Below are 113752 nucleotides of genomic sequence, written 5' to 3' on the forward strand. Positions count from 1 at the left end.
GCCGCCTCCCGTCAATCCAAGCCGGCCAAAACCCAAAACATCGCCAAACCAAATGGCTTTCTTTTATGCCTGACAATTTCCCCGGACAGCCCTGCCCTTGTGGGGAGGGGTTGGGGAGGAGTGCGCGGCAGGCGGATGGGGCTCATCTCTTGGAGGGATGTCGCTGATATTGAACAAAAAAACCGAGGCTGCGGGACGCAGCCTCGGCTGAGACAAACCGGGACGATTAAAACCAACGCCCCCGCAACAATTCAGGGGCTATTCGCAGACCCGCACGGTTTCGGTATGGTAGTAGCCGTCATAGCGGTTGCGGACGTCGCGGTCCTCATACCAGCACCTCGGCGCCGGCTCGACGTAGCGAGGGCCATCGACGTAGTAGCGAGGGCCGCTGTTGGCGATCGCGCCGCCGATCAGGCCGCCCACCACACCTGCGGCAACGCCGCCGGCGATGACTCGGCCAGTATTGTTGTGGTGATGGTGGTCACGCGCGGCAGCAGGCTGGATAGCCGATCCAACAAGGGCCGTCGCGATCAACAGGCTGCTAATGATTCTCTTCATGACATTCTCCTCAGTGGCATTCGCCCCGGATAAAAGGGAAATGCGGCAGCAACGCGTTTGTTCGTTCAAACTTTGCGACAAGTGGTTAATTCAAGTCATACGCGCCATCAAGTCGCCGATTCCGCCGCCGTTGTCTCCTCCAGCACGTCCTCGGGAATATCGTCGAACGAGGCGTAGTTAAGGTTATAGAGTTTGGAATAGAGCTTGCCGTTCTTCATCAGCTGGCGGTGGTCGCCGCTTTCGATGATTTCGCCGTTTTGCAGCACGATGATGCGGTCGGCTTCGCGGATCGTCGCCAAGCGATGGGCGATGACGAGGCCGGTGCGGTTTTCGAGCAGCTTTACCAGCGCCTTCTGGATCAGCATCTCGGTATAGCTGTCGATATTGGCGGTCGCCTCGTCGAGCACCAGGATCTTCGCATCCGCCACAAGGGCGCGGGCAAAGCTCAAAAGCTGGCGCTGGCCGAGCGAGAGATTGCCGCCGCGCTCGCCGAGAATGCTGTCATAGCCATCGGGCAGGCGCATGACGAAATCATGCGCGCCGACGGCCTTCGCCGCCTCGATCACCTGCTCGCGCGTCGCCTCCAGCTTGTGATAGCGGATGTTTTCGAAGACCGTGCCGGTAAACAGGAAGGGCTCCTGCAGCACCATGGCGATCTGTGCGCCGAGCGAATCCTGCGTCAGGTCGCGCACGTCGTGGCCGCCGACCAGCACCCGGCCCTGCTGCACGTCGTAAAAGCGGTGGATCAGCGACATGCAGCTCGATTTGCCCGATCCCGTCGGACCCACAAGCGCCACCGTCTCGCCGGGATTGACCTTGAAGCTCACATGTTTCAGCACCGGATGTTTCGGATTGTAGCCGAAGACGACATCCTTGAATTCGACCGAACCGTCCATATCGCGCGACAATGTCTTGGCGTCGGGCGCGTCCTTGATGTCAACAGGCACGTCGAGCACTTCGGTCAGCCGTTGACCCGACGCCATGGCGCGCTGCATCACCGAATATTGCAGCGTTAGAGAACGGATCGGATCGAAGAAGCGCTGGATATAAAACAGGAAGGCGACGAGCACGCCGACGTCGAGCGCCTGATTGAGAACGCGGGCGCCGCCGACGACGATGACGAGCGCCATCGCGACGCCCGTCAGGCTGTCGACGATCGGCACCATCACCTGGGCATAACGCGCCGCCGTCAGATGCGTCTTAAGATTGGCATGCGCCTTGTCATCGTAGAGCGTGAAGTTGACGCCCTGCCGGTCCATGCTCTGGACGGCGCGCACGCCGTGGATCGCTTCGGCGAGCGCGCCTGCCGCAACCGAATTGGTCTCGTGCGCGGCCATGAAGGACTTGCGGGCGAGCGGCAGCCAGAACAGCCGGACGACGAAGAGCACCGGCAGCACCGAAAGCGTCAGCAGCCCCAGCTTGAAATCGAGATAGAGCATGACGAAGACGATGCCGAAGAGCAGCACGATGTCGCCGACCGACAGCACCGAGGTTTCGAGGAATTCCTGCATCGAGTTGACGTCGCCCTGCAGGCGCGACATCAGCCGACCCACTTCGGTCTTGTCCATGAAGGAGAGCGAGACCCGCTGGAGATGCGAAAACATCGCCTTGCGGATGTCGAAGAGCACCTCTTCCGCGACATTGCCGACCAGCGTCTCCTGGGCGTAGCTTGCCGCATAGTTGATGAGGATGGCGATGGCAAAGGCGGCGATCGCCCGGATCAGCGCCGCATGATTGCCGCCCGGCGACATGCCGTGGTCGATGGCGTAACGGATGATCAGCGGAATCAGCAATTGCATCGTGGTGAAGGTCAATACCGCGACAACAGCCCAGAGGACCTGGGTGCGGTAGGGGCGAACGAAAGCCCAGATGCGCTTGATGATGTTGCCGTCGAAGGCCTTGCCGAACATTTCCTCCTCGACGCGATGCGAACCGACCACCGCCCGCGGCGGGCGGCGTCCATCCTCGCGAACGTCGGGACGCTCGGTTTCCAGTTCCTCGGCCATCATCGTCTCCCAAATACCAAGGCCTTTGTTTTGCTTTGCTGGCCGCTGGCTGCGGATAGCCTCAATCCGCAACGAAGTGGTTCTGGAGGAATAACCTTTCCTCCCTCATTCCTGTGCTCGTCACAGGAATCCAGCACCGCGCGTCTGCGCGGTAATGACTCTTAAATCGCGTCTCCCGCGCCCAAGGACTTGGGCGCACTGGATCCCTGTGACATCACTCGGGCAAAGCCCTGAGTGCACAGGGATGAGGGAACAAGGGGCAATGTCGCGCGCCGAGCATCACGCGCTCAACACCTCGTCGCCCGGCCGCACCTGCAGGTCGTAGAGCGCCTTGTAGCGACCGCCGAGCGAAAGCAGCGCCTGATGGGTGCCGCGCTCGACGATCCTTCCGTCTTCGACGAACAGGATCAGGTCGGCATGCATCAGCGAACTCAGGCGGTGGGCAACGATGATGGTCACGCGGTCGGCGGCATAGCGGCGCATGGCACTGCGGATGCGCTGCTCGGTGGCCGCGTCGATTGCCGCCGTTGAATCGTCGAACACCATCACTGCCGGCTTCAGCATCAGCGCCCGGGCGATCGAAAGGCGCTGCCGCTGACCGCCGGAGAGCGACACGCCGCGCTCGCCGACGACGGTGCCGTAGCCGGTGGGAAGGCCGAGCACGTAATTGTGCAGCTGAGCGCTTTCGCTGGCGCGTTCGATGCGGCTTTCCTTGGCCCAGGGATCGCCATAAGCGATGTTGTTCTCGATCGTCGTCGTGAACAGGAAGGAGTCCTGCTGCACGACGGCAACGGAACGGCGCAGCGACTGCAGCGTCGCCTTGCGGATGTCCTGTCCGTCGATGGTAATCTTGCCGCCGGTCACATCGTAGAAGCGCGGGATCAGATGGGCGATCGTCGACTTGCCGCTGCCGGGAGGGCCGACGATGCCGATGGTCTGGCCTCGCCTGGCTTCGAAAGAGACGTCGTGGAGCACGGTGCGCTTTTCCGAGCCGGGATAGGCGAAACTGACATTCTCGAAGCGCAGCACGCCCTTCGTTACATCAAGCTCCCGGGCATCCGGCGCGTCCTTGATCGAGATGTCCAGGTCGAGCAGGTTGAAGAGGCGCGAGCCGCAGGTGGAGGCGCGGGCAAAGGCATTGACCATCAGGCCGAGCTGGCGCACCGGCATCTGCAGGATGGTCATGAAAGTCAGGAACGAGGCGAGCGTGCCGACGGTGATCTCGCCCGACATCACCTTGCCGCCGCCGACCCAGAGCACCAGACCCATCGCGACGAAGAAGGAAAAGGTCATGGCGCTGGTGTTGACGACACGAATGCCGACGCGCTGATGGGCGAGCGCCAGCGCGTTTTTCGAGGCCGCCTCGAATTTCGACATTTCGTGCTCCTGGGCGGCAAAGGCGCGCACGACGCGAATGCCGCCGAGATTCTCCTCCATGATCCGGGTCAGCACCGAAAGCCGCTCCTGCAGGTCGAGCCAGGTGGCGCGCAGCCTGAGCTGCGTCGCTGAGGAACGCCAGCCGACGAAAGGCACGAAGGAGAGCGCCAGCAGGCCAAGCACGACATCGGTCGACAGCAGCATATAGGCGCCGATGCCGATCAGGATCGACAGCAGGATCATGCGGACCAGCGCCGTCGAAAAATACATGCGCACGCCTTCGAGATCGAGCAGGCCGACGGTGATCAGATCGCCGGAATGCACCGTGTCATGGAAGCTGAAGGAGAGGCGCTGGATCTTTTCGTAGCAGGCCAGACGCAGCTCGTAGCCCATGTGGTGGCCGACGGATTCACTGAAATAGTTCTGCACCATGGTGAAGAGGCCGCGCAGCACGCTGGCGCCGAGCAAGAGCAGCGCCGTGGTCAGAAGCGCGTCCTGCGCCGCCTGGCCGGCCGCGCCGCCGCCCATCGCCATCTGCGTGTGGTCGACGGCCCGGCCGAGAAGCCGGGGAATCATCAGCTGGAAGGTGGAGGCGATCAGGGTGGCGCCGATCGCAAAGCCGGCCTGCCAGGGGTGGCGGAAGGCCATCACGGTGATGCGCACCAGTGTATAGAGGCCTCTGCCCCAGCCTGCCGCAGTTGCAAGCGCCATCGAAGCCGAAGGCTTCGTCGCGCGTGTTGACGCATCGCTGCTCACGGTATTTTTCCAATAGATGTGGTGCTCGGACGCTGGCCCGAAAAGACGGCAAATCCATGAAGGGATTGATAGCACCGTCATTTTTGCCGATTCCAACTGGGCGTTCAAGTCACGAATTCACCAACTGGTTATTTTTACGTGAGGCTCGCCCAGCGTCCCCGCGGGAACAATCCGCGCGCGGGTGGGTTGCAGCAGCGAACCCCGTCAGGCAACCGCTACGGAGAGACCGATGCCGCTGAAAGCCCTTGCTCTCAACGCGACGCTGAAGACCAGCGATGCCAAGGATCCGTCGTCGACCGAGCGAATGATCGCTCTCATCGACAAGGCGATGGCTGAATATGGCGTTACGACCGAAGTGCTGCGGCTTGCCGATTTCGACATCAAGCCGGGCGTCACCTCGGACGAAGGCGCCGGCGACGACTGGCCTGATATTCGTGCCAAGGTGCTTGCCGCCGATATTCTGTTGATGGCGACGCCGATCTGGCTCGGCCAGCCCTCCAGCGTCTGCAAGCGGGCGCTGGAACGGATGGACGCCTTCCTCGACGAGACGGACGATCAGGGCCGCATGGTGTCTTACGGCAGGGTCGCGGCCGTCGCCGTCGTCGGCAACGAGGACGGTGCCCACCACGTGTCGGCCGAACTCTATCAGGCGCTGAACGATGTCGGCTTCACCATTCCGGCAAATGCCGTCGCCTATTGGGTCGGAGAGGCAATGGGCTCCACCAATTTCGTCGATCTCGACAAGGTGCCGAAGGTCGTGACGAAAGCCGTCGACATGCTGGCGCGCAACACGGCGCATCTGGCGGGCCTGCTGAAGGCGAAGCAATATCCGGGCGAGGGGGGCTGAAGGCGACCGCTGGCGCGGCGCACAAAAAGCTTAATCCGATCAATGGCTTAGGACAGGAGATAATAAAGCCCTTGCCAGGGGTGCCGTTTAGCGCTTTCATACACGACCAGTTTGATAGACTATCGCCGAGGGGATTAGCCCCTCGTTTTCTTGGCGGGTTCCCCGGTTGGACCCGAGTTGCGGCGTAAATGGCCGCGTGACCCTCATCAACGCGTGATCCGCTGTTTATGCGTTGAAACCTCGATCGACCCCAGGCTGCGAATGAAGCGCAAAGGAGTTGCGATGACGGTTCAGGGACTTTTTTCCGGAAGAGCCAAGGCGGCAGCGCAGATCTCGGCCGTGCCGCGCATAGCGATCGTCGGGCGCGGCTTCTCCGGAATGATGACGGCCATTGCGCTGATGAAGACGGTGCGCGCACCCTTCCATCTGCAACTGTTCGATCCGAATTCGTCGGTCAGCGGCGGCCAGGCGCTGGCCTCGGCCCGCGCCTCGACGATCCTCAATACCCGCGTGCGTGATCTCTCGGTTTCGGTCGGCGACAGCGACGATTTCAACGACTGGCTCTGTAGCAATGCCGCTTTCCGCGCCGCCGTACCGGCCGCCATTCCCGGTTTCCGGCAGATCTTCGTGCCGAAGGAGATCTTCAGCGATTACGTCTACCAGCGCTTTTCGGAAGCGCTCGCCGCGCGCCGGGACATCACCGTTCAGGTCTGCAACGATCCCGTGGTGGCGATCCGCCTGAGCCATGGCAACCGCTTCCTGCTCGAAAGCGCCAATCCGGCCAATCCGCTGTTCGATACGGTGGTTCTCGCCACCGGGTACGGCCTGGGCGATCCGGATGCCGAGGAGCCGGGCGCGTCGCCGGTCAGGGCCCAGCGCCTCGTCGCGCGGCCGCATGCCGTGTTGCTCGGCAGCGGTATTCGCGTCGTCGATCAGTTGCTGCAGCTGCGCGATTCCGGCTATGCCGGCCAGGTGACGATCATTTCCCGGCGCGGTTTCCTGCCCCAGAGCCATACGCCGAATTCCGCCGACCCGGTGTTTCCGGCCGAGGCGCTGCCTGAAAACCTGCCCGAGATCGTGCGCTTTATCCGCCAGGCCTGCCGCGAGGCGGAAGAAGAGGGGCGAAGCTGGCAATCGGTGATGAACGGGCTGAGGAAACATGCCCGCTCCCTTTGGAGATCGCTGCCGGCCCGTGACAAACATCAGTTCAACCGCCATCTGCGGGCGATCTACGACAGTCACCGCAATCGTCTGCCGGAGGCCATGCACCTGCGCCTGAAACGCGAGCTTGCCGAAGGCCGCACGGTGCTGCGGCGCGGTCGTGCCGGCCGCCGGGGCCTGAGCGGCCTGTTCTTCACGCCGGCCGGCTCCTCTGTCGAAGAGGTTATCCATGCCGAGCGCATTATCGATTGCCGCTGCCAGGCGCCGGATCTGTCAGCGCCGCTGATGCAGAGCCTGTTTTCCGCCGGTCTCGCCATGCCGGACGAACTTTCGCTCGGGTTGGCGGTCAATGCGCGCGGCGAGCCTTTCCTGGAGGACGGTTCGACGGTTGCCGGGCTTTTTGCCGTCGGCCCGCTTGGGCTCGGCAGCCTGCCGGACATCGATCTCGTGCCGGAGATCGTCTCGCAGGCCTATGCCGCTGCCGAGCACATCGGTGAGCGGTTCCATCCACAGGTCAGGGCCATGTGAAAAGTGTGATATTTTCGGAACCTTCTGCCCGGTGTAGCGTTAAGAGCGCTGGTAACCGAGAGGGGCAGATGGAAGTGCTGGATCGACATGATACGTCTCTTGACGAAGAGGGGCGCTTTCGTCTTCTGGTCGATGCCATCACCGACTATGCCATCTATATGCTGAGCCCGGAAGGCATCGTCACCAGCTGGAATACCGGCGCTCAACGCTTCAAAGGCTACAAACCTTCGGAAATTCTCGGCGAGCATTTTTCCCGTTTCTACGTGGACGAGGACCGCGCCGCGGGTATCCCCGAGCGCGCGCTCGCCACGGCGGTGGAAGAGGGCCGGTACGAGGGGGAGGGCTGGCGCCGGCGCAAGGACGGCAGCCGCTTCTGGGCGCATGTGGTCATCGATCCCATCCGCCACCCCTCCGGCGAACTGGTCGGCTTTGCCAAGATCACCCGCGATCTGACCGAGCGCAGGGCCGCCGAACACGCGATCCGCCAGAGTGAGGAGCAATTTCGCCGTCTGGTCCAGGGCGTTTCGGACTATGCGATCTACATGCTCGATCCCGAGGGCAATGTCAGCAGCTGGAATTTCGGCGCCGAGCGCATCAAGGGCTATCGGCCTGATGAAATCATCGGCCGGCATTTCTCGACCTTCTATACGCCCGAGGATCGCGCGGCCGGCCTGCCGGAGAAGGCACTCCGGGTCGCGCGCGCCGAAGGCCGGTTCGAGAGGGAGGGCTGGCGTGTCCGTAAGGATGGCAGCCGTTTCTGGGCGAGCGTCGTCGTCGACGCTATCCGCGACGAAGACGGCGAAGTACTAGGTTTCGCCAAGATCACCCGCGACATCACCGAAAAGATGGAAACGCAGCGGGCGTTGGAGCAGGCGCGCGAAGAGCTTTTCCAATCGCAGAAGATGGAGGCGATCGGCCAATTGACCGGCGGTATCGCCCATGATTTCAACAATCTGCTGATGGCGGTGCTCGGCAGTCTCGAACTCCTGAAGAAGCGCATGCCGCAGGACCGCTCGCTGACGTCGCTGGTCGACAATGCCATGCAGGGCGCCCAGCGGGGTGCTGCGTTGACGCAGCGCATGCTTGCCTTTTCCCGCCGGCAGGAGCTGCACATGGAGCCGATCGACGTCTCGGGCCTGGTGCGCGGCATGATGGAAATTCTGAGCCGCTCGCTCGGCCCCCTCACCACGATCGAGACCTCCTTCCCGGTCAGGCTGCCGACCATCCTCACCGACCCCAACCAGCTGGAGATGGCGATCCTCAATCTCGTCGTCAACGCGCGAGACGCCATGCCTTCCGGCGGCCGCATCATGCTTCGCGCATCCGAGGAAACGATAACCGCAGGCAAGGGGCCGCTCTCGGCCGGCCGCTACATCCGCATCGCGGTGATCGATGAAGGCGAGGGCATGGATACGAAGACGCTGGAGCAGGCGGTCACGCCGTTCTTCACCACTAAGGGTGTCGGCAAGGGCACCGGCCTCGGTCTTTCCATGGTGCAGGGTCTCGCAAGCCAGTCCGGCGGCCGGCTCCTCCTGAAGAGCACGCTGGGCGAAGGCACGGCGGCCGAGCTATGGTTTCCGGTCGTGATTGCCGAACAGACTGCCGAAGCACCGGCCGACATGCCGCAAAAACCGGATAACCCGCAGCAGGGGCTGCGCATCGTCGCCGTCGATGACGACGGCCTGGTCCTGATGAATACGACGCTGATGCTGGAGGATCTCGGCCACACCGTTTTCGAGGCGATGGCCGGTCCGGAGGCGCTCGACATTCTGCGCAAGCAGCCGGTCGATCTGGTCATCTGCGATCACGCCATGCCGAGGATGACGGGGGCGCAGCTCGCCGAGGCGATCCGCAGCGAATGGCCAGAGATGCCGATCATTCTCGCCACGGGTTACGCCGATCTGCCCGACGGCGCCGGCGCCGCCAATCTGCCCCGCCTAGGCAAGCCCTTCTCGCAGGCGCAGTTGGCCGAAGCGATCAGCCGGATCGCTTGTTAGCTAGGCGCGAAGCTTCTCGTCGCCATTCTCCCGGATGCCCGTGCGGGCGGCTCCCTCGCCGCCCAGCAGGCGCTTTTCGGTCTCTTGCAGGTCGAGGATCGCCTGTTCGATCGTCTCAGCCGGAGTTTCCCGCGAGTCTGCGCGCCACCGATGATGCCGCCACAAGCCGACGAGCAGGCGTCGGCTCGGAACTTCTATCGTCTCGTGAATGAACCATGCTCCTGCGGCCGCAACGCCAAGCGCCACCAGAATGAGCACCGGTTCCGGCATCAGAGCCTCGAAAGCCCGGCGCACAAGGAACATGATCGGGACGTGGAAAAGATAGAGCGAAAAGCTGATCGCGCCGAAGAACCGCACGGGCGCCGCTGCCAGGACATGGGCTGCGATGGGAGGCTGTCGAGCGACGAGTGCCACGATGACGGCTGCTGCGGCCGCGCTTTGCAGGCTCCAGAATTCAGGGGAGAAACCAGGCAAGACATGCCTGTAAACGAAGAACACCGCCAGAAGGAACAGCGTGAAAGCGCCTGTGGAGGCGGATGGCCTCCACTTGTCCCAGCAGGAATGCATCGCTCCGGCAAGGGCGCCGAACAGAAAATAGGGGAGCTTGGAAAGAAGCAGTATGCCTGGCCCCGGCAGTTCAAGCAGACCATCCACCACGACCAGCACCGCCAAGCCTACGATCACACCGCTATAGCGCTGCGGGCGGCTCAAACAGAGCCAAAGGATCGGGAAGAACAGATAGAACTGAATTTCGGGTGGAATTGACCAGAAAACGCCGCTCGAGCCCAGAAGAAAGACGTGACGGAGAAATTCCGTGCCGCCGATGATCGGCTGAACGAAGTTTACACTTTGCATGCCGGACAGCATCGCCACGAGCAGGACAGCAGCCAGATAGACCGGATAGATACGGGCAAAGCGGCTCACCAGAAAATCCAGGACATTTTCTCTGGTCACCGGCCGCGAGCCGTAGAGATGGGCCATCAGAAAGCCGCTGAGGGCGAAGAACAGACCAACGGCTTCGCTGCCCATAGTGATGAACTGCAAGGCTGTATTTGGAAAAACAAGCCCGATATGCGCCTGCACGACCAGAAGCGCGGCGACACCGCGCAGACCATCGAGACTGGGGATGTAATCCGGCCGGCTCATGTGCAACTTTGAAATGTTCTGTTCAGGCAAGCAGTATCGGAGATCGCTTTACAAGAGATTAATCCGGCGCGCGCAAGCCATCGGTGTGCAACTGCTGCTTGCCGGTGCGCTCGAATGAAGCAAGCGACCGCTCTAGTCTCGGCGGCTTGTTCCGATCTCGCCGCGAACAACAAACACCAGCAATGCCAGCACCATGACCGCCAGCCCGTACCAGGTGATCGCATAGACGAGATGGTTGTTGGGGAAATGGATGACGGTGAGGCCGCCGACGGGCAGGCCGCCGGGATTGGCGGCGGCGTCGGCATCGATGAAATAGGGCGCGATCGCGCCGAGGCCGCGCTTTTGCGCGATCGCTGCGACATCGCGCGAATACCAGCGGTCGGCGGCGACGTCGTTGGATTGGAGCAGCGATCCCTTCGGCTCGGTCATCCGCAGCAGCCCGGTGATCTCGATCGGGCCCGATATCTGACCGTCGCGGCGCGAGGCGGGGTCGCGCCTGTCCGTCGGCACAAAGCCGCGATTGACGAGGATGGCGGTGCCGTCAGCGAGCATCAGCGGCGTCATCACCCAATAACCCGGGCCGAGCACGGTCGAGGCGTAGACCAGCGTTTCCTTGTCGTTTGCCAGCATTCCCTCGACGCTCACCCGGCGATACTCGTCTTTTGCGGCATTGACCTTATCCCAGTTCGCGCGTGCCGGGGCCGGCACGGCGGCTGTGTGCACGCGCTGGTCGACGCGGGCGATGAGGTCGCGCTTCCAGCCCAGGCGTTGAACCTGCCAGGTGCCGAGACCAAAGAGGATGGCGGCAAGCAGTGCCAGGCAGACGGCGAAAAGCGCGCGTTTTGCCCGGAAATGCCGTCTTTCCGATGTTTGCGTGGAGGCTTCGCTCATTGATCTCAGGGCGGCGCTGCGGCCGCCCCTTCGTTTGCCGTTACGGCATGTTCTTCATCATCTCCGGGCTCATCGGCATCATATTGGAGTTGAGATGATGCATGACCCAGAGCGAACCGGAGAGCGCGATGGCAACGATGATGAGGGTGAAGATCAGCGCCATCATCGTCCAGCCGCCTTCGCTCCTGGGGTTCATGTGCAGGAAGAAGACCATATGGACGACGATCTGGATGGCGCCGAGGCCCATGACCAGCACCGCCGTCAGCGCCGGGCTGGCGACGACGCCGGACATAACAAGCCAGAAGGGAAGGGCGGTCAGGACGACAGAGAGCGCGAAGCCCGTCATGTAGCTTTTGAACGTCCCGTGGCCGGCTTGGTGACCGTGGCTGTGGCCGTGATGCGCCTCGTGGGCATCCTCATGGGTGGGTGCTTGCGAACTCATCCGAGAACTCCGAGCAGATAGACGAAGGAAAAGACGCCGATCCAGACGACGTCGAGGAAGTGCCAGAACATCGAAAGGCACATCAGGCGGCGGCGGTTGGCCTCGACCAGGCCGTGCATCGACACCTGCACCATCAGCGTGATCAGCCAGATGATGCCGAAGGTGACGTGCAGCCCGTGGGTGCCGACGAGCGTGAAGAAGGAGGAGAGGAAGGCGCTGCGCGTCGGCCCGGCGCCCTCGTGGATCAGGTGGATGAACTCGTAAAGTTCGAGCCCGATGAAGGCCGCGCCGAACAGGCCGGTGACGGCAAGCCAGAACAGCGTTTCCGCCTTGGCGTTGCGCTCCATCTGCAGCATGGCGAAGCCATAGGTGATCGAGGAGAAGAGCAGCATCGAGGTGTTGAGGGCGACGATCGGCAGATCGAAGAGATCGGCCGGCGACGGGCCGGCGGCATAGTTGCGGCCGAGCACGCCGTGCGTGGCAAAGAGCACCGCGAAGATCAGGCAGTCGCTCATCAGATAGAGCCAGAAGCCGAGATTGGTGCTCCCCTCCGGATGATGGTCTTCGGTCAGATAGAATTCAGGCTTTTCGGCCGTGTCGATGGTTTGATCGCTCATGGTCATTACACCTGCTCGGCAAGCAGCGCCGTGCGCTTGCCTTCCGTTTCGGTCACCTTGCCGGCGGGGATGTAGAAGTCGCGTTTATAGTTGAAGGTATGGCCGATCGCCACGGCAAGCAGCGCGACGGCGGAAAGGATTACCAGCCACCACATGTACCAGATCAGGCCGAAGGCAAGCGCGATGCTGATTGCCGACAGGATGGCGCCGGTGCCGGTATTCTTCGGCATGTGGATCGGCTTGAAGCCGCCGAGCGGGCGCTCGTAGCCACGCCTTTTCATGTCGTACCAGCTGTCATGGTCGTGGACCACGGGCGTGAAGGCGAAGTTGTAGTCCGGCGGCGGCGAGGAGGTCGACCATTCCAGCGTCCGGGCATCCCAGGGATCGCCGCTGTCGTCGCGCAATTCCTCGCGTTTCATGAAGCTGACGACGATCTGGATCAGGAAGGCGGCGATGCCGAGCGCGATCAGTCCAACGCCGAAGGCGGCAATGATGAACCAGATCCGCAGCGACGGATCCTCGAACTGGCTCATGCGGCGGGTGACGCCCATCAGGCCGAGCACATAGAGCGGCATGAAGGCGAACCAGAAGCCGATCTGCCAGAACCAGAAGCTGATCTTGCCCCAGAAGGGATCGAGCTTGAAGCCGAAGGCCTTCGGGAACCAATAGTTCACGCCGGCGAACATGCCGAACAGAACGCCGCCGATGATGACATTGTGGAAGTGGGCGATGAGGAACAGCGAATTGTGCAGCACGAAATCGGCCGGCGGCACGGCGAGCATGACGCCGGTCATCCCGCCGATGACGAAGGTCACCATGAAGCCGACCGTCCACAGCATCGGCACCTCGTAGCGGATGCGGCCGCGATACATGGTGAAGAGCCAGTTGAAGATCTTCGCTCCCGTGGGGATCGAGATGATCATCGTGGTGATGCCGAAGAAGGAGTTGACGGAAGCGCCCGAACCCATCGTGAAGAAGTGGTGCAGCCAGACGATGTAGGACAGGATCATGATCACGCAGGTGGCGTATACCATCGAGGCATAGCCGAACAGGCGTTTGCCGGAGAAGGTGGCGACGACTTCCGAGAAGATGCCGAAGGCCGGCAGCACCAGGATGTAGACCTCCGGGTGACCCCAGATCCAGATGAGGTTGATGTACATCATCGGATTGCCGCCGAGGTCGTTGGTAAAGAAGTTCGTCCCGGCATAGCGGTCGAGCGACAGCAGCGCGAGCGTTGCCGTCAGGATCGGGAAGGAGGCGACGATCAGCACGTTGGTGCAGAGCGCCGTCCAGGTGAAGACCGGCATCTTCATGAAGGTCATGCCGGGCGCGCGCATCTTGACGATGGTGGCGATCAGGTTGATGCCCGACAGCGTCGTTCCGACACCGGCCACCTGCAGGCCCCAGATATAATAGTCGACGCCGACGCCCGGACTGTAGGCGGCCCCCGACAGCGGCGGATAAGCGAGCCAGCCGGTCTGGGCGAATTCGCCGATGAACAGCGACAGCATGATGATGATGGCGCCGGCAGTGGTCATCCAGAAGGAAAAGTTGTTGAGGAAGGGGAAGGAGACGTCGCGCGCCCCGATCTGCAGCGGCACCACGAAGTTCATCAGGCCGGTGACGAAGGGCATCGCCACGAAGAAGATCATGATGACGCCGTGGGCGGTGAAGATCTGGTCGTAATGGTGCGGCGGCAGGTAGCCCTCCGACCCGTTGAAGGCGATCGCCTGCTGGACGCGCATCAGGATCGCGTCGGAAAAACCGCGCAGCAGCATGATGACGGCCAGGATCACATACATGATGCCGATCTTCTTGTGATCGACGCTGCAGATCCAGTCGTGCCAGAGCGGGCCCCAGAACTTGAAATAGGTGATGGCGCCAAGCACGCCGAGACCCCCGATGACGACGCCGATGAAGGTCACGACCAGAATCGGCTCGTGGTAGGGAATGGCGTCGAGGGTCAACCGGCCGAAGATCAACTTCAGGAGGTCAGGATTGGAAAACATGGAACAACCCGTTCATTATGTCTTGCGACGCAAAGCGCCAGGTTAATTGTTATTGTTGAGCTGCGCCGGCGCCGGATCGGCGCCGTTGCCCGTGCCGGGCATGGAATGGCCGTCATGCTGCATGTCCATTCCGGGCATGCCCTGCATGCCGGGCATGTCGTGCTGCATGCCGTTGCCGTCGGTGCTCTTGGGCGGCTCGACCTGCGCCGGGACGCCCGTTGCCGGCACGGTAGCCCCAGGCTCGACGACGCCTTCGCCGGCGTGGCGGTTGTCGTATTGCAGCTTTTCGCGATTCTCGGCGCTTTCCTTGCCGCCGCCGCCCGTCATGTCGATATGCATCATCTCGTTCATGCACATCTTGCCCGGCGTGGCGCACATATTGAGGATGGCGTTGTAGAGATCGGCGTCGGCGCCGGCATAATAGCGCACCGGCTCCTTCTCGCTCGGCTTCTCGAGCTTCAGATAGGCGTCGCGGTTGAGCATTGTGCCCTGCTGCTTGACCTTGGCCACCCAGGCGTCGAAGCCTTCGCGGGTGAGGCCATGGAACCTGAAGCGCATGTGCGAGAAGCCGGCGCCGCTGTAATTGGCGGAGAAGCCTTCATATTCGCCCTCCCGGTTGATGACGGCGTGCAGCTTCGTCTCCATGCCGGGCATGGCGTAGATCTGGCCGGCAAGGGCGGGGATGTAGAAGGAGTTCATCACCGAGGATGAGGTGATCTTGAAATTGACCGGCATGTCGACGGGGGCGGCGAGCTCGTTGACGGTGGCGATGCCGAGTTCGGGATAGAAGAACAGCCATTTCCAGTCGAGCGCTACGACCTCGACGGTCAGCGGCTTGGTATCGGCCGGGATGGCGCGCTCGGCATCGAGCCGGTCGAGCGGGCGGTAGGGATCGAGCTTATGCGTGGAAATCCAGGTGACGGCGCCGAGCGCAATGATGATCGCCAGCGGTGCCGCCCAAATGACGATTTCGAGGCGGGTCGAATGATGCCATTCCGGGGCGTAAGCGGCGGCCGTGTTGGAGCGGCGGTAGCGCCAGGCGAAGAGCAGCGTCAGGAAGATCACCGGGACGATGATCAAAAGCATCAGCACCGTCGAGATGACGATGAGATCGCGCTGTTGCACGGCGATGTCGCCGGAGGGCGCCATGACCACCATGTTGCATCCTGCCAGGAAAAGCAGCGGCAAGACGGATAGAAGGCGGGAAAACTTCATGAGTTTTTGCACGTCTCTAAGCTCTTGTTGTTTCGTTTTGACCGCGACTAAAGCACTGAACCCGAGAACGACATGAGGCGGAAAGTCGCAGTGCAGCAAAGATGCCGCAGTGCGGCAGAATCGTGTTGCGCTACCGCCTTGAAATCCTGATGAAATTAAGAAGGATTTTTTGCGCGCGCATGTCCCCTCAATATATCCGCAAGAGCCGGCCAGGCCAGCTTTGGCAGGGGAAAAATCACTGCCGGGATCACGCAATTTTTCCGGCCCCGGCTCAATTTAAGCCGCGATGATGAACTATTTGCATCTTACGGACTTGATAAGCCTGCGGGTTTGATCAAGATCAGGTTGAGGCGCCGTGCCGAAAGCGCCTCAACGAGGGAGGCGTTTCATGGCCACAGCATCGCATTACGGACCGTCATCGTCGTCGCTGGAACGCGACGCGCGGCGCATTCACGACGACAAGCCGGTTTCGCCGGGCAGCATCGCCATCGGCGTGGTGATCGGCCGCATGTCGGAATTCTTCGATTTCTTCGTCTATGGCCTCGCCTCGGTCCTGGTCTTTCCGCAGCTCGTCTTTCCCTTCGCACCGGACAGGCTGACGGCGACGCTCTATTCCTTCGCCATCTTCTCGCTGGCCTTCCTCGCCCGCCCCGTCGGGTCCGTCGTCTTCATGACGATCGACCGGATGTACGGGCGCGGCACGAAGCTCACGATTGCGCTCTTCCTGCTCGGCGGCTCCACGGCCTCGATCGCCTTCCTGCCGGGTTACGCGGAGATCGGCGTCTGGTCGATCGCCCTGCTGGCGCTCTTCCGTCTCGGCCAGGGCTTTGCGCTCGGCGGCGCCTGGGACGGTCTTGCCTCGCTGCTGGCGCTCAATGCGCCGCCCAATCACCGCGGCTGGTACGCGATGATCCCGCAGCTCGGCGCGCCGATCGGCTTTGCGCTGGCAAGCACGCTCTTCGGTTATTTCGTCGCCAACCTGTCCAGCGAAGATTTCCTCTCCTGGGGCTGGCGCTATCCCTTCTTCGTCGCCTTTGCGATCAACGTCGTGGCGCTGTTTGCGCGTCTGCGCCTGGTCATGACCAAGGAATTCGGCACGCTTCTGGAGCAGCATGAGCTGGAGGCCGCACCGATTCTCCAGGTGCTGCGCGTGCACGGCCGCGACATCCTGATCGGCGCCTTCGTGCCGCTCGCCAGTTTCGCGATGTTCCACCTGGTCACCATCTTCCCGCTCGGCTGGATGAGCCTCTACGGCAATCAGCCGATCGGCGCCTTCATGGTGGTGCAGGTGGTCGGCGCCATGGTCGGCGTCGTCGCCATCGTCGCCTCAGGGCTGATCGCCGACCGCATCGGCCGCCGCGCCCAGCTCGCCATCTGCGCCGTCATCATCGCCATCTTCAGCTTTATCGGGCCGATTCTGATCGGATCGGGCAGTAACGGCCACGACGCCTTCGTCATCATCGGCTTCGGCGTGCTCGGCCTGTCCTTCGGCCAGGCGACCGGTTCGATCTCGTCGCGCTTCGGCCGCGGCTATCGCTATACCGGCGCCGCCTTCACCTCGGACCTCGCCTGGCTGATCGGCGCCGGCTTCGCGCCGCTGGTGGCCCTCAGCCTCTCCAGCCGCTTCGGCCTGACCTTCGTCGGCTACTACCTGCTCTCCGGCGCCATCTGCACGCTGGCAGCACTCGCCTTCAGCAAGGCGCTGGAACAGCGCGAATAGGCGGAATGACGGCACGTCCGCGTTCCAGACCCGGCCCAAATCCGGACGCTGCCGCCGATCGGGATCGAGCCACGGGGCTCGATCCGCCTTCGGACCTCTGTAAACGAGCGAAGGATATGCCGCGCCGTCCTAGCGCTGGTTTGCCTCACATCCCGATGCGGGCCGCTCCTAAACTAACAAGAAGTCATTAGCAGCCAAATTGCTCTCATTGACGCCCGCAAGACGCAGTGTTGTGTCGCCGTCGATCGTGAGAAGCCAGTCCGTGCCGGTGTCCTCTCCAGCCTCGAGGATGTCGGCGAAGCTTTCGAAAGCGCTATTGGCGATGCTTATCAAATCCCCTGCGCCCGGACCTTCCTGGAAATCCACGATCATGCTGTTACCGGCCAGATTGGCGGCAAAGACGAAAGTGTCGTTGCCCAGCCCGCCATTGAGGCTGTCGTTGCCGGCGAGGCCATAGATGGTGTCATTGCCGTTGGACGTGGTGATGGTGTCGTCGCCGCTGCTGCCGGTGAAGTTCACCGCCCGGCCGAGAAGCTCGTCCGTCAGGTCGACGTCTCCGGGTCCTGCCAGCGTCAGGGATACGGTGTCCGCCTCCTGGCCCACATAGCTGACGATGGTGTCGAAGCTTTCGAACTGCGCCGCCGTCGCCTTGATGCTGGGATTGCCATAGGAGTTATAGGTCACCAGCCGCTCGACGTTGGAGATCGAGAGCGTCGAGATGTCGCCCGACTGCTGCGCCTGCAGACTGTCGAAGCCGCTGCCGCCGTCAATGACGCCGCTGGCGGCGGTAGCTCCGAACAGGGCCATAAAATCATTGCCGTCGCCGCCGCTGATCGAGATCGTGCCGCCAGCGCCGATGAGCGCCCAGCTGCCGTCATTGCCCGCACCCAGGTCGATGATGTCGTTGCCGGGGCCGCCTCCTCCGAAGAAAGCGCCCGCGGCCCCATCGATGAAGTCGTCGCCGGCGCCGCCCGACAGAACGTCGTCACCGGCGCCACCGCTGATGCCGTCATTGCCGTCGCCGCCGCTGATGGTGTCGTTGCCGGAACCGCCGCTGAGGCTGTCGTTGCCGGCGCCGCCGGTGATCGTGTCGTTGCCTACCCCGGTGGTAATGCCGTTGCCTGCTGTTGCGTCTGCAGTCACGACGGCGCTTCTCAACCCTAGTTCATCCGACAGGTCGAGCGATCCTCCACCCGATATTCGGATGTCGACCAGGCTGGCCGCGTGCGCCGGATCATCAAAGGTCGTGATGGTGTCAAAGGCGTCAAGCTGCGCCACGCTGCCAAGCACAAACTCAGCGCTCGTCGTATAGATCTCAACGTTCGATATTGCGAGGCCCGTCAGATTGCCGCCCGTCACGAAAAGCACGTCCCGGCCGCTGCCGCCATCGACGTTGCCCGTCATGTTCGCTCCAGTCCACATCGCGTCGTTGCCGGCCCCGCCGGACAGCGATGCCACGGCGCCGCCGAAGTCCGACATCGTATCGTCGCCATCGCCGCCGTCGAGAACGTCATCACCGTTCTCGTCATAGAGAACGTCGTTACCGTCTCCGCCGATCAGAACGTCACTGCCGCCGCTTCCAAACAGCGAATCATTGCCTCCAGCTCCAACAAGCGTGTCGTTCCCCGACCCGCCGTCTAACGTGTCGTTGCCGGTACCGCCGGTGATCGTGTCGTTGCCCACGCCGGTGGTAATGCCGTTGCCTGCTGTTGCGTCTGCAGTCACGACGGCGCTTCTCAACCCTAGTTCATCCGACAGGTCGAGCGATCCTCCACCCGATATTCGGATGTCGACCAGGCTGGCCGCGTGCGCCGGATTATCAAAGGTCGTGATGGTGTCAAAGGCGTCAAGCTGCGCCACGCTGCCAAGCACAAACTCAGCGCTCGTCGTATAGATCTCAACGTTCGATATTGCGAGGCCCGTCAGATTGCCGCCCGTCACGAAAAGCACGTCCCGGCCGCTGCCGCCATCGACGTTGCCCGTCATGTTCGCTCCAGTCCACATCGCGTCGTTGCCGGCCCCGCCGGACAGCGATGCCACGGCGCCGCCGAAGTCCGACATGGTATCGTCGCCATCGCCGCCGTCGAGAACGTCATCACCGTTCTCGTCATAGAGAACGTCGTTACCGTCTCCGCCGATCAGAACATCACTGCCGCCGCTTCCAAACAGCGAATCATTGCCTCCAGCTCCAACAAGCGTGTCGTTCCCCGACCCGCCGTCTAACGTGTCGTTGCCGGCGAGGCCATAAATGGTGTCGTTGCCGTTGGATGTGATGACGGTGTCGTCGCCGCTGCTGCCGGTAAAGATCACCGCCCGGCCGAGAAGCTCGTCCGTCAGGTCGACGCTTCCCGGTCCTGCCAGGGTCAGCGATACGGTGTCCGATTCCTGACCCACATAGCTGACGATGGTGTCGAAGCCCTCGAACTGCGCCGCCGTCGCCTTGATGCTGGGATTGCCGTAGGAGTTATAGGTCACCAGCCGCTCGACGTTGGAGATCGAGAGCGTCGAGATGTCGCCCGACTGCTGCGCCTGTAGGGTATCCAGCCCGCCGCCGCCGTCGATGGTGCCGCTGGCGGCAGTGGCCCCGAACAGGGCCATGGAATCGTTGCCGTCGCCGCCGCTCACCGAGATGGTTCCGCCAGACGCAATCAGAGCCCAGCTCGAATCGTCGCCCGCGCCAAGATCGATGATGTCGTTGCCAGGACCGCCGGCTCCAAAGAACGCACCCGCAGCGCCATCGATGAAGTCGTTACCGGCGCCGCCCGACAGAACGTCGTTGCCGGCGCCGCCGCTGATGCTGTCGTTGCCAGTGCCACCGGTGATGGTGTCCGCACCCGAGCTGCCGGTGATGCTGAAGCCTTCGGTCTGACTTGACAGGTTGATAACAACGCCAGCCAACGCAGCGGCGGCGGAAATGGCCTCGGCGCCGGAAAGCTGGCTGTCGTTGCGACCGTTCAGACCGGTGGATGTCGAAGTGAGATTGACCGTGTCGCTGCCACTGCCGAGGTTGACGGTCGTAAATCCGTTCATTTCGGTGCCGGTGAGCGTCACAGTGTCACTGCCAGAGGAACCGTTTAGAGTCTGTAGGTTGGTCAAAGTTCCGGTAGTGAAGTTGTTGGTGCCTGCCACAAAAAGTATATTGGCGCCAGCTCCGCCATTGATCGATTCCGCACCAGTGAAATCGCCGTTGTTGACGACAAATGTGTCGTCCCCGCCGCCGCCCACCAGCGTATCAACCCCCGAGCCGCCGGTGATGATGTCCGCACTCGAGCCACCGGTGATGGTGTCCGCACCCGAGCTGCCGGTGATGCTGAAAGCTTCGGCCTGATTTGACAGGTTGATAACAACGCCGGCCAACGCAGCGGCCGCGGAAATGGCCTCGACGCCGGAAAGCTGGCTGTCGTTGCGGCCGTTCAGACCGGTGGATGTCGAAGTGAGATTAACCGTGTCGCTGCCACTACCGAGGTTGACCGTCGTAAATCCGTTCATCTGGGCGCCGGTGAGAGTGACAGTGTCGCTCCCCGAGGAACCGTTCAGGATCCGGAGGTTGGTCAACGTGCCGGTGGTGAAATTGTTGGTGCCTGCCACCAAAAGTATATTGGCGCCAGCTCCGCCATCGATCGATTCCGCACCTGTAAAGTCGCCGTTGTTGATGACAAATGTGTCGTCCCCGCCGCCGCCCACCAGTGTATCCACCCCCGAGCCGCCGGTGATGATGTCCGTACTCGAGCTGCCGGTGATGGTGTCCGCGCCCGACGTACCATTTATTGTGATGATGTCGTTACCACTGTTGCCCCATGCCGAACTGCCGTTGCCACCGAATGTCCAAGCCGCCGCACTGAAGTTCGAAGCGTTTTGAATAATGACGGTCTGATTTCCGGTCGAACCACGCAAGTCGAGCGACAACGACAAGCCCGTTGCACTAAACTGATTTGCATTGAAAGTAACGGCAGTTCCACTGCTCGAAATGGAAAGAATTTCCATGGACAGGAGACTACCTGCCGGGAGGACGGAAAAATCAGCTGTTGCCGTAACATTCAAAGTGTCGATACCGCCGCGGCCATCGAAGACGTCACTCGATTGCACCGTACCGGCACCTATTTTGAAGGTGTCGGCCCCAGGACCTCCAACCTGGTTATCCTGGCCGGCTGTGGCGCTGAAATTCGACAAGACGCCTTGGTAGGCGGCTAGACCAGAACGAGTGAGGGGTGGTGTGGGTGCCGCGTTCCCGAATTGAAGGTCAAGACACCAGGAGCCCCCGAGGGCTACCGCACCAATGAAGCCCGACGCTGCAGCAACGGAGCGGTTCAAGCAGCTATGAAGGAATTTGGCGAAACGCCTACCGACATCGTTTTTGCCGGTGGCGCAGCACCATAATTGCATGCTGCCATTTTCGCCCAAGGCCGCGCTGATCTTGGCAAATAATTCGGTCGAGCCGGCAACATCGCGCTCTGAGAACGCCCCAGACGAGAACCTGATTTGACCGGGAGCGCCGTGCGCTACGATATGAACTCTGTCAAGGTGGTTATAGGCAGACAGGTGATGTGCCATCTGGCGAATGGCAGGTTCGCTATCGGATAAAACAATAGCCTCGACTTCTGGTCGCAGACCGCCAAGGAAGGCTTCCAGGTCGTTGATGCCTTGGTCAACGAAGGCGATTTCGCGCGGCGCCCTAGGAACCTGGTTCGTCGTCGCCGTGCCGGCAATCGCCGACTTGTCTGGCGCGCGACCGTCCGCCTTGAGCGACACAACGCCACTGAAATTCGGTGCAGGCAAGCATGACCCAGCGCTCGCGCACACCGTAGTCATACTTGCAGCGTCAAGGTATGATGTGCTGCGCGATGGCAATGACGTCAGAACAGAACCTGAAACCATCCCGTCCTGGTTCAATCCGATCAACATGGTATTGGAAAGTTGATCCTTGAAACGAACCGAGGTGTTTTCGTTGATCTTTAGCAATTTGGTCGGCATAGCATACCCCCTGAGGACAACAGGAAGACTTGCTCGGCGCTGACGGTAGCTCGGAGTTTGCGGCGTGCTAAGGTAATTTTTGCCCGCCAAGGCATGCGTCCACACAGTTGAGCGGCCTTAGCCACTCAAAACTCTCCTATCCGAAGTTACCCCGTGGAGTACGTCCCCCAGCTTACTTCTAGAATACTAGCAATACATCAATCAACGCGGTGAGTCTAATAACCAGTTCGGTAGTAAATGTTGTCGGAAAGACAACATACATAATCCATTCCATAAAAGTTCTACGATGTCATAAGCATCACATGGGTTGCGACCGTCACTGGTTGAGATGGGAAGCTGCGGCGATTGAGCAGGTGAGGCGTTGGGGCTCACCCAGACGGAACTGGCTTTCATGCTCGGCGAATACCAGTCGTTCGCACGGCTGGAATGTTCAACCCCAGGCAGGCTGGGGTGAGGGGCAGCCACCGGCGAAGCGGGACAGTCGTGGCCTTGCCTAGATCCGCCGTGCCGATCAGTGCAATTATAATTATTGTTTGCAGTGCAATCTATAATTAATTGCATATCCTCGTGATCTGAACGAGGATAGGCCATGACCGTAGAAACCATCGATCATTCGACCCTTTCCCGCCTTGTCGAAGCAGGGGCGGTGCATGCCGCTCATGTTGTCGGTAAAACCGGCGGCTGGTCCGTTATCATCCGCTACGGCAAGGCCGAGCGCCCGCTCGCCGCCCAACGCAGCCGGCAGGTGCGTCTGTTCAAGCGAATGGACACTCTGGTTTCCTATCTCAAGGATGTCGGCATTTCGCAGTTCGATGTCGATGCCGGCGATTACGCGCCTGAGACGGCCTCGCGCCCCGATCGGGCCGAAGCTCTGCGTCGAACCCATCAGGCGGCGGAATACAATAAGTGGTTCCGCGAGCAGGTCGAAGAGGCGATCCGGGAAGCAGACGATCCGAACACGGTCTGGATCCCGCACGACGTCGTCAAGGAAGAGATGGCGCGCGAACGGGCGGAGCTGGTGGCGCGGCTTAAGGGCAAAGCCAAGTGAAGCTCTTCTGGCGTGCGAAAGCTGAATCAGATCGCAAGAAAGCAATTCAGTTTATCGCCGACCAGAATGTCGGCGCTGCGATAAGCCAGCTTGATGAGATCGAGCGTCAGACTGATTTGCTCATCGATCAGCCGGAGATCGGCAGGCCCGGACGCATTAATGGAACGCGCGACCTGATAATTTCACGCACATCTTTTATCGTGATCTATCGTGTTCGCCAGAAAATCAAACAACTGGAAATTTTGCGCCTTGTGCATGGCGCGCAGAAATGGCCGCCGAAATCTTGATTCGAAACTTACTGCGCCATCTGCGGCTGTTTTGCCGCCCGCGCCGCGGTCAGTTCCGCGGTCGTGTGATTCAGGCGGTCGGCGAGCACACGCATGATTTCCACGGCCATTTCCGGGAAATCGCTGAGTAGTTTCAGAAAATGCTCTTTGCTGATGCGCAATACTTCGAGCGGCGAGGTGGCGCGCACCGTCGCCGTGCGTGAGACATCGCAGAGAATGGCGATTTCGCCGACGATGGAATTGAGCTCGACGTCGGCGACCTTGATCTCGCCGGCCGGCGAGGAGACGATGATATCGGCGCTGCCGGAAAGGATGACATAGGCGGCGTCGCCGACATCGCCCTGGTGGAAGAGATCCTGACCGGCCTTGTAGGTCATGCGGTCGGAGGTGAAGGCCAAAAGCTTGAGTTTCGCTGGTGCAATCCTCGAAAAGATCGGCACCCGGCGCAGCATTTCGACTTCGTCTCTCAACAGCATGAGCGTTTCAATCCCCTGACGCAGGGTTCTTGGAACCATGCGCCTCAATTCCGGGCGTTCCCCCGGGAACGCCTACCATCGCCGCCCCAATAGAATATTACGATAACAGTTCCTTGAACATCCCGTTTTTCTCGGAAAGTTCCGGATAGTTTCCGGCTTCCGCCAGCCCGCCGCGGTCGAAGAGCAGGATCCGGTCGAACATTTCGGCGAGCCGCGCATTCGAAAGCACCCAGATGATCGCCGGGCGCTCACCTTCCTTATGCAGGTCTTCGATGATGTTGCGGGTGATCTGATCCTGAACGCGCTGGTCGAGTGCGGACAGCGGCCGGTTGAAGACGAAATAATCCGAGCGCTTTAGAAGCGCGCGGGCCAGGTTCAGCTTCTGGCGCTGCACCATGGTCAGCCGCTTGCCGCCGGAGCCGACGTCAAATTCGAGGCCGATCGACAGGACATCATCGTAAAGGTCGAGTGCGTCGAAGAGTTCGCCCATGATGGCGCGGATGCGGTCGGAGGCGTCGGCCTGCTGATAGGCGATACGGCCAAAGAGCACATTGTCCATCAGGCTGGCTGACGGCGTGAAGCGCTCGGCGTCGTAGCGCTCGATCAGCTCGGCGAGATCGGCCGGAATATGCGCATGGAACTGCTTGCGCATGGAACTGCTTGCGGGCGCTGACGATCTTGTCCATCAGCTCGTTGGTCAGCAGGCCGAAGCGGTGGCGCGGTTCGATATAGGCGAAGCTCAGCCTGATAATGGCGGAGCGCTCCTCGGGTGTCGCGTCCTCGAAGCGGCGGCTTTGCAGCTTCTGCAGCAGCGCCTGATAGGTCGGAATATCGTCCGCCGTCATGAAGGTCAGCTGCTGGAAGAAAGGATGATCCGGCGGCAGGTCGTGGAAGAGTTCGACGGCGTTTTCGGCGATCTCGAGGCCCATGGCGTAGAGGTCGGTGCTGAGGCCCGTCTCGCGGAAGAGCTGCTGGAAATAGGGATGGGCGGCAAGCCGACGGTTGGTCATCAGCGGCCGCTTCATCGTGCCGAAGAGCAGGTTCTCACCGACAGTCGCCTGGGCGTTGTAGGCGTCGAAATCGAAAGGCACGACGATGCCGTCAAGACCTTCGTCGCGCAGCCGGTCGCGCAGCGAGGCGCGCAGCGCCACGACATGGTCGCTGACCGCCACATGCACCTCGGTATTGACGTTCGAGCGCAGCGCCAGGTCGAGGATGTCCTGCGAGATCAGCACGGCGTCGAGCACCGGTCGGATCGCTTTCAGGAGATCATCCGGTCCATTGGCGCCGGCCGCCTGGTAATCCACCCAATCGCTGTTGAGGTCGAGCGTCGGATTGCCGGCCTTCACCGCCTCGATGGAATGCCATTTATACTCCAGCGCTTCCTTCTCGTCGTAGACGGCGTCGATCATCGGCGCGTGCTTGAGGCCGTAGAGCAGGTTGCTGGCGAGCGTGCCATGGAAGAAGAAGGTGTCGGCCGAGGCATAGGAGATGCGGCGGCCGGTGATCGATTCCGGCAGCTCGAGCAGGTCGCGTCCGTCGATGGTGATGCGGCCGGAGTCGGGCCAGATCATGCGGCCGAGCGCTTCGGCGAAGGCTTCGGCGCCGCTGCCGTTCGGACCGACGATCGCAACCGTCTCGTTCGGCTTGATTTCGACCGAGACGTGGTCGACGAGGCGGGCGCCGCTGTCGTCGGAGAGCGTCAGATTGGTGACGACGAGCGCGCTGGTGAGTGCGCCCACGGGTGCGGTTGCCAATTCCTGGATGTGGCTCTCGATCAAGGGCTCGACGTTGAACTGCTCGTAGACCTGCTGATATTTCACCTGCACGTCCTGGCGCATCTGGTCCCAGTCGATCAGCTCCTTCAGCGGCCCGGGCAGATCCTTGTAGGCTGATATGACGGCGACGAGCTGGCCGATGTCGAGCCGGCCCTGCAGCGCGAGATAACCGCCGATCGCGTAGAACAGGAAGGGGGTGACCTGGGCAAGGAAGTTATTGATGAACTTCACCAGGAACTTCCACTGGTAAAGGTCGTAGCGGATCGAGAAGATGCGGCCGAGCCGCCAGGCGATATCGGCGCGTTCGAGGTTGGATGTGTCGTTGCCGTGGATCGTGCCGATGCCCTCGACGATTTCGCCGACGCGGCCGGAAAGCTCGCGCGCCGTCAGCTGCCGCTGGCGTCCGAGATCCAGCAGACGTTTGCGCATGCGGGGAATGACGACCGCCTGCACGCCGACGATGGCGGCGGCGATCATGCCGAGCCAGAAATTCTGCACGATGATGAAGGCGAGCGCGGTGATCGCCTGGCCGCCGAGCAGGGCGGGCGAGACGAAGGCGTCGCCGGTGAAGCCGCCCATCGGCTCCACCTCGTCCTTGATCATGGTGGCGATCTCGGCCGATTTCACCCGCTTGAAATGGGCCGGCGGAAACCGCAGCACCCGGTCGATCAGTTCGAAGCGGATGCGCCGCAGCATGCGTTCGCCGAGCCGGCCCTTATAGGTGTTGATGTAGAACTTGAAGAGCCCGTTCAGCACCACCAGCGCCAGGAACACCAGGCTCAGGGCCATCAGCATCTGGAAGCGGTCGAGCTGCACGCCCTTGAAGAATTCGACATGGCCGATCAGCGGAATATCATAGGCGATATGCATGAAGGTCTGGGTTGCGCCGGGGCCTTCAAAGCCGTCGCCCTGGATCGGTCCGTTGACGATCTGCTTCGGCAGATCGAAGGACAGGAAATAGGGGATCATCGAGGCCGCGACGACAGCCAGGATCCACAGCTGCTGCAGCCGCGTGTTCTTCCAGATATAGCGGGCGAGGCTCTTTTCCATGGCTAACCGTCAGCGTGCTGGGAAATTCCGAAGGCGCGATCCGGGCGCGGGACGGGAGGAATTGTCGAGAACAGGACCATGCAGCCGGACCGCCGATATCGCAATGAAAACAAGGCGAAGGGACCGGCTGCAGAAAGGCCGATTCTCGCCCGAACTCTGCTTATATCACAGGATTTTTAAATTAGGCGAGCGATTCGGCAATCATGGATCGAATGATGGCGGCCGTCTTCTCCGCCCCGTCGAGATCGAGCGAGACCGGCCCCTGCCGAGGCGCTGCCAGCGCCTTTTCGACAGCCTCTTTCACATGGGCCGAGGTCAGCCCCTGTTCCGGCAGGATATCGGCAAGACCCAGCGCCTGCAGCCGTTCGGCGCGCACTGTCTGTTCGGTCTCGCCGCCGGCGACGAAGGGGATGAGGATCGGCCGGCACTCGGTGCGCAAGAGGTCGCCGACCGTGTTGTAGCCGGCCTGCGAGATCGAAACGGTGGCACCGCGCAAGAGCGAGGGAAAATCCTTGCGAAAGCGAACCAGCGTCACATTCGGGGCTGCATCCCGCGACAGTCTGGCAAAATCGGCTTCCGGCAGGTTGGGGCCTGAGATCAGCAGCCAGCGAAGATCGCCCGACAGCAGCGCCGCCGCCTCCTTCGCCGCGCCAATCAGCTCGGCGCCGACCGCGCCGCCGCCGGCCGATGCGATGATGTCGAAGGTTTCCGTCGGTTCGGGCGCCGGCGGCGGCGTGACGAGGCCGGTATAACGCAGCCTGTCGGCGATCTCAGGCGTCAAGGGGAAGGTATCCTCGAGCCTGATGAAGCCGGGATCGCCATGGACGAGCACGGCGTCGAAGTGATCCTTGACCAGGGCGACGGTCTCGGCATCGCGGCCGGCCTTGCGGTTTTCCTGCAGGATGTCGCGCACCGAGCTTAGGAGTTTGGGTCGCGGTTCGGCCTCTTCGATCGCTTGAAGCAGGGGTAGGAGTTCGAAGCGCATCTGCCGCCGGCCGAAGGGGAAGGCCTCGATGATGACGACATCGGGCCTTGCGGCATGGAAGGCGTCGAGCAGCAATTGCCGGCGAGCGGCGAGGAATTCTTCGCCGGCCGGCCGGCCATCGGCATCGGCGAGGCCGGAGAAACCGGCATTGCTGGCGACGACCGCCGGCAGGGCAAAAGTCTTCACACCCTCGCCGGGAAAGCCCGGCACCGGCAAGCCGCCGGTCACGACGGTGACGTCGAAGCTGTCCCTGACCAGCGCATTGGCGATGCGGCTGGCGCGGGCGATGTGGCCGATGCCGAGCAGGTGCTGGACGTAGAAGAAGATGCGCGGTGCCGTCATGAGGCCTTCTGCCATTCGGCCTCGAACAGGCCGGCGAGCTGTCTGATGCTGGAGTGATAATCGAACTCGTCGCGCACCCGCCTTTCGGCGGCGTCGCCGAGGCGCTGGCGCAGCGCCGGATCGCGGATCGCCGCCTCCAGCGCCCGGGCGAGCAGCGCCGGATCATCCGGCGGCACGACGAGGCCGTTCTCGCCGTCCGTCAGCAGTTCCGGCACGCCGGAAACTGTCGTGGAGATGCAGACGAGGCGCTGGCTCGAGGCCTCGACCAACACGTTCGGCAGGCCGTCGCGGTCACCGTTGGCGGCGATGCGGCAGGCGAGCGCGAAGAGATCGGCGCGGCGGTAGTGATCGAGCACCTCTTCCTGTGCCATGGCGCCCTTCCAGACGATGCGGCCGGAGAGGCCGAGTTCGGCGGCGAGCGCCTTCAGCGTCGCAAGCTCTCCGCCGCCGCCGATATGCTCCATGCGCCAATGGAGATCGGCCGGCAGCAGCGCCAGCGCCCGCAGCAAGACGTCGTAGCCCTTCTTTTCGACGGCGCGGCCGACGCTGAGGATGAAGACCGGATCAGCCGGGTCGTTGCCGGTTCTCTCGGAACGCGCGCCGGAAAAATGGCCGAAGCGGGCGAGATCGAGGCCGTGGTAACTCAAATGGACGGCCTCCTTGCGCGATGTCAGCATGCGCATGTGCTCGTAGCCGGTCCGGGTGCAGGTGACGGTCCAGCGGGCGCTCTTCAGCTTCTCCTTCAGTTCCCAGTCGGGCGAGGTCCATATGTCCTTGGCATGCGCCGAACAGGTCCAGGGCGTGCCCGTCAGGATGCTGGTATATTCCGTCACCGAGGCCGGCGTATGGATGAAATGGGCATGCAGCCACTCGCCCCCATCCGGCCATTCGCGCGCCAGCACCAGCGCCTGGCCGAGGCGGCGGAAGCGGTTACGGGAAAGGTCGCGCTTGAGGTCGGCGAAGAAGCGTTTCATCAGCGCCTTGAAGCCGGTTTTACCGAAGCCGGCGACGAGGCCGTTCAGCACGCGGATCGGTTCCTCGTGCAGATATTCCGGCAGATAGACGACGCGCGCCTTGATCTCGTCATGCACGGGATGGCGCTTCTTGTCGGTCGGCCGGCGCATGGAAATCAGCGTCAGGTCGAAGCCGGCCCTTTCGAGGCCGAGCAGTTCCTGGGCGATGAAGGTTTCCGAAAGGCGGGGATAGCCTTTCAGCACGACGAGGATCTTGCGGCGTGGCGGCAATTCTGTGCCCTATTCTGCGCCGACGACGGCAAGATGGGTGGCCCGGCCGTCGAGCCACCGGCCGACGGTCTGCGAGATGTGGTCCAGCCCTTCGAGATGCATATTGCTGCCGCTTTTCGACGGCGGTAGGCGGGAGGGCAGGCGCTTCAGCGCCGCGGCCATGATGGCGGGATCAACCGATTGCTCCGGCAGCAGCATGTCGACGAGGCCGAGTTCGCTCGCCCGCTTGGCGCGCAGCAGCTGTTCCTCGCGCGGCTTGACGCGGGGCACGATAAGGGCCGGCTTGTCGAAGGAGAGGATCTCGCAATAGGTGTTGTAGCCGCCCATGGCGACGACGCCGGTGGCGCCGGCGATCAGCTCTTCCATGTGATTGTCGAACTCGATCACCTCGATATAGGGAATGGCTTCGCCCTTCTGCACCAGCTTGGCGCGCTCGGCGGCCGGCATATAGGGGCCGAGCACGACCAGCGCCTTCTGCGTCAGCGTCGGATCGGCCTCGTAGGCGTTCATGACGTCGTGGACGAGATCGGAGCCGTCGCCGCCGCCGCCTGTGGTGACCAGCAGGTAATTATCCTTGCGGGCGTTGATCGAGCTCTTGCCTTTGGAGACGCTGCGCTGCAGGAAGCCGACAAAATCCATCTTGCGGCGCAGGCTTGCCGGCACGTCGAGACCAACAAGCGGATCGTAGAAATCAGGCGGTCCGTAGACCCAGACGCTGTCGTAATATTGGTCGATCTTCTGCATGACGCTGTTCTTCTTCCACTCGGCCTCGAGCAGATGCGGTGCGTCCATGATTTCGCGCAGCCCCAGCACCAGCACGGTGCCGCGGGCCTTGAGATAGGCGAGCGTATCCTCGACCTCGCCCTTCAACCCCATCGGCTCCTTGTCGACGATGAAGATATCCGGCTGGAAGGTCTCGGCCGTATGGCGGATGCTCGATTCGCGCATCTTCAGCGTCTCGTGCAGATCGATATGGCTGGCGAGCGACGTATATTCGCCGTTGCGCAGCTTGATGACGCTCGGGATCTTCACGAAGTCGACGCGGGCGCGGTAATCGAAGGCGCCGGCGATCGTCGCCCCCGAAATGATCAGGATGTTGAGGCCGCGATAGTCTTCGACCAGCGCATGGGCGATGGTGCGACAGCGCCTGAGATGGCCGAGGCCGAACGTGTCGTGGCTGTACATGAGGATGCGAGCATCTTCGAGACGTCTGGCCATGGGTGTTCCCTCCGGGGTGAACAACATGAATTAGTACCCCCACCGTCCGGAGGCCAAGAGGCGGGCGCGGTGCCGGAAGGCGCCGCCGAGCTTCCCGCTATTTGTAGGGATCTGCCGCATCGCGCAAGCCGTCTCCCAGAAAGTTGAACGCCAAAATGACAAGAACAACAGGAATGATCGGAAAGAGCAGCCAGGGATAGAAGGCGATGACGCTGACGCTTTTTGCCTCGGTCAGCAGAATGCCCCAGCTGGTGATCGGCGGCCGAAGACCGAGGCCGAGGAAGGAGAGCGCGGTCTCGCCGAGGATCATGCCGGGGATCGAAATCGTCGCCGAAGCGATGAGATGCGACATGAAGCCCGGCACCAGATGGCGGCCGATGATGCGTGGCGTGCTGGCGCCCATCAGCTGCGCGGCCTGCACGTAATCCTCCTCGCGCAGCGCGAGCAGCTTGGAGCGCACGGCCCGCGCCAGCCCGGTCCAGTCGATAATGCCGAGGATGACGGTGATGCCGAAATAAATAACGATCGGGCTCCAGGTCACCGGCATGATGGCGGCGAGCGCCATCCAGAGCGGCAGGCTCGGCAGCGATTGCAGCACCTCGATCAGGCGCTGGACGATGAGGTCGAAGACGCCGCCCCAGTAGCCGGCAAGGCCGCCGATAACGATACCGAGCACGAAGCTGATCGAAATGCCGATGAGACCGATCGTCAGCGATATCCGCGCGCCGTAGAGGATGCGCGAGAGCACGTCGCGGCCGAGCCGGTCGGTGCCGAGCAGGAACATCTGGCCGCCGATCGCCGGGCAGACCAGATGATAGTTCGAGGCGACGACACCCCAGAACTTGTAGGAATCGCCGCGGCAGAAGAAACGGATCGGCTGCACGTCGTTCGGCCTGTCGGTATAGACGCGGTGCAGCGTGTCGAGATCGAGCGTCATGCTGCGGCCGTAGACGAAGGGACCGACGAACTCGCCCTTGTCGAAGAAATGGACGCGCTGCGGCGGCGCATGGATGAAATCGACGTTGCGCGTATGCAGGCCGTAGGGCGCCAGGAACTCGACGATCAGGATCATCAGGTAGACGGCGGCGAGAAAGATGCCGGAGATCAAGGCGAGCCTGTGCTGCTTGAACTTCCACCACATCAGCTGTTTCTGCGAGGCGAGATGGATGCGCGATTGCGCCGCCGTCATGCTCTCGGTCGCATGCGGATCGAAGGGCGCGGTGGAGACGTAGTGCGGCAGCGGCGCGCCGGGTGCGGGAAGGGGCGACATTATTTGGTGCTCCTGCCTTGCAGACGAATGCGGGGATCGAGGAAGCCGAGGGCGATATCGGAGATCAGCACGCCGATGACATTGAGGAAGGCGAGGAACATCAGGAAGGAGCCGGCGAGATACATGTCCTGGCTCTGCAGCGCCTTGATCAGCATCGGCCCGGTCGTCTCCAGCGACAGGACGATGGCGACGATCTCGGCGCCCGAGATGATCGACGGCAGGATCGAGCCGATGTCGGCGATGAAGAAATTGAGCGCCATGCGCAGCGGATATTTGACCAGCGCCCGCATCGGATGCAGGCCCTTGGCGCGGGCCGTCGTCACATATTGTTTCTGCATCTCGTCGAGAAGATTGGCCCGCAGCCGCCGGATCATCCCGGCCGTGCCGGCCGTGCCGACGATGATGACGGGGATCCAGAGATGGGCGAGGATCGACTTCGCCTTTTCCCAGCTCATCGGCGCGTTGAGATATTGCTGGTCCATCAGGTGGCCGATCGACAGCCCGAACCAGACATTGGCGAAATACATCAGGATCAGCGCCAGCATGAAGTTCGGAATGGCGATGCCGAGCAGACCGAGAAAGGTCAGCCCGTAATCGCCCCAGCTATACTGATGCGTCGCCGAATAGATGCCGATCGGAAAGGCGATCAGCCAGGTGAGCAGGATCGTCGTGAAGGAGACGAGGATCGTCAGCCACAGCCGTTCGCCGACCACGTCCGAGACCGGCAGCTGATATTCGAAGGAATAGCCGAAATCGCCGTGCAGCATGCCGCCGACCCAGTAGAAGTAGCGCACGATCTCCGGCTTGTCGAAGCCGTATTGCTGGCGCATTTCCTCGATTTCCTGGAGGTTGGCGGTCTCGCCGGAGGCGCGCAGCTCGGCGATCTGGCTCTCGAAGAAATCGCCGGGCGGCAGCTCGATGATGGTGAAAACAAGCGCCGAAATGACGAAGAGCGTCGGCACCATGGCGGCGATGCGCCAGAGAATATATCTGAGCACGCCTCAGGCCTCCTTGTACCAGAAAACATCCGGCATATAGACGCCGAGATAGGAGGTGGGATCGAAGCCGTAGAGCGCCTTCTCCGGCAGGTTCTGCAGCTTGGCGGCACGCAGGATCGGCTGCAGCGTGCTGTTGATGAGGCCGATCGAGAAGACCTGCTGCGTGTAGAGCGACAGCATTCTGTGCCAGATCGCCTGACGCTCCTCGAACTTCGCCGTCGATCCCCATTGGCCGAGCAGATCGACCAGTTCGGCCGCTTCCGGCAGGTCGGGAGCGACACCTTCCTGGCCGGCGGAGAGATAATGCATGCCCCAGAGCGGCCATTGCAGCTGATCGTCGAGCGTCGGCGCAAGACCGGACGGCGACATGTCGGCCGTCGGCACGCCGTTGTCGAGGCCGTACCAAATCGACATCATGATGGTGCCGCTCATGGCGCGGTTGCGGAAGACGTCGCGCTGCGAGGTGCGGGTATAGAGCGCAAGCCCGATGTCGGCCCAGTGATCGTGCACCAGTTCCAGCACGTCGGTATCGAGATTGCTTTCGCCGGCGGTCTCGACGGTGATCTCGGCGCGCCGCCCGTCGGGCAGCAGCCTTATGCCGTCGTCGCCGCGCCTGGTCAGGCCGAGCTCGTCGAGCAGGCGGTTGGCCTCATCGGGATCGAATTTGACGAAGGCGTCGGCATATTCCTGCTTGAAGAGCGGACTGTCGGGCAGCACGGTATCGGCGCTCGGTGTGCCCAAGCCATAGAAGGCGACCATGTTGATCTCGTGCCGGTTGATCGCCAGCGACAGCGCCCGGCGCAGCCGCACGTCGCGGAACAGGCCGCGCCACACCTCGTCGGCGCAGTTGAGGTTCGGCAAGAGCGTGATGCGCGAGCCGCGCGCGACCTTCCAGAGATTGACCTTCACCGGAAAGCGCTTCTCCGCCTCCTTCAGGAAGGTGTAGTCGTTGAAATCGATGCCGGTCGCCTGCAGGTCGGCCTCGCCCGCGCCCGCCTTGGCGGCGATGATCGACGAGGAAGAGACGTTGAGGACGAAACGGTCGAGATAGGGAAGCTGCCTGCCGTTTTCGTCGACGCGATGGAAGAACGGGTTGCGCTCGAAGACGAACTGCTCGGCCGGCAGCGCCGTCGTATTGCGCCAGGGATCCAGCGTCGGCAGGTTCGGATTCTCGGGACGATAGGAGCGCGCCATCTTGATGTGAAGGTCCTGCCATTTCTTGACGCGGAAGGTCTGCATCATCTGTTCCATCTTCGCCTGATCCGGCTGGAACTTCTTGTGGAACTGCTTCAGGTAATGCGCCGGCCCGAAGATGACGAGCGGCTGCGGGCCTGCCAAGCTCGGCAGGAACATCGGGTTGGGTTTTTCCCAGGTGTAACGTACGGTCAGCGGATCGAGCATCTCGAAGCGCGGGAGACCGCCGTGCGGACGAAGCTCGAGCGCGCCGCCGCCCGGCGTCAGCTTGTCGTTGAGGATGACGTCTTCCCACCAGTAGCGGAAATCATCGGCCGTGAACGGCGCCCCGTCCGACCATTTGTGGCCGTCGCGCAGGGTGAAGGTGAAGACCGTGTCGTCCTCGGAGCGGAAATCGGCCAGAATGTCGGGCTGGAACTGCAGGTGCTTGTCGTAGCCGATCAGGCGGGCATAGCCGTAGATCGTCATGAAACGGATGTCGCGCTGGCTGCCGATGATGGTGCGCACCGTGCCGCCATAGGCGCCGGGTTCGAGTCCCATCTCCTTCAGGTTGAAGATTCGCGGACGGGCGGGAATGCGCTCGGCCATCGGCGGCAGGCTGCCCGATGCCAGCCGCTCCTTGAGGAATTCCGGCTCACCGGCCGGCTCGGCCCGCAGGACCGCCGGCGCAATCGCAGCACCGACGAGGCCGCCCAGAAAGGTGCGACGCGTCACCATCAGCGCAACTCCCGGATATCGGCGCCCTTGCGGGCGCGCACCAGATGGCCGTCGCCGAGATCGGCATAGGCAAGCTCGGCCGCGTCGTCATGCTCGGCGGTAAAGGTCACGCCCCAGTTCTGCTTGTCGGCGGCGCCGTTTTCCCGGAGCGCCCTGAAGTCGAGCGGCCGGTCGAGATCGGGGAAGGGGACGGCGGCGAGCAGCGATTTCGTATAGGGATGCACCGGATCGCGCAGAATGATCTCGCGCGGCGCGATCTCGACGATACGGCCCTTGCACATGACGGCGATGCGGTCGGCCATGTAATCGACGACGGCGAGATTGTGCGAGATGAATAGATAGGTCAGCCCCAGCTCTTTCTGCAGATCCTTGAGCAGGTTGAGGATCTGCGCCTGGACGGAGACATCGAGGGCCGAGACCGGCTCGTCGAGGATGACGAGTTTCGGGCCGAGCGCCAGGGCGCGGGCGATGCCGATGCGCTGGCGCTGGCCGCCGGAAAAGCTGTGCGGGTAACGGCTGAGGTAACGCTTGTCGAGGCCGATCGCGCCCATCAGCCCCTCGACCTTGCGCTTGCGCTCGGCGCTGTCGCCGCGGTCGTGGATCTCGAGCGGTTCGCTCAGAATGTTGCGCACCGTCATGCGCGGCGAAAGCGAGGAGACAGGATCCTGGAACACCATCTGGATCTTGGTGCGCAGTTCCTGCAGCTCGGCGCCCTTGACGGCGAGCACGTCGATGACCTCCTTGCCGTCGTTGAACACGACGGCGCCGTCGTCGGGGGTTATGGCGCGCATCAGGATCTTGCTGAGCGTCGTCTTGCCGCAGCCGGATTCGCCGACCAGGCCGAGACATTCGCCGCGGCGGATATCGAAGCTGACGTCGTCGACGGCGCGCACGACGGTGGCTTCGTGCTTGCCGAAAAGGCTGCGCCTGCGCGTCCTGTAGGTCTTCGACAGATTAGCGACGGAAAGCAGCGTGCCCGGAGTTTCGGCCTGTAGCGGCTTCTTCTTGCCGACAAGGGTCTCGAGATTGACCGGCACGTCGCGCAGCGCCTTCAGCCGCTCGCCGGGTTTCATGTCGAAATGCGGTACGGCCGCCATCAGGGCCTTCAGATACGGATGCTGTGGATTGCGGAAGATCGCCTCGACCGGCCCCGCTTCCATGATCTCGCCGTGATAGATGACGACCACCTCGTCGGCCATATTGGCGACGATGCCGAGATCGTGGGTAATCAGCAGCATCGCCATGCCGAGCTTGGCCTGCAGGTCGCGCAGCAGTTCTAGGATCTGCGCCTGGATCGTCACGTCGAGCGCCGTCGTCGGCTCGTCGGCGATCAGGAGCGCCGGCTTGCAGATCAGCGCCATGGCGATCATGGCGCGCTGGCGCATGCCGCCGGACAGTTCGAACGGATACATGTCGTAGGTGCGGTGCGGATTGGAGAAGCCGACGAGGCCGAGCATTTCCTCGGTCCTTTGACGTGCTTCCTGCTTGTCGACGTCGGTATGGATCAGCAGCACCTCGCTGATCTGGTTGCCGACGGTATGCAACGGCGACAGCGAGGTCATCGGCTCCTGGAAAATCGTCGCCATGCGCTTGCCGCGCAGATCGCGCATCTCTTCACTGTCGCGCGGCAGCGACAGGATATCGGTCGTGCTGCCGTCGAGCGGATCGGTGAAGAGGATACTGCCTGACGCATTGGCCGGATTAGGCAGGATGCCCATGACCGACTGGCTGATCACCGATTTACCGGAACCGGACTCACCGACGAGAGCGGTGACCTTGCCCGGAAGAATGCGGAGATTGGCTTCCTTTACGACACGCAGGCGGTCGCCGAAAACGGAGAAGGAGACGTCGAGATTCTCGATACGCAACAGATCGGCAGCGGACGCCATACCAACGAAATTCCCCAGTCTTCTATGTTCCCGTTAAGGCAACACTATCGTACCGCAAACGGGGTGTCTAGCTGATGACAATCAAGGGGAAATTGCCGCGTTTCATCATCTCTGTCCGGAAGAAACGGGCCGTTTTAGCGGCTGCAACCTGACGTTTTACTGGATGAATTTCTCCATACTTGTGCGCTTGACCTGTTTCTTGGCGTCGCGGTGCAGGAGAATAACCTGTTCGGCTTCGGAAAGTCCATTCTGCACGGCCTCGCGGAAATGTTCGTCGACTTGGATTTCCGGCGCCGGGGCACGCGGCTGCAGCACGGTTACTTTCTGGCGGACGCCGCGCAGCTTCTCCTCGCCGAGCGTCGTCCACTCGCCGCCGCAATAGCCGGCGAAGGCCTGGCTGGCGACGACCTCGCGGCCGTATTTCTTGGTCAGGATCTGCAGACGCTGCACCTCGTTGACCGCCGATCCGAAGGCGGAGAAGGTCAGCCGGTCCTTGAGGCCGACATTGCCGAACATGACATTGCCGACATGCAGGCCGATGCCGTAACCGATCCTGGCCAGACCCTTTTGCTCGCGGTCGCGGTTGAGTTCGGCCACCCGCGCCTGCGCCTGGTAGACGGCCGAAAGTGCTGACTCGCAGGCGATTTTCGATGGGTCCTTGTGACGCCCGCAGGGATAGACGGCCAGAAAGCCGTCGCCGAGGAAGCTTAGGATCTCGCCGCCATTGCGGTTGAAGGGGGCTGCGATCGCGTCGAAGAACTGGTTCAGCGTATCGATATAGGCCTGCCTTCCTTCCTTTTCGGCATACATGGTGGATTCGCGCATGTCGCCCATGACCAGCGCCGCACGGATCGTTTCGCCGTCGCCGCGGCGGATCTGGCCGTTCAGCACCCGCTTGCCGGCGTCGCCGCCGAGATAGGTGGTCAGCATGTTGTTGGCGAGCTTGCCGAGCACCGCCATCTTGGCGGCAACCGCCAGATGGTTCTGCATCCGGAGCAGCGCGTCGATCATGTCGTCGGTAAAGCCGTCATGGTGGTCGGTCGACCAGGAGCCCATCATACCCTGCACCGAATCGTCGCCGAAGGGCTGCACGAAGGCGAGGTAATCGGTCATCCTGTCCTTGCGCAGGTCCTCGAAAATCGGGAATTCGGCCGGCCCTTCCTGCATCAGCCGACGGCGTATGTGCTGCAGGTTGTTGTCGAGCAGGTAATAATAGGGGCTCTGCAGGAAGCGATCCGGCTTCTGGCCGGCGGGCATGCGGAAGCCCTCGATGGTGACGCCGCTGGCGCGCCGCCAGGTGAAGCTCAGCGCATCATAGAGCGGATGCAGCATAGAAAAGGTCAAGTGCACGCGCGCGATCGGCAGGCCGGCGGCGGCAAGCCTTTCGCAGAAGCCGCGCACGATGTTTTCGAGGTCGTCGCCGGCCAGCGAGGAATGCGTCAGCCATTCGGCGACCCGGTCCAACAGGATGGAGGACACGCTGGATTCGATCGTGCTCATTCGCGGTATGATCCTCATAAGGCACGCCATCCCCAAGAGCCAAAAATCCCCCGGCCGACGCATTTTCATGCGCAGGTCACAAGGAAATCAGGATGTACGAGCGGTAATAATTGTCAACGATCTGCCGAAAGCCCGGCAGTAGCGCCCCCCGGATGGGGGATCGGACGGGAAGTCCTTTCTCGATGGTTCAATATCCAACTCAGATAGGGATGCTGCAAATGCGAAACAATGGGAGCCGGACTCTTTTGTGCGCCGAAGTTGCAGCAAAGGCCGCCGCCGGGGCATTTCGGCCACACCTCCGACTAAGGATATTGAGCATGAATATCCGAAAAATCGCGAGGCAAAACTCTGCCGCGTAACCCATCCCTAACCCCTCCCCACAAGGGGGAGGGGCTTAACTTGCCGTGATGCCCTATTGAAATCATCGCCGAGAAGGCTGAGCTCGAACGAGCGCAGGTCGGCGCCACGAGTGAGCCCCTCCCCCTTGTGGGGAGGGGTTGGGGAGGGGTCTTGGGACGGTACAGCCCGGGCTGATGGCTGACAGAATGAACCGGGTTTAATTCCCCGCCATCATGCATTAGATCAGCTTCCTGAATTCCCCAATTGAAAGATCCCGCCTTGGCCACTTCCACCTTCGACACGCTTCTGCAGAAGATCGAAACCCGCGCGGCGCGTGCCGGTATCATCGGGCTCGGTTATGTCGGCCTGCCGCTGGCGATTGCGGTGGCGCGCAGCGGTTTTCCGGTCACAGGCTTCGATATTGATCCCGGCAAGATGGTGGCGCTCGATGCCCGCCGCTCCTATATCGATGCCGTCAGCAACGAGGCGCTTGCCGCCGAGATCGAGGCGGGGCGATTCCAGGCGACGACGAATTTCGCCGGCCTCGCCGCATGCGACGTGATCATCATCTGCGTGCCGACGCCGCTGACCAAGCATCGCGACCCGGACCTTTCCTTCGTCGAGGCGACGGCGCGCTCGATCGCTGAGCATCTGCGCCCCGGCCAGCTCGTCGCGCTTGAATCGACCACCTATCCCGGCACGACAGACGATATCGTCAAGGTCATTCTCGAAGGCACCGGGCTGAGATCCGGCGCGGATTTCTTCGTCGGTTTCTCGCCGGAGCGCGAGGATCCCGGCAACCAGCACTACCACACGGCCACCATCCCCAAGGTCGTCGCCGGCGACGGGCCTGAGGCGTTGGCCTTGATGAAGGCTTTCTACGGCGCGGCGGTGTCGACCGTCGTTCCGGTCTCCTCGAATGCGACGGCCGAGGCCGTCAAGCTCACCGAAAACATCTTCCGGTCGGTCAACATCGCCCTCGTCAACGAGCTGAAGACCGTTTACGCAGCGATGGGCATCGACGTCTGGGAAGTGATCGACGCGGCCAAGACCAAGCCCTTCGGCTACATGCCCTTCTATCCCGGCCCCGGCCTCGGCGGCCATTGCATTCCGATCGATCCCTTCTACCTCACCTGGAAATCGCGCGAATATGAGTTGCCGACCCGCTTCATCGAGCTTGCCGGCGAGATCAATTCGGCGATGCCGCGTTATGTCGTCGGCAAACTGGCCGAAGCGCTCGACATCCGCGCCGGCAAGGCGCTGAGCCGCAGCCGTGTGCTGGTGCTGGGGCTCGCCTACAAGAAGAACGTCGCCGATATAAGAGAGAGCCCGTCGCTGCGGCTGATCGAGATCATCGAGGAGCGCGGCGGCCGCGCCGATTACCACGATCCCTTCGTCGCCGAGATCCCGCCGACGCGCGAACACCAGGCGCTGAAGGGCCGCAAGTCGGTGGCGCTGACGCCGCAGGCGGTGGCCGGCTACGATGCCGTGCTGGTGGCGACCGACCACGACAGGATCGATTATGCGGCGCTCGCCAAAACCGCGACGCTGATCATCGATACGCGCAACGTCTTCGGCCGGATCGGCCTCTCGGCCGCCCACGTCATCAAGGCGTGACGGAAACAGCCGTAAGCGATTTGCCGGTCATCCGGCTGGCGGCGACTGCATAGCCGCCGGCGGCGCCGTCGATGAAATGCATATGGTCGCGCGAGATCGGCGTCGGCACGAAGCAGGTCATCAGTGCCGAGGACTGCCGATGCAGGCCGTAGCGGGCAATGCCCTTGGCCCGCGCTTCTTCCAGCAGCGTCTCGATCCGTTTCAAGCGGCCGACGTCGACATCGACCGTCATCTTCAGCCCGTCGTCGAACTTGCGGAAATCGGAATTGCCGGCGACGTCGCGTTTGTAGCGGCGGGCATCGAAGCGTCCGAGCGGAAGGCCGAGCCTGTAGCACGCGAGGATGATGGCGAGCTGCAGGAAGATGATGAACTTCTGCCACAGCCGCCTTCCGGCCGGAGCGGTGGCCTTGGCCTCGCGATTGATCCCCTTCAGCGAGAAGGCGAATTTCGGGCCGTCGGCCGGCACAGGGTGGCTGCCGCGGTTCTGCTCGGCGGTGATGGCGACGATGCCGTTGACGAGATCGCGGAATTCTTCGCCCGGCCGGCCTTCGCCGGGCACGGCGATGATCGAGACGATCTCGCCGTTCTCGGCCTCGATCGGGCTCCAGCGGCAGGAAAGGCCGGTGAGATCCGGCCGCGTGCCCGGAGCGGCGCGCTCGATGCCGTAGCGGCCGAGCTTCATCTGTCGTTCCGCCCAGCTCGTGCCGCCGCCCCAGAACATCGCATAAGTGACGTGCGGGCTCGCGGAATAGCGCGCGACACGGACGTCGAGGCCCTCGGCGCGGGTATCGGCGACCGGCACGATGGCGATGCGCAGCATCAGGCCGAGATCCTCCTCGACCCAGACCTGCACGGCGGCAAGCGCATCGCGCGCCGCTTTCTCCAGCGAACCCGGAAGCGCGATCAGCGCGCCGTCGCCGCCGAAGACGAAGGGATAGTCGCCTTTGCCGACGGCATTCAGCACCGCCGAAATGACGCTGGCGCCGGCCATGTTGACATCCTTGTAGCGGCCGCCGGCGATCGCCTGCGTCGAGCCGACGATATCGGCAAGCGCCAGCACCCATCCCTCCGGCAGCGGCCGGTAATTGCCGGCATCGGTCACGCCCTCGAAGGCGCTGAAGAGCGGCACGTTCGCAAAGAATTCTTCGTCGGTCACGGTTGTCATGTCATCGACCTTAGCACAGACTCATATCGCTGCTGCAACGCCAATTCCCATTTACGGCAATCGACTTGGCAAGGTTTCATGTGTTAGCACGCGCTCACGATTTTCATCACGGATACGGATTTCGATGAGCCGCCTCGACAGCTTCATTCGCCGGTTGACGGCCCAACGCGACATTCTGAACGCAATCGCCGATCTGGTCGAGGACATCGAAGGTCCGGTGCTGGAGTTCGGCCTCGGCAACGGCCGCACCTATGACCACCTGCGCGAAAAATTCCCCGACCGCCGCATCATCGCTTTTGACTGGGAGGTCCGCTCCTATTCGGCGTCGACCCCAGAGCCGCAAGATATGGTGACCGGCAATATCCGCGACTCCGGCCAAGCCTTCCTCGGCATCGGCGCAGCCCTTGCCCATGCCGATATCGGCACCGGCCATGACGAGATCGACGCGGTGACGCTGACCTGGCTGCCGCAGCTGATGGCCGGCGTGCTCGCCCCAAACGGCATCGCCGTTAGCGGTCTGCCGCTGGAGCATCCGGAGCTCACGGCACTGCCGCTGCCCGACGGGATCAAGGAAGGACGATATTTCCTATATCGGAGGGTGTGAGGGAAGAGTAAGCCGCATCCGGCCTTTGAAGGAGGAGAGAAATGAAACGCATCGAGATGAAAGTGAGCGGCGGCTGCCAGTGCGGCACCGTGCGCTACCACGCAACCGCCATGTTCGACAATTCGCATCTCTGCCATTGCCGCATGTGCCAGAAAGCCTCGGGCAACATCTTTGCCGCGCTCGTCGCCGCGCCCGATGATGCGCTCAGCTGGACACGCGGCAAGCCGAGCGTCTGGAAGAGCTCGGAGCTTGTCGAGCGCGGCTTCTGCGCCAATTGCGGCACGCCATTGTTCTTCCACCACCTGGAAAACGGTCGCACCAACCTGATGATCGGTTCGCTTGACAATCCGAACGCCTTCGCGCCGCATGCCAATACCTGCACCGAGAACATGGTGACATGGTTCGACACGATCACGAACATAGAAAATACTGGTGCAACCGAAAATAACGGCGCCGACTGGGCCGCGGCGATCAAGCAGAGCAACAACCAGCACCCCGATCGCGACACCGCATCGTGGACGGTGAAGGGGCGTGACGGCTGATTTCTAGAAGCTTCCGCTCACGACGCGCAAGAATAAGCCGTAGCCGAACGCGCCGTCAGTTTTGCTTCGAATTCAGCCGCAATTTCCTCAAGCGTCACGCTGCCCAGCCGCCTCAAAAGCAGCGCCTCCGCCTCCTTCATCGCGTCGGCCAGCGCGTTATTCACCGCCTGTTCGACCAGACATTTGGGCTGATCGTCGGCGGGGCCGATGGCAAACACGTGCGGTTCGCCAAGCGCATTGTAGACGTCGAGCAGGGTGATCTCGGACAAAGGCCGCACCAGCGTCCAGCCGCCGCCATGGCCTTTTTCCGAGCGCACATAGCCCTGCTGACGAAGCCCGGCCATGGTGCGGCGGACGACGACGGGATTGGTGTTCAGCATCTTTGCAATCATTTCGGAGGTTGCCGCATCCTGATGCCGATCCATGTGGATCAGCACGTGCAGCATGCGGGAAAGGCGGCTGTCGTTGCGCATGGTTCTGTCCTGTCGATCGAGCATTCCATTATCACAGCCAGTTTGTAACAAGACAAGTGACATGAATCTTGACGGCCTCGTTTCATGTAACTTATGATGATTCATGAACCAATATCGAAGGAGTCACCGCATGTCCTACGAAGTCATCGTCATCGGCGGCAATTTTGCCGGTCTGTCGGCAGCCATGCAGCTCACCCGGGCGCGGCGGCGGGTTCTGCTCGTCGATGCGGGCGCGCCGCGAAACCGGTTTTCGCTGGCCTCGCACGGTTTCCTCGGCCAGGACGGTCAGGCGCCGGCGGCGATCATGGATGAGGGGAAGAGGCAGCTTTCGCTTTATCCGAACATCACGCTGCGCGACGGCAAGGTTATCCGCGCCCGGAAGGAGGGCGAGGAATTCACGATCGCCATCGAAGGCGGCGGCGAAGAACGCGCCGCCCGCCTCATTCTCGCAACCGGCGTCAGCGACACGCTGCCCGACATCCCCGGTCTTGGCGACCGCTGGGGCCGCTCGGTGCTGCACTGCCCCTATTGCCACGGATACGAGGTGAGCGGCGGCGAAGTCGGCGTCCTTGCAAACCATCCGCATTCGGCTCATTCCGCCATGATGATCCCGGACTGGGGCGCGACCACCTTCTTCACCCAGGCACTGTTCGAGCCCGATGAAGAGCAGCTGGCACGGCTGACTGCCCGTGGAGTACGCATCGAGCACAGCCCGATCGTGGAGCTGTTGGGCGATAGTCCGAAACTCCATGCGGTGCGTCTCGCCGATGGCCGTACCGTTAAGCTCGACGCCATTTTCGTCGCGCCGAAAACGGCGATGGCGAGCCCTATCGCCGAGCAGCTCGGCTGCGCCTTCGACGACGGTGCCTTCGGGCCGGTCATTCGCACCGGCGAAAACAAGGAGACCAGCGTCAAGGGAGTCTTCGCCGCCGGCGATGCCGTAAGCTCCATGCACAGCGGCACGCTCGCCTCCGCCTCGGGTGTCCTCGCCGGCGTGCATTGCCATCAGTCGCTGGTGATGCAGCCGGCTGCTTAGGGCAGAAACGGCACGTTATTTCGGTTTCTCAAGCAGATCAGGGACTTTCAAGTCCACCTCGTAGTCTTCGAGTGGAAATCTCAACGCGTTAATCATCGCTATTCAAAATAGCGAGCTGATGGAGCCGACTTATTGCAATTTCTGCGTTTGAATTGTAGCTGTTTCATCCAACGACCATCAAGCAAGACGATGGTGAGACCGCGGATCGCGGGTTTGGGGCAAATCGAAATGGGGGCAATTCAAGTGGGGTTTACTGAAGCTGTTCGGACTGTTTTGACGCAGAAATATGCAACATTTTCCGGTAGGGCATCCCGATCGGAATATTGGTGGTTTTTTCTGTTCTATATGTTGTTGGCTATTGCAATTGCAGTTTTAGCCTTCGTGGTCGGCTCCTTTTCCGGGCAACAGGGGGAAGTTTCATCGGGGGTCATCCTTGTTATGGTCATCGGCGGATTGTTGGCACTTGCCCTCGTTTTGCCAATCCTGTCCCTTCAGGTTCGCCGCTTTCATGATCGCAACATTTCCGGTTGGTGGTATCTCGCGCTGATCATCCTGGGGATGGTTCCCTATATCGGTCCCGTTACCAGCCTCTCGATCACCATTATTTCCGTGCTGAGAGGCACGGATGGTCCGAACAGGTTCGGGCAGGATCCGCTGCGTCCCGAAGCGCGAGCAGAGGTCTTTGCCTAGAGCATGACCATTCGCAACGCCGGCCTGCTGGCGGCTCTGTTCCTGGCCGCCTCGGCTTCATTTCTGCCCGCTCGGGCGCAGGACAGCGGCGGTCAGCCCGTCGACAGTCAGCCTATCAGCGCCGTCGGGACGGAATATGCCTCGCAGTGCCTGCTGAATGGGCTGCGCTGCACGCTCGTCTACGACGATACGTCCGATCAGGCCAAAGCGGCGTCGGGTACGACGTCGTCTCAAGGCAAGCCGCCGGTGCGGCGCACGCCGTCATCTTTCCCGCGGGAACCTGTGATCAGCGGCGGCCCTCTGGCCATTGCCGTCGTGTTCGTCGGCTTGGCAGCGGTAATCGGCCTGTGGATGCGTTTCGGAAATGGCGGCGTCCTGCTGTCGTCTGCTCCGCGCGACATTAAGCAGCGTCAGGAGGCGCCGGAAAACTGGCGCACCGGCGCCGACGAGGTTGAGGAAAAGCCAAGCGATTTCCTGCAGCGGATTGCAGCCATGGCCGATCGAAGGCAGGCGCTTGTCCTGCTGCTCAGGCATTGTCTGCTGCACGCCGCCGACATTACGGACACACGGCTTTCCCGCGCCGATACGGAACGTGCTGTCTTCGCGCGCTTGCCGAAAACCATGCCCGGCCGCGACCGGCTTGCAAGCTTCCTGACGGCGGTGGAACTCGTTCATTACGGTGGCCGCACCGTTGCGGAGAACCATTTCGGCGTCCTTCTTGCGACCGGGCGTGATCTGCTTGCGGCAGGCAGAGTGGCTCATGCGTAGATCGGCCCCCGTTTTAATCCTGGGGCTGGTGCTCGCGCTGGCTGCACTGGCAGTCTTTGCGGTGTCGCGGGGCAGCGATTACGACCGTTCGCCTCTTGGCCACAAGGGGCTGGAATTGTGGCTGCAGACCAAGGGTATCCCGGTCGTCCGTTCCGACCCTCATCTTGTCCAGGCGCGTTCCAAAATCTCGCTGCGCATCATTCCCCTGTCGATACGCAAAGGCGAGGCTGTCACACCTCGATCAGACGATGAGACGGACGGTCTGGAACCGGAAAACCCTGTTGTGGAGGCAGACCAATACGCCCTGCCGACGCTGATCGTTTTGCCGAAATGGCGCGGCAGCGTATCGACGGAAGGTGTCGCCGGTAAATCGGGGCTGATTGATCTCGCCGATATCAGCAATGAACTCGACAAGATCGGCTACTCCGATTTTGGCTTTGCCCGCAGCGGGACCAGTTTTGAGGAAGCGCAGCCGCAGCTGCGACCGGGACAGCCGATCAAGATCGCCCTCTATCGGGCACAAACCTTCGAGCGGTCGAGCCTTCCGAGCGGCTGCGGGGAGGTCGTGGGCACGCCGTCGGGTGTGCTGCTTCTGCACTGCGCGGCCGATCCCACCGTCTATCTGCTGTCGGATCCCGATCTGTTGAATAATCACGGACTGGCCTTGGCCGATAACGCCGCCTTTGCCTTCTCATTGGTCCAGTCTCTCCGCGGCGCCGGCGAGACGCGGCCGATCTACCTGGATACATCGGGCGAACCTCTCGATAGCGAGGCAACGGTAGACGAGGGGCAATCCTATGAGCGGTCCACTGCCGATCTGAAGCGCTTTTTCGTCTATCCCTTATCGGCCATCTGGGGAGCTGTGCTGGTTGTGGCGGCGATCTGCTTCTGGCGGGGCGCCCATCGCTTCGGGCCACCTTTGCGTGAGGCCTCCGGAAATATCGAATTGTCGAAGACCGCCGCGATCGAAGCCACGGCGCGGCTCTTGCGGCTTTCCGGCAATGACGGCCGGATGACCGGACAGTTCGTGCTGCATCTGCTTGCCGATAAGGCGCAACTGCTCTTCGGCTCCGGCGCCGGAAATCAGGAAGGCATCGCACGATTGTTCCAACGCCTGTCGCGTCAAGACAAGACGGCCGCGCAGGCCTTGCACGCCGCAGCCGAGGCGCTGATCGAACGCGGACATGTCATGACGCGCTCGGATCTGCATCGCAATCTCGAGACATTCAGAAAATTGCTAGGGAGCTTTGAGTTTGGATCTAGGTGAGTTTCGCGATCTTATCGCTACGGTTCGTGGTGAAATCGGCAAGGTGGTGCAAGGACAGGACGCCATCATCGATCTCGTTCTGATTTCGATTTTTGCCGGTGGGCACTGCCTCGTCGAAGGGCCTCCCGGCACGGCCAAAACCCTGCTGGCCCGCTCGGTTTCCGCGGCCATGGCGCTGGATTATCGCCGTATCCAGTTCACGCCCGACCTGATGCCGAGCGATGTGCTCGGCGTCAATCTCTTCAACTTCCAGACCAATCAATTCCACCTGACCAAGGGCCCCGTCTTTACCGACATCCTTCTGGCCGACGAGATCAATCGCGCTCCGCCGAAGACGCAGTCCGCCCTGCTGCAGGCGATGAACGAGCGGATGGTGACGATCGACGGGACCGATTATTTGCTGGGGTCGGATTTCTTCGTGCTTGCCACGCAGAATCCGATCGAGCAGCAGGGCACCTATCCCTTGCCCGAAGCACAGCTCGACCGCTTCCTGTTCAAGCTCGTCGTCGATTTCCCCGACCGCGACACCGAAATCGCCATCCTCTCCAAACACGCCAAGCAGGCGCTGAAATCGGATATGCGCAATGCCGGCATCCGTCCGCTTGTCACCAGCGCAGCGCTTGCCGAGGGGCGGGCGCTGATCGACGCCATCCATCTGGATGAGACGACCCTGACCTATGTCGTCGACCTGGTGCGTGCCACGCGCTCCGATCCCGATATTCTCTATGGCGCATCCACGCGCGCTGCCGACGCCCTTGCCTCGGCGGTCAGAGTGCGGGCGGCCTTCGAAGGCCGGGATTACGGCTTGCCGGACGATATCCAGGCGTTGCTGGTGCCCGCGCTTCGCCATCGCATCGTTCTTTCGCCTTCGGCCGAAATCGATGGCCGTACCCCCGACGAGGTGCTGCGCAGCATCATGAACCGCGTGGATGCGCCTCGTTAATGCGGCCATCCCGTTACCTGATCGCGCTCGTTCTGATTTTGGCCGCGGTGACGGTCTTCGTCAGCGTATGGTGGCGCGATATGGGGTATCCGCTGCTGATGCTGTGGGTTGCGCTTGCGGCATTGACGGCAGGCGATCTGGCGATGTCGGCCTCATCGGGCCGGATGACGGTGGAATTTGATCTGCCGCCGCAAGGTTTTGTCGGTCACACCGCCGTATTTGCGGTGACGATCCGGCCGCAGAAGGACGCGGTGCCCGAGAATGTCGAGATTCGGATCGATTGTGCTCCGGAGCTTGCCGTCGGCGAAGGCAGATTGGCGCGTGCTGCGTCCGTCGCCGGTGAAAGCCATTTCAGGGCCCCCGTAAATCTTCGCCTTACGCGACGGGGGCGGTATGCGATCCATGTGTTGTGGCTGAAATGGCCATCGCGGCTGAGGCTGCTCGACATTATCGCGCAGATGCCGGTGGAAAGGGAGATCGCCGTCCTGCCTGACATATCGCCGGTCCTGTCGGGAGCGATAAGGACTCAGATCCTGCCGCTGGAAGCCGGCCAGAAGGATTTGCGGCTGCGCGGCGAAGGATCGGAATTCCATCAGCTGCGCGAGTTTGCCAGCGGCATGGATCCGCGCAGCATCGACTGGAAGCGATCCGCCCGGATGCGCAATCTCGTCGTGCGCGAGATGCGGGCCGAACGAAACCATCAGATCATCTTGTGCATCGATTCCGGACGGCTGATGGCCGAACAGCTCGGCGGGTTCGCCAAGCTCGATCGCGCCATCAATGCCGCCTTGGCAATGTGCTGGGGGGCGGGGCTTGCCGGCGATCTCGTGGGCTTCTACAGTTTTGATAGCCGCCCGCGCCTGTTCGTGCCGGCCTTGCCTGGAAGAGCGGCCTTTCCGCGACTTCAGACGATGTGCGCCGAGCTGCGCTATGAAACCCAGGAGAGCAACCACACGCTCGGACTGACGCATTTGTCGGGACGTCTGAAGCGACGTTCGTTGATCGTTATATTCTCCGATTTCGTCGACAGCATCACGGCGGAGCTGATGATCGAGAACATCCAGGTCCTCGCCCGGCATCATTTCATCGTCTATGTCGCCTTGCGCGATCCGATGCTGGCAAAGCTGACAGAACCGGAAGACATCAGCTTGGACGCGGTCGCCTGCTCCGTGGCAGCGCGTCAGATCGTTCAGGAGAGGCGCACTGTCATGGAAAAGCTGGCGCGTCTCGGCGTACTCTGCCTCGACAGCACGCCGGAGGCGCTGACGTCGGATCTCATTGCGCGCTACATCGAAATCAAATCCCGCGAGATGATATGATGGATCTTGGGATCGACAGCAGGACAGAGACGGGCGCGTCGATAAACGTCGGCGCCATCCAGACCGATTTGCTGCGCTCGGCGCGCTTTCGCGTGGAGCGCGAGGCGCACTGGCGTCAGCTGGACGACCTTGTGACGCGGGCGGAGAAGGGTGGCGCAGCGACGCTCGGCTATGACGATGTCCGCAACCTCGCTAGCGGCTACAGGCAGGCGATGAACTCGCTCAGCGTGGCGCGTGACATTTCCCTCGATCGCGCCCTCATCGCCTATCTGGAGAGCCTCTGCGCCCGGGCCTATCTCGTCGTCTATGCGCCGCAGGAAAGTCTAGGCGGCCTGATCACCCGCCTGCTGGTCCAGGGCATTCCTCAGGCGGCGCGCCGATCTGCATTGCCCCTGTTCATCGGTTTCCTGGCTCTCATTCTCGGGGCGGCCGCCGGATACAGGCTCTTCACCCACGACCCGAGCTGGTTCTATACCTTCGTGCCGCCCGACATGGCCGATCAGCGCACTCCGGCAGCGTCGGCCGATTATCTCCGCTCGACGATTTACGGCGATGAACGGCATGAGAGCGACAGGCTCGCGGCATTTTCCGCATTTCTCTTTTCCCACAACACCACCATCGTCGTCTTCATCTTTGCGCTCGGCGTTTTCATGTCGGTGCCGAGCTTCATCCTCACCTTTTACAATGGCCTCATGCTGGGCGCGTTTTTTGCGATGTTTTCCCGCAAGGGGCTGGGTTACGATATCTTCGCCTGGCTCTCAATTCACGGCGTGACCGAGCTTGCAGCAATCGCCATTGCCTGTGCTGGCGGGGCAAGGCTCGGCCTTGCCATTCTCGTTCCGGGTGTGCGAACGCGAAGGGAAGCCTTGCGCCACCAGGCGCATGATGCCGTCAAACTCGCGATCCTCGCGGCTTTGATGCTTGTCGTGGCAGCTTTCATCGAAGGGGTTCTTCGCCAGACGATCCAGGATCCGATATGGCGCCTCGGCATCGGCTGGGGAATGGGTGTCTTCTGGGTGAGCTGGCTGCTGTTCAGCGGACGCGAAAGCAAGATTTCGCGGGGGCCGAAGCGATGAATCGGCCAGTGACGGACGGCAGGCGCACCGAACAGTTCATCCCGCCGGAAGGAGTGCCGATCAATTTCGCGATCGCCTCGCTCGGCACTCGCTTCGGCGCACAATTCCTCGACATCCTCTTTACGGCGCTCATCATCTTCATTTGCACGGCCGTTATCATCTTCACCGGGTTTCTGCCGGTGAGCGCCGATCTGATGCTCGCCGCCTTGCTCGGCTTTCTCTTGCGCACCCCCTATTACATCCTGTCAGAGCTCATCTGGAACGGCCGCACGCTTGGGAAAAGAATTACCGGTATCCGCGTCGTCAACATGGACGGGCGGCGGCTCACCCCACACCAGGTGACCGCACGCAACCTGATGAAGGAGGTCGAGATCTTCGGCCCGATGGGCCTTCTGGCGGGCATGGAAACCCAGGGGGCTTGGGAGAACGGTCTGGCAGGCATCTGGCTTCTGGCGGTGGTGGTCGTTCCGCTGGCCAACCGACGCCGGCAACGGCTCGGCGATATCATTGCCGGCACGCTGGTTGTGGACACGCCACGCTCCGTGCTGCTCGCGGACCTTGCTTTGTCCGCACCCGCCGCCGCCTCGTCGCAGCCGGCCTTCGATTTCCAGCCGGAACATCTCGATGTCTACGGCAAATATGAGCTGCAGACGCTGGAGGATGTGCTTCGCGACTCGGTGAAGACGTCAGACCATAAAGAGATCATACAGATCGTGCGAACCATTACTCGAAGGATCCGGTATGAAGACATCGTAAAGCCCGGCCAGGAGCTGCTTTTCCTCAATGACTTCTACCGCGCCCAGCGGGAGCATCTGGAGAGCCTGAAGCTCTTTGGGACGCTGCGTGAGAACAAGTATCATGAGCATACGCGGACAGAGCCGAAGAGACTTGTGTGAGGCGGTGAAGTGAGTTCGGAAATTCGCCGCGTTGTACCGGCGTTGGAGACACGTTGAGAAGGCTCTATCCCCGGAACCCGTCGCTCCGATATGGCGTACCGTGCAGCCCCCTCATCCGCCCTGCCGGGCACCTTCTCCCCGATGACTAGAAGGGGAGTTGCTGCAGCGGCTTGTTCTTGCCGCTGCCGTTTGTGATGGAGGAAAGCAGTGCGGCGGTTCCCTTCTCCCCAGCGGGGAGAAGTTCGGCAGGCAGATGAGGGGGCCGCACGGCACGGCGTCAACGATCAGTTTTCAGGATATACGCTACGGCAAAAACAGCACATTGTACTGATCGAACTCGTCAGGCAGATCCCGCACCTTCATCTCCACCTCGCGGTCTTCGAACAGCACGACACAATCTTCGTAAAATCCCGACAGCATCGCTATGAAGTCTTTTGTGCCCTCGCGCCCGTAGAACAGCGGCGTGAACTCCATGTGGAGCGGCACGCGGCGGGCAAGCAGCGGCTGCATCGAGCGGCAGGCGACCGGCTCGTAGCCTTCGATATCCATCCAGACAAGACCGATTGCGGCGGGGTCGATCGAGAGGCCGGCGAGGATTTCGGAAACCGGCTTCACCGGCACGCTGATCTTCCGGTCTGTCGGGCTCTGACGGATGGCGCTGCTCTTGCCGTGATTGTTGAGGTTGAGGAAAAAGTCGATCTCGCCTGCGTGTTCGCCGGCGGCGCAATTGACGAGCCGGACCTTCTCCTCCAGCCGGTTCTGGCGGATGTTGAGTTCAAGCAGCGGGAAATTGCGCGGATCGGGCTCGACGCTGACGATCTTGATGTAAGCGCCGCTCAAGGCGAAATAGACGGTCTGGGTGCCGATATTGCCGCCGATCTCGAGCAGCGTCGCATCCTTCCTGAGCAGGCCGCGCTCGCGCAGGATGGCGATCAGCCGGTCGACGGCGTCGCGCTCGAAATGGCCCTTACGGAAGACCTTGCGGCCGATATAGTCGGAAGGCGAGAAGGTCATCAGATGATCACCGGCATCGACTGTCATCGAGACGACGCGCGGGCCGATATTCTCGATCAGCAGGCGACGGCCGAGACGGGTGTCGAAGAAGCGCGAGGCGGCTCTATTGCGCGCCTTGCGCAGCCGGCGGCTCCAATATTTGGCGGTGAGCCAGGGCTTGCCGTGCATCAGGCTTTTCCTTCGAGCGGTTCTGCCGCTTTCTCTCTCGGAACGACATAAACTTTCAAGGGCAGGGCGCGGCCGCGCACGCTGATTTCACGGCTTTCGATGCCGGCAAGATCGGCGGCGGCAAGTCTGGCCACAGGCTCGGAGAAGACGATCGCCGCGTCGAACTCCTTGGCCGCACTTTCCAGCCGGCTCGCGACATTCACCGTATCGCCGATCGCGGTCATGCTGCGCACCCGGCCATATCCCATCGTGCCGACGACGGCCGGGCCGGTGTGGATGCCGATGGCGATGCGCAGCGGCAACGTCAGTTCCTCGGCCAGTTCGGCGGCGAGTTTCTCGATCCCCACGACGATCGCCGCCGCCGCGTCGAGCGCTTGGCGGCAGGCTTCCTCCGGTGCGGCGTTGAGGCCGAAGAGCGCCATGGCGCCGTCGCCGATGAACTTGTCGAGCCGGCCGCCCGCTTGCTCCACCGCCTTGCCGATGATGGCGAAATAGCGGTTCAGCAGGAAGACGACGTCGAAGGGCAGGCGCGTTTCCGTCAGCGTGGTGAAATGACGGATATCGACGAAGAGCACGACGATTTCACGCTCGCGGCCGGGGCTCGTCTCCTGGCTGTTGGCGGGAAGAGCCGCCTCGACGGCCGGCACGAGAAGGGGCGCGACCGCGACGTCGGCATCCGGCCGAAGCTGGCAGGCGAGGCGGACGTCAGGGCCGGCATTGATGCGTTTCAGTGTCGTCTGTTCCAGCTTGTCTGGCGGCGGCAGCTTCTGGTAATCGCCAAGAATCTGCACCCGGCAGGTGGAGCACTGGCCCTTGCCGCCGCAGACCGAATAATGCGGCAGACCGCCGAGCCGGCTCGCCTCCAGCACCGTGAACCCACGCGGCACGCGGATCACTTCGCCGCCCGGATAGTGCACGGCGACCTGATCGAGACGCTCCTTCAGCCTGCGCCGGGTGCGGGCGGCAACGACGATGATCAGCGAGGCCGAGAAGGCGCCGTAGAGCCCGGCGCGGACCATGGCGATGTGGCTGCGAATCGCGGGGTCGGAGACATAGTGGGAGTTCACCGTCGTCGCGTAAGGCTCGATCGAGGTCAGCTGATAGGCGGGGTCGGCAAGGGTGCGGCCCATTTCGACGAAGCCGAGCAGCGACAGCACCGGCACGAGGATCGCCAGCGCCAGCAACAGCGGTGCGAAACCGCCGTACCAGGGGCGGTAACGCAGCCAGTAATGGATGCCGATGCAGCCGTGGATCCACACCGCGATCAGGCCGAGTGCCTGGCGCACGCCCGTCGCCGGCGTCCGCAGCCACAACATGCTGACGATCGTCTCGTAATTGTCGATATAGCCGTAGAGTTCATGAGCGATGCGGGTGCCGATGACGTGATCGATCAGAAGCAGCGGGATCAGCAGGCCGAGCACCATCTGGGTTGCTTCCCCCTTGGGCATGACCAGGCTGCGCCTGATGTAGATGGCGCGCAGCACCAGCGTCACATGGACGAGGACCGATCCATAGAACAGGACGGTGCCGACGGGATTGCGCCAGAGGGCCAGGAAAAGATGGCGCGCCTTGTCGGCTGCGGCGAACGAAACGAGTCCGAGCGCATGGTTCGACAAATGCAAGAGGACGAAGACGAAAATGACCAGCCCCGAACCGAGCCTTGCCCTTCTGATCGAGCGTTCCGAAAAAATCCCTGTGACCGAGGCCGTCGTCATTCATTCCCGTTCTTGTCGATGCAACCGCAGGCCCATAGAGATGGGGAAAGAGGCGGAATTGCTTCCATTGCGATCACATTGCATATGCTTATGCGCAAGTTTTCGGGAAGGCGGCAATAACGGATTTCTTGCCGCCAGCTACGATGGCGCAAACCATGGGCGGGCTGAATGCGACCTCCTCATCCATCTAGCTGATTTGGTTGTGGATTCGGATAATCAATGATCGCCCGTGGAAACCGATTGGAAACAGTGTGTCTATGCGAGGGATGCGCATGCGGATCGCCTTCTATGCGCCGATGAAATCGCCGAACCATCCTGTGCCCTCGGGCGACCGGCTGATGGCGCGGCTGCTGATCCGGGCATTGCAGCTTGCCGGGCATCAGGTCGAGGTCGTCTCCGAATTCCGCACCCATGCCGCGACGCCCGAGGCGGCGGCAGCGCTCGAACCCGCGATCTCAGCCGAATTGGCGCGGTTGCGGGCGAAATGGCAAGAAGAGCCTCGGCCGGATCTCTGGTTCTGCTACCACCCCTATTACAAATCGCCCGATCCCTTCGGGCCGGTGATCTCAGCCGAATTCGCCATTCCCTATGTCACCGCCGAGGCCTCCTATGCGGCAAAACGCGACCGGACCGGTTGGGCGGCCCGTCAGAAGCGCGTGGGCAAGGCGGTCATGCAGGCGAAGGTCAATATCGGCTTCACCGAGCGTGACCGGGCCGGGCTTTCGGCCGCCTTTCCGCCGGCGCGGCTTGCGGCTCTCAAACCGTTCATCGATCCGGCGCTGTTCGAGACCGTGTCTCCGGCACCCGATCCCAGCCGGCTGATGACCGTCGCGATGATGCGGGCCGGCGACAAGATGGAAAGCTACGCGATGCTCGCAAAAGCATTGCGGCTGATCGAAGACCGGCCATGGACCCTTTCGGTCATCGGTAATGGGCCGATGCGCCCGGAGGTGGAGGCGCTGTTTGCCGGCTTTGCCGGCCGCATCGAGTGGCTGGGCGAGCGGAGTGAGACCGAGATCGCCGGCCTGCTCGCGCGTGGCGGCATCTACGTCTGGCCCGGCTGCGGCGAGGCCTATGGTCTTGCCTATCTCGAGGCGCAGGCCGCCGGCCTGCCTGTCGTGGCGCAGCAGACGGCGGGCGTGCCCGCCGTGGTCGAGGCCGGCGTCACCGGCCTGCTGACGCCGGAGGGCGATGTCGCCGCCTATGCCGAGGCCGTCGCGGCCCTGCTCGGCGACGGGCAAAAGCGCGAAGCGATGGGACAGGCGGCGCGGCGCTTCGTGCTCGAGGAGCGCTCGCTGGCGACGGCTGCCCGCGCTTTGGACGAGATTTTGCGCAGCAGCGCAGGAACAGGAGTGAGGTGATGAGCGAAGGGATAAGCTGGGAACCGCTGCGCCGCGAGCTCGACAGCTGGCGCGCCGCCGGCCGCGTGGCGCGGCTCTGGCTGCGCGACGACGATGCCGTCGAGCCGACGCCCGATCTGGAGCAGCTGCTGGCGCTGACCGGCGGTCACGGGATTTCGCTGACCCTTGCCGTTATTCCTGCGCTGACCGGCGAGGCATTGGCCGCGCGTCTGGCGGAGGAGGCGGGCGTTGCTGTCGCTGTGCATGGCTGGTCGCACACCAATCACGCCAGGCAGGAGCGCAAGAAACAGGAACTCGGCGGCGAACGGGCGGCCGAGGTGGTGCTCGGCGAGCTGCGTGCAGGATGGCAGCGCTTGAAGCGGCTGCATCCCGCCCGCTTCGTGCCGGTGCTGGTGCCGCCGTGGAACCGGATCGACGCCACGCTGATCCCGGCATTGCCTGAACTCGGCTTTGCGGCGCTCTCGGTGTACGGGCGGGCAAGAGAGGGCGGGCCGATCCCGCTTCTCAACACCCATATCGACATTATCGACTGGCACGGCACGCGCGGCGGCCGCAGCGCGGAGGAACTGGTGACCGAATTGGTTGCGGAACTCCGCGACCGGTTTGCCGGCAACGACGAGCCGATCGGCGTGCTCACCCATCATCTGGTGCATGATGATGCGGCTTGGGATTTCCTGGCGGCTTTGTTTGCGGCGACGGCTCGTCACCCTGCCGTCGCTTGGTCGTCGGCGCCAGAACTCCTGCAAGATTAGGCTATCGATCAGCCGGCGTGAACACGCCCGAGGAAATCTCGCATGAGCGCTGCGACTTCATCCAGATGCGTCTCGAGCAGCCAATGCCCGCCGTCGAGCAGATGCAGTTCGGCGTCCGGCAGATCGCGGAGATAGGCGCGTGCCGACTTTTCCGGCATATAGTGGTCGTTCGGCCCCCAGACGATCAGGGTCGGCGGCCGGTATTCTCTGAGATATTTCCGGTGCTCGGGGAACCAGGCGCGGTTCTCCTTCAATCCGGCGATCAGGTCGATGGCGATTTCCTTGCGCTGCGGCGTGATCAGCGACCAGTGCAGCCGCCAGAGATCCGGTGGGATCGTGTCGACCAGAGGCGGCGGCAGGTCGTTGAGAAACTCCTCCTTCAACGTCTCCTCGTTGATTGCTTGCGCCAGCGCCTTCCTCATCTCGGCGCGCGGGAGCGCCCACGTCGCTTCGATATCGGCATATTTCGGGCCGAGCGCATCCTCATAGGGAATATCGCCATTCTGGATGATCAGCGCCACGATGCGGCTGGGATTTCTGATTGCCAGCCGCGCTCCGATCGGCGAGCCGAAATCGTGGAGATAGAGGGCGAAGCGGTCGACATCGAGCGCGCCGACAAAAGCCTCCAGCCAGGCGGCATAGCCATCGAAGCTGTAACTGAAATCGTCGGGCGTGCCGCTATAGCCCGCGCCGGGGAAATCCGGGGCGATCAGGCGCCAGCGGTCGGCAAGCCGCGGCATGAGATTGCGAAATTCGTAGGACGAGCAGGGATAGCCGTGCGGCAGCAACAGAACCGGCGCGTCCGGCGGACCGGCCTCACGGTAAAAGGTCTCAATGCCTGCGATCGTAACGAGCTTATGTCGGACGGGCGTGGCCAAGCTCACGTTCGGTCCTCCTCATACTGCTCTGCGCCCTCGACCGGTCGCAGCCACGTCTCGCGGCGTTTGACCCAGAGTTCATAGCGCGGCGTGAGCAGCGTCGGCGCCTGCGAGAGGATGCCGAGCTTGATTTCCGCCTCTTGGTCATCGGCAGAAAACAGCCGCGAACCGCATCCGGTGCAGAAGCATCGGCCGTGGAATTCGCCGGTTTCACCGGAATGTTCGAACTGGCCGGCGGGCCAGACTCCGTAAAAGGTGAAGGCCGAACCGCTTTCCTTTCGGCAGTCGGTGCAGTGACAAATGCCGACGCGCAGCGGTTCGCCACGAACAGAAAGCTGCACCTGGCCGCAAAGGCACTGTCCGGAGAGCACGGTCATGGCGGATACCCCGTTTCATGGATCTTGCGCTGCCGGGGAAACGGCCGGACCCGGCATCTGTTCCGTCAGGAAAGGCGCTAGATCACCACGGTCTGGTTGTCGCGCGCGGCGAAGGCGCCGGGGAAAGCGGCCTCAGCCTGCGCTTCCATCTCGGCCAGCTGTTCGTCCGTGCGGGAGGGCGCGTGGTGGAACAGGGCGAAGCGCTTGGCGCCCGCCATTTTGGCAAGCTCGGTGCCGTGCTCCCAGGTCGAGTGGCCGAAGCCCTTGAAACGCTGCATCTCGTCTTCATTGTAGGTGCAATCGTAGACGACGAGATCGGCGCCCCGCATCATCTCCAGCGAGACCGGATCATAGCTGCCGGGGATATGCTCGATATCGTAGATCAGAGCGATCGAACGGCCCTGCCATTCGATGCGGTAGCCGATGGCGCCGCCCGGATGGTTCAACGTGAACGTCCTGATCTCGATGCCCTCATGCGGCTTCAGAATCTGGCCGGCATGGAAATCGCGGAAGTTCATCGTCGCCTGGCAGATGTCGGTCTTGACCGGAAACCAGGGCGGACTGATGAACTGCTCGACCATTTCCCGCGTGCTCATCTTGCCGTCGAGATGGCCGGACCAGATGTTGACGTTGATCGACGGATAATAGATCGCCTTGAAGAAGGGCAGGCCGATGATATGGTCGTAATGGCAGTGGCTGAAGAACAGATCCACGTCGCTGACGCCGTCGGCGAGCAGCGATAGCCCTGCCTCGCGCAGGCCCGAACCTGCGTCGAAAAGCAACCGATGTTTTCCGCAGCGAATCTCGATGCAGGAAGTGTTACCGCCGTAGCGATCGAACTCGGGGCCCGATACGGGAATACTGCCGCGGACGCCCCAAAATTTTATCTGAAACAGTTCTGTCGTCATCGTTTTTCAAACCGGCCTTCCCGCTTCGCCATCGTAATCATAGTTTATCCCGATGCGAAGCAGCAGAATTCCACGAGTTTGCCTGCGCCCCCTTTCGTTCTCCTAACCGCTAGCGGCAGAAGAAGTATATTCTCCTAAGCAATCGGCTTTCGCTTCGGAAAGCAACCCAGTATGGTTGGTTTTCGGTAAATGGGCTGTTCGGGCGGGGCGTTTTCCGCAAGTCATGCCTATTAGATGGTTGCACGCGATCGAAAAAGCAAATCGCCCCGCTTTCGCGCTCGAACCGCTGCCGCACGGCTTTGCCACAGCGCTGGCCGCAGCTGCAGTTTCAGGCCGTCCCAAGCCGCTTGATATTTCCGATCAGATCTCCGGCGAGCCGCAAGCTGGCGGCGGTCGCCATCGTCATCTGAGGTAGCAGCAGCCATTCGAGCGTCCAGGCCGCTCCCGAGCGTTCCTGTTCGTGGACGAGGGACTGGTGGATGCCGGAAAGTGCCGTGGCGTTGAAGCGGGCGAGCGAGACCAGGACTTCGGCGGCAACCGGATTCTGCTTGTGCGCCATCGCCGAGGAGGTGCCGCCGCCTGAGATTTCGATCTCGCCGCCGATCTCGGCGAGCAGCGCGATATCCTGCCCCATCTTGCCGAGGCTGCCGGAGATCGAGGCGAACAGGCCGGCGATATCGGCGATCGGCAGACGCGCGCTCTGCCATTGCCTGATATCGGAGAGGCCGAGCTCCTGGGCGAGCGAAGCACGGACGGTCACAGCCTGCGGCCCGAGCTTGTCGAGCGTGCCGGCAGCACCGCCGAACTGGACGGGAAAACTCTGCTCAGTCAGGCGGTCGCGATAGGTCGCGAGCGGCGCGCGCCAGGTGTTGAGACGGTCGGAGACGCTGATCGCGATCGCCGCCTGCATGCGGGTATGGCCCATCAGCCGGTTGCCGCCGAACTGGCGGTCGAGCCCGTCGAGCGCTACGAGGACGGCGGAAAGCCGGCCGGCAAACAGGAAGACCACCGCCTTCAGTCGGATCATCAGGCTGGTGTCGATGACGTCCTGGCTGGTGGCGCCGAGATGCAGGTTTTTGCCCGCTTCCTCGCCGACCTCAGCGCGCAACTGCTTGACGAGATCGGGGACGACGACCCCGTCTTTCGCCGTTGCCGCGCGCAGGCTGGCGAGATCCGGAGAAAAGCCGGCGCAGGCTTCGGCAATCTTCCTTGCGGCTTCGCCGGGAATGAGGCCGTGCGCGGCTTCGGCCCTGGCGAGCGCCGCCTCGAAGGAGAGCATGGCGCGAATATCGGCTTCGGCGGAAAAATAGGGCGCGATTTCGTCGTCACCGACAAGGCCGGAGAGGAAGGGGTGGTCGAAGGGCGATGCGGTCATGGTTTGCTCGTTTGTGGTGGTGGCGCCCTCATCCGGCTGCCGCCACCCCGGGGTCGAGCCACTGGTCTCGACCCGTCCTTCGGACCCCCGAGGGGAGAAGGGAAAGAGGCGGCGTCGGCGCCTTATGGGCAGGTTCTCTCGCGTGGCACTGTTCCCCTCTCCCCTCGGGGAGAGGGCAGGGTGAGGGGGCTGCTTGCGCGGAATTCTCCGACAAGCAGCCGGCACACCCTCAAATATCCAGAAACACCGTCTCCTTCGGCCCCTGCAGATGGACATCGAAATGGCAGGTCGCGCCGTCACGGTTGGCGATCATGGTTGCGACGCGTTCGCGATGTTCGATGCGGGCAAGCAGCGGATCGCCGGCGTTGGCCTCCGTCTCCTCCGGAAAATACATCCGCGTATGCAGGCCGATATTGATGCCGCGGGCGACGATCCAGAAGGTGATGTGCGGCGCCTGCCTGCGGCCGTCCTTGAAGGGGACCCGCCCGGGCTTGATGGTCTCGAAGCTGTAGACGCCGTCCTTGGCGCGGGTCGGGCAGCGGCCCCAGCCGGCGAAGTTCGGGTCGGCGGCGCCGCGCATTTCCGAGGGACTGTTGTAAAGGCCGGCGCTGTCGGCCTGCCAGATCTCGACCACAGCGTCGCGCACCAGCGCGCCGGCGCCGTCGAAGATGCGGCCGGTGACGGTGATGCGTTCGCCGAGCGTCTTGTCGTTGAGCATTACGGTCCCGAGATCGCTGTCATAGACGCCCACTATGTCGCAGAAATTCGGCGTCAGGCCGATATGCACATAGGGACCGGCGGTCTGCGACGGGGTTTCCTTGAGATAGCCGAACTGCTGCATGGTCAGTTGCCCTCCAGCCTGTTTTCGAACATCGTCGAGCGGCGGCCGCGCAGCACGATATCGAATTTATAGGCGCGTGAATCCATCGGAATGGTGTTGCCCCAGTCGAGCGGCGCGATCAGCTGCTCGATCGCCGCCTTGTCGGGGATCGTGCCGACGATCGGACACTTCCAGATCATCGGATCGCCCTCGAAATACATCTGGGTGATCAGCCGCTGGGCAAAGCCGTGGCCGAAGATCGAGAAGTGGATATGGGCAGGGCGCCAGTCGTTGACGCCGTTCGGCCAGGGATAGGCGCCGGGCCGCACCGTGCGGAAATGGTAGCGGCCTTCCTCATCGGTGATGGCACGGCCGCAGCCGCCGAAATTCGGGTCGATTGCCGCCAGATAGGTTTCCTTCTTGTGGCGGTAACGGCCGCCGGCATTGGCCTGCCAGAACTCGACCAGGGCGCCGGCAACCGGCTTGGCGCGCTCGTCGAGCACCCGGCCATGGACAATAATGCGCTCGCCGATGGCGCTTTCGCCGGGCCGGGCATAGTTCAGGATCAGGTCGTTGTCGAGCTCGCCGATTAGCGAATGGCCGAAGACCGGCCCGGTCATCTCTGAGATCGTGCCGTCGAGCGACAGCAGCGCCCGCTGCGGCGCGCGCAGCACCGAGGTTTTGTAGCCCGGAGTCAGCGCCGGCGCGTGCCAGGCGCGGTCGCGGGCGAAGAAGGCGCCGGTCTCCGGCTTGCTGTTTGCTCGTTCGGACATTTCTCCCCCTCAGGCCGCCTTCTCGGCGTCCATCTGTGCAAAGGCCTGCTTGGCAATCTTGATGGCGTGATTGGCGGCGGGAACGCCGGCATAAATCGCCACATGTAACAGCGCCTCGCAGATATCCTCGCGCGTCGCACCCGTATTGGCGGTCGCGCGTACATGCATGGCGACCTCCTCATCCTGGCCGAGTGCGGCCAGCAGGGCGATGGTGACGATCGAGCGTTCGCGCTTGGTCAGCGCCGGGCGCGACCAGACGTGACCCCAGGCGGCTTCGGTGATCAGCTCCTGGAACGGGCGGTCGAAGCCGGTCTCGGCGGCTGCGGCACGGTCGACATGGGCGTCGCCGAGCACAGCGCGGCGGGTCGCCATGCCTTGCCGGTAGCGTTCGGAGGGGGAGGCGGTCTCGTTCATGGGCTGTCTCCGGGCGAAATCGATGTGAGGAAGGCGCGGATGATCGCCGTCAGCGCCTCCGGCTGCTCGACGCAGGGAATATGTGCGCAGTCGCGGATGACCTCGTAACGGGCGCCGGGGATCAGCCGCGCCGTGGAGAGCACCAGATCAGGCGGCGTCGAGCCGTCCTGGTCGCCGACGATGCAGATGCTGGGAACGGCGATCGACTTGGCCGCTTCGGTGAAATCGGCGTCGCGGATCGCTTCGCAGGCGGCGAGGTAACCCTCGACCGGCTGGCGCGTCAGCATGTTGCAATAGCCGGAATAGGCGGTGTTCTCCGGCCGGCGGAAGGCCGGCGTGAACCAGCGTTCCATCACGGCGTCGACGATGCTGCCGATGCCCTTGTCTTCGACCGCGGCGATGCGGGCGTTCCAGCTCTCAGCCGTGCCGATCTTGTGAGCGGTGTCGCAAAGAATGAGGGCGCCGACCAGATCCGGCCGGCGCTGCGTCAGCGACTGCGCGATGAGGCCGCCGACCGACAGGCCGCAGATGACGGCATTTTTCACCGACAGCAGATCGAGCAGGCCGGCAAGATCGGTCGCATGATCCTCGATCGACGAGGGGAGCTGGCCGACATCGGAAAGGCCGTGGCCGCGCTTGTCGTACAGCACGATGGCGTAATCGCCGGCAAGCCGCACCACGACATCGCGCCAGATGCGGAAATCCGTCCCGAGCGAATTGATGAAGACGATCACCGGTCGGTCGGCGGGCGCGCCGATGACCTGATAATGGATCGTCACGTCGTTTATGCGGGCGAATTGCACGTTACTCTCCTCGCTCTTTGGGTCGCCATGGTCGGTCGTGAGTCCCAGCTGCCCGCTTCGCGCCAATGACTGCCCCTCACCCTAACCCTCTCCCCGTAAACGGGGCGAGGGGACGTGCCCGACGCAACGTTGAGAGGGAGGACGCCGGCGCGGCATGTCCCTTCTCCCCGCGAGCGGGGAGAAGGTGGCGGCAGCCGGATGAGGGGCTGGCTCACCTGGTGTTCCAACCGCAAAATTGAATGGTTGATCCGGTTAAGTAAAATGATATTTTTAGGCATTTCGATAACTCTGGAGTTATGAAAACCGATGATCGACAGCCGCGTCAAGTTTCGCCATCTGCAGACCTTTGTCGAGGTGGCGCGGCAGAAGAGTGTGATGAAGGCTGCGGAACTGCTGCATGTCAGCCAGCCGGCGGTGACGAAGACGATCCGCGAGCTGGAACAGGTGCTCGGCGTCGACGTCTTCGAGCGCGACGGCCGCGGCATTAAGATCACCCGGTACGGCGAGGTCTTCCTGCGCCATGCAGGCGCCGCGCTGACGGCGCTGCGCCAGGGTCTCGACTCCGTCTCGCAGGAGCAGTTCGCCGATGCGCCGCCGATCCGGATCGGCGCCCTGCCGACGGTGTCGTCGCGGATCATGCCGCGGGCGATGGAACTCTTCCTCAAGGAAAATACCCGGAGCCGGGTGAAGATCGTCACCGGCGAAAACGCCGTTCTCTTGGAAGAGCTTCGTGTCGGCGACCTTGACCTCGTGGTCGGCCGTCTGGCCGGGGCGGAGAAGATGGCGGGCTTCTCCTTCGAACATCTCTATTCCGAGCAGGTGGTGTTTGCGGTGCGCCCCGGCCATCCTCTGCTGAACGGCCGGCAATCGCTGTTTTCAGGCTTCGGCGATTACACGGTGCTGATGCCGACGCGCGGTTCGATCATTCGGCCGGTCGTCGAAAATTTCCTCATCGCCAACGGTATCTCCAGCCTGCCGAACCAGATCGAGACGGTGTCGGATTCCTTCGGCCGCGCCTTCCTGAGGGCAAGCGATGCGATCTGGATCATTTCCAACGGCGTGGTGTCAGGCGATGTCGCCGATGGGCGCCTAGCGCTTCTGCCGGTGGATACAGGCGAAACCAAGGGGCCGGTCGGGCTGACGATGCGCGCCGATGCCGTGCCGTCGGCGCCGCAATCGATCCTGATGCAGACAATCCGGGAAGCGGCCGCTGAGCTTTCCTGAAGCCCCTCTTCCAATTTGCTTGCCGGACGCCCAGATTTGGACTAAATCTAGTTCAAGACAGGAGATTGCTATGCAACAGGCAAGACGCAGGGAGCAGGAGCCGGAGCGGCTGGAAACGGAGCGGTTTGCGCCTGCCAATCGAAGGCGGCTGAGCCCGCCCGCGTTGCGAACCTTTCTGGCGATCGCCGATCTCTGGGGTTTGAGCGAAGAGCAGCGTCTGCTCGTGCTCGGCTATCCCTCCCGCTCGACCTATCACAGCTGGGCCAAGCAGGCGCGTGAGCACGGCGCTTTCACCCTCGACGTCGATACGTTGACCCGGATCTCCGCCGTGCTCGGTATCCATCAGGCGCTCGGCGTCCTGTTTGCCGATGAACGCGTCGGCGTCGCCTGGCTGCGCACGCCGCATCAGGCGCCGGTTTTCGGCGGCCAGCCGCCGCTCGAGATCGTCACAAGCGGAACCCAGGACGGGTTGATGACCGTGCGCCGGTTTCTCGACGGCGCGCGCGGCGGGCTCTACATGCCGCCAAACAGGCTCGACGAGGCCTTCACGCCTTACGAAGACGTGGACATCGTCTTCCGGTGAGCGATCGTTTCGCCGAGGCGCCGCGACCGTCCTACCGGCTGATCCCGTCGCAATTTCCGCCGATCGGTCTGTTCGATACGGTGGCGAGGGCGGCCGATCTCGAAGCCGTGATGGAACTCGTCGGCTGGACCAATGACCGGCTCGTCGCCGACCGGATCCGGCGGCTTCCCGAAAACGAGTGGGTCTACGGCAGTCCGAACGCCAGCATCGTGATGGCGGCATTCCTGCATGTCGCACCCGGCGGCATGCGCTTCAACGGCGCCGATCTCGGCGCCTGGTATGCCGCCGACCACCTGAAGACGGCCGCCGCCGAGGTCGGCCATCACCTCCGGCGCGAGACTGTGGCGCGTGGAGTGGCGACGATGGCGCGCACCTATCGAAGCTATGCCGCCACCCTGATCGGCGACTATCTCGACATTCACGGCGAACAGGCGCTGCGGCCCGATATCTATGACGGCACGAGCTACGCGGCGTCACAGCTGTTCGGCGAACAGGTGCGCGCCAGCGGCGGCGCCGGCATCCTCTATGACAGTGTGCGGTTGAAGGGCGGGCTGAACGTCGCGGCGCACCGGCCGAGGAATATCCGCGACGTGGTGCAGGCCGATCATTTCGAAATCACCGTTTTCGCCGCCGAGCGGCGCATCGATGTGAGGAAGCTTTCCACCCGACGGCGATCGCCGAAAGGCGGCGCCTAAACCGGCAGGCGTTCGGCCCACGCCTTTGCCGCTTTCGCCATCGTGATGAGGTGATCGGCGGCGGAGAAGCCGGAGATTTTCTTGCGCGGTTTGAGGTCGTGATCGCCGTCCTCGAGCCACAGGATCTCGATCCGGTCGGAGAGATCGTAGCCCGGCACTTCGTCCTTCGTGCCGAATTCGTCGCGCGTTCCCTGGCAGATCAGTGTGGGCGTCTTGAGCCCTGCGAGATGGCCGGTGCGCAGCTTCTCCGGCTGGCCGGGCGGATGGAAGGGATAGCCGAGGCAGAGCAGCCCGGCGATCTTTCCCCTGTCGTAGAGACCGTCGGCGATCATACTCGCAACCCGTCCGCCCATCGACTTGCCGCCGATGATGAGAGGACCGCGGGCGGCGTTAAGCTCAGCAATCGCCGCCTCATATTCGGGATTGAGCGTTTCGGCGCGCGGCGGCGGCTTGCGGCCTTCCGCCGTGCGGCGGGCGGCCATATAGGCGAATTCGAACCTGGCGACGCGGAAGCCGACGCCGGCAAGGGCGTCGGCCGCCGCCGACATGGAGGCCGAATCCATCGGCGCGCCGGCGCCATGGGCAAGAAGGATGGTGTATCGCGCATCCTGCGGCCCCTGCAGCAAAAATCTCTCGAGCATCGGCAATCCTCCATCCGCCGCCGGAACCATGTCGGCAGCCCGGACTTCTTCCCTGGAAAGGAGACAGACAATGTCGACGAATGATGAAAACGTAAAGCCCGAGCAGCGCCGTCCCAAGGACGTCAATGTGGTTCCCGGCAAGCCGGAACCCGCCGACGCCGAATCGATGGCGCCGCCGACCGTGCAACCGGCTGGGGAGGGCGACAAAAGCGAGCGGCCGGTGGTCAATCCCGTGACCGGCGCCGCCCTTTAGCGGCCGCTCGCTAAAGATGTTGCAAAAACCCCTTGAAACGGCGAATGCAAGCGTCCATATAGCGGGCCTGCCTGAAAAATGGATGCGCCCGGTATCGACGTCGTCGAGCTGTTCGCTGTCCGACAGGATAAGGGCGCTCCCCGCAAGGGTCGAGCGCCCTTTTTGCTCTTCAGGCATCCGGACGTTCGAGCAGTTTTGTGTGGCGAGCGTGCATAACCCCACCAAGATCTATATAGCATTTCGGAATCCCGAAATAGGTTGAGGCTTTGAAATCCTTGACTATTTCTCCGCGGCCATCCCGCGCAAACCGGCTCGAATTTCGGAATCCCGAAGCGGGGGAATTTCGGGATTCCGAAGTGGGATATTTTTCGTTGCCCTGTCGATTTTCGCATCTTCCGATCGTCATTCTAACGATGTGCTGCATATTGTCTTGAGGTCGGCACATCATCAGGCAATGACAGGAGGATTGTCATGGATAACAGTCAGCTGGCACCAGCCGCCGTACTCGCGGCCAAGAATGGCGTTCGTTTCCCGAATGAGAGCGAGGAATATCGCAGAGCCCGCGACGCGCTGCTCGCGGAAGAGATCGAATTGCGCCGGCACATCGAGCGCGTCGCGAGACAGCGCCGGGCGCTGCCGCCGGGCGGCGAGGTGAAGAAGGATTATCGCTTCGAAGGCGCCGACGGGCCGATCTCGCTCACCGAGCTCTTTGCCGACAAGGAGACGCTGATCGTCTACAGCTACATGTTCGGGCCGGAGCGCGAGCGTCCATGCCCGATGTGCACCTCGCTGCTGTCGGCCTGGGATGGCGAGGTGCCCGACATCCAGCAGCGCGCCGCCCTTGCGGTCGTTGCCCGCTCGCCGATCGGAAAGCTGCTTGCCTTCAAGAAAGAACGCGGCTGGCATCACCTGCCGCTCTATTCCGACACGACCGGCGATTACAGCCGCGACTACCACGCCATCGGCAAAGGCGGCGGTGATGACCCTGCCTACAACGTCTTCACCCGGCGCGACGGCACCATCCGCCACTTCTGGAGCCAGGAAATGGGCGACGTCACCTCCGATCCCGGCGAGGACCCGCGCGGCGCACCCGACCTCATGCCGCTCTGGACACTGATCGACACGACGCCGGAAGGCCGGGCGCCGGACTGGTATCCAAAGCTGTCTTACTAACGGCTTTATCGCCTGCTGCGTCAGCCGGTGGAGCGGTTTCTGGAGGTCTCGATCCATTCGAGGTTGGTGACCGAGGCCTCCGGCAGCAGCGATGGATCGATGTCGTAGACGTAGCCGCTCAGCATGTCGGCGGCGCGTTCGGTTGCCTTGATCTTTGCTTCGGTTTCCGCGACCGCCTTGGCGATCGCTTCGATGCGGGCGCGGAACATATGGGCGAGCACATCGCGGCCGGACTGTTTTTCGAGCCGCTCCAGATGCAGGCCGACGCGCGAGGCGTGGCGCTCCAGCTCGCTCTTGCTGAACCGCGCCTTACGCAGTTCCTCCGACAGGCTGTCCTGCATGACGGCGACGGGATCGAAACTTCCGGGCGCGCGCTCGTCGAGTACAGCGTCGGTGACCAGTTTCTCGATAATCACAAGCGCCTGCAGCTCGGCGGCATCGGCGAATTCGACGTCATAGCCTGTGTCGTCGAACACCTTGCGGCGGACCGGGTCGAGAAGCAGCGCATAGGCTTTCTGCAGATTGTCGAAGGCCTGCGAATCGCCGCCGGAATCCGGATGAGCAACCTTCGCCAGGCGCCGATAGGCAGCCTTCAGCTGGGCCTCGTCCGCATCGCGTTCAACACCGAGAATATCGTATGGATCCGTCACGCCTGCTCCATTGCTACCCGGCACGTCCAGGCAGTCTAGGTCTTCTTCTGCATCAGCAAGGCGAAGTTTAGACCAAAAGCAGGAATGACGTCCATGGCCGGAAATCGCAATCGTCGCTGCGAAAGCCTGAGCCATTTTTCGATTGTTGAATTTTTTCAAGCCGTTGTACGAAGATCAGGGCGTGGTGATCGAGACGAGGTAACATCTGGCCTCGCCGTCGATTTCCAGTGCGGTTCCAGCCGCATCCGCAATCAGCAGCGCATCGCCGGCCGCAAGCGTGCCGCTCTCGCCGTCCCGCCGGAATGACAATGCGCCGCGATGGCAGAGCAGCAGGCATGTCGACGACGTCAGCGGCATGGACGTGCCGCCATCGATGTCGATGCGGATCAGCGTGTGGGCAAGGCCCGCGCGGCGCGTCATGACGTTGAGATCGGTGATCGCGCCGTCCTGGAGCCTGGCGGCCACCGGGATATCCGCCGGGAAGGGCAAGGGATCGCTTGCCGTTGTCAGCAGCGCCGGTGCCCGGCCTTCAATGTCGAGCACCATGCCGTTGCCGTCGAGAATCACAAGCGTCCGGTCGATGCCGGGGAAGATCGAAAACGGGCCGTTGGTTGCGACCGTCGCCATGCTGACGCGCCAGTCGAAGCCGGCAAGGCCGGCATCGTCGGGCGAAACGGCGATCTCCACCGTTTCGCCACCGCCGTTTTTCCACGGCATGCGTTTGTAATCGCCGGCGCGCAGGATCCTCACGAGGCTCAGTTCCCGAGAATGCCGGGCAGGCGCAGGCCCTTGTCCCGGGCGCAGTCGAGGGCGATGTCGTAGCCGGCGTCGGCGTGGCGCATGACGCCGGTCGCCGGATCGTTCCAGAGCACACGCTCGAGGCGCTTTGCCGCATCATCGGTGCCATCGGCGCAGATGACGACGCCGGAGTGCTGGGAGAAGCCCATGCCGACGCCGCCGCCATGGTGCAGCGATACCCAGGTGGCGCCCGAGGCGGTGTTGAGCAGGGCATTCAGCAGCGGCCAGTCGGAAACGGCGTCGGAGCCGTCCTTCATCGCTTCGGTTTCGCGGTTCGGGGAGGCGACGGAACCGGAGTCGAGATGATCGCGCCCGATGACGATCGGGGCGGAAAGCTCGCCATTCCTGACCATTTCATTGAAGGCCAGTGCCAGGCGGTGACGGTCGCCGAGGCCGACCCAGCAGATGCGCGCCGGCAGGCCCTGGAAGGCGATGCGCTCCCTGGCCATGTCGAGCCAGTTGTGCAGGTGGGCATTGCCAGGGGTCAGCTCCCGCACCTTGGCATCGGTCTTGTAGATATCCTCCGGATCGCCGGAGAGGGCCGCCCAGCGGAAGGGGCCGATGCCGCGGCAGAACAGCGGTCTTATATAGGCGGGCACGAAACCGGGGAAGGCGAAGGCGTTTTCGAGGCCTTCTTCCTTGGCGACCTGGCGGATGTTGTTGCCGTAGTCGAGCGTCGGAATGCCGGCATTCCAGAAGGCGATCATCGCCTCGACATGTTCGCGCATCGAGGCGCGGGCGGCTTTTTCGACTACCTTCGGATCGCTCTCGCGCTTGGCCTTCCACTCGGCCATCGTCCAGCCCTTCGGCAGGTAGCCGTTGATTGGATCATGCGCCGAGGTCTGGTCGGTGACCATATCGGGGCGGATGCCGCGACGAACCATCTCCGGCAGGATTTCGGCGGCATTGCCGAGCAGGCCGACCGATCTGGCCTCGCCAGCCTTGGTCCAGCGGTCGATCATCTCGAGCGCTTCATCGAGCGTTTCGGCCTTGGCGTCGAGATAGCGGGTGCGCAGGCGGAAATCGATGGAGTCGGGATTGCATTCGACGGCGAGGCAGCAGGCGCCGGCCATGACGGCTGCGAGCGGCTGGGCGCCGCCCATGCCGCCGAGGCCGCCGGTCAGGATCCATTTGCCCTTGAGATTGCCGCCGTAATGCTGGCGGCCGGCCTCGACGAAGGTCTCGTAAGTGCCCTGGACGATGCCCTGCGTGCCGATATAGATCCACGAGCCGGCCGTCATCTGGCCGTACATGGCAAGGCCCTTCTTATCCAACTCGTTGAAATGATCCCAGGTCGCCCAATGCGGCACCAGATTGGAGTTGGCGATCAGCACGCGCGGCGCATCCTTGTGGGTGCGGAAGACGCCGACCGGCTTGCCGGATTGCACAAGCAGGGTTTCCTCTTCCGTCAGCGTCTTCAGCGTCGCGACGATGCGGTCGAAATCCTCCCAGGTGCGCGCGGCGCGCCCGATGCCGCCATAAACGACGAGCTCGTTCGGATTTTCGGCGACGTCGGGATCGAGATTATTCATCAGCATGCGCAGCGGCGCTTCGGTCATCCAGCTCTTGGCATTGAGATCGTTGCCGCGGGGCGCGCGGATTTCGCGAATGTTATGGCGTGGATTGGTCATGACGGTTCCCCTGTCGAGTGAGCTTTATCGTTTCAGGCCGGGTGCGATCTGTTCGAGGCGCACCAGAATGTTTTTGAGATGGGCGCGAAGCCGGTCCGCCTTGGCGCTGTCATAGGCAAAGGGCGGCGTCTCGGTCTGCAGATGGGTCGATTGCGCGAGCTCCATCTGGATCGCGTGCACGCCGGTCTCGGGCCGGCCGTAATGGCGGGTCGTCCAGCCGCCCTTGAAGCGGCCGTTGAGCACGCTGTCGTAACCTTCGGCGGCTTCGACGACGGTCAGCGTCGCCTGCTCGATGGCGCCGTCGCAGGTCTTGCCCATATCGGTGCCGATATTGAAATCTGGCAGCTTGCCTTCGAACAGGAAAGGAATATGCGAGCGGATCGAGTGGCAATCATAGAGGATTGCGACGCCGTGGAGCCCTCTCACACGCTCGATCTCGGCGGCCAGCGCGGCATGATAGGGCGCATGAAAATCCCTGAGCCGCGCTGCGACATCGGCCTCGTCAGGCGCCTGCCCATCCTTCCAGATCGGCTTGCCGTCGAAGTCGGTTTCCGGAACGAGGCCGGTGGTGTTCTGGCCGGGATAGAGGCTGACGCCAGCCGGATCGCGGTTGGCGTCGATCACGTAGCGGTGGAAGGTGGCCCGCACCGTCGTGACGCTGTCGAGCAGGCCGTCATAGAGCTGGTGGATGTGCCAGTCGGTATCGGCGAGGATCCGGCCGTTGTCGTTGAGGCGACCGGCGATCTCAGGCGGCACCTCGGTGCCGGTGTGGGGGAAGCCGAGGATGATGGGCGACGTGCCCTGATGGATTTCGTATGGTGTGGTCATCAGAACCCCTCCCCAACCCCTCCCCACAAGGGGGAGGGGCTAAGCTGTGGCACCGCCTCGCAAACCAACGCGCCGGCTGCATGATCTGCGATGGAGGGTGAACGCGGCGAGGGCCGCACGGTAAGCCCCTCCCCCTTGTGGGGAGGGGTTGGGGAGGGGACTTTCTCCTTCGCCATCATCTCAACCCTCCAAAACCGGCAAAATGCCATTCGAAACCGAGCCATTCAGCGCCCCCGTCGCCACCAGTGCGGCGGCGGCGGCGAGATCCCCGGCCATGTAGCGGTCACTATCGAGGCTCGGCACCTTGGCGCGGATCGAAGCGATTGCCTTCAAAAGCTCCGGGCTCGTCGACAGCGGTGCGCGTAGTTCGATGCCCTGGGCAGCGGTCAGCGCCTCGATGCCGATGATGGCGAACAGGTTTTCGGTCATGCCGAGCAGACGGCGGGCGCCATGGCAGGCCATGGAGACATGGTCTTCCTGGTTGGCCGAGGTCGGCGTTGAATCGACCGACGCCGGGTGCGACATCTGCTTGTTTTCCGACATCAGCGCCGCCGAGGTGACCTCGGCGATCATCAGGCCTGAGTTCAAGCCCGGCTTCTTGGCGAGGAAGGCCGGCAGGCCGTAAGAGAGGGTGGGATCGACCAGCAGTGCGATGCGGCGCTGCGAGATCGCGCCGATCTCGCAGACGGCGAGCGCGATCTGGTCGGCGGCGAAGGCGACGGGTTCGGCGTGGAAATTGCCGCCCGAGACGACGGAATTGTCCGAGAGCACCAGCGGATTGTCGGTGACCGCATTGGCCTCGATTTCGAGTGTGCGGGCGACCGAGCGCAAGAGATCGAGGCAGGCGCCGTCGACCTGCGGCTGGCAGCGGATGCAATAGGGATCCTGCACGCGCTCGTCGCCCTCGATATGGCTTTGGCGGATGACGGAGTTTTCGAGCAGGCCGCGAAGGGCGGCCGCGGTATCGATCTGCCCCTTATGACCACGCAGCGTATGGATATCGGCATGGAAGGGCGCAGACGAACCCATGGCCGCGTCGGTCGATATTGCGCCGGTGATCAAGGCGGATTGGGCAGCACGATGGGCGCGGAAGAGGCCGGCGAGCGCCAGTGCCGTCGAGGCCTGGGTGCCGTTGATCAGCGCCAGGCCCTCCTTGGCGGCGAGCACGACCGGCTTCAGCCCGGCTCTTTCCAGAGCTTCAGCACCGGAAAGACGTTCGCCGGCGAAGAATGCTTCGGCCTCGCCCATCATCACCGCCGCCATATGGGCGAGCGGCGCAAGATCGCCGGAGGCGCCGACCGAGCCTTTTTCCGGGATCAGCGGGACGACGCCCTTATCAAGCATGCCTTCGATCAGCCGCACCAGCTCCAGTCGCACGCCGGAGGCGCCGCGCCCGAGCGAGACCAGCTTCAGCGCCATGATCAGCCGGACGATGTTCTCCGGCAGCGGCGCGCCGACGCCGCAGCAATGCGACAGGATGAGATTGCGCTGCAGGGTGGCGACGTCGGCGCTATCGATCTTGATCGAGGCAAGTTTGCCGAAGCCGGTATTGATGCCGTAGACCGGGGCATTGCCGGCGGCGATCTCGGCGATGCGGGCGGCGGCCTTGTTAATGCCGTCATCGAAGGCGGGATCGAGCCTGGCCGGCTCGCCGGTCCAATAGATGATCTCCAGATCCTTGAGCGAGACAGAGCCCGGATGAAGCGTGATGGTCATCGACCGTTCCTTTCGCCCTTGAAGACGCGTGCGTGAAGTGGGTTGAAGCCGATGCGGTAGACGAGCTCGGCGAGGTTTTCGACATTCCAGACGGCGAGATCGGCCGACTTGCCGGGCTCGATCGTTCCGGTCTCGGCGATGAGGCCGAGAGCGCGGGCGCCTTCGCGGGTGGCGCCGGCGATGCATTCCTCGACGGTGAGCCCGAACAGCGTCGCCGACATGTTCATGGTCAGCAGCATCGAGGTCAGCGGCGAGGTGCCGGGATTGCAGTCTGTGGCGATCGCGATTTGCACGCCGGCCCGGCGCAGCGCCTCGACCGGCGGCTTCTGCTTCTCATGGATGGCGTAGAAGGCGCCGGGCAGCAGCACGGCGACAGTGCCGGCAGCCTCCATCGCGGCAACGCCATCTTCGTCGAGATATTCGAGATGGTCGGCCGAAAGCGCGCCGTATGAGGCAGCAAGCTTGGCGCCGCCGAGATTGGAGAGCTGTTCGGCATGCAGCTTGACCGGCAGGCCGAGCGCCTTCGCCTTGTCGAAGACGCGGGCGATCTCGGCCGGGGAAAAGGCGATGCCCTCGCAGAAGCCGTCGACAGCATCGGCGAGGCCGAGATTATACATGTCGTCGAGGCCGGGCAGCACGACATCGTCGAGATAGTCGCCGTTGCGGCCCTTGTATTCGACAGGGGTCGCATGCGCGCCGAGATAGCTGGTGGCGACGCGCACCGGTCTGATATGACCGAGCAGCCGGGCGCTCTGCAGCATCTTCACTTCGCCGGCCCGATTCAGCCCGTAGCCGGACTTCACTTCGATCGTGGTGACACCTTCGGCAAGCAGCGTATCGAGCCGCGGCAGCGCTTCGGCGACGAGGTCTTCGACCGACAGCGCATTGGTGGCCTTCACCGAGGAGACGATGCCGCCGCCGGCGCGGGCGATTTCTTCGTAGGTGGCGCCGGCAAGGCGCATCTCGAATTCGCGGGCGCGATTGCCGCCGTGAACGATATGGGTGTGGCAGTCGACGAGACCGGGGGTGACCCAGCGGCCTTCGAGATCAACGATCTCGGATTTCTCTATGGCGGATGCCGGCAATTCGCTTTCGGCGCCGGCAAAGGCAATACGGCCCCCTTCAGTCAGCACGGCGCCTTTTTCGACGATGCCGAGACCCGCTCTGTCCGGCGCCAGCGTCGCCAGCCGCGCATTGCGCCACAGCACCGGCCGGATGTCGGCGGATGGGGTACCTTCAGAAAAATTGTTCCCGCTCATCAGCTTTGCGCCTTTCCTTATGCCGAAACATGTATATACATAATCAGCAGGTGACAAGAGAAATTTTGCGCGCTTTTCTGGAAAAGAAAGATCGGCGGCGCGGCAGGAGGAGAAGAAGGCCATGACCATACTTCACGCAGAGACGGCACTGACGTCGCAAGGCTGGCGGAAGAACGTGCGGCTGACGCTCGAAGAAGGTCGCATCGCCCGGGTCGAGTCCGACATTGCCGCTTCGTCCGGCGATGAGTGCCATGCTCTGATCGTTCCCGCCATGGGCAACCTGCACAGCCATGCCTTCCAGCGGGCGATGGCCGGTCTTGCCGAAGTACGTGGGCCTGCCAATGACAGCTTCTGGAGCTGGCGCACGGTTATGTACAAGTTTGCCCTGGCGATGACGCCCGATCATGTCGAAGCGGTCGCCGGCAAGCTCTATGCCGAGATGCTGGAGGCGGGCTTTTCCCGTGTCGGCGAATTCCACTATCTCCACCATGACAAGGATGGCGGCGCTTATGCCAATATTGCCGAGCTTGCCGAACGCATCGGTGCTGCGAGCGAAGAGACCGGCATCGGCCTGACGCTTCTACCCGTCTTTTATGCCCATTCCGGCTTCGGTGGTGCCGCGCCGATTGAAGGCCAGCGACGCTTCATCAATTCGCTGGAAAGCTTCGAAAGGCTGATGGATGGGTGCCGTGTGGTGACCGGCCGGCTCGACGGCGCCGAACTCGGGCTGGCGCCGCACAGCTTGCGGGCCGCCACTCCCGAGGAGTTGGCGAAGCTTGTGCCGATGGCGGGCGACGGGCCGATCCACATCCATGTCGCCGAACAGGTGAAGGAGGTCGAGGACTGCATTGCCTGGTCCGGCGCACGGCCGGTGGAATGGCTGCTCGATCATGTGCCGGTCGATCAGCGCTGGTGCTTCATCCATGCGACGCACATGACCGAAGACGAGACGCGGCGGATGGCGAAGAGCGAGGCGGTTGCCGGCCTCTGCCCGATCACCGAAGCCAATCTCGGCGACGGCGCCTTTGCCGCGCCGCTCTTCCTCGGAGAGGGCGGCCGTTATGGCATCGGTTCGGATTCAAACGTGCTGATCTCCGTGCCGGAGGAACTGCGCCAGCTCGAATATTCGCAGCGACTGGCGTTGCGCGCCCGCAATGTGGTGGCAGCGCCCGGCGGTTCGACGGCGCTTTCGCTGTTCACCCACGCCCTTGCCGGCGGCGGTGCCGCGCTGAAAGCGCCGGCCGGTATCGTCGAGGGCTATCACGCTGATCTCGTTTCGCTCGATACGTCTGCCGTTCCCTATCTCTCGGGCGACCAGATCCTCGACCATTGGCTGTTTGCCGGCGGCGTTTCCGTCGATTGCGTCTGGGCGCGCGGCCGCAAGCAGGTGGAAGGCGGCCGCCATCGCGAGCGCGACGCCATCGACCGGCGGTTCCTCGCCGCAATGGGCGAGTTGCTGGCGGCCTGAAAAAGCGCTTTTCCTTGCAAGGCATTCGATCTAGATCGGGAGATCAATCGGAACGTGGCGATGAACCAAAGCAGGGATCTGACCTTGCACCAGCGCATCCTGGGCGAGATCGAGGGCCGTATCGTCTCGGGCGAATGGCCACCGGGGCATCGTATTCCCTTCGAGGTCGATCTCGCCACGCAGTATGACTGCTCGCGCATGACGGTGAACAAGGTGCTGACCCAGCTCGCCAAGGCCGGGCTCATCGAGCGCCGCAAGAAATCCGGCAGCTTCGTCACCCAGCCGCAGGCGCAATCGGCCGTGCTCGAAATCCACGACATCAAGGCCGAGGTGCAGTCGCTGAATCTGCCCTATTCCTATGCGCTTTCGAAGAAGGCGAGCCGCAAGGCGAAGGCGGAAGACAGAAGCCGGCTGGAACTGCCCGTAGCGTCTTCGGTCGTCGAGGTGGTCTGCATCCACAATGCCGGGGCGCAGCCCTTCTGCCTGGAGGAGCGGCTGATCAGCCTTGCGACCGTGCCTGAGGCCGCCGATGCCGATTTTCTGGCGGTGGCGCCGGGGCCGTGGCTGCTCAACCAGGTGCCGTGGAGCACGGCTGAACACCGGATCCACGCGGTCTCCGCCAGTGCTGAGGTGGCCGCGGCGCTCGACATCGCCCGCAACACCGCCTGCCTGGTGGTCGAACGCCGCACCTGGAGCGGCGCCGGTCCGGTGACCCATGTCCGCTTCACCTATCCGGGCGATCGCCACGCGCTGGTGGCGCGGTTCACGCCGGCATCGCAATAGGTTCCATATACAAGATGGCAGGTGTTTTTACTCTTCGAACATCTTGCCGCTGCGCGCCTCGAGCCGATAGCGATAGCCGGGATAGACGAGGCGTGCGGTCGAGACCACCTGTTTTGCCGACCATGTGCGCCGGCGGATCGTCAGGCACGGCTCGGTCTTGAGGATGGTGAGCAGCTTGCATTCCCATGCCTGCGGCATCGCCGCCTCGACGACGTGCTCGGAGCCGCTGAGCGGGGCGGCCGCCGTCAGATAGGCGTTCGGCGTCAGCGTCGTGAAGTCCTGCTTGAGATAGTCGGGGGCGGCTTCCGGATGGACGAAACGGTCTTCGATCTGCACCGGCACGCCGTTTTCGCTGTGCACGATCAGCGAGTGGAACACCGCCGCCCCGATATCAAGTTCCAAGGCGTCGGCGATCTCGGGAGAGGCCGTTTCCTGGGCGAGAACGACGACGGACGCCTCGTGGACATGGCCGCGTTCGGCGATCTCCTCGGCGATGTTGCGCACCTCGAACAGCGCCGAATAACCCTTGCGCTCGGCGACGAACGAGCCGACGCCCTGGATGCGGACGAGTTCGCCTTCATTGGCGAGTTCGCGCAGCGCCCGGTTGGCGGTCATCTTGCTGACGCCGAGCTCGACGACCAGTTCATTTTCCGACGGCACGCGGTATTTCGGCGGCCATTCGCCGCTGTGGATGCGGTCGAGGATCACCTGCTTGACGCCGGCATAAAGCGGCGTGCTGTCATTTCCCGCCAGATCGCGCTTCATCTCCCCGGAACGCTTCATTGCCTATTCCTTTTGCACGGATACAATTCGCCACATAAAACGACTTTCCTCTTGCATAACACAAAATTTCTCATATGGTACCATATACAACCTCCCGAACGGTCCTCGATGAAAAAAAGGACGGAACGGGCAAGCCGGCGGAGATCGGCGGTGCCGCAAGGTCTGTTTCAACTCCAGAGGAGAATTCATCGATGAAATTAAGCGCAATTCTTTTTTGCGGCGTCGCCGCCTTTTCCGCTTTCGCAGCTCCCGCCTTTTCCAAGGACTGGACGAAGGCGACCATCACGCTTGAGGGCGCTTATGCGCCGTGGAATCTCACCAATGCCGATGGCACGCTCGGCGGCTTCGAGCCCGAGCTTGCCAAGGTGCTCTGCGAACGCGCCAAGATCGAATGCACGCTGGTTGCCTCCGACTGGGACGGCATGATCCCGGCTCTCAACGCCGGCAAGTTCGACGTCATCATGGATGCGCTGTCGATCACCGACGAGCGCAAGCAGGTGATCGATTTCACCATTCCCTATGCCGCCACCCCTGCCGCCTTTGCGACCGCCAAGGACAGCCCGCTGGCGAAGGCCGCCGGCACCGGCGCCACGATCAAGATGACGCCGGGCCAGACCGGCGTGAAGGAAATCGAAGCGCTGAAGACCGCCTTCAAGGGCAAGACGATCGGCATCCAGGCAGCGACCGTCTACGCCAAGTTCGTCTATGACAATTTCGGCGACATTGCGGAAATCCGCGAATACAAGACCGGCGCCGACCGCGACCTCGACCTGCAGAACGGCCGAATCGACCTCGGCTTCGATGACGCCGTCTATTTCGCCAATGCCTTCGAGAGCGCCAACGGCGCGCTCGATTTCACCGGCCCAGAGATCGTCGGCTCGATCTGGGGAGAGGGTGAGGGCCTCGGCATCCGCAAGGCCGATACCGACCTGCGCGACAAGTTCAACGTGGCGATCAAATCGGCGCTTGCCGATGGCACGGTCAAGAACCTTTCGATGAAGTGGTTCAAGGTCGACGTCAGCCCGCAGCAATAAGCCTTTCGGCCTTTTGGCCGCAGGCGCCGGTCTCCGGCTTCAATGCCGGAGACCGCGTGTTATTCTTGAATTCACAAAACACTGCCGCGGACGGGGAACGGACGATATGGCAAGCTTGGAACTGCTCGGCTTCGGCTCGACCGGATGGGGCGCGCTGCTCATTCTCGCCGCCTTGATGACGCTGGCCGTCACGGCGACGGCGCTGGCGATCGGCGCGGTGCTCGGCGCGATCGTCGCGGCGGCAAAGCTCTCCGGCAACTCTTTCCTCGTCGCCCTCGGCAATGTCTATACGACCGTGTTTCGCGGCGTGCCGGAACTGCTGATCATCTATCTCATCTATTTCGGCGGCTCCTCGGCCGTCACCTCGATCGGCAAGGCGATGGGCTATGAGGGTTTCCTCGGTCTGCCGTCCTTTGCCGCCGGCGCGCTTGCCGTCGGCATCATTTCCGGCGCCTATCAGGCGGAAGTGTTCCGCGGCGCCTTCCTCGCCATTTCCAAGGGGGAGCTCGAGGCGGCCTCGGCGATCGGCATGCATCGCGGCCTGCGCTTTCGCCGCATTATCATGCCGCAGGTGCTGCGGCTGGCCATTCCCGGCCTCGGCAATGTCTGGCAGCTCAGCCTCAAGGATTCGGCGCTGATCTCCGTCACCGGCCTGGCCGAGCTGATGCGCACCAGCCAGGTGGCGGCGGGCTCGACGCGGCAGTATTTCCTGTTCTTCATCGCCGGCGGCTGCCTCTACCTGATCCTGACCAGCCTTTCGGACCGCATCTTCAACGGCGCCGAACGCCGCGCCAACCGCAGCATGCCGGCCTCGGCCATGGGCCAGGCGTAAGGGGGCGACGATGGATTTCACCTTCCTCGCGTCGACCATGGTCACCCTGCTCAAGGCCGTGCCGACGACGCTGATCCTGTTCTCGCTGTCGATCTTCTTCGGCGGCCTGCTGGCGCTCGTCATCGTCTGGATGCGGGTCAGCGGCAACCGCCTGCTGTCGGGCTTTGCCAAGGGCTATATCTTCGTCTTCCGCGGCTCGCCGCTCTTGATCCAGATGTTCCTGGTCTTCTACGGCCTCGGCCAGTTCGGCGTCATACGTTATTCCTTCCTCTGGCCGTTCCTGCGTGAGCCGATGGTCTGCGCCATCCTTTCTTTGGCGCTCTGCACGGCCGGCTACACGGCGGAGATCTTCCGCGGCGGCATCCGCGCCGTCTCGCCGAAGGAGATCGAGGCGGCGCGCTCGATCGGCATGTCCGGCTTCCTGCTGGTGCGCCGGATCCTGGCGCCGATCGCCTTCCGTCACGCGCTGCCGGCCTATTCCACCGAGATCGTGCTGATGATGAAGTCGACGGCGCTCGCAAGCCTCGTCACCGTCTGGGAGGTGACCGGTGTCGCCCAGCGGCTGATCTCGCAGACCTACCGCACGATGGAAGTCTTCCTCTGTGCGGCGATCATCTATCTCGTGCTGAACTTCATCATCCTGCAGGGCATGGCCCTGCTTGAATATTCGCTGTCCCGACACCGCCGCGCGGCCCCGCAGCCGTTGAAGGCATAGGCAGTTTTTGACCTGATTGGAGCAATCATGCCAGGCGTTACCCGACTTTCGGTCCGCAATATCCGCAAGAGCTTCGGCACGCACGAGGTCTTGCGCGGCATTTCCCTCGATGCGGAAGACGGCGATGTGATTTCGCTGCTCGGCGCCTCCGGCTCCGGCAAATCGACCTTTCTGCGCTGCATCAACATGCTGGAAACCGCCAGCGACGGCGAGATCTGGGTCGATGGTGAGCACATCGAAATGATTCACAAGAACGGCAAGACAAAACCGGCGAGCCAGAAGCAGGTCGATCATATCCGCTCCGAACTCGGCATGGTCTTCCAGTCCTTCAATCTCTGGTCTCATATGACCATCCTGCAGAATGTCATCGAAGGGCCTATCCATGTCCTGAAGCGGCCGCGCGCCGAATGCATCGCCGAGGCCGAGGCGCTGCTCGAAAAGGTCGGCATCGCAGACAAGCGCCATGCCTATCCCGCCCATCTCTCCGGCGGCCAGCAGCAGCGCGCCGCAATCGCCCGCGCTTTGGCGATGAAGCCGAAGGTCATGCTGTTCGACGAGCCGACCTCGGCGCTCGATCCGGAACTCGTCGGTGAAGTCCTGCGCGTCATGCGCGCTCTTGCCGAGGAGGGCATGACCATGCTCGTCGTCACCCATGAGATGAGCTTTGCCCGCAACGTCTCGAACCGCGTCGTCTTCATGCGCGAGGGGCTGATCGAAAGCAGCGGCAAGCCGGAGGAGATGTTCACCGGCGGCGCCACGCCCGCCTTCCGCCAGTTCATCGGCCACTTCGGAACCGGCCAATGACCGTTACTATCGATCAAGTGCTGACCTGGCGCGACGTCGCGCGCGTCGGGGCAGGGGAGGCGCTTGCGCTCTCACCCGCCGCCTGGACGCGGGTCGAAGAGGCAAGCCGTATCGTTGCGCGCATCGTCGAGACGGGCGTGCGCGCCTACGGCGTCAACACCGGCGTCGGGGCACTGGCCGATACGGTGGTCGACCGCCCCTCGCAGAGCCTGTTGTCGCGCAGCATCGTGCTCAGCCACGCCTGCGGCGTCGGCCCTTTGCTTGATGCCCGCGCGGTTCGGGCCATCATCGCCGCTCAGATTGCCAATTTCGCCCATGGCCATTCCGGCGTGCGGCGCGAGATCGTTGCGCATCTCACAGCACTGCTGGCGCATGATTGCATTCCCGACGTGCCGTCGAAAGGCTCGGCGGGTTACCTCACCCATAACGCCCATACCGCGCTCGTCCTGATCGGCGAAGGCAGCGCCATGCTGGGCGGAGAACGCATGAGCGGCCGCGAAGCACTTGCCGCGATCGGCCTCGAACCGCTGGTACTCGGCGCCAAGGAAGGTTTGAGCCTCGTCAACGGCACGGCCTGCGCCACCGGTTTGACCGCCACCGCACTTTTGCGCGCCGAACGGCTGCTCGACTGGGCCGATGCCATCGCAGCGCTGACGCTGGAAGCGGCAGGCTGCCAGATCGCCGCCTTCGACGAGGCGGTGCTGGCGCTGCGCCCATCGGCGGGAATTGAAAAGGTGGGAGCGTCCCTCCGTGCCCGCCTTCGCGGCAGCGGCCTTGTCGCCTCCGCCTTCGGCCGGCGCACCCAGGATGCGCTCAGCCTTCGGTCGGTGCCGCATGCCCATGGCGCCGCCCGCGACGTCTTCGACAATTCCGCCCGCATCGCCGATCAGGAACTGGCCTCGGTAACGGACAATCCGGCCGTCTCAGGTACGCCGGAACAGCCGATCGTCTTTTCCGAGGCGCATGCGGTCGCCCCGGCGCTCGGGCAGTCAGCCGACAGCCTCGCCATTGCGCTGGCGCAGATCGGCGCGATCAGCGAAAGGCGCATGGACCGGCTGGTCAATCCGCTGGTGAGCGGTCTGCCGCCGTTTCTGGCGAGCGATGCCGGCAGCCATTCCGGCTTCATGATCGCGCAATATACCGCAGCCGCGCTGAGCAACGAGAACCGCCGCCTTGCCGCGCCTGCGGCGATGGACGGCGGGTTGACCTCCGGCCTGCAGGAGGATTTTCTCGCCCATCCCACAGCCGCCGCCGGCAAGCTGCTCGCCGTCATCGACAATGCCGAATATATAATGGCGATCGAGTTGATGGCCGCCGCCCAGGCGCATGATTTCCTGGCGGCGACGGCGCCGCGGGCGGCCGGTACGGATCTGGTCTATCAGGCGGTGCGGCAGCGTATCTCCCATTATGGCGACGAGCGGCCGCTCAATGGCGATATCGAGGCCGTGCGCGGCCTGATCCGCGAGACTGCGCCGCCACCGATGAATTGAATCGGGCAGACCGTCAGAACGGCTTGCTGGTGTCGGAATCCTGCTTCGGTTTTCCGCCGGCTTCGAGGCGTTTGAGACACTGGGCGAAGGTGGGGTAGAGCTGGTCCACCCGCGACAGCGGCAGCGTCCAGTCGCCTTCGTCGCCGGCAAAGGTCAGCTGCACGTCAGGGGTTCCTGAAAAGGAATTCTTGATGATCTTCTTCAGCCCGCCGCTTCCCTTGCTGCCTGCGGGCCAGAGGCGAAGCGTGGTCTTGTCGAAGAACTCGGCGGCAACGACTTTCGTCATATTGCGATCGGTCAGCGTCACCTCGGTCGTCGTGCCGGCCGGAATGTCCCAGCTGTTCTTCGACACCAGCCAGAACGTCTCGGTCGCGCTCTGGCGGAATTCCATGGTCTTGCCGATCTCGCTCTCCCACAGCAGCCGGCAGTAGGCAGGCTGTTCGCTGGCATAGCCGACTGACCATTGTCTTGCGCCGCCCATCCATTCGGTCTCGCCGAAGGCGGAGACCGGCTGCAGGGCGGATGCCAGCAGAACCATCGCGGTCAGAATTTTCATCGCCGAAGTCTCCAGGACAATCTGCTTCAGCCATAGCAAAAGAAGGTTGAGCTTTTGCTACCGGTCGTTTGGGATGAGGCGGCGATCAGATTCGGCGAAGTGGCTCCTCGACCTTGCAAGGTCTTGAATTTTCGACTCACCTTGCCGATCTGGCGGGTGAGGACATGATGTGAAGGGAGCTCGACGGCAGGCATGACGGAGGTTCAACGACGCGGTTTCCTGGCGAGGCTCAATGCCTATGAGCCACTGACGCTGATCATGCTGGCATCGATCGCAGGCGGGCTGTTCGTGCTGCAGCGGCTGACGAGTGAGGTCCTCGAAGGAGAAACTTTTGGTTTCGACCAGGCGGTCCTGCTGGCGCTGCGGCGGGCCGACGATCTTGCCGTACCGATCGGTCCGGCTTGGCTAACCCACGCCGTCGACGACATCACCAGCCTCGGCGGCATCACCGTCTTGGCGCTGCTGACGGTTCTCATCACCGTCTATCTCTTGCTCGACCGGCGCTGGCCGATCGCGATCTTCGTCTTTTCGTCAGTGGTGTCGGGCTGGCTGGCGAGCACGCTGTTGAAGATCCTCGTCGCGCGGCCGCGCCCGGATGTCGTGCCGCATCTCATCGAGGTCAGCGATCTCAGTTTTCCCTCCGGTCACGCCATGGTCTCGGCGGTGACCTATCTGACGCTCGGGGCGCTGGTGGCGCGCACCCAGCGTTACCGCTCGACGCGGATCTTCGTCATGGGCGCTGGCGTCTTCCTCGCCGTCATCATCGGGCTCAGCCGGATCTATCTCGGCGTCCATTACCCCACGGATGTTTTTGCCGGATGGTGCGCCGGCGCACTGTGGGCGCTCGGCTGCTGGCTGATCTCGAAGAGGTTCGTCCCGAGCCGTGCGCCTGACAATGGCGTTGAGGCTGTAAATGGAGACAACACTTAGCGTAATGCGGCTCAACCGCATGAATGTGGCGCCGTGCTGGCGGCGCCACAGGTGCTTGAGTGCGCAGGTTCTGCCGCTTTCGTTGAAAGCTGAACCGCTTTAGGTGCGCGGCTTCAGATTTTCCGGGTCGTAGATCGGCTTGTAGCCGACGCCGACAACCTCAACCGGATAGGTCTCGGCAAAATACTCGACATTCAGCTTGCGTCCGACCTGGCAATGCGACCAGGGCAGATAGGCCAAGGCAATGTTCTTGCCGACAGTCGGGCCGTAGGCGATTGAGGTCGTGTAGGACCGGCGGCCAAGCTCGTCGACCAGGACCTCTCCGGTGGCGGGATCGACGACCGGCAGGTTGCCGAGGGGATAACGCTTCACGCCCGATTTGTCGGTATTCTCGGTCATGACGAGCGTGCAGAGCATGGCCGGCTGGTGCTCGCGCGCTTTATATTCCAGATGCTTTTCCTTGCCGCGGAAATCGGCTTCCTTGACCTTCGGGCGGGCGAGATCGGCTTCGATCAGGTTGTACTGGGTCAGCAGGTCGGCGTTCTGCAGGCGCAGGCTCTTTTCCATGCGGCGCGAGTTCGCATAGGTTTCGACGCCGAAGGCCATCACGCCGGTCGAGCGCAGCGCGTCCCAGACAGCGAGGCCGTCTTCGTACTTCATGTGCAGTTCCCAGCCCTGCTCGCCGACATAGGAGATGCGGAAGGCGGTGACAGTCTTGCCTGATATTTCGATCGGCTTGATCGCCGCAAAGGCGAAGTTTTCCTGATCGAGCCCGGCCGGATCGGCTACGACCTTCTTCAGCGTCTCGCGCGCGTTCGGACCCCAGATGCCGATCGTCACGAATTTCTCCGAGACGTCGGTGACGGTCACGTCAAGGCCGCGGTCTTGAGCGGCCCGCTTCATATACTGCAGATCGCGCGGGCCGGCATCGGCGCCGTTGACGAGACGGCAGCGGTCGGCCATGCGGAAGACGGTGAAGTCGGCGCGCACCATTCCTTCGTCGTCGAGGAAGTGGGTGTAGATACCCTTGCCGATGTTGGCATCGCCGCCGATCTTGGCGGCGCACAACCATTCCATCAGCTCGACATGATCAGGCCCCTCGATATCGACCATGTGGAAATGGCTGAGATTGACGATGCCGCAATCCTCGCTCATCGCCAGATGCTCGGCATTCGACACGCGCCAGAAATGGCGGCTGTCCCATTCGTTCTCGCGAACCGGAACGCGGTCGGCATATTTTTCCAGAAGGTGCTCGTTGGCGGCATAGCCGTGCGCACGCTCCCAGCCGCCAAGCTCCATGAAGTAGCCGCCGAGTTCCTTTTCGCGCTCGTAGAAGGGCGAGCGCTTGGCGTTGCGGCCGGATAGATAGGGCTCGCGGGTATGGACGGCGGGGAAATAGATCTTCTGGGCGGCTTCGTAGCAGCGGCCTTCGATGAATTCTTCCGTCAGTTGATGCGGATAGAAGCGGGCGTAATCGATGCTGTTGTGATCGATTTCGGTCCGGCCGTCGGTCATCCAGTCGGCGATCAGCTTGCCGTAGCCCGGGCCGTCCTTGACCCAGATGGCAACGCAATACCAGAGACCGCGCACCTTCTGGCTCTCGCCGCAGGATGCGCCGCCGCCGGCAGAAACCTGCAGCAAGCCGTTGAAGGAGTGACCTTCGTTATAACCGAGTTCGCCGAGGATCGGCGTCAGTTCCATGGCGCGTTCGAGCGGCTCGATGATCTGTTCCATCTCGAGGTCGCGCTGCGAGGGCGAAAGCCGCGCTTCGTGTTTTTCGAGAAGATCGCGCGGATGGCACATGCGCGGATTGGTGGCTTCGTAATAGCCCCACTCGATCTGGCCGCCCTCGGTCGTCGCCGGGTCGCCGGTATCGCGCATATAGGCGGAGTTGCCCTGGTCGCGCAGCAGCGGGAAACCGATTTCCTTGCCGGTGCCTTCAAACTCGTTATAGGGACCGAAGAAGGTGAGCGGGTGGTCGACCGGCATGACCGGCAGGTCTTCGCCGACCATCTCCGCGATCAGGCGGCCCCAGAGGCCGGCGCAGACGATGACATGGTCGGCCATGATGGTGCCGCGATGGGTGACGACGCCCTTGATGCGGCCGCCTTCGACGATCAGCGACTTCGCCGGGGTGTTGCCGAACACCTGCAGCTTGCCGGCCTTCTCCGCGGCGTCGACCAGCTTGCCGGCAACGGTCTGCGAGCGCGGAATGACGAGGCCGGCATCCGGATCGAAAAGGCCGCCCATCACCTGATCTTCCTCGATCAGCGGGAACTTCTCCTTGATCTCGGAGGGGCTGACATAATGGGCGCGCGTGCCGAAGGCGCGGGCCGAGGAAAGCTTGCGCTTGATTTCCTCCATCCAGGCATGGTCGCCGGTGCGCGCCACTTCGAGGCCGCCGATGCGGGCGTAGTGGCCCATCTTCTCGTAGAAATCGATCGAATATTGCGTCGTCCAGACCGACAGATAGTCGTGACTGGTGGTGTAACAGAAGTCCGAGGCATGGGCTGTCGAGCCGATGTCGGTCGGAATGCCCGACTTGTCGATGCCGACGATATCGTCCCATCCGCGCTCGACGAGATGATGCGCGATGGAGGCGCCGACGATACCGCCGAGCCCGATGATGACGACCTTTGCCTTTTCCGGAAATGCTGCCACGTGCTGTTCCTTCTATTTCCGCACGAATTAAAACTACCGAGCCGCGCTTGGCTTACGCTTCGCGTGAGATGCAGGAGCCATGTCAGCCTCGTGAGCGTGTCACATTTGCCGAAGCTGCAAAACCCCAGACCTCTCCCTCTCGAAGCTGGATAAGCCATTATGCATAAGGCTCACAATCGTCATTGGTCCTACGCCGTCGAGTAACGGCGTAATTGCGCCAGTCCTGATCGGGCTGAAGTTATTCCAGACAGAGCTCGCACGCCCCGATCACGGCGCAGAAATCGCCTCGAGCCGGTCGATGTCCCCCAACACAATATCTTCGGAAACAGGTTCGCGATTGTGAAGGCGGAACCATTCGGCCGCCTCGCGCACGCGATCCCCGTGCGGTGATGGGTAGGCGCCGAGCCGGAGAACCCACTCGCGCACGGTCTCGCGCTCCATCCGCCCGGCCCGATATCGCTCGCAGACGGTTTTCGCCGAGGCGACGAGATCATTGATGCTCTTCATGGGGCCGCCCCTCAATGCACGGAAGGCTCGTCATCGTCGAGGAAGGATCGGATGCCGTCCCGCTCGACGACCGCCAGGAATTCGTCGAAGGCCTCACGGTCGGTCGCAAAGGGCTCCTCCCAGCGGATCAGATCCTCCGCCTGGGTGACGACTTCCATTGTCCAGTCCTCATTGCTGCCGGAGGTTCGAAAAATGTCGACGAGCACCGTCACGCCATCGTCGGTGAATTCCCCCGCCAATTCGGAGTGCTCAAGCTTCTGTTTCTTTGCCATTCAACCGCCAGCGCCGGGAGGGGCGTCGTTTTTCAGATATTCTTCGTATTGGACCGTCTCGGTCTCGTCAGTGTCTATAGAAGCCGATGCAGGTCTTGCCAAGCGAACGCCGGCGCCGCCGCCATTTTCCGGGATGAAAAGCACGCCCGCATCTTCCAGGCTGCGTTTCATATCACGCAAAGCCTGCTCATCAGGGGAAAGCTTTCCGGCCTCGTAACCGACAATCGTCGCCTTGGCCACCTTCGAGGCTGAAGACAGCTCCTTCTCGGACCACGCGATGAGGGCACGCGCGGCCCTGCACTGAGCTGGAGATAGGCACAAAATAACCACCTGACGTTAGTAGTAGGAGATGGAGCATTTCCGGGGTTTCGGAGAAATCAGGGCATGCACTCGGTCGGCAATATAGAGATGTAACCACAGGTGAAGAAGGCAAGCACGTGATGATGACGCCGGCTGGACGCGAATTTTGACGACCTACCTGATTGGGCAAGGGGAAGGTTGATTGACTGAATATTATCAAGGTCTAATTTAACTGCTCCTTGTCACGCACCCGGGAGGCAACAATGCGTGAGCCGGATATGCAGAAACTCGATGCGCTGGTCGGTCGTCTCGTTGGAGACGTCGGCGCCGCCATGTCAGGTGCCTTGGTCGTGCTGGGCGACAAGGTGGGGTTGTTCAAGGCGATGGCCGACGGGACACCTTTGAGCGTCGAGCAGCTCGCCGCGAAAACCGGCGTGAAGGAGCGCTACCTCCGGGAATGGCTGAGCGCCCAGGCTGCCGCCGATTATGTCACTTACGATGAAAAAACAGATCGTTTCAGCCTGGCGGCGGAACAGGCGATGGTCTTTGCCGAGGAAAACAGCCCCGCCTTCTTCGTCGGCGCCTTCGAGGTCGTGCAATCCATGTGGATGGACGAGCCGAAGGTCGCCGATGCCTTCCGCACCGGCACGGGCCTCGGCTGGCATGAGCACAGCACCTGCCTATTCCGCGGAACCGAGCGCTTCTTTCGCCCGGGCTATAACAGCCATCTGGTGAATGAATGGATTCCGGCTGTTGCCGGCATGGAGGAAAAGCTGAAGGCCGGCGCCAGGGTCGCCGATGTCGGCTGCGGTCACGGCGCCTCGACCATCCTGATGGCGCAGGCCTATCCCGCCTCGCGTTTCACCGGCTTCGATTATCACGGCCCTTCGATCGAAAGGGCAAAGGCCGCCGCCAAAGAGGCTGGCGTCGCCGATCGCGTGACGTTCGAGCAGGGCAAGGCGGCCGAATTTCCCGGGAGCGGCTATGATATGGTCGCCATGTTCGACTGCCTTCACGATATGGGCGATCCGGTCGGCGCCGGCCGGCACGTCAAGGAGACGCTTGCCCCGAACGGGACATGGCTGATTGTCGAACCCTTTGCCCATGACCATCTGAAGGACAACCTCAATCCTGTGGGCCGCGTTTATTACGGCGCCTCGACGATGATCTGCACGCCGGCATCGCTCTCCCAGGAGGTGGGGCTCGGGCTCGGCGCGCAGGCGGGAGAGATGAAGCTGCGCAAGGTGGCGCTTGATGCCGGATTCACGCATTTCCGTCGTGCGACGGAAACGCCGTTCAACATGGTGTTCGAGGTCCGGGCCTGAAGACACCGGCTCCAGGGCTGAAGCTATTTCGGCTTGCCGATGCTGGCATACATGCCGGTCGTGCGGAATTCGGTGGGATTGGTGCCATAGACGCGGCGGAAGACCTTTGAGAAATAGTTGGCGTCCTCGAAGCCGCACATGATGGCGACTTCCTTGACCGGCAGGAAGTCCGCCTTGGTCAGAAGTTTGACGGCGCGCTGCAGCCGCTGCTGCAGCACGAATTCGGCCGGCGGCACGCCCTCACTCTCGGCGAAGCTGCGCGAGAAATGCGCGCGGCTGAGGCCGACGATGGCGGCAAGTTCGCCGACCGGCAGCGGCTTGTCGAGATTGGCGTTGATATGATCGATGACCGGCTGCATCACGCTGAGCTCGGCCGCAAAGGCCGGCGAGCCGAAAACGTCGTCATAGAGCGCCATCGCCGCTTCATAGGCGATCGCCGAGGCCGTGCCCGGCGAGGTCGCGCCTTTGACGAGGCGCAGGCTGCAATCGGCCAGATGGTCGATCGTCGAAGGCTGCAGCTTCAAGACCGGGCCGGCGGTCGACAGCACCAGCTGATGGATGCGCAGGGTTTCCTCGCCGTTCATCGAGATCCAGAAATATTCCCAGCGTTCGCCCTTCTCCAGCCAATAGCGGTGATTGTGCGGCACGAGCACCAGCAGCGTGTCGCCACCTTGCAGGCGGTAGTTGCGATTTTGGTAGCGCAGCCGGCCGCTGCCGCTGATCGTGTGCTGCAGCACGGTGAAGGGCGTCTGGCCGCGTCTGCGGCCGTCCCAGTCATAGCTCTCGTTCTCGCGCACCTCGTAACCGGCGCTCGTCGGCATGGCGTGCAATCGCTGGCGGCCGCGGGGCAGCGAAACCGTCCTCATCGACTGTCCGTTGGCGATTAAATCCTGCAGCACAAAATTACCCCTGAAAGCATAATCCTTCTCTGGTCGGCCTGCCGATTTCGGGCATAATCCCGCTCGACAACAAAGAAGAGACCACGGCCGATCGAGCGGTCGGGAGGAAAACAGGCAGTTTTACGGCTTTTTCAACCACATGTGCCGGCATGCGGTCTGTTCCTCCATATCAATCTCTTCTCTAGCATTCGATTGGGTCGAGGTGAAGATCATGAGTTTCAAAATCGCTATCATCGGTGCGGGCAGCGTCGGTTTCACCAAGAAGCTGTTCACCGACATATTGTGCGTTCCGGAGTTTCGCGACATCGAATTCGCGCTGACGGATATCAGCGAACATAACCTCGAGATGATCAAGGCGATCCTCGACCGGGTCGTCGAGGCGAACAAGCTGCCGACCAAGGTGACGGCGACGACCGATCGCCGCAAGGCGCTGGAAGGCGCGCGTTACATCATCAGCTGCGTCCGGGTCGGCGGGCTCGAAGCCTATGCCGACGATATCAGGATCCCGCTGAAATACGGCATCGACCAGTGCGTCGGCGATACGATCTGCGCCGGCGGCATCCTTTATGGCCAGCGCAACATCCCCGTCATCCTCGATTTCTGCAAGGATATAAGAGAGGTCGCCGAGCCGAGCGCCAAATTCCTCAACTACGCCAATCCGATGGCGATGAACACCTGGGCGGCGATCGAATATGGCAAGGTCGACACCGTCGGCCTCTGCCACGGCGTCCAGCACGGCGCCGAACAGATCGCCGAGGTGCTCGGCGCCCAGTCGGTGCGCGAGCTCGATTACATCTGCTCCGGCATCAACCACCAGACCTGGTTCATCGATCTGCGCCTCAACGGCCGTAAGATCGGCAAGGACGAACTGGTCGCCGCCTTCGAGGCGCATCCCGTCTATTCGCAGCAGGAGAAATTGCGCATCGACGTGCTGAAGCGGTTCGGCGTCTATTCCACCGAAAGCAACGGCCACCTCTCGGAATACCTGCCCTGGTACCGCAAGCGGCCGGAGGAAATCACCCGCTGGATCGACATGTCCGACTGGATCCACGGCGAGACCGGCGGTTACCTCCGGCACTCGACGGAAACGCGCAACTGGTTCGAGACGGAATTCCCGCAGTTCCTCGAATCCGCGTCGAAGCCGATCGATCCCGCCAGGCGCTCGAACGAACATGCCAGCCACATCCTGGAAGGGCTGGAAACAAACCGGGTCTATCGCGGTCATTTCAACGTCAAGAACAATGGCGTCATCACCAACCTGCCATCCGATGCGATCATCGAATCGCCCGGCTTCGTCGATCGCTTCGGCATCAACATGGTCTCGGGCGTCACCCTGCCGGAAGCCTGCGCGGCCACCTGCATCGCCTCGATCAACGTGCAGCGCATGTCGGTGCATGCCGCCATCTCGGGCGATATCGACCTCTTAAAGCTTGCCGTGCTGCACGATCCGCTGGTTGGCGCCGTCTCGACGCCGGAGGAAGTGTGGCAGATGGTCGACGAGATGGTCGTTGCCCAGGCGCGCTGGCTGCCGCAATATGCTGATGCCGTGCCGGCGGCCAAGGAGCGGCTGTCGAAATCGAAGGTGCAGACCCGCGATTGGGCGGGGGCTGCGCGCCGCAACGTACGCTCGATCGAGGAGCTGCGTGCGGAAAAGGCGGCGCTGAAACAAGCCGTCTGACTTTTTCGTGGAAGAGGGTCGTCATGGATTTCCGGGAGGGAAATCCATGACATCAAACCCGCTTTCACATCGTGCGAGGAACAGGAGCCCGCGTGACCGCGCTCCGAAACAGAGGGAGAAACGATGATGAATTTCCGCAAGACAAGCATTCTGGCCGGACTGGCGCTCGGCGTCTCGGTCATGGCGCTGAATGCCTACGCCTCCGAGGCGACCGTTCCGCCGGTGCCGCCGGAATTCCCGGCCGAAGGCAAGATCAACTATGTCGCGCGCGACTCCATCCTGGAGTTCAAGGCGCTGCCCGAATATCACGAGCCCGACTGGGTCACCAAGAATTTCGTCTCCAGCGGCAAGCTGCCGGCGGTCAAGGACCGGCTGCCGAAGGAGCCGCTGGTCTTCAAGACCGGTAATATGCCCGACGGCACCGGCGTCTACGGCGATACGATGCGCCATGTCATCGGCGGCCGGCCGGAAGGCTGGAACTACGGCGCCGGCCAGACGCAGGGCTGGGGCGGCATCGACATTGGCCTGTCCGAATGCCTGACGCGCACCGCGCCGCTCTTCCAGGTGAAGGCCCAGGATACCGAGCCGCTGCCGAACCTTGCCAAGAGCTGGGACTGGTCGGAGGACGGCCATAAGCTGACCATGCACCTGATCGAAGGCGCCAAGTGGTCTGACGGCGCGCCGTTCAACGCCGACGACATCATGTTCTACTGGGAAGACGAGGTCATCGATCCGAACGTCTCGCCGCTCGGCGGCGGCGCTTCGCCAGAAGCCTTCGGTGTCGGCACGACGCTGAAGAAGATCGACGATTACACGGTCGAATGGACCTTCAAGGAAGCCTTCCCGAAGCAGTACCTCTACACGATGGCCTACCCGAACTTCTGCCCGGGTCCGTCGCACATCCTGAAGCCGCAGCATCCGAAATATTCGAAGAACACCTACGACCAGTTCAAGAACGCCTTCCCGCCGGAGTTCATGAACATGCCTGTGATGGGCGCCTGGGTGCCGGTGGAATATCGCCCCGACGACATCATCGTCCTGCGGCGCAATCCCTATTACTGGAAGGTCGACGAAAAGGGCAATCAGCTGCCTTATCTCAACGAGCTGCACTACAAGCTCTCGACCTGGGCCGACCGCGACGTGCAGGCCGTAGCCGGGTCCGCCGATTTCTCCAATCTCGAGCAGCCGGAAAACTTCGTCGCATCGCTGAAGCGCGCTGCGGAAAAGACCGCGCCCGCGCGCCTTGCCTTCGGCCCGCGCCTGATCGGCTATAACTTGCGCATGAACTTCTCCGCTAATGGCTGGGGCAACCCGGACGAGCGCGGTCAGGCGATCCGCGAGCTCAACCGCAACGAGGACTTCCGCAAGGCCGTCAGCATGGCGCTGGATCGCAAGGCGATCGGTGACTCGCTGGTCAAGGGGCCGTTCACGGCGATCTATCCGGGCGGACTTTCCTCCGGCACCAGCTTCTACGACCGCAACTCCACCGTCTATTATCCCTTCGATCTCAAGGGCGCCAAGGCGGAACTTGCCAAAGCGGGCCTCAAGGATACCGACGGCAACGGCATCGTGAACTTCCCGGCCGGCACAGCGGGCGGCAAGGATGTCGAAATCGTCATGCTGATCAACAATCAGTACACGACCGACAAGAGCCTTGCGGAAGGTGTCGTCGGCCAGATGGAGAAGCTCGGCCTGAAGATCGTTATCAATGCGCTCGACGGCGCCAAGCGTGACGACGCCCATTATGCCGGCCGCTTCGACTGGCTGATCCAGCGCAACACGACGGAGCTGTCGTCGGTGGTGCAGAATACCGAGCAGCTTGCCCCGGTCGGTCCGCGCACCAGCTGGCATCATCGCGCCGGCAAGGACGACAAGCTCGATCTGATGCCGTTCGAACAGGAACTTGTCGACGTCGTCAACAAGTTCACCACCAGCCAGAACAATGACGAGCGCGTCGATCTTATGAAGCAGTATCAGAAGATCTCGACCGAACACGTCAATACGGTGGGACTGACCGAATATCCCGGCGCCCTGATCATCAACAAGCGCTTCTCCAACGTGCCCCAGGGAACGCCGATCTTCATGTTCAACTGGGCTGAAGATTCGGTTATCCGCGAACGCCTGTGGGTGGCTGCCGACAAGCAGGGCAAATACGAGCTGTTCCCCGAGCAGCTGCCCGGCAAGCCCGGCGACAAGGGCCCGACCAACTGAGGCCCGAACAACTGAGGCTTGTTGCCTGAAACCAAGAGCTAAAGCGCGTCGCATCCGATGCGGCGCGCGGGAAGAGTTCCCTCCCAGCTGAAGTGAGTTCCGGGCCGCGCGTGCCGCGCGCGGCCCGATATGACCAACGAGCCGGCCGCGCCGACAGGAGCGACTGGCGGCAAAGCGAAGCGAACCGTCCGATGTTACGATTCCTGCTCGTGCGCATAGCCTCCGCGATCCCCGTTCTCCTGATCCTGAGCGTGGTGACTTTCGCGATCATCCAGGCTCCGCCCGGCGACTATGCCGATTACATAAGATCCCAGCTGATCAACCAGGGTGGCGCATCCTATGCCCAGGCCGACGCGCAGGCGCAGGCCTATCGCGTCGAACACGGCCTCGACAAGCCGCTCGTCGTCCAATACGTCAACTGGATCGGCGGCATCGTCACGCGCGGCGATTTCGGCTACAGCATGTTCTACAACAAGCCGGTGGCCGACGTCGTCGGCGAACGCCTGCCGCGGACCTTGCTTCTGGCGCTCGTCTGCCACATCTTCGCCTCCGTGCTCGGCATCGGCTTCGGCATCTGGGCGGCGACGCGGCAATATAGCTGGATCGACAGTACGCTATCGGCAGTCTCCTTCCTCGGCATGACGGTGCCGCGCTTCCTCATGGCGCTGATCATCGTCTATCTCCTGGTCTTCCAGTTCAACGTGACTGAGATCGGCAGCTTCTTCTCGCCGCAATATGGCGGCGCACCCTGGTCCTGGGCGAAATTCCTCGATCTCGTCCACCATGTCTGGCCGGTTGTGGCGATCGCCACCTTCGGCGGGCTCGCCTACAACATGCGCGTCATGCGCGGCAATCTGCTCGATACGCTGAATGCCCAATATGTCGAGACGGCAAAGGCCAAGGGCCTTTCCGGCAGCGCGGTGGTGATGCGCCATGCGGTGCCGAACGCGCTGCATCCGCTGGTGATGTACCAGGGCGTCGTGCTGCCCTACATGCTGACCGGCGAGATCGAAACCGCAATCATTTTTGCATTGCCGACCGTCGGACCGGCGATCGTCGGCTCGATGGCGATCGGTGACGTCTATGTTACCGCCACCTTCATGATGGTGCTGTCGGCGACGCTGATCGTCGGCAATATTATCGCCGACATGCTGCTCGCGCTTCTCGATCCGCGCGTGCGCCAGTTCGGAGGAGCCTGAGATGCTTGCTTTCGATTCGTCCGACACACCACCGACAACCGAACCCGCAGTCAAGAAGCCTTCGCATGGCAGCGAAAGTTATCTGGCGCTCGTCTGGCGCCGGCTGCGGCGCTCCTGGACCGGCGTGATCGGCCTCGTGCTCGTCGGGCTCTTGATCCTGATGGCGGTCTTTGCCGATTTCTTCGCGCCGATCGACCCGAAGGCGACCGATGTCGGCTTCGCGCCGCCGCAGGTGATGAGCTTCCACGACAAGGACGGAAACTTCGTCTTCCAGCCGCGTGTCTATGCGCTGTCGGATTCCGAGGAGCTCGATCCCGTCACCTTCCAGCCGATCGTCGGTATGGACTACGACAATCCGCGGCTGCTCGGGTTCTTCGTCAAGGGCGCGGAGTACAAGCTGTTCGGCCTGATCCCGGCCGACCGGCACTTCTTCGGCTCGACCGACGGCCAGCCGGTGCATTTCCTCGGCACCGACAAGTTCGGCCGCGACGTGCTGTCGCGCGCCATCATCGGCTCGCGCATCTCGTTAATGATCGCGCTGACAGTGGTCTTCATCGTCACCCTCATCGGCACGACGGTCGGCATGGTTTCCGGCTATTTCGGCGGTACTTTCGACGTCTGGCTGCAGCGCTTCGTCGAGCTGGTGCTGGCCTTCCCGCAGCTGCCCCTTTATCTGGCATTGACCTCGCTGATCCCGGTGACTGCCCCGACAAATGTCTTCCTCGCCTTCGTCATCGTCGTGATGTCGGCGCTCGGCTGGGCGCAGATGTCGCGCGAGGTGCGCGGCAAGACCTTGGCACTTGCCCGCATCGATTATGTCCGGGCGGCGATGGCGGTCGGCGCCACCGACCGGCGCATCATCATCCAGCATATCCTGCCCAACGTCTTGAGCCACGTCATCGTCGCTGTGACGCTCGCTATCCCGAGCGTCGTGCTGCTGGAATCTTTCCTCGGTTTCCTCGGGTTCGCCGTCAAGCCGCCGCTGATCTCCTGGGGGCTGATGCTGCAGGATACGGCGACCTATTCGGTCATCGGCTCCTATCCCTGGATTCTTTCCCCGGTCGGCTTCGTGCTCGTCACCGTCTTCGCCTTCAATGCGCTTGGCGACGGACTGCGTGACGCCGTCGATCCTTATTGAGGTGATTGATATGGCTCTTTCCCTGGTCAATTCCTTCGCCCCGCCCGTCCGCCACGATCATGACGGCCGCTCGGATGTGCCGATCATCGACGCCCGCAACGTCGCGGTGAATTTCAAGGTCGAGGACGGCATGGTCGAAGCCGTGAAGGACGTCTCGTTCCAGCTCTATCGCGGCGAGACCATCGCCATCGTCGGCGAATCCGGCTCCGGCAAGTCGGTGACGGCGCGAACGGTGATGGGGCTATTGTCGAAGCGCGCCGTCGTCTCCGACAAATCGACGGTCTCCTACGACGGCAGCAACATCCTGAAATTCTCCGAGCGGGCGCGCCGCAAGCTGCGCGGCGACCGCATTTCGATGATCTTCCAGGAGCCGATGAGCTCGCTGAACCCGATCTATACGATCGGCAGCCAGATCGTCGAGGCGATCCGCGTGCATCGCCGGATCAGCAAGCGGGATGCGGAAAAGCGGGCGCTCGAGCTGCTCGAACATGTGCAGATCCCCGATCCGGCCGCGCGCCTCAGGCAATATCCGCATCAGCTTTCCGGCGGCCAGCGCCAGCGCGTGATGATCGCCATGGCGCTCGCCAACGATCCCGACGTGCTGATCGCCGACGAGCCGACGACGGCGCTCGACGTCACCGTCCAAGCGCAGATCCTCAACCTGATCCGCAACCTGCAGAAAGAGCTGGGGATGGCGGTCATCCTCATCACCCATGATCTGACGGTGGTGCGGCAGTTCTCCGATTACGTCTATGTCATGCAGCATGGCGAGGTGCGCGAGCACAATGTCACCGAGGCGCTGTTTGCCAATCCGCAGCACCCTTATACCCGGCATCTGCTCGCCTCCGAGCCGCGCGGGCAAGCCAATCCGCTGCCGGAGGGCTCCGACATCATCCTCGATGCCAAGGGCGTGCGGGTCGGCTTCATGCTTCGCCACGGCACCTTCCTGAAACCGGAGATGCGCGAGCTTGTCGCCGTCGACAGCCTGAGCCTGACGCTGCGCCGTCACGAGACGCTCGGCCTGGTCGGCGAATCCGGCTCCGGCAAGACCACGTTCGGCCAGGCGATCCTGCGGCTGAACACGCCGCAGGCCGGCGAGATCCATTTCGACCGTCAGCCGATTCACGGCCTGTCCAGGGCCGAGATGCGGCCGCTACGGGCCCGTATGCAGGTGGTGTTCCAGGATCCGTTCTCCTCGCTCAACCCGCGCATGACAATCGGCCAGATCATCGACGAGGGCCTCGTCGTCAACAAGCTCGGCGCCACGAGGGCCGAGCGCCAGGACCGGGTGCGCGAGGCGCTTGTTGCCGCCGGCATGCCCGGCAATATCCTGTCGCGTTTCCCGCATGAATTTTCGGGCGGCCAGCGCCAGCGCATCGCCATTGCCCGCGCTATTGCGCTGGAGCCGGAATTCATCCTGCTCGACGAGCCGACATCCGCACTCGACCTCTCCGTCCAGGCGCAGATCATCGAACTCTTACGCAAGCTGCAGGACGAGCGCGGCTTGAGTTACCTCTTCATCTCCCACGATCTGAAGGTCGTCCGGGCGCTGTGCCACCGCGTCATCGTCATGCAGCATGGCAAGATCATGGAAGAAGGGCCCGTCGACGAAGTTCTCACCAATCCCAAGACCGCCTACACCGAACGGCTCGTCAAGGCCGCTTTCGAGGTAGCATGATTATCGAATGCCGGAGGCTATAATGGCAGGAAATCCCAAAATCACCTTCATCGGAGCAGGCTCCACCGTCTTCATGAAGAACATCATCGGCGACGTGCTGCAGCGGCCGGCGCTCTCGGGCGCGACGATCGCGCTGATGGATCTCAATCCGCAGCGGCTTGAGGAAAGTGCCATCGTCGTCAACAAGCTGATCTCGACACTCGGCGTCAAGGCGAAGGCCGAGACCTATTCCGACCAGCGCAAGGCGCTTTCAGGCGCCGATTTTGTTGTCGTCGCCTTCCAGATCGGCGGTTACGAGCCCTGCACCGTCACCGATTTCGAGGTGCCGAAGAAATACGGGCTGCGCCAGACGATTGCCGATACGCTCGGCGTCGGCGGCATCATGCGCGGGCTTCGCACCGTACCGCATCTGTGGAAGGTCTGCGAGGACATGCTCGCCGTCTGCCCCGAGGCGATCATGCTGCAATATGTCAACCCGATGGCGATCAACACCTGGGCGATATCGGAGAAATACCCCACAATCCGCCAGGTCGGCCTCTGCCACTCGGTGCAGGGCACGGCGATGGAACTGGCGCACGATCTCGACATTCCCTACGAGGAAATCCGCTATCGCGCCGCCGGCATCAACCACATGGCCTTCTATCTCAAATTCGAGCATCGCCAGGCCGACGGTTCCTATCGCAACCTCTATCCCGATCTGCTGCGGGCTTATCGCGAGGGCAGGGCGCCGAAGCCGGGCTGGAACCCGCGCTGCCCGAACAAGGTGCGTTACGAGATGCTGACCAGGCTCGGTTATTTCGTCACCGAAAGCTCGGAGCATTTCGCCGAATACACGCCCTACTTCATCAAGGAGGGCCGCGAGGACCTGATCGAGAAATTCGGCATCCCGCTCGATGAATATCCGAAGCGCTGCATCGAGCAGATCGAGCGCTGGAAGGGTCAGGCCGAGGCCTATCGCTCGGCCGACAAGATCGAGGTGACGCCGTCGAAGGAATATGCCTCCTCGATCATCAATTCGGTCTGGACCGGCGAACCCTCGGTGATTTACGGCAACGTCCGCAACAATGGCTGCATCACCTCGCTGCCGGAAAATTGCGCCGCCGAAGTGCCCTGCCTCGTCGACGCCTCCGGCATCCAGCCGACGTTCATCGGCGACCTGCCGCCGCAGCTGACGGCACTGATGCGCACCAACATCAACGTGCAGGAACTGACGGTGCAGGCGCTGATGACCGAAAATCGCGAGCACATCTACCACGCCGCGATGATGGACCCGCATACGGCGGCCGAGCTCGACCTCGACCAGATCTGGTCGCTGGTCGACGACCTGCTCGCCGCCCACGGCGACTGGCTGCCCGAATGGGCCCGCACGAACCGTAAAGTCCAGGCCGCCTGATCCCCTCTCCCGGGTGAGGCGTCGAGAAGCCCCGCGGTGGCAACGGCCGCGGGGCTTTGCGTAAAAATCTTGTGAGTGGCCTCGTCGAAATAAGTATTAAATTGGAATTCCGACGGTATTTATAAGATAGATGCAAAAGTCTATGCATTTATGTCCGGGCATAAAGGGATGATTCACTAATTCACGATAGGCATTACTTATTCGACATGGAGCAAGGTCCGTCGATTCTTATTTATGTGCACACGGCCAGGGGTCCGATCCGGAAAATACGGGGTTCGCGCGGTCATCATCGATCGTCTCGGAAGCGATGGAGATTTCTCGCTATCTGGGCACCGGTTTTACGCTAGTGGGTCGTTGCTCCTAACTTCCAAGAATTCCCAGAGGGGCAAACTACGCCACCAAAGCGCGTAGTACCCTCAAGTGACTGGCGACTTGTTACGAAACCACGGCATCCATCAAGCCTATCGTGGGTGTCAATCTGTTCGATAACTCCGGCGCTCCCAGTCGACGGATTTGCCCAGGCGAGAGCTTTCGTTCCGACAGTTCCGCGGCCAACCACATCTGCAATTACAGCTTGATCGCTGACTGGGGCGGCGCCTGGTGAAACGGAAGGCGCGGCAGACACTTCGAGAGGTTCGGTGCGTGAGCAGGCGGCGAGAAACGCCACGCACGCGCACGCAATGATGACTATTCGTTTCATGCAGAAAATGATGGATCTGAAGACGACTATTTCAACCCCACGGCGCATCAACTTTGGGGGAGGCCAGCGCCGCCTTCACGGGTCGGGGTCAGAGCAAGGCGATCGACATCGCGCCATTGATCGAACTTACTCAACCGGCCGAGCTCGCCGTTTCCGCTCAATCGGGCTTGAATCCGATCACCATCGAGTCCGGTCCCAGCAACGGCTCGACGCGTGTGGACACGAAACCGGCGTCGCGCATCCAGGCTTGGCAGTCGGCACCGGTGTAGTCGAACCCTCCGCGGGTCTCGATCAGCATGTTCAAGCTCATCAGCAAGCCGAAGGCGTTGCTGCGGCGCTCATCGTCGATGACAGCGTCGTAGACAATCAGGGCCCCGCCGTTCGGCAGCGCGGCAAAGGCTTTTTCCAGCAGCATCCTCTTCTCGGCAAGATCCCAGTCGTGGAGGATATGCCCCATCACGATCACATCCGCTTTCGGCATCGGGCTGTCGAAGAAGTTGCCGCTGTGGAAGCGGATGCGGTCGGCAAGGCCGTGACGGGCGACGAACTCGTCAAATATCGGCTGCACGGCAGGCAGGTCGAAGCCGAGGGCCCGGAGATGCGGATGGGCCCGGGCGATCACCACCGGTACCATGCCTTGCGCCGCGCCCACATCGGCGAAGGTCGTGTATTTCGACCAGTCGAACTTCGCGGCGATCGCCTGCGCCGCACCGGCGCTGATCCCGCTCATCGCCGCGAGGAATCCGCGCAGCCGTGCCGGCTCCGCATATAGCGCAGCAAAGAAGTCCTCGCTGTGCTTGGCTTCGTTCTGTGGCTCTCCCGTGTGCAGGGCTTCGGTAAGCGAGCCCCAGAAACCGTAGAGCCGGGCATTGGCCATTTCGAGGATACCGCCGATATAGGACGGCTTCGCCTTGTCGAGGAAAAGGTCCGTATCGGTGGTATTGCGATAGCGGCCGTCCTCGCGTTCGAGCAGCTTGAGGGCCACCAGGGCGTCGAGGAAGTCGCGGGCTGAGCGGGGGTGCAGTTTCAGCCTGGCCTGCAGGTCGGGCAGATCGGCCGGGCCGGCTGCGAGCTCGGTGAAGACGCCGAGCTCGACCGCGCTCAGCATGGCTTTGGAGGCCCAAAACCCCATGCCAAGCTGCATGATGTTGTCCGGCGTCGTTGCGCCCATCGCTCGTCTCCTCGTAGATCGTGTCGTCGAACGGCGCCTGGGGTTGGTGCGGTAGCCAAAGTGGTCCGACGGCGTTGCGAAGCCGAGGACGTTCCGTCTTGTCGAGGCACCCTGCAAGTAAAAATAGAGCGGTTTACGATGGGGTGCAATTAATCAAGAATCACTAGCTAAGAGCCAAATGGCTGAGCGGTGAATCCGACACCTGACTTTCGCCGGGAGCTCGAGTCGCAGATATACGCATTCAAATTGGTGAGGTTGCCAACACCCAAACACATCAGCGGTTTTTGAGGATTCTGATCCCCTTTGGCGGCTCCTCAAATCCCCGACCCATCGAGCTGCTCGTCGTCGTCGCCTTCCCAGGGCGAGGGCATCGAGGTGCGGTTGGCCGAGGGCATCGGCATCCAGCACTTCAACTCGGGCTCGGCATATTCGATGATGTGCCCCGGCGAGGAATCCGAGGCGCGCCAGCCTTCTCCGCCGAACTGATCGCCATGCGACCAATAGGCGAGGTCGACTTCCGCCGGCCCCTGTTCGGATGCGCGGATCGTCACCAAGATGCGGCTGCCGTCTCTCGGTGCGCTTGCCATCTGGCGCCAGCGGTCTTGCTCGTCCATCGTGTTCCTCCTGCCTTGCTGCAGATGCAAGTGTTGCCTCGTCATCGAAGGCGGTCAACTCAAACTTTGCGGGGGCCGTCGCCGGTTGATTGACGACTAAGGCTCGTGGGCGTTGGAGGCGATCGAAAGCCCGGTTTTGCGCGTCAGCTGAGCGTTCCTGTCCGCTTACGCCGGTAACGTACACTGCACCCGCGGATCACTTGGATCCAAGGCAAAAGCCGTTTCAGCTCCACGCTGAATGCGCATACACTACGTTTTTCTTGGTGCATTTCTTGCACTCGCCCCGTCCGCCTATGCCGAGGTCGCAGCGCCGCCGGTTTTGAAGCCGTTGACGCGGCAGGCGCAGGCGGCTGAGCTCAGCGCGCAATTTCTCTCCCGATACAGCTACAAGCCGGTTCCGCTCGATGATGCCTTGTCGGGCAGGGTGATGGATCAGTTCGTCAAGTCGCTTGATCCCGACCGCATGCTCTTCCTGCAGGCCGACATCGACAAGTTCATGGCTGACCGCGGCGAGATCGACGACGCCATCGAGCCGCAGGACCTGAAGATCCCGTTTGCGATCTTCAACGCCTATCAACAGCGCGTCGTCGACCGCATGACCTATGCGCGCAGCCTGCTCAAGCAGGGCTTCGATTTCAGCGGCAAGGAAGATTATGCGGTGCTGCGCGACAAGGCGCCCTGGCCGCAGTCGGAAGCCTTGAGATACCCCGTGGGGCTATCCTTTAAGGTGAGTGATTATTGGCTCAATCCCTGAGGCGGTCCATCTTGCGAGACCAAGGGAAAGAAATTACCGGTTTCTGCGCAACGCGCGTATGTTCGCTTGATGCTTCCTGTTCAACAGATCCGGCATCGCGTAGTGCCGCGCGAAGAGCCTGACCTTGCGGATGATCGCCGAAGTGCTCGAGAAAGCTCGAAATCGGCCATCTCGTCTCAGTGCCGCCGGAGGCGTCGTTGGCGTGATGGATCACGACATGCTGGTCCGCAGGTTCGTTATGTCCGAGAAACCATTTGTCTCCGTTGGCGCTGGCTGCAAATTCTTTTGGTGCTTTTGGCATTCCAGACTCCTCTGATGGTGCCCATTATTGTGCCGCTTCCCGGCGCGCTGTCGCCCATTTATGGTTTCGGCAAGTGCAGCAAAGGGGCTTGAGTGAACGGCTTGGTCGCTCTGCCGGGCGACCCCGATGATATATTGCAGGACATTCATCTGCCGGGGCAATCCGGCGCCGTGTCCACTGAGTTGAAGGTAGTTCATGGGTTGGAACTGCTCCGGAATGCAACCCGCCATCCGGTTGGCAGTGGCTTTGTCGAATTTAGTAACTCACCAAGTGTCTGTTGAGGCGCCGGTGGGCGACTTGACCACAACGGCTGAACGGATCCCCTGTATCAACTTGCGATTTTTTTCGAACTCCGCGGATGATTTCGAGGACAGTGGTGTTTTTCCAAAGTGCCGGCTGAGTTCGATGGAAAGGGCCGCGGGCGAGGTCATTCCATCATTATAAAGATGGAACAGCAATTTGACGGCGATGTTGTAATATTTCGGATCTGCGAGGCTACTTGTGGAATCGTATCCGGCGTCGTCGAGGACGCCTTGCAATACAGCCAGGTCAGAGGTCCGCACAGATATGTTGAGATTGGAAGACATGCTGTCCTCCTTCAATTTGGGGCGAAGGCAACAACCGACCTCCAACCAGTAGCGCCCTGAGAAACAGCTACTGAAGACCTACCATGCGCCTAATCAATACGGCTGGCAAATTGTATATTCCGGGGATGAGCAGAAAGCGGTCAGGCCTGCGCGTTCGAATGTCGTTTATTCTCGCAATCATCTTTCCCCGTTCGAGAGTCACCAGCGCCAAAAGGACCTGAAAGCCCCTGGAATTGACATGTCGGTCTTGTTTGCTCGTCATCTCTTCCATCTGGTCGAGAAAAATTGCGGCAGATCTATTTCATTTCGACTCGCAACGAAAGCCAATCACAGCATGTGCGCCGTCCGGCCCGCGCATGATGCCAAAGCCTCAGGATCGGCATGCAGCTTCCGCCGCCTCGAAGAGGGATAGGCGGGCGTCAGGATCGTCGCCGCCCTGATGCGTCTTATCACCATCACCTCTTCGTGATGGTCGCCATTTTCTGAAGCCGCGAGATCTGTCGTCTGGTAGTCCGCTCGCGGTAGGCGGTCTCACCTGAGGCGCGGGAGGGCTGGCCAACCTGCCCGGGCGCCCGATTCCCGCGAGCGGCTCCACCTTCGCGGTTCCGCTCCTTTAGAAATATGGGGGTGCGGCATCCGTGTTGGAATGTAGGGTGTTCGCGCCTCCGCCATTCCCGCCCGAGCCACCCATCGCTGTGCATTGCGCGTGAATATGCACGCACGACTTCTGCAAAGCGGGCGAGGGGAAACCGAGGTTCCTCTAGGAAAGTTTAAGAACGAACTAAAGGAAAATGCTGCCACCGTTTGACATGGGTGCCGTCGAGGCGGATCACCCTTCATCGGATCAAAGCTCGTGCATCAGCCGACCGAAGACGCTGAGGATTTATTGGAGCGCTTCCACCTGTTGCAGGCCCAGCACGACGAGCATCTGCGCAGGATCTCAGACGAGTGCGAGCTCGGGCTCCGGGACAAACAAGGCCAATCTACTCCCACAGGCGGCAGCGATGACGCCCTGAGGGCGCTCGCTGCCACCGTTGCGGTATCAAGCTGGCGTTGATTGCGAAGGGCCGTCTAAAAGAGTTACTTGCCGAAAAGCGATTCGCAGCCGATCGGATCGGTAACATCCCACTACCAGACTTGCAGATTCTGCTGCGCCGCGCGGCGTTGCGCTTGAGGAACGCCGCAGCAGTGACGATGGAGGAGGACGTCGAAGAGGTGCCTCGCGATTTAGCCGGTGAACTTGGCATGACGCGCAACGACACGATCAGGCTTATCGTGCGGGAGTGGATGGAGAAGAACACCTATCTGCCGGTGCACGAGCTCGACGAAGATGGAGATGTCATGAGCCGCGTTATCCTTGGCGGACCACTTTGAATGGCTCATCGGCTCATCGGCACGCTAGGTCTCGCACAGATGACCGGTTCAGCAGCGAATTTAGGGGTACTACAGCGTGAGCCATACTCCGAGCCCACGCTGCTTTCGACCCGAGTCGAAACTCGGTTATTCAGGACAATTCTACGACTGCGTCTTCAGTTGGCTCTGGCGATTTTAAGAAGATCCCTGTCGCTTCCGATTCCCTCGCCATACATCGTAAAGCGCAGGTGGGACAGAGATTTTGGACCGTAATCGCGCTTGGCGACGGAGCCGTCGAAACTTCCCTCAACGATTGACAGCCGCAGCGGTTTTCGATGGCGGGTTCGGACGTAGCCAAACATGGTTCGTCCTTTCAGGTTGGGGCGGAAGCTGTGTCACTTCCAGTCGGAGCCGCCCGTGAAAGGTTGGCAGCGATGGGATGTTATGCGCTCGTCGGTACCTTAGCGCAACGTTTCATTCTTAGTCACTTTAGGCGAGCCTAACAGGGTGAGCCCACCGCACCGTAAAGTGCCCGCGCCTAAGGGCGGTTTGAGGGTCGAATGGTCCGGCGCGGGGAAGAGATCGGGAAGAAGCTGCTGCAGGAAGGGCTGGCTAGGACCTGGAGCCCGAAGCAGCGGAATGACTGGTGCGACTGATTGTCAGACCTAGCCTCCTGTCCTTGCCCGCGCCCTGTTATTCAAGCGCCCGGACATTCCCCTTGGCATTTTGATATATGACGCCGCCGGCGCGCTGGTTGGCGAGGTGCTTCTATCGCCGTAGTTCCGCAAATTGCTCGGTCAAAAGACCTTCAGGATGGCAATCTCTGGTAAATTGACGAACTTCCAAACTGTGACATCCTTCAACTCACCGATCCCTTTTGTGCGGCACCACTGATGAGTTGGACATCATTGACGCAAAATGCCCCGTCACTCGTTGGCTTGAAATGGATCAGCTTCGCCTTATCTCAGAATAAGCTCATCCGGAGAATGGTTGTCGCCACTTCTCGGTCATCTTTCGGACAGCACCCTCTCAAGGAGTGCGCCATGTTCCATAAAATGCCTTTGGAAGATATGAGCAGGGAACGCCGCGAGGCGGTCATACGCGCCCTGGCTTCAAAGCTCCAGTATTCGGCCGAAATCGCCAAGGTTCAGCAAGATCCCAACTGGCCTCAGTTGGAGGAATTGGCCGCAACGCTATTTCGAGACTCCTCGGAAATCGCCCGAGCTGAACCGGAAACCGCGAGAACCTCTGTCATGGAAGGCATCCGGTTGCTAGGTCAGTTCCAGATGAGCCAAATCGCAATAAAACCGCGCATAGCTCATTGACTAGGGCGACGGGATCGCACGGGTGGCCCTGCAAAAGGGTCCTTTCCATTGTTCCAGTAAGTCCTGTGCGGTACCCACTTTCCCAAATCAGAACTGCCGCGCCTCGGCGGGGCTTTTTCTCGATCGCATCAAGTTCAATCGGTCAGTTGATCTTGAGCCAGTGCGTTATCTAGGCAATCGCAGCTGCCTTGGCCGATCTCGCCAGCAACGCGTTTCAACAAAAGGACAAGGGGCTTGCGTGCGGTGTCATTAAATCTGTTGACACCCGGGCGGGTTCAGCACCCGATGAAAAGCCACGCCGAGGAGGCGGAACTCATGTCCCTGAAGTTAGTCGTCTGTTTCGGCCTGGTGCTTTTCGTAGTCGCTGCGGTCTGGTGGCTCCGGCCAGAGCGCAAAGACATCATTCGGCCGGCGCAATCCGCGTTGGAGCAATCGAACAGGACTCCGGCGCAGGGACCGCAATAAGCGGCCACCATCGTTTACTTGTGCTATCTTAGTCTAGCAGCGAAGTATTGGCGATCTTTTGGGGTCGGCCCTCGGAAGTTGGGAGCGCGTCAGCCCGGTTTATTCCGCAAACTCACGCGTTGAGCGGTTTCGATGACAAAAATCAGGAGGAAAATGATGGTCGACTTAAGAGACCGAGAAAAGGGAATGGAAGATCAATACTTTCGGGACGCCGAGAGGATCCTCAAGCTCAAATCGCGTTGCGACACGCTTTTGGCGAAGTGGGTCGCAGGACTCGTTGATCGCGATGACTTTGTGGCTTACGCAGATGAGATCACTGATGCCCGCTTCAAAGGTGGGGACCCTGGCGTTCTCTCGAAAGCGCTATCTGATCTTCAAGCGGCAGGTCGCAATCTCAGCGAGCAGGACGTCGCAACAAAGATGCGCGAATTTATGTCCGAGGCCGCTGAACAGCTTTGAGCACAATTGGCAGCATTATTGCTGTGAAGGAGCAGCGGGTGCAGGCGTCGGATTGTTGTCCGTCGGAGCCGTCGGTTTCACTGGTGCCGGTGCTGGCTCAGAAGCGGTGGTGGAAATAGTCGCCTGCGGGTCGGTTCCGGCGCGTCTAGCTACTCGGTGATTGCGAACCCAGCCGCGGCGGAGAGCGCGATCATGGCCTCGTTGAATCGCCTCGCGGCGTCATCAATTTTTCTTGTCCGCAGGCGGGTGCACAGCTCGTGTGGCGCCTCCTTCGTTTTCCCATGATGCCAAAGCCTCAGGATCGGCATGCAGCTTCCGCCGTTTTGAAGAGGGGTAGGCGGGCGTCGGGATCGTCGCCGCCTTAATGCGTCTTATCACCATCACCTCTTCGTGATGGTCGCCATGTTCTGAAGCAACGAGATCTGTCGTGGCGTAGTCCGCGCGCTTGAGGATGGACCGGAGCCGCCAATCTTCGTCGCGTTTCGTCGAAATTCCGGTTGTGATGATTACTACCATAACCAGCCTCTCAAAATTAAACTGATGATTACGGCGAAGCTCGCCAGGATGGAAGCCCTGAATAGGAAGTCGCCGTAAGCCGCGATATGGGAGGAGCGCTTGATGGTGGAAGACATCTTGTCCTCCTTAGATTGGGGCGAAGGGCGCCACCCCTTGATCGGCAGCGCCCGTTTCATTGGCTGCCGATATATGAACATGCGCCTTGGTTGCGCTTTATCCAAGGCGAACTGTGCCAGGCGCCCTGTAATTTTCCGCCCCGGGGCCACTCGGTCACGGGCGAGAGGCGCGGGCTCTGTCTCGGCTCGTTCAGCGACGGTAAACCAAGCCGGCGGTCGCGACGATCGGGGGAGCCGCGAAATGAATCTCATTATCGCCGCCTGCGTGGTATAGTCTCTCATGACCTATTCCCTGCAGGACTTAGAAGTTGCGCGCCGGCGAGTGATCAAAGACCGGCAGCTGATTTGCGCGCAGCAGAGCCTGATCGACGGAATGCGGACGCGAGGCGAACCCGCGGGGCTGGCCAGCGAAAGGCTGGTCAAGCTGACAGAGGATTATCTGATTCAGGCGTCGATCCGATTGGAACGCTGAGCCGGCGCGCACTCGGGGCGGTTGACGGGTCTAGTCCTTGTTCACTCGCCGGCTTTTTCGTCAGGCTCCTCGGCACGCCTCTCAGCGTCCCGGGTGGCGATCTTCCTGCTGTGATCGGTCCGCGCCTGCTCGAGTTCTCCCATCGTAGGAAGATCCCGGACAGCCAGACTCTTATCATCGGCCTCAGTGCTTCGGCGCTTTGTGAACCGATGCCGCGGGTTCTTTGCTTCACGCAGTTCCTCGACCGCGCGCGCTTCCTCGGCCGGCACGGCGAGGTCCGTGCGTGCGGCGACGGCATGGGCGATCAATTCCTTCGCGGAGGGATTGCCGTCCGGTCGCTTTGCGTTAGCGCTGAAGTCGTGGCGGTCACTGGCGGTAAGGAGCTTGGCGTTGTTATGTCTCGACATTTGAATGCCTCCTTTTTTCATGAAGTCATGACTGCCGTTCGCGCGGGACGCGCTTTCGCGGCCGGCCTCCTGCTTGTCGAGCAGGCTGGCGAAGGTCGTGTATATTCTGCAAAAGCCGATATTTGGACTTGCGGGGTTATGTATTTCAGGAAAATATCGCAATAAAAAGGCGAAGGCGTCTTTATTGTGCGGCCAGATTAATTTAATTTTTACACGATAATATTTTATGTTTGACCAGTAAATTTGAATAAAAACTTCATTTTAGGATTTCGTCTCATTGTGACGCAATTGGGGCGTAGGAGTCTCCTATCGCCGATTGGCCCTGTGGCTCTCGTCCGTGTCAGAGACTTGAGGACCATCATTGCTCCGGATTCCGATCGCCATGCCAATGCCGTGAAGGAAGTATTAAGCGGGTCTTGGCTAACCGCCTTCTACTGGAGCCTTTCACCATGTCCGACATATCATCCACGCGCACGACGGACACCATCGTCCGCTTCTCCGCCCCTTTCGCGCTTCCCGATCTTGTTGGTGAGATGCCTCCGGCAGGCGACTACAAGATCGAGCAGGATGAGGAGCCGATCGAAGGCCTGTCGTGGCTTGCCTACTGCCGCGTCGCGACCTACATTCATCTGCCGTCGATTGCAGAGGGGAACCGCTTGCGCAGGATCGTCCGGATCGAGCCGACGGCCCTCGCCGATCTCTTGGCAGCTACGAACGCGACGCCGGACGGACTTGCCTCATAATTCCGGCGACAGTTCATTGTGAACCTTGCGCACGCCGTCGGTTCTCAGTGTAATCTCCTCGGCCCGTGACACCTCCGCTTTCAAACGCACCCATCCGGCCAGCGTGATGTCGCCGCCGCGCGCGGTGACGAAGATATAGCTGGGGTCGAGATCGCCGGCATGAGCGAGCGCGCTGTAGACGGCCGATTCAAGATCGCCCTGGTCGGGACAGCGGCTCGCCACGCTGAGATGTTTTCTGTCGACTGACATTTGGTTCGGCTCCTGCACGGCCTTTCCGGTTGTAAAAGTCTACCTGCGGATATCCTGCGCCGTCAGGGTATATCGGTCTTTGCCGCCGCGGCCGTAGGCATGGGCGGCGGCTTCCAGAATGATCTGGCGCGCCATGTCGAAGGCTCTCAGGCACTCGTCCTCGGAGCGGCCGGGCTGGCTCGGGGTCCGCAAGGCGTTAGCTTCGACTAAAAACCGCACTTCGAACATGCCGTCATAACCGGAGAAGCGGACCGCATTCCGGCTCTCATCAAAACTACGGCTTTTATTGGGAAAGGTCAGTGTCACGCATTCTCTCCCGGAGGGTTAGTAATGCCCAATCCATTCGGACTGTAGCAAGAACATGCTGTTGGGGACGGAGTAGCCCGGTCTCGCCCCAGGCGCGGCAGGGCTGGCCAAAGTGCCGGTGTGCTACGGATGCAGAAACACCATCATCCTGCTGCCGGGCGCCCGAATTCCCGCGAACGGCTGCAGCTTCGCAGTTCCGCTCCTATAGAAATATGGGGCGCGGCATTCGAATTGCAATGTAGGGGCCGGGTGGCTAGCCGTCTGCGCTTGAGGCGGTGACAATGGTTCCCGCTATTAAGCGCGCTTACCTCAGCTTAATTCTGTAGAATCGCTGAAGGCGGTGATCTCCTCGGGCTTGGCCGTCGCCGACATGCTGGAGATGATTACATCGAACTTGCCGGCGATAAGCCTCGGGATCTGACGCTCTGCGTCGAGCCGATCATGCCGAAGAGTTTCGCGACTCGCCGGACCATCCTTTTGCCTTCTGCTTGCCAAAAAACCATAATTGCGCCACCTAGATCGCCCATCGACAGAGCTGGCAGAAGAATTGGATCCACGCTGAATGCGCATACACTACGTTTTTCTTGGTGCATTTCTTGCACTCGCCCCGTCCGCCTATGCCGAGGTCGCAGCGCCGCCGGTTTTGAAGCCGTTGACGCGGCAGGCGCAGGCGGCTGAGCTCAGCGCGCAATTTCTCTCCCGATACAGCTACAAGCCGGTTCCGCTCGATGATGCCTTGTCGGGCAGGGTGATGGATCAGTTCGTCAAGTCGCTTGATCCCGACCGCATGCTCTTCCTGCAGGCCGACATCGACAAGTTCATGGCTGACCGCAGCGAGATCGACGATGCCATCGAGCGGCAGGACCTGAAGATCCCGTTTGCGATCTTCAACGCCTATCAACAGCGCGTCGTCGACCGCATGACCTATGCGCGCAGCCTGCTCAAGCAGGGCTTCGATTTCAGCGGCAAGGAAGATTATGCGGTGCTGCGCGACAAGGCGCCCTGGCCGCAGTCGGAAGCCGAAAGCAACGATCTCTGGCGCAAGCGCGTCAAGAACGACTGGCTGCGGTTGAAGCTCGGCGGCAAAGACGACGCGGCGATCCGCGAAACCCTCGATAAACGCTATGAGAACACGCTCGAGCGCGCTTACAAGTTCAAGAGCGACGACGTCTTCCAGTCGTTCATGGATGCCTATTCGAACTCGATCGACCCGCACACCGATTATTTCGGCGCGGCGGCTTCCGCCGACTTCAATGTGTCGATGAAGCTTTCGCTGTTCGGCATCGGCGCGGTGCTGCAGGAGCGCGACGATTACACGACGATCCGCGAGCTCGTGCCCGGCGGACCGGCGCAGCTCTCCGGCAAGCTCGCCGTCGGCGACCGCATCACCGGCGTCGGCCAGGGCAAGGACGGGCCAATCAAGGAGGTGGTGGGCACGCGCCTCGATGAAGTCGTGCAGATGATCCGCGGCAAAAAAGGTTCGGTGGTGCGGCTCGACATCCTGCCGGCCGATGCCGGGGCAGACGGCGTGCATCGCGTCGTCAACCTTGTGCGCGACAAGATCAGCCTCGACAAGCAGGCCGCAAGGAAGACAGTTCTGTCGGTGAAGGCGGGCGAGGCCACGCGCAAGATCGGCATCATCACCCTGCCGGTCTTTTATGAGGATTTCGAAGCCAAGAACAAGGGCGACAGGGATTACAAGAGCGCCAGCCGCGATGTCGCCAAGCTTCTTGAGGAACTGAATCAGGAAAAGGTCGATGGCGTTCTCATCGATCTGCGCAACAATGGCGGCGGTTCGCTGGATGAGGCGATCGATCTCACCGGCCTCTTCATCGGCAAGGGCCCGGTCGTTCAGCAGCGCGCCGGCAACGGCAAGATCGAGGTCAAGAGCGCCGACCTGACAACGCCGGCCTGGACAGGTCCCTTGGGGGTTCTGATCAACCGCGGCTCGGCCTCGGCTTCGGAGATCTTTGCCGCGGCGATCCAGGATTACGGCCGCGGCGTGATCATCGGCGAGCCCAGTTTCGGCAAGGGCACGGTTCAGACGGTCGTCGATCTCGACCAGGTGGTTCACAACAGCAAACCTGAATTCGGCGAGCTGAAGGTGACGATCGCCCAGTTTTTCCGGATCAACGGCGGCACGACGCAGCTGCGGGGCGTCACCCCCGATATCAGCCTGCCCGCATTGTCCGATCCCGCGAGCTTCGGCGAGACCAGTTATGACAATGCCCTGCCGTGGGCGGAGATCAAGCCGGCGAAATACGTGCCGGAAGGCGATGTTACGGCCTTGCTGCCGGCTTTGCAGAGCCGCCACGATGCGCGGGTCAAGGGCGACCAGGACTTCCAGCGTCTGTTGCAGGACATCGCCGATCTGAAGGCGCAGCGCGAGAAGGGCGTCGTTTCCCTGAACGAAGCCGAACGCCGCAAGGAAGCGGCGGCCCGGGAAGCCCGGTTCAAGGCGCGCGCCGCAGCCGGCGATGGCGACGATCTTGCCGGCGACGACGGCCTGCAGGCGGATGAGCGCAGCCTGAGCGCCGATATCGCCATGGAAAATGCCCGCAAGAAGGCCAAGGACGTCCTGCTCGACGAGGCTGCCGCCATTGTCGGGGACGAGGCGGATCTGCAGGGTGGTGCTGTAGAGGCCGCCACTAAGCCGTCGGGAAAGACGGAGCAGAAATAGGCGTCACCCGGCGCCGCTAAACCGTACTATGTCGCTTGGAATGCTCTAACCGGTTGATGATGCGAAATGTCCGTTTAACGACAGTTCGATCGACTCAACTTCGCGGTGGTATCGTTCATACTGTTTTCTCTTCCAGTATTCTGACGGGCCGGTCCCACTGGATGAGGACGACGCAGCCGGTGTCGCTCCAGACCGAGTGCTCGGTGCCGGGCGCATTGACGATGTAGCTCCCGCGGCCGTAATCGCCCGCTTCATCCGATTGCACTCCGTCGAGCACGAGAATGGTTTCCAGCCCCTCATGCCGATGGCGGGGAACGCCGGCCCCGGCCTCGTATTTCAGGAGCGCCACGCCGGGCTGGTCGCCCTCGAAGGGTCGGATCCAATGGATCGTCACCTGATCGCGGAAGGGGCCGAAGTGCAGATCCCTCCAGCCGCCAGATGTGAGCAATTCACGGGTGGTTTCAGGCATGGGCGATACTTTCCAATATGGCGTCGACATGAGCCGTCCAGCCGACGATTGCACCCTGGGCGCGGATCATGGCAATGGCTGCGGCCTTGAACTCCGGAAAATAGCTTTCCGTGGCCTCCTCGGCGAGCAGGCATTCATAGCCGCGATCGTTGGCCTCACGCATGGTGGTCTGCACGCAGACTTCGGTCGTCACGCCTGCGAAAACCAGCTGTTTGATACCCTTTTGCTGCAGCACTTCGCCGAGCTCGGTCGCATAGAAGGCGCCCTTGCCCGGTTTTTCGATGACGACCTCGCCTTTGACCGGAGCAAGCTCCGGCAGAATTGCGGTGCCGGGCTCGCCGGAGATCAGGATGCGGCCCATGGGGCCTTCGTCGCCGATCCTGAGGGTCGGATTGCCGCGGTCGCGTTTGGCCGGCGGCAGATCCGAAAGATCGGGCCGATGGCATTCCATCGTGTGAATGACCGGCAGCCCGGCGTAACGAAAGCCCTGGATGAGTCGTTTGACATTGGGCACGATCCTGGTGATGCGGCTGACGTCGTTGCCGAGGCTGGCGCCGAAGCCGCCGGGCTCGGCAAAGTCACGTTGCATGTCGATGACGATAAGCGCGAGTTGGTCGTGCTTCACCGGAAAGGCGAAGGGTTCTGCTTTGATCTCAGCCATCAGTGATGCCCCGCCATATGGGCGCCGATCACGCCGATGTCGGCTGAGCGGGCCGGCGTTTCGTAAACCAGCCTACCTTCGGAAATCACCATGATGCGATCGGACATCTCGAGCAGCTCGTCGAGGTCCTCGGAGAGCAGCAACACGGCAGCGCCGGCATTGCGCGCTTTCATGATGCGGGCGCGGATTTCGGCGACGGCCGAGAAATCGAGGCCGAAGCACGGGTTCGAGACGATCAGCAGATCCACCTTGCCGGTCAGTTCGCGGGCAAGCACGGCGCGCTGCACATTGCCGCCGGAAAGTGCCGCGATCGGCGAGGCAGACGAGGCCGTCTTCACCTTGAAGTCGAAAATCAGCGCGGCGGCGCGCTTCCTCATCTTGCCCTTGTTCAGCCAGATCGCGTCCTTGCCGCCTGCCTTGAGGTCAAACGTTCGAAAGGCGAGATTTTCGCTGACGGTCATTCGCGGCGCACAGGCATTCTGCAGCGGCTCCTCGGGAATAAAACGGACATTGTTCTTGCGCGTCTCGGGCCGTGTCGCGCGGTAGGCGTCGCCGTTGACGATAACGCGGCCGGTCTCCGTCGGGCGCTGGCCGGCGAGGATTTCGGTCAATTCCTTCTGGCCATTTCCTGATATTCCGGCGATGCCGACGATCTCGCCGGCGTGAACGATGAGCTCGTCGATTTCGATGGTCTTGAGACCCGAGCGGTCAGGCGCCTTGACCTGCTCGACCTTGAGGACCGGCTTGACGCTCTGCGGGGTGGGAACGCGGCTGTCGAGCTCGGCGAGCTTGACGTCGCCGATCATCATCGTCGCCATTTCGGCCGTGGAGACTTCCCCAACTTTTCCAGAGCCGACAAGCTTGCCGCGCCGCAGGATCGAAACGGCATCGGCGAACTTCGTCACCTCATGGAACTTGTGGGAGATCATCAGCACGGTCAGTTCGCCGCGCTGCGTCATCCCGCGCA

103 protein-coding genes and 2 pseudogenes (1 of these 105 cut by a window edge) are annotated in these 113752 nt (G+C 62.1%); 46 read left to right on the top strand and 59 right to left on the bottom strand.

Annotation, left to right across the window (positions count from 1 at the left end):
- Nucleotides 1-258: 258 nt before the first annotated feature.
- The 3 genes from GGD53_RS10725 to GGD53_RS10735 form a co-directional block, all read right to left on the bottom strand.
- On the bottom strand, nt 259-558 hold the full coding sequence (locus GGD53_RS10725) for a hypothetical protein (protein ID WP_064812033.1): 300 nt from the start codon (nt 556-558) through the stop codon (nt 259-261).
- Between the two features lie 107 nt (nt 559-665).
- On the bottom strand, nt 666-2564 hold the full coding sequence (locus tag GGD53_RS10730; RefSeq protein WP_184456143.1) for an ABC transporter ATP-binding protein: 1899 nt from the start codon (nt 2562-2564) through the stop codon (nt 666-668).
- A 279-nt stretch (nt 2565-2843) separates the two neighbouring features.
- Entirely contained in the window at nt 2844-4805 is a 1962-nt protein-coding gene (locus GGD53_RS10735) for an ABC transporter ATP-binding protein (protein ID WP_184455717.1), read from the bottom strand.
- Nucleotides 4806-4926: 121 nt separating this feature from the next.
- Between GGD53_RS10735 and GGD53_RS10740 the strand changes: the two genes are divergently transcribed.
- The 3 genes from GGD53_RS10740 (at nt 4927) to GGD53_RS10750 (ending at nt 9230) form a co-directional block, all read left to right on the top strand.
- A complete protein-coding gene (locus tag GGD53_RS10740; RefSeq protein ID WP_184455719.1) occupies nt 4927-5544 on the top strand; it encodes a flavodoxin family protein in 618 nt (205 codons plus the stop codon).
- Nucleotides 5545-5826: 282 nt separating this feature from the next.
- Complete coding sequence (locus GGD53_RS10745; RefSeq protein ID WP_184455721.1) at nt 5827-7233, top strand: FAD/NAD(P)-binding protein; 1407 nt, start codon at nt 5827-5829, stop codon at nt 7231-7233.
- A 68-nt stretch (nt 7234-7301) separates the two neighbouring features.
- Nucleotides 7302-9230: a hybrid sensor histidine kinase/response regulator gene (locus GGD53_RS10750; RefSeq protein ID WP_184455723.1), complete on the top strand. Its 1929-nt coding sequence runs from the start codon at nt 7302-7304 to the stop codon at nt 9228-9230.
- On the opposite strand, the gene GGD53_RS10755 is transcribed toward GGD53_RS10750, so the two are convergent.
- From GGD53_RS10755 to cyoA, 6 genes are all read right to left on the bottom strand, one after another.
- The gene (locus GGD53_RS10755; protein ID WP_184455726.1) at nt 9231-10376 is read right to left on the bottom strand and encodes an acyltransferase family protein; all 1146 of its coding nucleotides are present in this window, start codon (nt 10374-10376) and stop codon (nt 9231-9233) included.
- 132 nt (nt 10377-10508) lie between these two features.
- Entirely contained in the window at nt 10509-11267 is a 759-nt protein-coding gene (locus GGD53_RS10760) for an SURF1 family protein (protein WP_184455728.1), read from the bottom strand.
- Nucleotides 11268-11307: 40 nt separating this feature from the next.
- On the bottom strand, nt 11308-11709 hold the full coding sequence (gene cyoD / locus GGD53_RS10765; RefSeq protein ID WP_184455730.1) for a cytochrome o ubiquinol oxidase subunit IV: 402 nt from the start codon (nt 11707-11709) through the stop codon (nt 11308-11310).
- Nucleotides 11706-12326, bottom strand: a complete 621-nt coding sequence (gene cyoC / locus GGD53_RS10770) for a cytochrome o ubiquinol oxidase subunit III (RefSeq protein ID WP_064812310.1) — start codon at nt 12324-12326, stop codon at nt 11706-11708. The genes cyoD and cyoC overlap by 4 nt, the downstream gene beginning before the upstream one ends.
- 5 nt (nt 12327-12331) lie before the next feature.
- Nucleotides 12332-14335 (bottom strand): cytochrome o ubiquinol oxidase subunit I, encoded by a 2004-nt coding sequence (gene cyoB, locus GGD53_RS10775; RefSeq protein WP_184455732.1) that lies wholly within the window; start codon nt 14333-14335, stop codon nt 12332-12334.
- Between the two features lie 42 nt (nt 14336-14377).
- On the bottom strand, nt 14378-15562 hold the full coding sequence (gene cyoA, locus GGD53_RS10780; RefSeq protein WP_184455735.1) for a ubiquinol oxidase subunit II: 1185 nt from the start codon (nt 15560-15562) through the stop codon (nt 14378-14380).
- 376 nt (nt 15563-15938) lie between these two features.
- On the opposite strand from cyoA, the gene GGD53_RS10785 reads away from it, so the two are divergent.
- Nucleotides 15939-17270 carry an MFS transporter gene (locus tag GGD53_RS10785; protein WP_184455737.1) on the top strand — a complete coding sequence of 444 codons (1332 nt, stop codon included), beginning with the start codon at nt 15939-15941 and terminating at the stop codon, nt 17268-17270.
- A 168-nt stretch (nt 17271-17438) separates the two neighbouring features.
- Here the strand turns inward: GGD53_RS10785 and GGD53_RS10790 are convergent, their stop codons facing one another.
- Nucleotides 17439-22241 carry a DUF4347 domain-containing protein gene (locus GGD53_RS10790; RefSeq protein ID WP_184455739.1) on the bottom strand — a complete coding sequence of 1601 codons (4803 nt, stop codon included), beginning with the start codon at nt 22239-22241 and terminating at the stop codon, nt 17439-17441.
- Between the two features lie 589 nt (nt 22242-22830).
- Here GGD53_RS10790 and GGD53_RS10795 point away from each other — a divergent pair.
- Nucleotides 22831-23289 (top strand): hypothetical protein, encoded by a 459-nt coding sequence (locus GGD53_RS10795; protein WP_184455741.1) that lies wholly within the window; start codon nt 22831-22833, stop codon nt 23287-23289.
- Nucleotides 23286-23576 carry a type II toxin-antitoxin system mRNA interferase toxin, RelE/StbE family gene (locus GGD53_RS10800; protein ID WP_184455743.1) on the top strand — a complete coding sequence of 97 codons (291 nt, stop codon included), beginning with the start codon at nt 23286-23288 and terminating at the stop codon, nt 23574-23576. Before GGD53_RS10795 ends, GGD53_RS10800 begins: the two co-directional genes overlap by 4 nt.
- Before the next feature lie 8 nt (nt 23577-23584).
- Here GGD53_RS10800 and GGD53_RS10805 read toward each other — a convergent pair whose 3' ends face one another.
- The 10 genes and pseudogenes from GGD53_RS10805 to GGD53_RS10850 all read right to left on the bottom strand — a co-directional run bounded on the left by GGD53_RS10805 (nt 23585) and on the right by GGD53_RS10850 (nt 38237).
- Nucleotides 23585-24052 carry a cyclic nucleotide-binding domain-containing protein gene (locus GGD53_RS10805; protein WP_004679746.1) on the bottom strand — a complete coding sequence of 156 codons (468 nt, stop codon included), beginning with the start codon at nt 24050-24052 and terminating at the stop codon, nt 23585-23587.
- Nucleotides 24053-24149: 97 nt separating this feature from the next.
- A pseudogene (locus GGD53_RS10810) lies at nt 24150-26880 on the bottom strand (ABC transporter transmembrane domain-containing protein).
- 181 nt (nt 26881-27061) lie between these two features.
- Nucleotides 27062-28207: a glycosyltransferase family protein gene (locus GGD53_RS10815; protein WP_184455745.1), complete on the bottom strand. Its 1146-nt coding sequence runs from the start codon at nt 28205-28207 to the stop codon at nt 27062-27064.
- Entirely contained in the window at nt 28204-29451 is a 1248-nt protein-coding gene (locus GGD53_RS10820; protein ID WP_184455747.1) for a glycosyltransferase, read from the bottom strand. Before GGD53_RS10820 ends, GGD53_RS10815 begins: the two co-directional genes overlap by 4 nt.
- A gap of 9 nt (nt 29452-29460) precedes the next feature.
- Nucleotides 29461-30669 carry a glycosyltransferase family protein gene (locus tag GGD53_RS10825; protein ID WP_184455749.1) on the bottom strand — a complete coding sequence of 403 codons (1209 nt, stop codon included), beginning with the start codon at nt 30667-30669 and terminating at the stop codon, nt 29461-29463.
- 97 nt (nt 30670-30766) lie between these two features.
- Nucleotides 30767-31939 (bottom strand): ABC transporter permease, encoded by a 1173-nt coding sequence (locus GGD53_RS10830; protein WP_184455751.1) that lies wholly within the window; start codon nt 31937-31939, stop codon nt 30767-30769.
- Nucleotides 31939-32937, bottom strand: coding sequence for an ABC transporter permease (locus GGD53_RS10835; RefSeq protein ID WP_011427898.1), 999 nt, complete (start codon nt 32935-32937; stop codon nt 31939-31941). The genes GGD53_RS10830 and GGD53_RS10835 overlap by 1 nt, the downstream gene beginning before the upstream one ends.
- Nucleotides 32938-32940: 3 nt before the next feature.
- Nucleotides 32941-34848 carry an ABC transporter substrate-binding protein gene (locus GGD53_RS10840; RefSeq protein ID WP_184455754.1) on the bottom strand — a complete coding sequence of 636 codons (1908 nt, stop codon included), beginning with the start codon at nt 34846-34848 and terminating at the stop codon, nt 32941-32943.
- Nucleotides 34848-36737, bottom strand: coding sequence for an ABC transporter ATP-binding protein (locus tag GGD53_RS10845; protein ID WP_184455756.1), 1890 nt, complete (start codon nt 36735-36737; stop codon nt 34848-34850). The genes GGD53_RS10840 and GGD53_RS10845 overlap by 1 nt, the downstream gene beginning before the upstream one ends.
- 156 nt (nt 36738-36893) lie before the next feature.
- Nucleotides 36894-38237, bottom strand: coding sequence for an adenylate/guanylate cyclase domain-containing protein (locus GGD53_RS10850; RefSeq protein WP_184455758.1), 1344 nt, complete (start codon nt 38235-38237; stop codon nt 36894-36896).
- Between the two features lie 618 nt (nt 38238-38855).
- Between GGD53_RS10850 and GGD53_RS10855 the strand changes: the two genes are divergently transcribed.
- The gene (locus GGD53_RS10855) at nt 38856-40193 is read left to right on the top strand and encodes a nucleotide sugar dehydrogenase (RefSeq protein WP_184455760.1); all 1338 of its coding nucleotides are present in this window, start codon (nt 38856-38858) and stop codon (nt 40191-40193) included.
- Here the strand turns inward: GGD53_RS10855 and GGD53_RS10860 are convergent.
- The gene (locus GGD53_RS10860) at nt 40183-41358 is read right to left on the bottom strand and encodes a DUF3095 domain-containing protein (RefSeq protein WP_184455762.1); all 1176 of its coding nucleotides are present in this window, start codon (nt 41356-41358) and stop codon (nt 40183-40185) included. The two genes, GGD53_RS10855 and GGD53_RS10860, sit on opposite strands and share 11 nt — an antisense overlap.
- A gap of 124 nt (nt 41359-41482) precedes the next feature.
- Between GGD53_RS10860 and GGD53_RS10865 the strand changes: the two genes are divergently transcribed.
- Both GGD53_RS10865 and GGD53_RS10870 read left to right on the top strand, forming a co-directional pair.
- Nucleotides 41483-41962, top strand: a complete 480-nt coding sequence (locus GGD53_RS10865) for a class I SAM-dependent methyltransferase (RefSeq protein WP_184455764.1) — start codon at nt 41483-41485, stop codon at nt 41960-41962.
- A gap of 41 nt (nt 41963-42003) precedes the next feature.
- Entirely contained in the window at nt 42004-42504 is a 501-nt protein-coding gene (locus GGD53_RS10870) for a GFA family protein (RefSeq protein WP_184455766.1), read from the top strand.
- A gap of 17 nt (nt 42505-42521) precedes the next feature.
- Here the strand turns inward: GGD53_RS10870 and GGD53_RS10875 are convergent, their stop codons facing one another.
- Nucleotides 42522-42977: an Rrf2 family transcriptional regulator gene (locus GGD53_RS10875; RefSeq protein WP_184455769.1), complete on the bottom strand. Its 456-nt coding sequence runs from the start codon at nt 42975-42977 to the stop codon at nt 42522-42524.
- Between the two features lie 130 nt (nt 42978-43107).
- On the opposite strand from GGD53_RS10875, the gene GGD53_RS10880 reads away from it, so the two are divergent.
- The 8 genes from GGD53_RS10880 to GGD53_RS10915 all read left to right on the top strand — a co-directional run bounded on the left by GGD53_RS10880 (nt 43108) and on the right by GGD53_RS10915 (nt 50972).
- Entirely contained in the window at nt 43108-44013 is a 906-nt protein-coding gene (locus tag GGD53_RS10880; RefSeq protein ID WP_184455771.1) for an NAD(P)/FAD-dependent oxidoreductase, read from the top strand.
- A 243-nt stretch (nt 44014-44256) separates the two neighbouring features.
- On the top strand, nt 44257-44703 hold the full coding sequence (locus tag GGD53_RS10885; protein ID WP_184456145.1) for a DUF805 domain-containing protein: 447 nt from the start codon (nt 44257-44259) through the stop codon (nt 44701-44703).
- A gap of 3 nt (nt 44704-44706) precedes the next feature.
- Nucleotides 44707-45471, top strand: a complete 765-nt coding sequence (locus tag GGD53_RS10890) for a hypothetical protein (protein WP_184455773.1) — start codon at nt 44707-44709, stop codon at nt 45469-45471.
- Complete coding sequence (locus tag GGD53_RS10895) at nt 45464-46738, top strand: hypothetical protein (protein ID WP_184455775.1); 1275 nt, start codon at nt 45464-45466, stop codon at nt 46736-46738. Before GGD53_RS10890 ends, GGD53_RS10895 begins: the two co-directional genes overlap by 8 nt.
- Entirely contained in the window at nt 46725-47681 is a 957-nt protein-coding gene (locus GGD53_RS10900; protein WP_184455777.1) for an AAA family ATPase, read from the top strand. The genes GGD53_RS10895 and GGD53_RS10900 overlap by 14 nt, the downstream gene beginning before the upstream one ends.
- Nucleotides 47681-49000 (top strand): DUF58 domain-containing protein, encoded by a 1320-nt coding sequence (locus GGD53_RS10905; RefSeq protein WP_184455779.1) that lies wholly within the window; start codon nt 47681-47683, stop codon nt 48998-49000. The genes GGD53_RS10900 and GGD53_RS10905 overlap by 1 nt, the downstream gene beginning before the upstream one ends.
- Nucleotides 49000-50076: a stage II sporulation protein M gene (locus GGD53_RS10910; RefSeq protein WP_184456147.1), complete on the top strand. Its 1077-nt coding sequence runs from the start codon at nt 49000-49002 to the stop codon at nt 50074-50076. Before GGD53_RS10905 ends, GGD53_RS10910 begins: the two co-directional genes overlap by 1 nt.
- Nucleotides 50073-50972 (top strand): RDD family protein, encoded by a 900-nt coding sequence (locus GGD53_RS10915; RefSeq protein WP_184455781.1) that lies wholly within the window; start codon nt 50073-50075, stop codon nt 50970-50972. The genes GGD53_RS10910 and GGD53_RS10915 overlap by 4 nt, the downstream gene beginning before the upstream one ends.
- 303 nt (nt 50973-51275) lie before the next feature.
- Here GGD53_RS10915 and GGD53_RS10920 read toward each other — a convergent pair whose 3' ends face one another.
- Together GGD53_RS10920 and GGD53_RS10925 are read right to left on the bottom strand one after the other, a co-directional pair.
- Nucleotides 51276-52154 carry an FkbM family methyltransferase gene (locus GGD53_RS10920; protein ID WP_184455783.1) on the bottom strand — a complete coding sequence of 293 codons (879 nt, stop codon included), beginning with the start codon at nt 52152-52154 and terminating at the stop codon, nt 51276-51278.
- Nucleotides 52154-53869 (bottom strand): adenylate/guanylate cyclase domain-containing protein, encoded by a 1716-nt coding sequence (locus GGD53_RS10925; RefSeq protein ID WP_184455786.1) that lies wholly within the window; start codon nt 53867-53869, stop codon nt 52154-52156. Before GGD53_RS10925 ends, GGD53_RS10920 begins: the two co-directional genes overlap by 1 nt.
- A 272-nt stretch (nt 53870-54141) precedes the next feature.
- Here GGD53_RS10925 and GGD53_RS10930 point away from each other — a divergent pair, with 272 nt between their 5' ends.
- Nucleotides 54142-55230 carry a glycosyltransferase family 4 protein gene (locus tag GGD53_RS10930; protein ID WP_184455788.1) on the top strand — a complete coding sequence of 363 codons (1089 nt, stop codon included), beginning with the start codon at nt 54142-54144 and terminating at the stop codon, nt 55228-55230.
- Nucleotides 55230-55982 carry a polysaccharide deacetylase family protein gene (locus GGD53_RS10935; RefSeq protein WP_184455790.1) on the top strand — a complete coding sequence of 251 codons (753 nt, stop codon included), beginning with the start codon at nt 55230-55232 and terminating at the stop codon, nt 55980-55982. Before GGD53_RS10930 ends, GGD53_RS10935 begins: the two co-directional genes overlap by 1 nt.
- 8 nt (nt 55983-55990) lie before the next feature.
- Here GGD53_RS10935 and GGD53_RS10940 read toward each other — a convergent pair whose 3' ends face one another.
- The 8 genes from GGD53_RS10940 to pcaD form a co-directional block, all read right to left on the bottom strand.
- Nucleotides 55991-56860, bottom strand: a complete 870-nt coding sequence (locus GGD53_RS10940; RefSeq protein WP_184456149.1) for an alpha/beta fold hydrolase — start codon at nt 56858-56860, stop codon at nt 55991-55993.
- A 2-nt stretch (nt 56861-56862) separates the two neighbouring features.
- Nucleotides 56863-57237, bottom strand: a complete 375-nt coding sequence (locus GGD53_RS10945; RefSeq protein ID WP_184455792.1) for a GFA family protein — start codon at nt 57235-57237, stop codon at nt 56863-56865.
- 77 nt (nt 57238-57314) lie between these two features.
- Entirely contained in the window at nt 57315-58145 is an 831-nt protein-coding gene (locus tag GGD53_RS10950) for an MBL fold metallo-hydrolase (RefSeq protein ID WP_184455794.1), read from the bottom strand.
- 328 nt (nt 58146-58473) lie between these two features.
- Nucleotides 58474-59520 (bottom strand): 3-carboxy-cis,cis-muconate cycloisomerase, encoded by a 1047-nt coding sequence (locus tag GGD53_RS10955; protein ID WP_184455796.1) that lies wholly within the window; start codon nt 59518-59520, stop codon nt 58474-58476.
- Nucleotides 59521-59749: 229 nt separating this feature from the next.
- Nucleotides 59750-60361, bottom strand: coding sequence for a protocatechuate 3,4-dioxygenase subunit alpha (gene pcaG, locus GGD53_RS10960; protein ID WP_184455799.1), 612 nt, complete (start codon nt 60359-60361; stop codon nt 59750-59752).
- A 2-nt stretch (nt 60362-60363) separates the two neighbouring features.
- Nucleotides 60364-61113, bottom strand: coding sequence for a protocatechuate 3,4-dioxygenase subunit beta (pcaH, locus tag GGD53_RS10965; protein WP_184455801.1), 750 nt, complete (start codon nt 61111-61113; stop codon nt 60364-60366).
- Nucleotides 61114-61122: 9 nt separating this feature from the next.
- Nucleotides 61123-61527: a 4-carboxymuconolactone decarboxylase gene (gene pcaC / locus GGD53_RS10970; RefSeq protein WP_184455803.1), complete on the bottom strand. Its 405-nt coding sequence runs from the start codon at nt 61525-61527 to the stop codon at nt 61123-61125.
- A complete protein-coding gene (gene pcaD, locus GGD53_RS10975; RefSeq protein ID WP_184455805.1) occupies nt 61524-62330 on the bottom strand; it encodes a 3-oxoadipate enol-lactonase in 807 nt (268 codons plus the stop codon). The genes pcaC and pcaD overlap by 4 nt, the downstream gene beginning before the upstream one ends.
- A gap of 306 nt (nt 62331-62636) precedes the next feature.
- Here pcaD and pcaQ point away from each other — a divergent pair, with 306 nt between their 5' ends.
- The 3 genes from pcaQ (at nt 62637) to GGD53_RS10990 (ending at nt 64832) form a co-directional block, all read left to right on the top strand.
- Complete coding sequence (pcaQ, locus tag GGD53_RS10980) at nt 62637-63554, top strand: pca operon transcription factor PcaQ (RefSeq protein ID WP_184455807.1); 918 nt, start codon at nt 62637-62639, stop codon at nt 63552-63554.
- Between the two features lie 70 nt (nt 63555-63624).
- Entirely contained in the window at nt 63625-64137 is a 513-nt protein-coding gene (locus tag GGD53_RS10985; RefSeq protein WP_184455810.1) for an MbcA/ParS/Xre antitoxin family protein, read from the top strand.
- Entirely contained in the window at nt 64134-64832 is a 699-nt protein-coding gene (locus GGD53_RS10990; RefSeq protein ID WP_184455812.1) for an RES domain-containing protein, read from the top strand. The genes GGD53_RS10985 and GGD53_RS10990 overlap by 4 nt, the downstream gene beginning before the upstream one ends.
- Here GGD53_RS10990 and GGD53_RS10995 read toward each other — a convergent pair.
- On the bottom strand, nt 64829-65473 hold the full coding sequence (locus tag GGD53_RS10995) for an alpha/beta hydrolase family protein (protein WP_184455814.1): 645 nt from the start codon (nt 65471-65473) through the stop codon (nt 64829-64831). The two genes, GGD53_RS10990 and GGD53_RS10995, sit on opposite strands and share 4 nt — an antisense overlap.
- Nucleotides 65474-65543: 70 nt before the next feature.
- On the opposite strand from GGD53_RS10995, the gene GGD53_RS11000 reads away from it, so the two are divergent.
- Together GGD53_RS11000 and GGD53_RS11005 are read left to right on the top strand one after the other, a co-directional pair.
- Nucleotides 65544-65726 carry a hypothetical protein gene (locus GGD53_RS11000; RefSeq protein WP_184455816.1) on the top strand — a complete coding sequence of 61 codons (183 nt, stop codon included), beginning with the start codon at nt 65544-65546 and terminating at the stop codon, nt 65724-65726.
- Nucleotides 65727-66197: 471 nt separating this feature from the next.
- The gene (locus GGD53_RS11005; protein WP_184455818.1) at nt 66198-66899 is read left to right on the top strand and encodes a DUF899 family protein; all 702 of its coding nucleotides are present in this window, start codon (nt 66198-66200) and stop codon (nt 66897-66899) included.
- A gap of 20 nt (nt 66900-66919) precedes the next feature.
- Here the strand turns inward: GGD53_RS11005 and GGD53_RS11010 are convergent, their stop codons facing one another.
- From GGD53_RS11010 to hutI, 6 genes are all read right to left on the bottom strand, one after another.
- Nucleotides 66920-67549, bottom strand: coding sequence for a DnaJ domain-containing protein (locus GGD53_RS11010; protein WP_184455821.1), 630 nt, complete (start codon nt 67547-67549; stop codon nt 66920-66922).
- A gap of 174 nt (nt 67550-67723) precedes the next feature.
- Nucleotides 67724-68299: a HutD/Ves family protein gene (locus tag GGD53_RS11015; RefSeq protein WP_184455823.1), complete on the bottom strand. Its 576-nt coding sequence runs from the start codon at nt 68297-68299 to the stop codon at nt 67724-67726.
- 5 nt (nt 68300-68304) lie between these two features.
- Nucleotides 68305-69978, bottom strand: coding sequence for a urocanate hydratase (gene hutU / locus GGD53_RS11020; protein ID WP_184455825.1), 1674 nt, complete (start codon nt 69976-69978; stop codon nt 68305-68307).
- 24 nt (nt 69979-70002) lie between these two features.
- Nucleotides 70003-70806, bottom strand: coding sequence for an N-formylglutamate deformylase (gene hutG, locus GGD53_RS11025; RefSeq protein ID WP_184455827.1), 804 nt, complete (start codon nt 70804-70806; stop codon nt 70003-70005).
- Between the two features lie 180 nt (nt 70807-70986).
- A complete protein-coding gene (gene hutH / locus GGD53_RS11030; RefSeq protein ID WP_184455829.1) occupies nt 70987-72522 on the bottom strand; it encodes a histidine ammonia-lyase in 1536 nt (511 codons plus the stop codon).
- On the bottom strand, nt 72519-73781 hold the full coding sequence (gene hutI / locus GGD53_RS11035) for an imidazolonepropionase (RefSeq protein ID WP_184455831.1): 1263 nt from the start codon (nt 73779-73781) through the stop codon (nt 72519-72521). The genes hutH and hutI overlap by 4 nt, the downstream gene beginning before the upstream one ends.
- Nucleotides 73782-73902: 121 nt before the next feature.
- Between hutI and GGD53_RS11040 the strand changes: the two genes are divergently transcribed.
- Both GGD53_RS11040 and hutC (GGD53_RS11045) read left to right on the top strand, forming a co-directional pair.
- Nucleotides 73903-75249: a formimidoylglutamate deiminase gene (locus tag GGD53_RS11040; protein ID WP_184455833.1), complete on the top strand. Its 1347-nt coding sequence runs from the start codon at nt 73903-73905 to the stop codon at nt 75247-75249.
- A gap of 60 nt (nt 75250-75309) precedes the next feature.
- Complete coding sequence (gene hutC, locus GGD53_RS11045) at nt 75310-76032, top strand: histidine utilization repressor (RefSeq protein WP_184455835.1); 723 nt, start codon at nt 75310-75312, stop codon at nt 76030-76032.
- 27 nt (nt 76033-76059) lie between these two features.
- Here the strand turns inward: hutC (GGD53_RS11045) and hutC (GGD53_RS11050) are convergent, their stop codons facing one another.
- Complete coding sequence (hutC, locus tag GGD53_RS11050) at nt 76060-76815, bottom strand: histidine utilization repressor (RefSeq protein WP_184455837.1); 756 nt, start codon at nt 76813-76815, stop codon at nt 76060-76062.
- Between the two features lie 191 nt (nt 76816-77006).
- On the opposite strand from hutC (GGD53_RS11050), the gene GGD53_RS11055 reads away from it, so the two are divergent.
- The 5 genes from GGD53_RS11055 to GGD53_RS11075 all read left to right on the top strand — a co-directional run bounded on the left by GGD53_RS11055 (nt 77007) and on the right by GGD53_RS11075 (nt 81690).
- Nucleotides 77007-77849 (top strand): transporter substrate-binding domain-containing protein, encoded by an 843-nt coding sequence (locus tag GGD53_RS11055; protein WP_184455840.1) that lies wholly within the window; start codon nt 77007-77009, stop codon nt 77847-77849.
- 106 nt (nt 77850-77955) lie between these two features.
- Complete coding sequence (locus GGD53_RS11060; RefSeq protein WP_184455842.1) at nt 77956-78681, top strand: ABC transporter permease; 726 nt, start codon at nt 77956-77958, stop codon at nt 78679-78681.
- 10 nt (nt 78682-78691) lie between these two features.
- The gene (locus GGD53_RS11065; protein WP_097598839.1) at nt 78692-79396 is read left to right on the top strand and encodes an ABC transporter permease; all 705 of its coding nucleotides are present in this window, start codon (nt 78692-78694) and stop codon (nt 79394-79396) included.
- Nucleotides 79397-79423: 27 nt separating this feature from the next.
- Nucleotides 79424-80200, top strand: a complete 777-nt coding sequence (locus GGD53_RS11070) for an ABC transporter ATP-binding protein (RefSeq protein ID WP_184455844.1) — start codon at nt 79424-79426, stop codon at nt 80198-80200.
- On the top strand, nt 80197-81690 hold the full coding sequence (locus tag GGD53_RS11075) for an HAL/PAL/TAL family ammonia-lyase (RefSeq protein WP_184455846.1): 1494 nt from the start codon (nt 80197-80199) through the stop codon (nt 81688-81690). Before GGD53_RS11070 ends, GGD53_RS11075 begins: the two co-directional genes overlap by 4 nt.
- A gap of 13 nt (nt 81691-81703) precedes the next feature.
- On the opposite strand, the gene GGD53_RS11080 is transcribed toward GGD53_RS11075, so the two are convergent.
- On the bottom strand, nt 81704-82246 hold the full coding sequence (locus GGD53_RS11080; RefSeq protein WP_184455849.1) for a hypothetical protein: 543 nt from the start codon (nt 82244-82246) through the stop codon (nt 81704-81706).
- A gap of 192 nt (nt 82247-82438) precedes the next feature.
- Here GGD53_RS11080 and GGD53_RS11085 point away from each other — a divergent pair, with 192 nt between their 5' ends.
- Complete coding sequence (locus GGD53_RS11085) at nt 82439-83176, top strand: phosphatase PAP2 family protein (RefSeq protein ID WP_184455852.1); 738 nt, start codon at nt 82439-82441, stop codon at nt 83174-83176.
- 99 nt (nt 83177-83275) lie between these two features.
- Here GGD53_RS11085 and GGD53_RS11090 read toward each other — a convergent pair whose 3' ends face one another.
- From GGD53_RS11090 to GGD53_RS11110, 4 genes are all read right to left on the bottom strand, one after another.
- The gene (locus GGD53_RS11090) at nt 83276-85837 is read right to left on the bottom strand and encodes an FAD-dependent oxidoreductase (RefSeq protein ID WP_184455854.1); all 2562 of its coding nucleotides are present in this window, start codon (nt 85835-85837) and stop codon (nt 83276-83278) included.
- Between the two features lie 267 nt (nt 85838-86104).
- Nucleotides 86105-86344: a hypothetical protein gene (locus GGD53_RS11100; RefSeq protein ID WP_184455855.1), complete on the bottom strand. Its 240-nt coding sequence runs from the start codon at nt 86342-86344 to the stop codon at nt 86105-86107.
- Between the two features lie 11 nt (nt 86345-86355).
- A complete protein-coding gene (locus tag GGD53_RS11105) occupies nt 86356-86616 on the bottom strand; it encodes a hypothetical protein (RefSeq protein ID WP_184455857.1) in 261 nt (86 codons plus the stop codon).
- Entirely contained in the window at nt 86617-86937 is a 321-nt protein-coding gene (locus GGD53_RS11110; protein ID WP_184455859.1) for an XRE family transcriptional regulator, read from the bottom strand.
- A gap of 242 nt (nt 86938-87179) precedes the next feature.
- Here GGD53_RS11110 and GGD53_RS11115 point away from each other — a divergent pair, with 242 nt between their 5' ends.
- Complete coding sequence (locus tag GGD53_RS11115) at nt 87180-88241, top strand: class I SAM-dependent methyltransferase (RefSeq protein ID WP_184455861.1); 1062 nt, start codon at nt 87180-87182, stop codon at nt 88239-88241.
- Nucleotides 88242-88264: 23 nt separating this feature from the next.
- On the opposite strand, the gene GGD53_RS11120 is transcribed toward GGD53_RS11115, so the two are convergent.
- Nucleotides 88265-89107, bottom strand: a complete 843-nt coding sequence (locus GGD53_RS11120; protein ID WP_184456151.1) for an AraC family transcriptional regulator — start codon at nt 89105-89107, stop codon at nt 88265-88267.
- 244 nt (nt 89108-89351) lie between these two features.
- On the opposite strand from GGD53_RS11120, the gene GGD53_RS11125 reads away from it, so the two are divergent.
- The 6 genes from GGD53_RS11125 (at nt 89352) to GGD53_RS11150 (ending at nt 98437) form a co-directional block, all read left to right on the top strand.
- Nucleotides 89352-90818, top strand: a complete 1467-nt coding sequence (locus GGD53_RS11125; protein WP_184455863.1) for an alpha-glucosidase/alpha-galactosidase — start codon at nt 89352-89354, stop codon at nt 90816-90818.
- 123 nt (nt 90819-90941) lie between these two features.
- Complete coding sequence (locus GGD53_RS11130) at nt 90942-93029, top strand: ABC transporter substrate-binding protein (RefSeq protein ID WP_184455865.1); 2088 nt, start codon at nt 90942-90944, stop codon at nt 93027-93029.
- Between the two features lie 191 nt (nt 93030-93220).
- The gene (locus tag GGD53_RS11135; protein WP_184455867.1) at nt 93221-94228 is read left to right on the top strand and encodes an ABC transporter permease; all 1008 of its coding nucleotides are present in this window, start codon (nt 93221-93223) and stop codon (nt 94226-94228) included.
- A gap of 1 nt (nt 94229) precedes the next feature.
- Nucleotides 94230-95366, top strand: coding sequence for an ABC transporter permease (locus GGD53_RS11140; protein ID WP_184455869.1), 1137 nt, complete (start codon nt 94230-94232; stop codon nt 95364-95366).
- 10 nt (nt 95367-95376) lie between these two features.
- On the top strand, nt 95377-97044 hold the full coding sequence (locus tag GGD53_RS11145; protein ID WP_184455871.1) for an ABC transporter ATP-binding protein: 1668 nt from the start codon (nt 95377-95379) through the stop codon (nt 97042-97044).
- A gap of 22 nt (nt 97045-97066) precedes the next feature.
- Nucleotides 97067-98437, top strand: coding sequence for an alpha-glucosidase/alpha-galactosidase (locus GGD53_RS11150; protein WP_088392032.1), 1371 nt, complete (start codon nt 97067-97069; stop codon nt 98435-98437).
- A 343-nt stretch (nt 98438-98780) separates the two neighbouring features.
- Here GGD53_RS11150 and GGD53_RS11155 read toward each other — a convergent pair whose 3' ends face one another.
- The 3 genes from GGD53_RS11155 to GGD53_RS11165 form a co-directional block, all read right to left on the bottom strand.
- Nucleotides 98781-99185 (bottom strand): RT0821/Lpp0805 family surface protein, encoded by a 405-nt coding sequence (locus GGD53_RS11155; RefSeq protein ID WP_348647411.1) that lies wholly within the window; start codon nt 99183-99185, stop codon nt 98781-98783.
- A gap of 109 nt (nt 99186-99294) precedes the next feature.
- Nucleotides 99295-100308, bottom strand: coding sequence for a methyltransferase (locus tag GGD53_RS11160; protein WP_184455875.1), 1014 nt, complete (start codon nt 100306-100308; stop codon nt 99295-99297).
- 314 nt (nt 100309-100622) lie between these two features.
- On the bottom strand, nt 100623-100922 hold the full coding sequence (locus GGD53_RS11165; protein ID WP_064695736.1) for a hypothetical protein: 300 nt from the start codon (nt 100920-100922) through the stop codon (nt 100623-100625).
- A 238-nt stretch (nt 100923-101160) separates the two neighbouring features.
- Between GGD53_RS11165 and GGD53_RS11170 the strand changes: the two are divergent.
- Nucleotides 101161-101619, top strand: a pseudogene (locus GGD53_RS11170) (carboxy terminal-processing peptidase); the annotation flags it as partial.
- Nucleotides 101620-101665: 46 nt separating this feature from the next.
- Here the strand turns inward: GGD53_RS11170 and GGD53_RS11175 are convergent.
- Nucleotides 101666-101977 carry a hypothetical protein gene (locus GGD53_RS11175; RefSeq protein ID WP_088397294.1) on the bottom strand — a complete coding sequence of 104 codons (312 nt, stop codon included), beginning with the start codon at nt 101975-101977 and terminating at the stop codon, nt 101666-101668.
- Between the two features lie 263 nt (nt 101978-102240).
- Nucleotides 102241-102564 carry a hypothetical protein gene (locus GGD53_RS11180; RefSeq protein ID WP_088397295.1) on the bottom strand — a complete coding sequence of 108 codons (324 nt, stop codon included), beginning with the start codon at nt 102562-102564 and terminating at the stop codon, nt 102241-102243.
- Nucleotides 102565-103617: 1053 nt separating this feature from the next.
- On the opposite strand from GGD53_RS11180, the gene GGD53_RS11185 reads away from it, so the two are divergent.
- Nucleotides 103618-103938, top strand: a complete 321-nt coding sequence (locus GGD53_RS11185) for a CopG family transcriptional regulator (protein ID WP_210303164.1) — start codon at nt 103618-103620, stop codon at nt 103936-103938.
- Nucleotides 103939-104093: 155 nt separating this feature from the next.
- Here the strand turns inward: GGD53_RS11185 and GGD53_RS11190 are convergent, their stop codons facing one another.
- Nucleotides 104094-104279 carry a hypothetical protein gene (locus GGD53_RS11190; protein ID WP_184455877.1) on the bottom strand — a complete coding sequence of 62 codons (186 nt, stop codon included), beginning with the start codon at nt 104277-104279 and terminating at the stop codon, nt 104094-104096.
- Nucleotides 104280-104960: 681 nt separating this feature from the next.
- On the opposite strand from GGD53_RS11190, the gene GGD53_RS11195 reads away from it, so the two are divergent.
- Nucleotides 104961-105242 (top strand): hypothetical protein, encoded by a 282-nt coding sequence (locus GGD53_RS11195; protein ID WP_141098857.1) that lies wholly within the window; start codon nt 104961-104963, stop codon nt 105240-105242.
- A 618-nt stretch (nt 105243-105860) separates the two neighbouring features.
- Nucleotides 105861-106166 carry an ATPase inhibitor subunit zeta gene (locus tag GGD53_RS11200; protein WP_246717752.1) on the top strand — a complete coding sequence of 102 codons (306 nt, stop codon included), beginning with the start codon at nt 105861-105863 and terminating at the stop codon, nt 106164-106166.
- A gap of 222 nt (nt 106167-106388) precedes the next feature.
- Here the strand turns inward: GGD53_RS11200 and GGD53_RS11205 are convergent, their stop codons facing one another.
- Complete coding sequence (locus GGD53_RS11205; RefSeq protein WP_088397302.1) at nt 106389-106682, bottom strand: hypothetical protein; 294 nt, start codon at nt 106680-106682, stop codon at nt 106389-106391.
- 396 nt (nt 106683-107078) lie between these two features.
- Between GGD53_RS11205 and GGD53_RS11210 the strand changes: the two genes are divergently transcribed.
- Nucleotides 107079-107270 (top strand): hypothetical protein, encoded by a 192-nt coding sequence (locus GGD53_RS11210; RefSeq protein ID WP_184455878.1) that lies wholly within the window; start codon nt 107079-107081, stop codon nt 107268-107270.
- A gap of 41 nt (nt 107271-107311) precedes the next feature.
- Here GGD53_RS11210 and GGD53_RS11215 read toward each other — a convergent pair whose 3' ends face one another.
- Nucleotides 107312-107839: a hypothetical protein gene (locus GGD53_RS11215; protein WP_246717753.1), complete on the bottom strand. Its 528-nt coding sequence runs from the start codon at nt 107837-107839 to the stop codon at nt 107312-107314.
- A gap of 287 nt (nt 107840-108126) precedes the next feature.
- On the opposite strand from GGD53_RS11215, the gene GGD53_RS11220 reads away from it, so the two are divergent.
- Entirely contained in the window at nt 108127-108420 is a 294-nt protein-coding gene (locus GGD53_RS11220) for a hypothetical protein (protein WP_088397306.1), read from the top strand.
- On the opposite strand, the gene GGD53_RS11225 is transcribed toward GGD53_RS11220, so the two are convergent.
- Nucleotides 108415-108669: a BON domain-containing protein gene (locus GGD53_RS11225; protein WP_184455879.1), complete on the bottom strand. Its 255-nt coding sequence runs from the start codon at nt 108667-108669 to the stop codon at nt 108415-108417. The genes GGD53_RS11220 and GGD53_RS11225 overlap by 6 nt on opposite strands.
- A 39-nt stretch (nt 108670-108708) precedes the next feature.
- Nucleotides 108709-108975, bottom strand: coding sequence for a DUF1488 domain-containing protein (locus tag GGD53_RS11230; protein ID WP_088397308.1), 267 nt, complete (start codon nt 108973-108975; stop codon nt 108709-108711).
- 562 nt (nt 108976-109537) lie between these two features.
- Between GGD53_RS11230 and GGD53_RS11235 the strand changes: the two genes are divergently transcribed.
- A complete protein-coding gene (locus GGD53_RS11235; protein WP_184455880.1) occupies nt 109538-111655 on the top strand; it encodes a carboxy terminal-processing peptidase in 2118 nt (705 codons plus the stop codon).
- Between the two features lie 115 nt (nt 111656-111770).
- Here the strand turns inward: GGD53_RS11235 and GGD53_RS11240 are convergent, their stop codons facing one another.
- The 3 genes in view from GGD53_RS11240 to GGD53_RS11250 are tightly spaced (each overlapping or abutting the next) and all read right to left on the bottom strand, a layout consistent with a single transcriptional unit that may run on beyond the window.
- A complete protein-coding gene (locus GGD53_RS11240) occupies nt 111771-112124 on the bottom strand; it encodes a cupin domain-containing protein (RefSeq protein WP_184455881.1) in 354 nt (117 codons plus the stop codon).
- Nucleotides 112117-112785 (bottom strand): cysteine hydrolase family protein, encoded by a 669-nt coding sequence (locus GGD53_RS11245; protein WP_184455882.1) that lies wholly within the window; start codon nt 112783-112785, stop codon nt 112117-112119. Before GGD53_RS11245 ends, GGD53_RS11240 begins: the two co-directional genes overlap by 8 nt.
- A protein-coding gene (locus GGD53_RS11250) for an ABC transporter ATP-binding protein (protein WP_184455883.1) crosses the window boundary here: on the bottom strand, nt 112785-113752 show its 3' portion. It continues 583 nt past the right edge of the window; only the last 968 of its 1551 coding nucleotides appear in the window; its start codon lies beyond the right edge, outside the window — the gene reads right to left on this strand; the stop codon is at nt 112785-112787. The genes GGD53_RS11245 and GGD53_RS11250 overlap by 1 nt, the downstream gene beginning before the upstream one ends.

Origin of the sequence: Rhizobium aethiopicum, from assembly GCF_014197535.1 — a bacterium.
GTDB classification, from domain to species: domain Bacteria; phylum Pseudomonadota; class Alphaproteobacteria; order Rhizobiales; family Rhizobiaceae; genus Rhizobium; species Rhizobium aethiopicum_A.

What these genes read in the sequence shown, in the direction of transcription:
- GGD53_RS10725 (WP_064812033.1), bottom strand. Translation starts at nt 558, where the DNA reads ATGAAGAGAATCATTAGCAGCCTGTTGATCGCGACGGCCCTTGTTGGA.
- GGD53_RS10730 (WP_184456143.1), bottom strand. Translation starts at nt 2,564, where the DNA reads ATGGCCGAGGAACTGGAAACCGAGCGTCCCGACGTTCGCGAGGATGGA.
- GGD53_RS10740 (WP_184455719.1), top strand. Translation starts at nt 4,927, where the DNA reads ATGCCGCTGAAAGCCCTTGCTCTCAACGCGACGCTGAAGACCAGCGAT.
- GGD53_RS10745 (WP_184455721.1), top strand. Translation starts at nt 5,827, where the DNA reads ATGACGGTTCAGGGACTTTTTTCCGGAAGAGCCAAGGCGGCAGCGCAG.
- GGD53_RS10750 (WP_184455723.1), top strand. Translation starts at nt 7,302, where the DNA reads ATGGAAGTGCTGGATCGACATGATACGTCTCTTGACGAAGAGGGGCGC.
- GGD53_RS10755 (WP_184455726.1), bottom strand. Translation starts at nt 10,376, where the DNA reads ATGAGCCGGCCGGATTACATCCCCAGTCTCGATGGTCTGCGCGGTGTC.
- GGD53_RS10760 (WP_184455728.1), bottom strand. Translation starts at nt 11,267, where the DNA reads ATGAGCGAAGCCTCCACGCAAACATCGGAAAGACGGCATTTCCGGGCA.
- cyoD (WP_184455730.1), bottom strand. Translation starts at nt 11,709, where the DNA reads ATGAGTTCGCAAGCACCCACCCATGAGGATGCCCACGAGGCGCATCAC.
- cyoC (WP_064812310.1), bottom strand. Translation starts at nt 12,326, where the DNA reads ATGAGCGATCAAACCATCGACACGGCCGAAAAGCCTGAATTCTATCTG.
- cyoB (WP_184455732.1), bottom strand. Translation starts at nt 14,335, where the DNA reads ATGTTTTCCAATCCTGACCTCCTGAAGTTGATCTTCGGCCGGTTGACC.
- GGD53_RS10785 (WP_184455737.1), top strand. Translation starts at nt 15,939, where the DNA reads ATGGCCACAGCATCGCATTACGGACCGTCATCGTCGTCGCTGGAACGC.
- GGD53_RS10790 (WP_184455739.1), bottom strand. Translation starts at nt 22,241, where the DNA reads ATGCCGACCAAATTGCTAAAGATCAACGAAAACACCTCGGTTCGTTTC.
- GGD53_RS10795 (WP_184455741.1), top strand. Translation starts at nt 22,831, where the DNA reads ATGACCGTAGAAACCATCGATCATTCGACCCTTTCCCGCCTTGTCGAA.
- GGD53_RS10805 (WP_004679746.1), bottom strand. Translation starts at nt 24,052, where the DNA reads ATGCTGTTGAGAGACGAAGTCGAAATGCTGCGCCGGGTGCCGATCTTT.
- GGD53_RS10815 (WP_184455745.1), bottom strand. Translation starts at nt 28,207, where the DNA reads ATGACGGCACCGCGCATCTTCTTCTACGTCCAGCACCTGCTCGGCATC.
- GGD53_RS10825 (WP_184455749.1), bottom strand. Translation starts at nt 30,669, where the DNA reads ATGGCCAGACGTCTCGAAGATGCTCGCATCCTCATGTACAGCCACGAC.
- GGD53_RS10830 (WP_184455751.1), bottom strand. Translation starts at nt 31,939, where the DNA reads ATGTCGCCCCTTCCCGCACCCGGCGCGCCGCTGCCGCACTACGTCTCC.
- GGD53_RS10840 (WP_184455754.1), bottom strand. Translation starts at nt 34,848, where the DNA reads ATGGTGACGCGTCGCACCTTTCTGGGCGGCCTCGTCGGTGCTGCGATT.
- GGD53_RS10845 (WP_184455756.1), bottom strand. Translation starts at nt 36,737, where the DNA reads ATGGCGTCCGCTGCCGATCTGTTGCGTATCGAGAATCTCGACGTCTCC.
- GGD53_RS10850 (WP_184455758.1), bottom strand. Translation starts at nt 38,237, where the DNA reads ATGAGCACGATCGAATCCAGCGTGTCCTCCATCCTGTTGGACCGGGTC.
- GGD53_RS10860 (WP_184455762.1), bottom strand. Translation starts at nt 41,358, where the DNA reads ATGACAACCGTGACCGACGAAGAATTCTTTGCGAACGTGCCGCTCTTC.
- GGD53_RS10865 (WP_184455764.1), top strand. Translation starts at nt 41,483, where the DNA reads ATGAGCCGCCTCGACAGCTTCATTCGCCGGTTGACGGCCCAACGCGAC.
- GGD53_RS10870 (WP_184455766.1), top strand. Translation starts at nt 42,004, where the DNA reads ATGAAACGCATCGAGATGAAAGTGAGCGGCGGCTGCCAGTGCGGCACC.
- GGD53_RS10875 (WP_184455769.1), bottom strand. Translation starts at nt 42,977, where the DNA reads ATGCGCAACGACAGCCGCCTTTCCCGCATGCTGCACGTGCTGATCCAC.
- GGD53_RS10880 (WP_184455771.1), top strand. Translation starts at nt 43,108, where the DNA reads ATGTCCTACGAAGTCATCGTCATCGGCGGCAATTTTGCCGGTCTGTCG.
- GGD53_RS10890 (WP_184455773.1), top strand. Translation starts at nt 44,707, where the DNA reads ATGACCATTCGCAACGCCGGCCTGCTGGCGGCTCTGTTCCTGGCCGCC.
- GGD53_RS10895 (WP_184455775.1), top strand. Translation starts at nt 45,464, where the DNA reads ATGCGTAGATCGGCCCCCGTTTTAATCCTGGGGCTGGTGCTCGCGCTG.
- GGD53_RS10905 (WP_184455779.1), top strand. Translation starts at nt 47,681, where the DNA reads ATGCGGCCATCCCGTTACCTGATCGCGCTCGTTCTGATTTTGGCCGCG.
- GGD53_RS10910 (WP_184456147.1), top strand. Translation starts at nt 49,000, where the DNA reads ATGGATCTTGGGATCGACAGCAGGACAGAGACGGGCGCGTCGATAAAC.
- GGD53_RS10915 (WP_184455781.1), top strand. Translation starts at nt 50,073, where the DNA reads ATGAATCGGCCAGTGACGGACGGCAGGCGCACCGAACAGTTCATCCCG.
- GGD53_RS10920 (WP_184455783.1), bottom strand. Translation starts at nt 52,154, where the DNA reads ATGCACGGCAAGCCCTGGCTCACCGCCAAATATTGGAGCCGCCGGCTG.
- GGD53_RS10925 (WP_184455786.1), bottom strand. Translation starts at nt 53,869, where the DNA reads ATGACGACGGCCTCGGTCACAGGGATTTTTTCGGAACGCTCGATCAGA.
- GGD53_RS10930 (WP_184455788.1), top strand. Translation starts at nt 54,142, where the DNA reads ATGCGGATCGCCTTCTATGCGCCGATGAAATCGCCGAACCATCCTGTG.
- GGD53_RS10935 (WP_184455790.1), top strand. Translation starts at nt 55,230, where the DNA reads ATGAGCGAAGGGATAAGCTGGGAACCGCTGCGCCGCGAGCTCGACAGC.
- GGD53_RS10945 (WP_184455792.1), bottom strand. Translation starts at nt 57,237, where the DNA reads ATGACCGTGCTCTCCGGACAGTGCCTTTGCGGCCAGGTGCAGCTTTCT.
- GGD53_RS10950 (WP_184455794.1), bottom strand. Translation starts at nt 58,145, where the DNA reads ATGACGACAGAACTGTTTCAGATAAAATTTTGGGGCGTCCGCGGCAGT.
- GGD53_RS10955 (WP_184455796.1), bottom strand. Translation starts at nt 59,520, where the DNA reads ATGACCGCATCGCCCTTCGACCACCCCTTCCTCTCCGGCCTTGTCGGT.
- pcaG (WP_184455799.1), bottom strand. Translation starts at nt 60,361, where the DNA reads ATGCAGCAGTTCGGCTATCTCAAGGAAACCCCGTCGCAGACCGCCGGT.
- pcaH (WP_184455801.1), bottom strand. Translation starts at nt 61,113, where the DNA reads ATGTCCGAACGAGCAAACAGCAAGCCGGAGACCGGCGCCTTCTTCGCC.
- pcaC (WP_184455803.1), bottom strand. Translation starts at nt 61,527, where the DNA reads ATGAACGAGACCGCCTCCCCCTCCGAACGCTACCGGCAAGGCATGGCG.
- pcaQ (WP_184455807.1), top strand. Translation starts at nt 62,637, where the DNA reads ATGATCGACAGCCGCGTCAAGTTTCGCCATCTGCAGACCTTTGTCGAG.
- GGD53_RS10985 (WP_184455810.1), top strand. Translation starts at nt 63,625, where the DNA reads ATGCAACAGGCAAGACGCAGGGAGCAGGAGCCGGAGCGGCTGGAAACG.
- GGD53_RS10995 (WP_184455814.1), bottom strand. Translation starts at nt 65,473, where the DNA reads ATGCTCGAGAGATTTTTGCTGCAGGGGCCGCAGGATGCGCGATACACC.
- GGD53_RS11000 (WP_184455816.1), top strand. Translation starts at nt 65,544, where the DNA reads ATGTCGACGAATGATGAAAACGTAAAGCCCGAGCAGCGCCGTCCCAAG.
- GGD53_RS11005 (WP_184455818.1), top strand. Translation starts at nt 66,198, where the DNA reads ATGGATAACAGTCAGCTGGCACCAGCCGCCGTACTCGCGGCCAAGAAT.
- hutU (WP_184455825.1), bottom strand. Translation starts at nt 69,978, where the DNA reads ATGACCAATCCACGCCATAACATTCGCGAAATCCGCGCGCCCCGCGGC.
- hutG (WP_184455827.1), bottom strand. Translation starts at nt 70,806, where the DNA reads ATGACCACACCATACGAAATCCATCAGGGCACGTCGCCCATCATCCTC.
- hutH (WP_184455829.1), bottom strand. Translation starts at nt 72,522, where the DNA reads ATGACCATCACGCTTCATCCGGGCTCTGTCTCGCTCAAGGATCTGGAG.
- hutI (WP_184455831.1), bottom strand. Translation starts at nt 73,781, where the DNA reads ATGAGCGGGAACAATTTTTCTGAAGGTACCCCATCCGCCGACATCCGG.
- GGD53_RS11040 (WP_184455833.1), top strand. Translation starts at nt 73,903, where the DNA reads ATGACCATACTTCACGCAGAGACGGCACTGACGTCGCAAGGCTGGCGG.
- hutC (WP_184455835.1), top strand. Translation starts at nt 75,310, where the DNA reads ATGAACCAAAGCAGGGATCTGACCTTGCACCAGCGCATCCTGGGCGAG.
- hutC (WP_184455837.1), bottom strand. Translation starts at nt 76,815, where the DNA reads ATGAAGCGTTCCGGGGAGATGAAGCGCGATCTGGCGGGAAATGACAGC.
- GGD53_RS11055 (WP_184455840.1), top strand. Translation starts at nt 77,007, where the DNA reads ATGAAATTAAGCGCAATTCTTTTTTGCGGCGTCGCCGCCTTTTCCGCT.
- GGD53_RS11060 (WP_184455842.1), top strand. Translation starts at nt 77,956, where the DNA reads ATGGCAAGCTTGGAACTGCTCGGCTTCGGCTCGACCGGATGGGGCGCG.
- GGD53_RS11065 (WP_097598839.1), top strand. Translation starts at nt 78,692, where the DNA reads ATGGATTTCACCTTCCTCGCGTCGACCATGGTCACCCTGCTCAAGGCC.
- GGD53_RS11070 (WP_184455844.1), top strand. Translation starts at nt 79,424, where the DNA reads ATGCCAGGCGTTACCCGACTTTCGGTCCGCAATATCCGCAAGAGCTTC.
- GGD53_RS11075 (WP_184455846.1), top strand. Translation starts at nt 80,197, where the DNA reads ATGACCGTTACTATCGATCAAGTGCTGACCTGGCGCGACGTCGCGCGC.
- GGD53_RS11080 (WP_184455849.1), bottom strand. Translation starts at nt 82,246, where the DNA reads ATGAAAATTCTGACCGCGATGGTTCTGCTGGCATCCGCCCTGCAGCCG.
- GGD53_RS11085 (WP_184455852.1), top strand. Translation starts at nt 82,439, where the DNA reads ATGACGGAGGTTCAACGACGCGGTTTCCTGGCGAGGCTCAATGCCTAT.
- GGD53_RS11100 (WP_184455855.1), bottom strand. Translation starts at nt 86,344, where the DNA reads ATGAAGAGCATCAATGATCTCGTCGCCTCGGCGAAAACCGTCTGCGAG.
- GGD53_RS11105 (WP_184455857.1), bottom strand. Translation starts at nt 86,616, where the DNA reads ATGGCAAAGAAACAGAAGCTTGAGCACTCCGAATTGGCGGGGGAATTC.
- GGD53_RS11115 (WP_184455861.1), top strand. Translation starts at nt 87,180, where the DNA reads ATGCGTGAGCCGGATATGCAGAAACTCGATGCGCTGGTCGGTCGTCTC.
- GGD53_RS11120 (WP_184456151.1), bottom strand. Translation starts at nt 89,107, where the DNA reads ATGAGGACGGTTTCGCTGCCCCGCGGCCGCCAGCGATTGCACGCCATG.
- GGD53_RS11125 (WP_184455863.1), top strand. Translation starts at nt 89,352, where the DNA reads ATGAGTTTCAAAATCGCTATCATCGGTGCGGGCAGCGTCGGTTTCACC.
- GGD53_RS11130 (WP_184455865.1), top strand. Translation starts at nt 90,942, where the DNA reads ATGATGAATTTCCGCAAGACAAGCATTCTGGCCGGACTGGCGCTCGGC.
- GGD53_RS11135 (WP_184455867.1), top strand. Translation starts at nt 93,221, where the DNA reads ATGTTACGATTCCTGCTCGTGCGCATAGCCTCCGCGATCCCCGTTCTC.
- GGD53_RS11140 (WP_184455869.1), top strand. Translation starts at nt 94,230, where the DNA reads ATGCTTGCTTTCGATTCGTCCGACACACCACCGACAACCGAACCCGCA.
- GGD53_RS11145 (WP_184455871.1), top strand. Translation starts at nt 95,377, where the DNA reads ATGGCTCTTTCCCTGGTCAATTCCTTCGCCCCGCCCGTCCGCCACGAT.
- GGD53_RS11150 (WP_088392032.1), top strand. Translation starts at nt 97,067, where the DNA reads ATGGCAGGAAATCCCAAAATCACCTTCATCGGAGCAGGCTCCACCGTC.
- GGD53_RS11155 (WP_348647411.1), bottom strand. Translation starts at nt 99,185, where the DNA reads ATGCGCCGTGGGGTTGAAATAGTCGTCTTCAGATCCATCATTTTCTGC.
- GGD53_RS11160 (WP_184455875.1), bottom strand. Translation starts at nt 100,308, where the DNA reads ATGGGCGCAACGACGCCGGACAACATCATGCAGCTTGGCATGGGGTTT.
- GGD53_RS11165 (WP_064695736.1), bottom strand. Translation starts at nt 100,922, where the DNA reads ATGGACGAGCAAGACCGCTGGCGCCAGATGGCAAGCGCACCGAGAGAC.
- GGD53_RS11175 (WP_088397294.1), bottom strand. Translation starts at nt 101,977, where the DNA reads ATGCCAAAAGCACCAAAAGAATTTGCAGCCAGCGCCAACGGAGACAAA.
- GGD53_RS11180 (WP_088397295.1), bottom strand. Translation starts at nt 102,564, where the DNA reads ATGTCTTCCAATCTCAACATATCTGTGCGGACCTCTGACCTGGCTGTA.
- GGD53_RS11190 (WP_184455877.1), bottom strand. Translation starts at nt 104,279, where the DNA reads ATGTTTGGCTACGTCCGAACCCGCCATCGAAAACCGCTGCGGCTGTCA.
- GGD53_RS11195 (WP_141098857.1), top strand. Translation starts at nt 104,961, where the DNA reads ATGTTCCATAAAATGCCTTTGGAAGATATGAGCAGGGAACGCCGCGAG.
- GGD53_RS11200 (WP_246717752.1), top strand. Translation starts at nt 105,861, where the DNA reads ATGATGGTCGACTTAAGAGACCGAGAAAAGGGAATGGAAGATCAATAC.
- GGD53_RS11205 (WP_088397302.1), bottom strand. Translation starts at nt 106,682, where the DNA reads ATGGTAGTAATCATCACAACCGGAATTTCGACGAAACGCGACGAAGAT.
- GGD53_RS11210 (WP_184455878.1), top strand. Translation starts at nt 107,079, where the DNA reads ATGACCTATTCCCTGCAGGACTTAGAAGTTGCGCGCCGGCGAGTGATC.
- GGD53_RS11220 (WP_088397306.1), top strand. Translation starts at nt 108,127, where the DNA reads ATGTCCGACATATCATCCACGCGCACGACGGACACCATCGTCCGCTTC.
- GGD53_RS11225 (WP_184455879.1), bottom strand. Translation starts at nt 108,669, where the DNA reads ATGTCAGTCGACAGAAAACATCTCAGCGTGGCGAGCCGCTGTCCCGAC.
- GGD53_RS11235 (WP_184455880.1), top strand. Translation starts at nt 109,538, where the DNA reads ATGCGCATACACTACGTTTTTCTTGGTGCATTTCTTGCACTCGCCCCG.
- GGD53_RS11240 (WP_184455881.1), bottom strand. Translation starts at nt 112,124, where the DNA reads ATGCCTGAAACCACCCGTGAATTGCTCACATCTGGCGGCTGGAGGGAT.
- GGD53_RS11245 (WP_184455882.1), bottom strand. Translation starts at nt 112,785, where the DNA reads ATGGCTGAGATCAAAGCAGAACCCTTCGCCTTTCCGGTGAAGCACGAC.